Source organism: Variovorax sp. J31P179 (assembly GCF_030316985.1).
GTDB classification, from domain to species: Bacteria; Pseudomonadota; Gammaproteobacteria; order Burkholderiales; family Burkholderiaceae_C; genus Variovorax; species Variovorax ginsengisoli_B.
The window spans coordinates 53,659-167,865 of record NZ_JASZYL010000004.1; the positions used below are offsets into that span (position 1 = coordinate 53,659).

The following is a 114,207-nucleotide window of genomic DNA, read 5'->3' on the forward strand; positions in this document are numbered from 1 at the left end:
CAAGCCTTGCTGCGCGCGGGCGCCTTGCATCCAGCCCCTTTGCTCGACAACGCGATCCCCGGAAGTAGTGTGAACAGGCCCTACCTGAAGAAGTCGAGGATGCGGTTGCGCTCCGCCGGCGCCGCCGGGGGCGCCACCTGCGCGCCGGCCAGGTCCTCGGCCGGCAGGGGCGCCAGCGCGGGATCGAGCCCCAGGCTGGCCACGCCGTGCCCCGGCGCGTAGTCGTCGAAGTACCACTCGCCATCGACCTGCAGCACGCCGTCGGGCGCCTTCAGCGGAGCCACCGGCACGCCCTTGAGCGCCGCCTGCATGTAGCCGGTCCAGATCGGCAGGCTCAGGCTGCCGCCGGTCTCGCCGCGCACGCCGAGCTGGCGCGGCGTGTCGTAGCCGACCCAGGCAATGCCCACGCGGGTCGGCTGGAAGCCGGCGAACCAGGTGTCGAACGAATCGTTGGTGGTGCCGGTCTTGCCGTACAGGTCGTCGCGCCGGATCGCCTGGTAGGCGCGCGACGCGGTGCCGCCCTTCACCACGCTCTGCAGCAGCGAATCCATCATGAACGCATTGCGCTCGGGGATCGCGCGCCGGGTCTCGTCGAGCACCGGCGGCTCGGTCTCCATCAGGATCTTGCCGCGGGCGTCGGTGACCCGCGTCACCAGGTAGGGATTGACGCGAAAGCCGCCGTTCGCGAACACCGCATAGCCGGCCGCCATCTGCATCGGCGTCACCGAGCCGGCACCCAGCGCCATCGGCAGATTGGCAGGCTGCTTCTCGCGCTCGAAGCCGAAGCGCGTGACCCAGTCCTGCGCATAGCCGGCGCCGATCGACTGCATGACGCGCAGCGTGACCAGGTTCTTCGACTGCTGCAGTGCGCGCCGCAAGGTGATCGGGCCGTCGTAGCCGCCGTCGTAGTTCTTCGGCTCCCAGGCCGTGCCGCCGGCGCCGGCCTCGAAGAACAGCGGCGCATCGTTGACCACGGTGGCCGGCGTGAAGCCCTTCTCGAGCGCGGCCGAGTAGATGAAGGGCTTGAAGCTCGAGCCCGGCTGGCGCCAGGCCTGCGTCACGTGGTTGAACTTGTTCTTGCCGTAGTCGAAGCCGCCCACCAGCGCCTGGATCGCGCCGCTGCGCGGGTCCAGCGCCACGAAGGCGCCCTCGACCTCGGGCAGCTGCGTGATCTCCCAGGCGTTCTTCGGCGTCCGCGCCACGCGGATCACCGCGCCCGGCCGGATCCGGATGTTGCGCGCCGCCTTGTCGGCCAGCCCCGACTGCGCGGGCCTGAGCCCCTCGCCGGCGATCTGCAGCGTCTCGCCGTTGGCGCGCACCGCACGGACCTCCTTGGCGCTCGCCTGCAGCACCACGGCGGCCACCAGGTCGCCGTTGTCCGGGTGCTCGGCCAGCGCGTCGTCGACCGCGTCGTCGAGTGCCTTCGGGTCGTCGGGCAGGTCGACGAAGGCCTCGGGCCCGCGATAGGGCTGGCGCCGCTCGTAGTCCATGATGCCCTTGCGCAGCGACCGGTAGGCCGCCTGCTGCTCGGCCGCGACCAGCGAGGTCGTCACCTTGAGCCCGCTGGTGTAGATGCTGTCGCCGTACTGCGCATGCATCATCTGGCGCACGGTCTCGGCCACGTACTCGGCATGCAGCCGCGACGGGTCCGCGGCATCGCGCAGCTGCAGCGGTTCGCGCCGTGCCGCATCGGCCTGCGCGGCGGTGATGAAGCCGGTCTCCTGCATGCGGTCGATCACGTAGAGCTGGCGGGCCCTCGCGCGGCGCGGATTCGCCACCGGGTTGTTGGTGCCCGGCGCCTTCGGCAGGCCGGCCAGCATGGCGGCCTCTGCCACCGTAATGTCCGCGAGCGGCTTGCCGAAATAGGTCTCTGCGGCCGCCGCGAAGCCGTAGGCGCGCATGCCCAGGTAGATCTGGTTCAGGTAGATCTCCAGGATCTGGTCCTTCGTGAGCTGGCGCTCCATGCGCATCGCCAGCAGGATCTCCCAGGTCTTGCGCTGCACGGTGCGCTCCGAGCTCAGGTAGACGTTGCGTGCGACCTGCATCGTGATGGTCGAGGCGCCCTGCTTGCGGCCGCCCTGCAGGCTGGCCAGCGCGGCGCGCGCGAAGCCCTTGTAGTCGACCCCGCCGTGTTCGTAGAAGCGCGCGTCCTCGACCGCCAGCACGGCGTCCTTCATGACCTGCGGAATCTGCGCGAAGGGCGTCAGGTTGCGGCGCTCCTCGCCGAACTCGCCGATCAGCGCGCCGTCGGCCGAATAGACCCGCAGCGGCTGCTTGGGCTGGTAGTCCGACAGCTCGGAGATGTCGGGCAGCCGCGGGTAGATGGTGGCCACCGCGATGCCGCCGGCGATCGCCAGCACGACCACGGTGCCGGCCGACAGCGCGGCGATCCAGGCGACCGGACGGCGCCAGCCGGGTGCGCGGGAGGGGGTTTCGGACGGAGAAGTCATGGCAAGGAGGGAGCAGAACAGGCCGCGATGGTTCCCCATCCGGGCGATGCCTGCGTGAAGGCCCTGTTCGCAGGACTTCACACAGGCTTCACACAAGGCTGTTTTCGAGCCGCCGGACTTCGAACGGCCTTCCAACTGGCTTCTCGCTCGCTCCGGACAGTGGCTCCCGTGCAAGTTCGCACGAGAAGGAGAAGGAAAAACACCATGGACGCCCCCCTCTACCGCTCCGGCCGACGGCTCTGGCTCGTCACCCTGACACTGGCCGTCGCCAGCTTCCTCGCGCTGAGCGTGCGGCCGCTGCATGCACAGGAAGCGCCGGGCCCGCGCGCCAAAACCGAGAGCCCGTATTTCTTCGTCAAGAGCGACGACCCCGAACTCGATCGCCTGCCGCTCAAGGGGACCGAGGTGGACGTCAAGATCTCGGGGGTGATCGCCGACGTCACGGTCACGCAGACCTACCGCAACGAAGGCCAGCGCGCGATCGAGGCCCGCTATGTGTTCCCGGGTTCGACCCGGGCCGCGGTCGGCGCGCTCCAGGTGCGCATCGACGAGCGCCTGATCACGGCGCAGATCCGCGAGAAGGCGCAGGCCCGCATCGACTACGAGGCCGCGAAGAAGGAGGGCAAGACCGCCGCGCTGCTCGAGCAGCACCTGCCCAACGTGTTCCAGATGAATGTCGCCAACATCCTGCCGGGCGACGAGGTCCGGGTGGCGCTGCGCTACACGGAGCTGCTGGTGCCGCAGGGCGGCAACTACCAGTTCGTCTATCCGACCGTGGTCGGGCCGCGCTACAACAGCCCGCAGTCGGAGAACGCGCAGGCGCGCTGGGTGGCGCAGCCGACGCTGCGCGCGGGGGTTGCGCCGGGCACCGCCTTCAAGCTGAAGGTCGCGCTCGACATGCCGATGGCGCTGCAGGAGGTGCGCTCGCAGACGCACGCGATCTCGCTGGCACGGCGCGATGGCGACGCCCATGCCGACGTCACGCTGGCGCCCGGCAGCGGCCCCGCGGACAACCGCGACTTCGTGCTCGACTACCGGCTCGCCGGCGATCGGGTCCAGTCCGGGCTGATGCTCTACCAGGGCCAGGGCGACGGCGCCGAGAACTTCTTCCTCGCCATGGTCGAGCCACCGAAATCGGTGGCGGCGAACGCCATCTCGCCGCGCGACTACATCTTCGTGGTCGACATCTCGGGCTCGATGCACGGCTTTCCGCTCGACACCGCGAAGGCCATGCTGGAGCGCCTGATCGGCGGCCTGCGGCCCAGCGACACCTTCAACGTGCTGCTGTTCTCGGGCAGCAACCGCATGCTGTCGCCGCACTCGGTGCCGGCCACCCGCGCCAACATCGCACAGGCCCTGGCGACGATCCAGAACTACGGCGGCAGCGGCAGCACCGAGCTGATCCCGGCCCTGCAGCGCGCCTATGCCGAGCCGAAGGCCGAAGGCGTCTCGCGCACGCTGGTGGTGGTGACCGACGGCTATGTCACGGTCGAGCGCGAGGCCTTCGAGCTGGTGCGCAAGAACCTGGGCCGCGCCAACCTGTTCGCCTTCGGCATCGGCTCCTCGGTCAATCGCCACCTGATGGAAGGCCTGGCACGCGCCGGCATGGGCGAGCCCTTCGTGATCACCGATCCGGTCCAGGCGCCCGAGCAGGCCGCGCGCTTCCGCCGCATGGTGGAGTCGCCGGTGCTGACCCAGGTGAAGGCGCGCTTCGAGGGCCTCGACGTCTATGACGTCGAGCCGGCGGTGCTGCCCGACGTCCTCGGCGAACGCCCGGTGATCGTGTTCGGCAAGTGGCGCGGCGAAGCCCGCGGCCGGCTCGTGGTCGAGGGCCGCGGCGCCGAGGGCCCCTACCGGCAGGCGCTGAAGATCGACCCGGAGGCGCGCCGCGATGCGGCCGCACTGCGCAGCCTGTGGGCGCGGCATCGCATCGCCAGCCTGTCCGACCAGGAGGCGCTCGAAGGCGGCGACGCGCTGCGCCAGCGCATCACCGACCTCGGCCTGCGCTACGGCCTGCTCACGCAGTACACCAGCTTCATCGCCATCGACCGCGTGGTGCGCAACCCGGCGCCGCAGAGCGCCGCCGGTGTCGACCAGCCGCAGCCATTGCCCCAGGGTGTCGCCGAGAGCGCGCTCGGCCAGGACCTGGGCGCCGAGGTGCCGAGCACGCCCGAGCCCGAGACGCTGGGCGCGATCGCGGTGGTGCTGTCGATGCTGGCGATGTTGAGGCGGCGTACACGGCGCAATGACAACCGGCGTTTGACCTCATGAGAACCATGACGCTCGACGCGCTGGCCACCCGCCACCCCCGCCTCTTCGAAGCCGGCATCCGCCTCGACCGCCTGCCCGCCCTCGCCTGGCTCGCGCTCCAGGCCGCCGCGCTGGCCCCCACCTGGACCTGGATGGCGCGGCGCATGCTGGACCGCTCCGACGATCCGCTCGGCCTGCTGGCGATCGCGGCGCTGGCGCTGCTGGTGTTCACGCTGCGGCACGGGCTGCGCGCGGCGCCGCGCCTCGGCTGGCTGGCGCTGGCGGCTCTGGCGACCCTGGCCGCCACCCTGGGCCGCACCGGCATCGGCCCGGTGCCGCCGCTGCCGCCACTGGCCGCCGCGCTGCTGGCCATGGCCGCGCTGGCCTGCGCACTGCTGGCCTTCCTGCCGAGCGAGGTCCCCGCGACGCCAGTCGCCGGGCTGGCGGTGCTGGCGCTGCCGCTGCTGTCCTCGCTGCAGTTCTATGCCGGCTACCCGCTGCGCGTCGTGACGGCCGAGGCCAGCCGCTGGCTGCTGGCGTCGGGCTTCGAGGTCGCGCGCGAAGGCAGCAGCCTCTGGATCGATGGCCGGCTGGTGATCGTCGACGCGCCCTGCTCGGGCGTGCAGATGGCCTGGTTCGGCTACTTCACGGCCTGCGTGGTCGCGCTCTGGGCGCTGCGCGACGACCGCGCCTTCCTGGCCCGGCTGCCTGCGGTCGGCCTGCTGGTGCTGGCCGGCAACATCGTGCGCAACAGCCTGCTGGTGGCCCTGGAGGCGGCCGGCCAGGCGCCGCCGCCCTGGCTGCACGACGCCTTCGGCCTGGCCTTGCTGGCGGCGGTCTGCGGCGGCATCGCCTGGGTCATGAACCATTTCCGAGGAGACCGCCATGGCCATCGCCGTGCTTGACCGCTGCTTCGCCAACCGCCTGGTGCATCGCATGCTGCACAAGGCCCTGTTCGGCGTCGCCATGCTGCTCTGCCTGGCCTGGTCGGGCAGCGCGGCGCTGCATCGGGCGCCGCCGGCCGCGGCCGCGGCGGCCTTCCACGAATGGCCGAGCGAATGGGACGGCGCGCCGCTGCGCCCGCTGGCCCTGAGCGAGGTCGAAAACCGCTTCGCCGAGCGCTTCCCGGGCAGCATGGCGCGCCTGACCGACGGCCAGCAGGTGCTGGTGCTGCGCCAAGTGAACGCGCCGACGCGCATGCTGCATCCGGCCGCCGACTGCTACCGCGCGCTAGGCTACGGCATCGCGCAGGCCCAGCTGGAGCGCGACCTGCACGAGCGACTGTGGCGCTGTTTCGTCGCCGAGCGCACCGGCGGTCGAAAAATCCGGGTCTGCGAGCGTATCGTCGACGCCGGGGGCGGCGCTTTCACCGACACTTCAGCCTGGTACTGGGCGGCGGCCAGTGGCCGCTCGAACGGTCCCTGGCAAGCCGTCACCCTGGCGAAACCGATCGAGTGAGAGTGATTTGCTGAAGAAAGCGCTGGTTTACCTGCTGTTCGCGACCCTGGCCCTGATTCTGACGGCGGCGGTCGCGGTGTTCCTGATCCTGAAGCTGGCGCTGGCACCCGGCCGCGACGAATGGCCGGCCCGCTTCCAGGCCGGCCCGGTGGCCGTCGACGTCGGCGTGCCGACCGCGATCCGCCTGGCGACCTCCTCCTGGTTCGCCCCCTGGCTGGCCGGCCGCACGCTGGACACCCCCCACGGCCCCGTCCGCTTCGGCTGGAACGCCGCGAGCGAGACCCTGGAACTCGACTGCGCGCCCTGCAGCGCCACGGTCCCGGCCCTGGGCAAGGCGCCGATCCGGCTCGACAGCCTGCGCGCGACGGTGCGCCGCGACGCCGGCGTGCTGAGCGGCACGCTCGAAGCCGCGCCGCCTGCCCGGCCGCTGGCGGTCGGCGACCGCAGCGACGACGGCATCCTGCGTGGACGCTGGACCGGGCGGCTGACGCAGCAGGCCCTGCACATCGACATCCACGTCCCCGAGACGCCGATCGCGCGCTGGTATACGGTGCTGGCGCCCGAGCTGGCCGAACTGCAGCGCGCCCGCATCGGCGGCACGCTGGCGCTGGGCGCCCAGGTCGGCCTGCCCGCCGGCACCTTCGCGGTGCAGCCGCGCATCGCCGAATTCACGGTCGACGGGCTGGGAACCGAGACGCTCGCCAACGCACGCACCACCTGCGGCGCCCCGAGCCGGCTCGGCCCCGACAGCTGGCTGGCGCGCGCGGTGATCGCGGCCGAGGACCAGCGCTTCTTCACCCATCCGGGCTACGACATGACCGAGCTCGCGGCCTCGCTGGAAATCAACCAGAAGGCCTCCAAGGCCGAGCGCGGGGGCAGCACCCTGAGCCAGCAGCTGGCCAAGATCCTCGTGACCGGCGGCGAACAGAGCGCCGACCGCAAGCTGCGCGAGCTGCTGTATGCGGTCGAGATGGAACAGACGCTGGGCAAGGCGCGGATCCTCCAGCTCTACCTCGACAACGCCCCCTGGGGCGCCCGGATTTGCGGCGCCGATGCCGCGGCGCGCACCTATTTCAAGCGTCCGGCGCGCAACCTCGAGCCGGTGCAGGCGGTCTGGCTGGCGGCCATGCTCAACAACCCGGCCCTGGCCGTGCGCAAGTGGCAGCAAGAGGGCAACATCAACCTCGACCGGGCCAAATGGGTGGCCGAGGGCGTGCGCGGCATCAGCAAGGCGCAGCGCGATGCCCTGCTGCGCAGTGTCGCCACGGCCCGCTTCGCACCACCTTGACGCAGCTGGCGCCGCGCACCAAGTCGGCGCATCGCGGATCCCGCCACCCGCTTCTTCGCTGGCACATGTCTTGCGATGGCATCCCCAATGGATGCTGTCACCGCCCCCCCGCCCGCAGCTGTTGAAATCGTCGCGCTGAGCAAGCGCTACGCCGCCGGCACGCCGCCCGCCGTCGACCAGATCGACCTGCGGATCGCCAGCGGCAGCTACTGCTGCCTGCTCGGTCCGTCCGGCTGCGGCAAGAGCACGACGCTGCGGATGGTGGCGGGCCACGAATCGGCCTCCGGCGGCGATATCCTGCTGGACAACCGCAACATCACCAACCTGCCGGCCGCGGCGCGCGGCACGGCGATGATGTTCCAGAGCTTCGCGCTGTTTCCGCACCTGTCGGCGCTCGACAACGTCGCCTTCAGCCTCAAGATGAAGGGCGTCTCGAAGAGCGAGCGCCACAAGCGCGCCGGCAACCTGCTCGAGCGGGTCGCGATGGGCCACCTGGCCGGGCGCAAGCCGGGCGAGCTGTCGGGCGGCCAGCAGCAGCGCGTGGCGCTGGCGCGGGCCCTGATCACCGAGCCTCGCGTGCTGCTGCTCGACGAGCCGCTGTCGGCGCTCGACCCCTTCCTGCGGATCCAGATGCGCGCCGAGCTGCGGCGCTGGCAGAAGGAGCTGGGCCTGACCTTCATCCACGTCACCCATTCGCAGGAAGAGGCGATGGCGCTGGCCGACACCATGGTGGTGATGAACAACGGCCTGATCGAGCAGGTCGGCTCGCCGCACGAGGTCTACAACCATCCGGCGAGCGAATTCGTGGCGCGCTTCATGGGCGGCCACAACGTGTTCGCGCTGGACGACGGCAAGGTCGCGGTGCGCAACGACCACACGCGGATCGCGCCGGCCACCGGCGCGGCGGGCGAGCCGGGGCTGGCGGCGCAGGTCACCGACGTCGAGTACCAGGGCACCTATGTCCTGCTCGGCCTGCGCCTGACCGGCGTGCCTACGGAGCAGAGCGGCATCTCGGTGCTGCTGTCCGAGCAGGAATTCGCCGGCCACCGCTACGAGGTCGGCGACAGCGTGCGCGTCTCGTGGGCCGAGTCCGATGCCCGGACGCTGGGCCCCGGCGCCACGCGCCCCGAAGCACGCGGCGGCGGCACATCGCCGCCGAGACGCGCGCCGCTGGCGGCCCTGGCGGCGATGGCGGCCTGACAGCGCCCGCGACCGGCCCCGGCCTCTTCCCCCTTTTTTCCACCACCGCCTCTCAGGAGACCTCCCATGTCCAAAAAAATCGAAACCCCGACCCTCGGCGTCCAGCGCCGCACGCTGCTGCAGGGCACGGCGGGCATCCTCGCGGCGGGTGTCTTCCCGGCCATCCATGCGCAGGAAAAGATCGTGCTGCGCTACCTCGGCACCGCCGTCAACCAGGACAAGGCGATCGCCGAGAAGTTCAAGGCCGACACCGGCATCGAGATCCAGTACGTGGCCGTCACCACCGACGACGTCACCAAGCGCGCCGTGACCGCGCCGAACAGCTTCGACCTGATCGACACCGAGTACTTCTCGCTGAAGAAGATCGTGCCCACCGGCAACCTCAAGGGCATCGACACCAAGCGCGTCAAGAACGCCGACAAGATCACCTCGCTGTTCACCAAGGGCGAGGTCGCCGGCAAGAAAGTCGGCGACCAGGGCACGGCGCCGATCAAGGTGATCTTCCTCGAGGGCGAGAAGAGCAAGGCCTTCTCGAAGACGCCGACGCAGTTCATGTCGCTGATCCCGACCACCTACAACGCCGACACGCTGGGCATCCGGCCCGACCTGATCAAGCGGCCGATCGGCTCCTGGGCCGAGCTGCTGAACCCCGAGTTCAAGGGCAAGGCCGCGATCTTGAACATCCCGTCCATCGGCATCATGGACGCGGCGATGGTGGTCGAGGCCAAGGGCATCCACAAGTACGCCGACAAGGGCAACATGACCAAGGCCGAGATCGACCTGACGATCAAGACCTTGATCGAAGCGAAGAAGGCCGGGCAGTTCCGGGCCTTGTGGAAGGACTTCAACGAGTCGGTCAACCTGATGTCCTCGGGCGAGGTGGTGATCCAGTCGATGTGGTCGCCGGCCGTGACCGCGGTGCGCAGCAAGGGCATCGCCTGCACCTTCCAGCCGCTCAAGGAAGGCTATCGCGCCTGGGCCTCGGGCTTCGGCCTGCCGGCCACCCTGTCGGGCAAGAAGCTCGACGGCGCCTACGAATTCATCAACTGGTTCCTCGACGGCTGGGCCGGTGCCTACCTGAACCGCCAGGGCTACTACAGCGCCGTGCTGGAAACCGCCAAGGCCAAGATGGAACCCTACGAGTGGGCCTACTGGATGGAAGGCAAGCCCGCCACGCAGGACATCAAGAGCCCGCAAGGCGACGTCATCGCCAAGGCCGGCGCGCTGCGCGACGGCGGCAGCTACGAGGAACGCATGGGCGGCATCGCCTGCTGGAACGCCGTGATGGACGAGAACGAATACATGGTGCGCAAGTGGAACGAGTTCGTGGCTGCATGACGACAGGATGAGCGCGCCCCCGACCACCAGCCACGCGACCTTGCTGCCTGCCCACGCCGTCAAGGCCTGGTGGCAGGCGGCGCCGTTCGCGCTGGTGTTCCTGTTGTTCTTCCTGATCCCGCTGGCGCTGATCGCGATGGTCAGCCTGTGGAACTTCAACGAGTACGAGCTGATTCCGGCGATCTCGCCGCGCAACTACTTCGCGATCTTCGAGGGCTGTTCGCACCTCACCGACAACGGCGACCTCTGCGTCACCTTGTCGACCTACCTCAGCACGCTCAAGTTCTGCCTGCTGGTCTGGGGCATCACGCTCGTGATCGGTTTCTCGGTGGCCTACTTCCTGGCCTTCCACGTGCGCTCGCCGGGCATGCAGACGCTGCTGTTCGTGCTGTGCACGGTGCCGTTCTGGACCTCCAACGTGATCCGCATGATCTCGTGGGTGCCGCTGCTGGGCCGCAACGGGCTGGTGAACCAGGGGCTCATGGGCCTGGGCCTGGTCGATGCGCCGGTCGAGTGGCTGCTGTTCTCGGATTTCTCGGTGGTGCTGGCCTTCGTGCATCTCTACACCATGTTCATGATCGTGCCGATCTTCAATTCGATGATGCGCATCGACCGCTCGCTGCTCGAAGCCGCCAGCGACTCCGGCGCCTCCGGTTGGCAGACGCTGTGGAACGTGATCGTGCCGCTGTCGCGCACCGGCATCCTGATCGGCTCGATCTTCGTCATCACGATCGTGATGGGCGACTTCGTCACCATCGGCGTGATGGGCGGCCAGCAGATCGCCTCGGTCGGCAAGATCATCCAGGTCCAGACCTCGTACCTGCAGTTCCCGCTCGCGGCGGCCAACGCGATGATCCTGCTGGCGGTGGTGCTGATGATCATCTGGGGCCTCACGCGGCTGGTCGACATCCGGAAGGAGCTCTAGGATGCTGGCGCGCGCATCTGTGCGATCGAAGGGCCCTGGGCGGGATCACGCCGACGGCGTACTCTGCTCCGCGAATGTCCCCCACCCTTCGGGCTCCTCCTTTATTTCGCTGCGCAGAGCACACCATCGGCGCGATCCGTCACGGCGGTGGTTGATCGGACGGCACGACACGGCGTTGCCCGTGGCGAGGGCGGCGGGTGGTCCCCGCAGCGAAATAAAGGAGGAGGCGAAGCCGGGGGACATTCGCGGAGGGGATCACCCGCCGCCCTCGCCACGCGCCCTGCCCTCAAGCCATGCGGGGCACCCCGCATGAGCCAACGCATCGGTGAACAGCGCAGCGCCGGCTTCTGGCCCCTGGCCCTGGTCTTCACGCTGTTCGTGGTCTTCCTCTACGGCCCGATGATCACCATCTTCGTGCTGAGCTTCCAGGGCCCCGAGGGCGGCCTCACCTTTCCGCTGCGCGGCGTGTCGCTGCACTGGTTCCGCAAGCTCGCCGAGGGCCTGGGCACGGTCGACATCGGCGCCGCCTTCGGCCGCTCGCTGATGCTCGGCGCGGTGGTCATGGGCTTCACGGTGGTGCTGTCGGTGCTGGCCGGCCTCGCGTTCCGCAAGCGGCTGCGAGGTGGCAACGCCCTGTTCTTCGTCACGGTGGCGAGCCTGATCATGCCGTCGATCATCGTCTCGCTGGGCATCGGGCTGCAGTTCCGCCTGCTCGACACCGGCCTCAAGGGCGCGCTCGGCGCGATCGGCGCCGAGGGCCTGCTCGAGAACTACGGCACCGCCCTCGGTCTGCTCACCTCGGCCCTCGGCGCCCACCTGACCTGGACGCTGCCCTTCGGCCTGTTGATCATGTTCGCGGTCTTCAATCGCTTCAATCCGGCCTACGAAGAAGCCGCGCGCGACCTCGGCGCCACGCCCTGGCAGAGCTTCCTGCACGTGGTGCTGCCGCTGATCGGGCCGTCGGTGGTCGGCATCGGCATGTTCGGCTTCACGCTGAGCTGGGACGAGATCGCGCGCACCTCGCAAGCCATCGGCGACGTCAACACGCTGCCGCTCGAACTGCAGGCGCTGACCTCGACCGTGACCACGCCATCGATCTACGCGCTCGGCACGGTGACCACCGTCGTGTCGTTCGCCGTGATGGCGATCGCGCTGGGCTCGGCGGCGCTGCTGGGGCAGCGTTCGACGCGGCGCCGCTGACGCCAGCGGTCCACCATGAAGCGGCTGCTGGTCATCAACCCGAACACCTCGGCCTCGGTGAGCGCGCTGCTCCAGCAGCACCTGCAGAAGCAACTGGAGGGGACCCTGGCGGTGCACACGCTCACCGCGCGGTTCGGCGCGCCGTACATCGCCAGCGAGGCCACCTACGCGGTGGCGCAGCATGCGGTCCTCGATGCCTGGGCCAGCGCCCATGCGCACGGCGAGCGGCCCGACGCGATCCTGATCGGCTGCTTCGGCGACCCGGGCCTGTTCGCCCTGCGCGACGGCGCCGGCGTACCGGTCGGCGGGCTGGCCGAAGCGGCCTTCGCGACGGCCGCCCGGCACGGCCGCTTCGCCGTCGTGACTGGCGGCGAACGCTGGCGGCCGATGCTCGAACGGCTGGCATCCTCGCTCGGCTTCTCGGCGTCGCTGGCCGGCATCCACACGGTGGCGCCGAGCGGCGCCCAGCTGGCCCAGGACCCGGTCGGCGCCCGCAGCCTGCTGGCCGAGGCTTGCCGCGAGGCCGCGACCCGCTTCCAGGCCCAGGCGGTGATCCTCGGCGGCGCCGGCCTGGCGGGCATGGCGGGCGATTTCGCCGCTTCGGTGCCGGTGCCCCTGATCGACAGCGTCAGCGCCGGCGGCCAGTGGGCGCTCGAGGCTGTCCGCGGCGGCGAGACGCCGGCCACGCCCCCGGGATTCGGCGTGGCTTGGCAGAACGTGTCCTGGGAGCTCGAGTCGCTGGGCTGACTGGCCCCACCGCCAGCACGGTCGGCCGGACCGTGCCACCATGCCTGCATGAGCACCAACTCCCACGCCCATCCGTCCCCCGCGGTCGAGCCGCTGTCGCTCTCCCAGCCGCGCGGCATCGACCAGATCGTCGCCGGCGTCTCGACCAGCGACGGCGACGGCGTCAAGCTCACGCGCGTGCTGCACCAGCCGCTGCAGCAGCGCCTCGATCCCTACCTGATGCTCGATGCCTTCAGCAGCGACAACCCGGGCGACTACATCGGCGGCTTCCCGAGCCACCCCCACCGCGGCTTCGAGACCGTGACCTACATGATCTCCGGGCGCATGCGCCACCGCGACAGCGCCGGCCACGAAGGCCTGCTGTCGAACGGCGGCGTGCAGTGGATGACCGCCGGGCGGGGCCTGATCCACAGCGAGCTGCCCGAGCAGGAGGAAGGCCTCATGGAAGGCTTCCAGCTGTGGCTCAACCTGCCGGCCAAGGACAAGATGCGCGAGCCCTGGTATCGCGACATCCAGAGTCCCGAGATCCCGGAGTTCATCACCCCGGCCGGCGTCCACGTGCGCGTCATCGCGGGCGTCAGCCACGGTGTCCACGGCGCGGTCCAGCGGGAACACACCGAGCCGCTCTACCTCGACATCACGCTGCCGCCCGGGGCCGAGTTCGCCCAGCCGCTGCTGGACGACCGCAACGCGCTGGTCTACGTGTTCCGCGAGTCGCTCTACATCGGCAGCGCCGAGATCCCGACCAAGCGCATGGCGATCCTGGCCAACGAGCCCGGCAGCGATGGCGTGGTGCTGCGGGCGCCGGCCTCGAACCACAGCCCGGCGCGCGCGCTGCTGATCGCCGGCAAGCCGCTGCACGAGCCGATCGCCCAGTACGGGCCGTTCGTCATGAACACGCGCGAACAGGTCACCCAGGCGGTGCACGACTTCCAGAACGGCAAGCTCGGCTGACCGCGCGGGAGGGCGAGTCGCGAGCGCCCGCCGTTCATGCTTCTTTACCAGACCTCACCCCGGGCTCACGATCGCGATACATGGCGGCGCCAGACTTCCTCTCACCTGCTGCCCATCGGCGGCAGGCTTCTTCGAAAGGAAGCACTCTCATGATCCCGTCTCGCAAAAGCCTTCTCTGGGCCGGTCTGCTGGCCTCGGCCACTTTCGCCTCGTCCGGTGCCTTCGCACAGGCGCCGCTGACGGCTCCCCCGCCGGCCGCCGCCGCCCAGCCCGGGGCCCAGGCGCCGGCCACGCCGCAGCGCCATGAGGCAGACCGCGCCGAACGCTTCGAGCGCATGCAGGCCCACCGGGCCCAGCGGCTGGCGGCCCTGAAGGAAAAGCTCAAGCTGACACCGGCCCAGGAAGGCGCCTGGAACAGCTTCACCACCGCCCAGCAGCCCTCGGCTCGCCCGGCCGGCCAGCCGGGTGCCGATCGCGCCGAATTCGCCAAGCTGACGACACCCCCGCGCCTCGACAAGATGCAGGCGCGCCAGGCCGAGCGCAGCGCGATGTTCGCCAAGCGTGCCGATGCCACGCGCAGCTTCTACGCGGCCTTGTCTCCTGAGCAGCAGAAGACCTTCGATGCCGAATCGATGCAGCGCTTCGGCCCCCGCGGTGCGGGCGTTCCTGGCGGCCACCACCATCACCCGGCCCCGCCGCCCGCCAAGAGCTGATCCAGTCCTCCGCGGCAAAGCCCCCGTCACCTGCGTGCCGGGGGCTTTTTTCATTCGGCCGCTTACTTCGGCGTGCCGGTCTTGTCGATCGGATTGGTGGGCACTTCAGGCCGCTCGCCCTTTTCGCCGAAATGCGGCTTCACCTTCCGGCCCGACTGGCTGACTTCGATGCGCGACATCTCGCCGGTCGGCGCCGGCATCGCGTTGGGCTGGTGATTCACCGTGGTCGACGCCTCGCCCTTGGGCACGTTGTTGGTGGCATTGCTGCGGTTGTGAATCCGGGCTTCCGATTTCACAACCTCCCGCGAGGCCGGGTTGCTGCCGTCCGGCCGCTGGGTCGGATTGGCCACCCCCGCCGGCGTCTTGGTGCTGGCTTGGCCCGCGACCGCGGGGTCGGGCTGGGCCGGCATCGCGGTGGTGCCCTGGGCCATGGCGAGGCCTGCCATGCCCATCAGTCCGGCGAGAACGGTGGTGGCGACGAATCGTTGCTTCATGATGGCTCCTGTCTCTCTGGGTCGTTCGTTGAACAAGTCGAGCCCTTTTCTTCAAGCTCTGGTTGCACCGTAGAAGGGCACGGCCGGCCGCCATGTGGGGCTGCGGCCGGGCTGCCTGTAGGCGCCATGCCCCCTTGCGCGCAGGCCGTCGAAGGAGGTGGTCCGTTCCTACAGCCGCGGCGCCTGGCCCGGCTTACAACCATGCTTGTGAAGCCTCCTTTGCATACGGGCGCCACCGCCGCGCCGGTGACCTCGCTCAAGGTCATGACCGTGAACACCCACAAGGGCTTCACGGCGCTGAACCGCAAGTTCATCCTGCCGGAGCTGCGCGATGCGGTGCGCACGGTGGGCGCCGACGTGGTGTTCCTGCAGGAGGTGCTGGGCACGCACTCGCGCCACTCGCGCAAGGTCGACAACTGGCCCGAAGCGCCCCACTACGAATTCCTGGCCGACACCATGTGGCCGCAGTTCGCCTACGGCCGCAACGCGGTGTATCCCAAGGGACACCACGGCAACGCCGTGCTGTCGAAGTTCCCGATCGTTCACTACCGCAACCACGACGTCTCGATCGTCGGGCCCGAAAAGCGGGGCCTGCTGCACTGCGTGCTGCGGCTGCCGGCGCGGCCGATCGACGTCCACGTGATCTGCGCCCACCTGGGGCTGGCCGAGACCCACCGCCTGCAGCAGCTCGAGCTGCTGTGCCACATCGTGCGCGACGAGGTGCCGGCCGATGCACCCCTGATCGTCGCCGGCGATTTCAACGACTGGCGCGGCCGCGCCCACCGGATCCTCGCCCAGGGGGCTTCGCTGAGCGAGGTCTTCGTGCAGGCCCATGGCAGCGCGGCGCGAACCTTTCCCGCCCGCTTCCCGCTGCTGTCGCTGGACCGCATCTACGTGCGCAACGCCCGCGTCCATTCACCGGTGGTGCTGCCGCGCCGGCCCTGGTCGCACCTGTCGGACCATGCCCCGCTGGTGGCGGAGATCGCGCTGTGAGCAGCGACACCCCCGACACGGCTGCCGCCGGCCGGCGCTGGACCGACGGCAACCGAGTCGCGCTGCTGGAAAACGGCGAGCAGTTCTTTCCGCGCGTGTTCGAGGCCATCGGCGAAGCCCGGCGCGAGGTGATCGTCGAGACCTTCATCCTGTTCGAGGACAAGGTCGGCGAGCAGCTGCACGCGGCGCTGAGCGCGGCGGCAAGGCGCGGCGTCAAGGTCGACCTGATGATCGACGGCTTCGGCTCGCCCTCGCTGTCACCCGGCTTCATCGCCGGCCTGATCGCGGCGGGCGTCAAGGTGCGGGTGTTCGATCCCGGCAAGCGCATCTTCGGCCAGCGGCTCAATGTCTTCCGGCGGATGCACCGCAAGATCGTGGTGGTCGACGGCACGCTGGCCTTCGTCGGCGGCATCAACTATTCGGCCGACCACCTGCTCGACTTCGGCCCCAAGGCGAAGCAGGACTACGCGGTCGAGCTGACCGGCCCGATCGTCTCCGAGATCCATCGCTTCGTGTTGCATGCGATCGCGGTCGGCGGCAAGGGCGCAGGCTGGTTCCGGCGCCGCATCCGGGCCTCCGCGCAAGACGACAACGCGCCCACGGGCGAGGCCGCGGCGCAATTCGTCACCCGCGACAATCGGCGCCACACCAACGACATCGAGCGCCACTACCTCGCGGCCATCCGCAGCGCCCGCCAACGCATCGTGATCGCCAACGCCTATTTCTTTCCCGGCTACCGCCTCATCAAGGAGCTGCGCCGCGCCGCCCGGCGCGGCGTCGACGTGCGGCTGATCCTGCAGGGCGAACCCGACATGCCGATCGTCAAGGTGGCGGCCAGCATGCTCTATCACCACCTGCTGCATGCCGGCGTGCAGATCCACGAATATTGCGAGCGCCCGCTGCACGGCAAGGTGGCGCTGGTGGACGAGCGCTGGAGCACCGTCGGTTCGAGCAACCTCGACCCGCTGAGCCTGTCTCTCAACCTCGAAGCCAACGTGATCGTGCGCGACCGGGACTTCAACCAGACGCTGTGGGAGCGGCTCGACGCGCTGATGCAAAACAGCTGCAAGCGGATCGAGGCCTCCGATCTGGACGAATGGAGCGGCTGGCGGCTGGTGCGCAGCTTCTTCATCTTCCACCTGCTGCGCTGGTACCCCTCCTGGGTCGGCTGGCTGCCGCGCCACGCGCCGAAGCTGGAGCCGCTCGACACACCCCTGCACCAGGGCGGCGGCGCCACGCGGACGGACGCGGCATGAAGGCTCAGGCAGAGGCTCCGGCCGCCGGCGGCTGGCGGCTGGTGAAACGCGTCGGGGCCTGGCTCTTCTTCGCCGCGGTGCTGGCGCTGGTCGTGCGACAGGCCCGCACGATCGACTGGAACGAGGTGCTCGACGCGCTGCGCGCCATTCCACGGCCCGCGCTGCTGGCGGCCGCGGCGCTCGCAGCCTGCAGCCACCTGCTCTACAGCACATTCGACCTGCTGGGCCGCCGCATGACGGGCCACCGGCTCGGCACCCGCATCGTGATGCGCGTCACCTTCATCAGCTATGCCTTCAACCTGAACCTCGGCGCCCTGGTCGGCGGCGTCGCCTTCAGGTACCGGCTCTACTCGCGGCTGGGCCTGGACAACCTGACGATCACGCGGGTGCTCGGTTTCAGCATGCTGACCAACTGGCTGGGGTACCTGGTGCTGGCGGGCGCGGTCTTCTGCTTCTTTCCGATGGTGCTGCCGCCCGACTGGAAGATGGACGGCGAAGGGCTCCGCATCCTTGGCGCACTGCTGCTGGCCGGGGGCGCGGCCTACCTCGGCCTGTGCGCGATAGCGCGGCAGCACACCTGGCGGGTGCGCGGCCACGAACTGGACACGCCGTCGCTGCGCATGGCGCTGCTCCAGCTCGCGATGTCGATGCTGAACTGGTCGCTGATCGGCGGGATGATCTGGCTCCTGCTGCAGCGCCAGCTGCCCTACCACGAGGTGCTGGCCGTGGCGCTGGTCGCCGCGGTCGCCGGCGTCATCACCCACGTGCCCGGCGGCCTCGGTGTGCTGGAGGCCGTGTTCCTCGCGCTGCTCGGCCACCGGGCGCCGCAGGGCACGCTGCTCGGCGCGCTGCTGGCCTACCGGGCCATCTACTACCTGCTGCCCCTGATCCTCGCCGCCCTCACCTACGTGGCCACCGAGCTGCGGGCCCGGCAGCTCCGGCGGCGGCTGCCGAGCGCCTCTTCCTGAGCGCCCGGCGCGCCTCGGCCGCGCCAGCGCAGGCCTCTGCGCTTTACGCCTGAACGCCTACAGGTGCGGCCTTGGGGCGGCCCTAAGTTGATGCCATGGCCCCGCACACCATCACCCTCGCCGGCAACATCGACTCCGACGGCTTCCGGCGCGAGGCCCGCTCGCTGCTGGCCGCCCTGGTCGCGCCGGACCAGGTCGACTGGGTCATCGACGCCGGGGCCGAGACGCAGCGTTTCTCGAGGCCGGCCGGCCCCGCCGCCCCGCGCGGTGCGGCGAGCGCCGGCATCACGCATCCGCTGGTTCCGCGCTCCTTCATGTCGATGTGCGAGACCGTCATCCTGCACAACGCACCGCTGCGCTTCGGCCTGCTCTACCGGCTGCTGTGGCGATTGGTCCACGAACCCGGCCTGCAGCACGACCCGCGTGATCGCGACCGGGTCCAGGCGCTGCACATGGCCCAGGCCGTGCGGCGCGACATGCGCAAGATGAAGACGCTGATCCACTTCAGCGTCGTCGCCGACGCTCCGGGCGCCGAGGCGCTCCACCTGGCCTGGTTCGATCCCGACCACCATGTGGTGGAAGCCGTGGCGCCCTTTTTTGCGCGCCGCTTCGCGCAGCTTCGCTGGGCCATCCTGACGCCCGAACGCAGCGTCCGCTGTCAAGGTCAGGTGCTCGAGTTCGGGCCCGGCGTACCACCGAACGCGGCGGCCGACGGCCTGGAACGCTATCGCAACGTCTTCGAGACCCTCGCGGCGCGTCGCCAGCCCGCCATCAATAGCGATAGAGGTAGCGCAAGCGCACGAAATTCTCGCCCGGGTTCGGCTCCTTGATGCCGGCGTTCGAGAAGTGCTGGACGCGCAGCGACACCTCGTGCGCGCCCTGCGCCCCGAGGCTCAAGCCGACACCGAGTTGCTCCGTGAACTGGAAGGCGGTGCTGAACTCCCGGTCGGGCGTGCGGTAGAGCTGGTCCATCACGGTGGCGCCGATGCCGGCCTCGACGAACCACGGCGACTCGCCCTGATTGAAGCGCCAGCGCCAGTTGGCGATCGCCCCGAGTTGCGTGTAGCTGCGCTTGTCCGCCCCATTCGGGGGCAGCGGCGCGCGCCACTGGCTGAGAAAGAAATCCCAGTAGAACGAAAGCGGCCCGCCCGGTGCCGGCGACCCGCGCCATGACCAGGGCATGGCGTAGCCGAGGGTCAGCGAATCCGTGTCCGTGTCGCCTCGCCCGAGATCGATGTAGATGCCTGGCGTGCTGTCTGAGGGAGCGGCCATGGAGGCCAGGGGGAAAGCCAGGCTCGCAGCACACAGCAGGGCCCTGACGCAGCGCAATGAGTGAGTCATTCGTATGAGGATGAGTTGCATTGTGAATGTAACAAGCAACGCAAGACCCGTGCTCGCCCCCAAGTGGCATTTCTCTCTGTAGGATGCCATCCCCAATCGATGCTGCACTGCAGCAAAAAGGCGCTGCTCGGTCTATCATGGCGCCATGAACCCCAGCTTCTCCTCGACGCGCTTCTTCAACCCGCTCATGCTGTGGGTGGACGTGGCCTTGACGACCAACGAGATGCTGCTGTCGGCCGGCTCGGTGATCCAGATGCGCACGGAACGCATGGCCAAGGCGGGCCTGTCCCCCAACGAGGTCGACCTGGCCGAATTTCAGCTCATGGGCCACGAAAAACTGGCGGCGGCCAGCGAATCCGGCGCTGCGATGGCCAACCAGCTCCACACCACCCAGTTCGCGCTGGTGAACCGCGCCGTGAAGCACTGGCTGGGCAGCGGCCTGGCCTTGTTCTCACTGGCGACCAGCACCAGCCCGGCGCAGGCCGTCAGCCATGCCGAAGCCTTTGGCAACGCGGCCACCCGCTCGGCCGAAGCCGTGAACCACCTGTCGAGCGCGAGTGCCCGGATCGTCCAGCGCGGCCTCAAGCCGATCCACGCCAAGACCACCTCGAACGCCCGCCGGCTCGCGATCGAGCAGGCCTGACGCTCAGGCCCGAAGCAGGCGCAGCAAGGTGATTTCGGAGGGCGCGCCGAAGCGCTTCGGCGGCCCCCAGTAGCCGGTCCCGCGGCTGGTGTAGACCCACATCTCGTGCAGCTTGTGCAGCCCCGCCGTGAACGGCTGCTGCAACGGCACGAACAGATTCCACGGGAAGAACTGGCCGCCGTGCGTGTGGCCCGACAGCTGCAGGTGGTAGCCCGCTTCGGCGGCCTCGGGCGCGCTGCGCGGCTGATGCGCCAGCAGCACCCGGGTGTGCACCAGCGGGGGCGCATCGGCCAGCGCGCCGTGCGGGTCGCTGGCGTGGGCGGCATCGAAATGGCCGGCGGTGTAGTCGGTCACCCCGGCCACCAGCAGCGCGCTTTCGAGCACTTCCTCGTCGGTCTGCGCGCCCTTCACGTTGCGGGTCTGGAGCACCACGTGCTCGTTGAGCAGCACGCGCAGGCCGAGGCGCCGGAGTTCGTCGATCCAGGCATGCGCCCCGGCGTAGTACTCGTGGTTGCCGGTCACGACGAAGGTGCCGTGGCGCGCCTTGAGCTGCTGCAGCGGCGCGATGTGGTCGCGCAACTCGGCCACCGTGCCGTCGACCAGGTCGCCGGTGATCGCGATCATGTCGGCGCCGAGTCCGTTGACCGCGTTGACGATGCGCTGGATGTAGCCGCGCTTGATGGTCGGCCCGACATGGATATCGCTGAGCTGCGCGATCGTGAAGCCGCTCAGCGCCGAGGGCAGGTCGCGGATCGGCACGTCGATGCGCACCACGCCCGCCGTCCGGCGCGCGTTCAGCAAGCCGACCAGCGAAGTCGCGCTGGCCAACAGCGGCACGGCGGCCGCGCTCCACAGCTGCCAGCGCGCCCCATCGAGGGTCAGCCCGGACACGGACGCGCCGAGCCAGCCGAGCAGCAGGCCGGCATCGCGCACCACGGTGAGCACCAGCAACGACGAGAACCAGCCCATGCTGATGAGCCCGATCCATTTCCAGACGTCCGCGAACTGGCGCCGCCGGGACCGCATCCCGACGAAGGGCAGCGGCATGGTGACGGCCGACACGAGCAGTGCCAATCCCAGCAGCGGCCCCGCCAAGGGCAGGCCCGCCAGCGCGGGCAGCAGCCGCAGACCGATATAGGCGTGCAGCAGCGTGGTGAGGAGAACGAGGGGACGAAGCGGCATCGGGGCCTAGGAAGACGGGACTGCGCCCGGACACACCATGTGCGAGCGACACGACCCACATTCAAGGTGCGTGCCATGCGCGGGCAACCTTGAATTTTCCCATGGCCGGCCCTGCGCGGCCTTCAGCATCTTCTGAAAGAGCGCCCGGGCGCTCCCGGACTTCAGGAACGCGGGACTTGCACGCCGGCGGGCCAGACGAACACGGTCCGCTTCGGCTGCCAGGGCAGCAGCTCGATCTCCTGCGTGAGGGTCTGGCCTCCCCGCGTGGCCTCGACCTGGTAGCGGCCCGGCTCGAGCCGGGCCACCAGGAACGGGCCACCCGCTTCGACCTGGCTCAGCAACTCGCGGCCGGATGCATCGCGCACCGTCACGACGACATCGGCGGCCGAGACCTGTCGCGTCCCGTCCTTGACCGCGAACTCGAAGCTGGCGGGCCAGCGAGGCTCGACGCTCTGCATCAGCGCCGCCTCTTCGCTGCTGCCGCCGCCGCCCATGTACTCGATGCCGTTGGCCATGCGGATCGGCGGGTTGTAGACCGCATGCGCCGCCAGCGCACCGGACAGCGCCGCTGCGCCCAATGCCAGGGCAGCCAGCGGCCGCCAGGATCGACCTGTGTTCATCGCGGAATCCTTTGCTCGGGTTGGCGTGAAGGGAGCTTCACGCCGCCACTGTCGGCAAGGCGCCTTAAGCGAACCTGATTTCAGCGCCCGGACGCCGGGCGCCGGGGCTCAGTTGCCGGTGCGCACCGAGGCCTGCTGCTCGGCCCGCGGCAATCCCATCGCAGCGGCGAAATCGACGTTCGACGGCCAGACGAACTGCGCCTTGGCGCTCAGGCCGTTGAACACGGTCAGGGGCTGCTGCAGCGTGATCCCGGCCAGCGTGGCCTCGACCTCGTAGGCGCCGGGGTCGAGCCGGGCCAGCATGAACGGCGAGCCGGTGGCGGTCTCCATCACCAGCCGGCCCGAATAGCGGTCGCGCACCACCACCTTGACGTCGCTCGGGAACTGGCCGGGCTTGCCTCGGCTGACCGCGAATTCGAAGGTCGCGGCCCAGCGGGGCGCCACCGTCTGCATGAAGGCCGCTTCGGCGCTGCTCTTCCCGCCGCACATGTACTCGATGCCCTGGGCCACGCGGATCGGCGGATTGGTCAGCGCCTGCGCCGAGGTGAACATGCCGAAGATCGCCAGGGCCGCGGCGGAGTGCCAGAAGCGGGTCGGGTTCATTGCTGTGCTTTCCTTGCTGAGAAATGGAAATGGCGGCGAGTTCGCCGGCAATTTTCCTTAGCAAGAGTCGGGCTAGGAATAGCGTTTACACGCAGTCGTGCCGGTGCCACGCGCCAAGACCAAAAACCGCATGAGGTCCGACGGTTTTCATTGTTGGCGTCCCGGAAATAGAGATGTTCCGCACGGCGCTGCGAGGGCCGCCTCGACGCCGTCAGACTCGACAGCCCACAACAGACGGTGGATTGCCACACATGAACGCCCCCTGCTCCTCCTGCACCGATGCCCTTTCCGAAGCCGCTCCCGACACCTCCCGGTCCGCCTGGCTGGCCGTCGGCTCGATCGCCGTCGGCACCTTCGCGATGGTCACGACCGAATTCCTGCCGATCGGCCTGCTGACCGACATCGGTGCCGGGCTGCAGGTCAGCGACGGCACCGCCGGGCTGATGGTCACGATGCCGGGCGTGCTGGCGGCCTTCGCCGGGCCGGCGCTGATCGTCGCCTCCGGCCGACTGGACCGCCGCACCGTCATGGTGACGCTGACCGCCATGCTGGTGGCGTCGAACCTGCTGGCGGCTTTCGCACCGAATTTCGCGACGATGCTCGTGGCCCGCCTGCTGCTGGGCCTGTGCATCGGCGGCTTCTGGACTTTCGCGCCGAGCGCCGCCACCCAGCTGGTGGCATCCGGTTCGCAGGCGCGCGCCATGTCGCTGGTGCTGGCCGGCGTCTCGGCGGCCACCGTGCTCGGCGTGCCTGCCGGCGCGCTGGTCGGCACTTTGGCTGGCTGGCGCGCCGCCTTCGGGCTCACGGGCGCACTGGCGGCGGTCGTGCTGGCGATCCAGGTCTGGCTGCTGCCCGCGATGCCGCCGGCCCGCGCCATCCGGCCGCGCGACCTGCTGACGCCGCTGACACGGCGCATGGCGCAGGTCGGCCTGCTGGCGGTGCTGTTCCTTGTGGCCGGCCATTTCGCCGCCTACACCTATCTCAAGCCGCTGCTGCAGCAGGTCTTCGGGCTCGACGCCAACGGCGTCACGACATTGCTGCTGGCCTACGGCGCGGTCGGCTTCTTCGGCACTTTCGTCGGCGGCTCGCTGGTCGCCCGCAGCGTGCGTGCGGCGGCGCTGCTGGCGGCCGTGCTGCTCGCGGCCGCGCTATTGCTGTCGACGGTGGTGGGCAGCGGCTTCCTGGCCGGCGCCGCGGTGGTGGTCACCTGGGGCATCGCCTTCGGCATGATCCCGGTCGCCCTGACCGGCTGGATGATGGAGGCCGTTCCGGATGCGCCCGAAGCCGGCCAGGCCTTGCTGGTGAGCGGCTTCCAGGTCGCGATCGCCTCGGGCGCCCTGCTCGGCGGCCTGGTGGTCGACGGCTGGGGCATCTCGAGCGCGATGCTGCTGAGCGGTGGACTGGTGCTGGTGGCCGCCGTCGTGGTGGGTGGGCTGGGGCGGGCGCCCCGGCGCGCAACACTGGCCGCGTCGGCTGAGCGGGGCTGAGCCCATCGGCAACCTCGGGCACGGAAGCAAGCGCCATCAATCTGCTTCCTTATGGACTAGCAAATTATATAAGATTGCTGCATCATAAGGTATCATGTTGCTATTCCAAGAAAGCCTATGGGCTAGCAAATGTCCCCTGAGCTGAGCCGGCTTCGACTCGAACAACTGCAAGCCACCATGCCTGCCTTCGCAGACATGATGAAGCGGCCTCGGCCGTCACGCGGATGGCTGAAGCTGATTCGAGAAGCGCTGGGGCGCACCGAACGCCAGCAAGCCCAGCGCCTGGGGATCTCGGGGCCCACGCTGCACAAGTCCGAACAGTCGGAAGCCGACGACCGCATCACGCTGGGCCAGTTGCGCAAGCTCGCAGACGGGCTCGACTGCGAGCTCGTCTACGCCCTGGTGCCCCGCCGCCCATTGACGGACATGGTCGAGGAGCGCGCCCGAGCCATCGCCATCGAAGAGGTCGGCGGGGTGGCCCACACCATGAGCCTCGAGGACCAGCGCCCCGGCGCGGCGCGACTTCGCAAGCAGGTGGACCGCAGGACCGAGGAACTGCTGCGCGGGCGCTGGTCAGACCTGTGGCGATAGACCTCGACGAGCAAGATGGCCAGACGCCTCTGGACCCGGATGAGAACGCCGGGCTCATCCCGGACCATCTGGCCACCAAGAGCGACCTGAACGACTGGGAGCAGGAGAACATCCTGCGCGCCGTGCGTTGGCTGAAGCGGGCGCGTTCGCCGGACGTGCTCAGCGAGGGCTTCTGCCGGGGGTTGCATCAACAAATGTTCGGCAAGACCTGGGCGTGGGCCGGCACCTTCCGCCGCTCGGACAAGAACATCGGCTGCGACTGGACTCACGTTGCGGTGAGGCTCAAGGATCTGTTCGACAACACGCGCTGGTGGGTCGACAACGCCACGTTTCCATTCGACGAGATCGCGGCGCGCTTTCACCGCGACCTGGTCTGGATTCACCCTTTCCCCAATGGCAACGGCCGACACGCACGCATGATGGCCGACGCGCTGTTGCGCAGCCTTGGCCAGCCTGCGTTCTCCTGGGGAGGCGGCGGCGATCTGGTGTCCGCCAACGATGCGCGCTCGCGGTATTTGGCGGCCCTGCGCGCCGCCGACCAGGGTGACCATCACCCGCTGCTTGCGTTTGTCCGCAGTTGAGTCCGGCGCCCCGCTCAGCGTCCCTCAAACGTCGATATTCGCCGCCCGCAGTGCGTTCTGCTCGATGAACTCGCGCCGCGGCTCGACCTCGTCGCCCATCAGCATCGTGAACACGCGATCGGCCTCGATCGCGTCGTCGATCTGCACCCGCAGCAGGCGGCGCACCGCCGGGTCCATCGTGGTTTCCCACAACTGCTCGGGGTTCATCTCGCCCAGGCCCTTGTAGCGCTGGCGCGCCGTGGCGTTCTCGGCCTGTCCGATCAGCCAGCGCATCGCCTCGCGGAAGTCGTTGACCTTTTCTTCCTTGGCGCGCTCGCCCTCGCCGCGCTTGACCACCGCGCCTTCGCCCAGCAGGTCGCGGAAGGTCTTGGCCGCCTCGGACAAGGCCGCGTAGTCGGCGCCGTGGACGAAGTCCTGCGTCAGCACGCTGCTCTTGATGTTGCCGTGGTGGCGACGGCTGATGCGCAGCAGCGGCTTGTCGGTGCGGGTGTCGAACTCGCTCGACACGTCCGCCGGCGCGCCGGTGGTGTTGAGTTCGCGCAGCTTGTTCTGCAGTGCCACGGCCGAGGCCTCGGCGCTGGCCGTGGTGTCGAGGTCGAGCGACACGCCGTCGGCGATCGCGCGCAGCGCCGCCGCATCGAGGAACACGCCGAGCCGGGCGATCACGGCCTCGGCCAGCTGGTGCTTGCGCGCCAGTTCGGCCAGGGTGTCGCCGTTGAGCAGGGTCGGGCTCGCGCCGCCGGTGGACACGCTCGCATCCTTCAGCGCCACCTTCAGCAGGAAGGCGTCGAGCGCCGGGCCGTCCTTGAGGTACTGCTCTTCCTTGCCGACCTTCACCTTGTAGAGCGGCGGCTGCGCGATGTAGATGTGGCCGCGCTCGACCAGCTCGGGCATCTGCCGGTAGAAGAAGGTCAGCAGCAAGGTGCGGATGTGGGCGCCGTCGACGTCGGCGTCGGTCATGATGATGATCCGGTGGTAGCGCAGCTTGGCGACGTTGAAGTCGTCGGCGCCGCCGCCCGAGGTCGTCGCGCCGGCCCGGCCGATGCCGGTGCCCAGGGCGGTGATCATGGTCAGGATTTCGTTGCTGGTCAGCAGCTTCTCGTAGCGTGCCTTCTCGACGTTCAGGATCTTGCCGCGCAGCGGCAGGATGGCCTGGAACTTCCGGTCGCGGCCCTGCTTGGCGGAACCGCCGGCGGAGTCGCCCTCGACCAGGTAGACCTCGCACAGCGCCGGGTCCTTCTCCTGGCAGTCGGCCAGCTTGCCCGGCAGGCCCATGCCGTCGAGCACGCCCTTGCGGCGCGTCATCTCGCGCGCCTTGCGGGCGGCTTCGCGCGCGCGGGCCGCCTCGACGATCTTGCCGCAGATGATCTTGGCGTCGTTCGGGCGCTCCTGCAGGTAGTCGGTCAGCAGGCGGCCGACGATGTCCTCGACCGGCGCGCGCACCTCGCTCGACACCAGCTTGTCCTTGGTCTGGCTCGAGAACTTGGGCTCGGGCACCTTGACGCTCAGCACGCAGCAAAGGCCTTCGCGCATGTCGTCGCCGGTGACCTCGACCTTGGCCTTCTTGGCGAACTCGTTCTCTTCGATGTACTTGTTGATGACCCGGGTCATCGCGGCCCGCAGGCCGGTCAGGTGGGTGCCGCCGTCACGCTGCGGGATGTTGTTGGTGAAGCACAGCACCTGCTCGTTGTAGCCGCTGTTCCACTGCATCGCGACCTCGACCCCGATGTGCGTGCCCGGAATGCCGCCGTAGGTATCGGCCGGCTTCTCGCCCATCGCGTAGAACACGTTCGGGTGCAGCACCGTCTTGCCCTTGTTGATGAACTCGACAAAGCCCTTGACGCCGCCGGCGCCCGAGAAGTCGTCTTCCTTGCCGGTGCGCTCGTCGATCAGGCGGATCCGCACGCCGTTGTTCAGGAAGCTCAGCTCGCGCAGCCGCTTGCTGAGGATCTCGTAGTGGAAGTCGGCGTTTTCCTTGAAGATCTCGGTGTCGGGCAGGAAGTGCACCTCGGTGCCGCGCTTCTCGGTCTCGCCGATGACCTTCATCGGCGACACCTCGACGCCGCCCACCGTCTCCAGCAGGCGGTTCTGCACGAAGCCCTTGCTGAACTCGAGCGTGTGGACCTTGCCGTCGCGCCGCACCGTCAGGCGCAGCATCTTGCTGAGCGCGTTGACGCAGCTCACGCCGACCCCGTGCAGGCCGCCCGACACCTTGTAGCTGTTCTGGTTGAACTTGCCGCCAGCGTGCAGTTCGGTCAGCGCGATCTCGGCCGCCGAGCGCTTCGGCTCGTGCTTGTCGTCCATCTTGACGCCGGTCGGGATGCCCCGGCCGTTGTCGGTCACGGAGACCGAGTTGTCGGTGTGGATCGTGACCACGATGTCGTCGCAGTAGCCCGCCAGCGCCTCGTCGATCGAGTTGTCGACCACCTCGAACACCAGGTGGTGCAGGCCGGTGCCGTCCGAGGTGTCGCCGATGTACATGCCCGGGCGCTTGCGCACCGCCTCCAGCCCTTCGAGGATCGTGATGGAGCCTTCGCCATAGGAGGTGTCGCCGGCCGGTGTCACCTCGATCGGAATCGCGCTGTCGATTTCAGGGGTGTAAACCGGCTCGGTGTGCGGCACTTCCGGCTTGTTTTCTTCGCTCATCACTTTCTTTCTCTCTCGGCGCCGCGCTGGGCACCGTCTGTTCGGGAGATACCGCGGAACCGGCTTTGCCGGCCCGCTGGTATCGCCCCCTGCAAGGGGGTGGGCGGCTACACGAAGTGAGCCAACCTGGGGGTGTGCCAGGTCCTTGTGCTAAATCCTCATCGGCATGACGACGTACTTGAACGACGCGTTCTCGGGAATCGTCATCAGCACCGAGCTGTTGGAGTCCGCCAGGTCCAGCTTCACCATGTCCTGGCTCATGTTGGCCAGGGCATCGATCAGGTAGGTCACGTTGAAGCCGATCTCGATCGCGTCGCCGCCGTAGTCGATGTCGAGTTCGTCCTGCGCCTCTTCCTGCTCGGCGTTGTTCGACGCGATGCGCAAGGTGCCGGGCTCGATGTTGAGCCGCACGCCCTTGAACTTCTCGCTGGTCAGGATCGCGGTGCGCTGCAGGCTGGCCAGGAGCGGTGCGCGGCCCAGCGTGACCGTGTTCTTGTGGGTCTTGGGGATCACGCGGTTGTAGTCGGGGAACTTGCCCTCGACCAGCTTGGTGACGAACTCCATGCCGCCGAAGCTGAACTTGGCCTGGTTGTTGGCGAACTGCATCTCGATCGCGCCTTCGGCGTCGGACAGGAGACGCTGCATCTCCAGCACGGTCTTGCGCGGGAGGATCACCTCCTGGCGCGGCACCTCGACGTCGAGGGTGGCCGAGGCGAAGGCCAGCCGATGGCCGTCGGTCGCGACCAGGCTCAGCTGCTTGCCTTCGGCGACGAACAGGATGCCGTTGAGGTAGTAGCGGATGTCGTGCACCGCCATCGCGAACGACACCTGGCCCAGCAGGTCCTTCAGGGTCTTTTGCGGCACGCTGAACACCGGGCCGAAATTGGCCGACTCCTGCACCAGCGGGAAGTCTTCGGCCGGCAGCGACTGCAAGGTGAAGCGGCTCTTGCCGCCCTTGAGCACCAGCTTGCTGGCGCTCGACTCGAGGCTCACGGTCTGGTCGGCCGGCATGGTGCGCAGGATGTCGATCAGCTTGCGGGCGCCGATGGTGGTCGTGAAGTTGCCTTCGTCGCCGCCGAGTTCGGCATGGGTGCGGATCTGGATCTCGAGGTCGCTGGTGGTGAGCTGCAGCTGGCCGCCGGTCTTGCGGATCAGCACGTTGGCCAGGATCGGCAGCGTGTGGCGGCGCTCGACGATGCCCGCCACGGACTGCAGCGCGGCGAGGACTTTGTCCTGGGTAGCCTTCAAAACGATCATTGTCTTACCTCTTCCTTATTTCTTTAATTCAAATTAGTAGTAGTAGATAAGGGACGCACTGTGCTGTGGACAGCGTCGTTTTCCGCTTTCGTGACAGGCACTTGGCGCTGCCGGCCGGCTGTGCGCAGCCCTGCTTCGGGGCTGTCGCGCCAGGGCGCACAACTTCGGCGCGCAGCGCCCGCCTGTGGACAAGCCCTTTCTTGTGCCGGAACTGTCCCCAGAGTTGTCCTTTGACAGGGGTCGATGGTGATGGCTGTACCGCACGCATCTCTCAGCCCTTCAGGGTCTGCTCCAGCACGTGCAACTGCTGGTTGAGCTCGGTGAGCTGCTGCCGCTCGCCCGAGATCTTGCGCACCGCATGCAGCACCGTGGTGTGGTCGCGGCCACCGAACAGCTCGCCGATCTCGGGCAGGCTCTTCTGGGTCAGCTCCTTGGCCAGGTACATCGCGATCTGGCGCGGCCGGGCGATCGAGGCCGGCCGCTTCTTCGAGTACATGTCGGCGACCTTGATCTTGTAGTAGTCGGCCACCGTCTTCTGGATGTTCTCGACCGAGATCTGCCGGTTCTGGATCGACAGCAGGTCGCGCAGCGCCTCGCGCGCCAGGGCGATCGAGATCTCTTTCTGGTTGAAGCGCGAGTAAGCCAGGATCTTGCGCAGCGCGCCTTCGAGCTCGCGCACGTTGGAGCGCACGTTCTTGGCGACGAAGAAGGCGACCTCTTCGGGCATCTCGGCGCTCTCGGCGCGCGCCTTGTTGATGAGAATCGCGACGCGCATCTCGAGCTCGGGCGGCTCGATCGCGACAGTCAGCCCCGAGTCGAAGCGCGAGACCAGCCGCTCGTGGATGTCCGCCAGGCCCTTGGGATAGGTGTCGCTGGTCATCACGATGTGCGACTTCTTGGCCAGCAGCGCCTCGAAGGCATTGAAGAATTCTTCTTGCGTGCGGTCCTTGTTGGCGAAGAACTGGACGTCGTCGATCAGCAGCAGGTCGAGCGAGTGGTAGCGTTCCTTGAACTCGTCGAAAGTCTTGCGCTGATACGCTTTGACCACATCCGAGACGAATTGCTCGGCGTGGATGTAGAGAACTTTGGATTCGGGGCGGTCGGCGAGCAGGCGGTTGCCCACCGCGTGCATCAGGTGGGTCTTGCCGAGGCCGACCCCGCCATAGATGAAAAGCGGGTTGTAGAGGTGGCCCGGCATGCCGGCCACGTGCATCGCCGCGGCACGCGCCATGCGGTTCGCCGTGCCTTCGACCAGGGTGTCGAAAGTGAGGCCCGAGTTGAGCCGGTTCTTGAAGGCGGCGGCGGCCAGGTCTTCGCCCGAAGGCACCATTTCGCGCGGCACATCGGTTTCAGACACGATCGCCATAGATGCCGGCCGGCTGGCGATTTCTCGAGGAGCGAGCGCTAACTCAATGATGACTGGCTGGCCATAGAGCTTCTCGGCCATCGAGGCGATCTTGCCGGCGTACTGGGCCCGGATCCAGTCGAGTTTGAAGCGGTTGGCCACGAACACCGTGACCCGCGACAGATCGTCCGTGACCTTCGCGGTCAGCGGCTTGATCCAGGTGTTGAACTGCTGTTCGGACAGTTCCTGTGCGAGCTGGTCGACACAGGCCTGCCAGAGGCTGTCACCGATGCCTTCACCCGGCATGGGCGCTCTGAAAAGTGGTTTGTCCCTCAGCCATTCTCTCGTCTTGGTATTGTGGATAGTCGCACCCGCGATGCGCCCTGGATTCTAACTTGTCAAAACCTTATCCACATGGTCTGGACGGTGGCGGAAACGCTTGCGAACCAACCGGTCATTGTGGCGCAACCGAAACTTTGCGATAATCGCGGGTTTCCCTGAAAACCTTCTTTGTGTGTTTCGGGGTATTCGCATCATCGCGCCTCGCCGGGCCCTTCCGGTTGCGCGGTAGAGAACAGTCCCCGGCCCCTCGAGGCCCGGAGGCTCAAAAACGCCGGCCCAGCCGGTGAATCAGGAAATCATCATGAAACGCACGTATCAAGCATCGAAAGTCCGCCGCGCCCGTACCCACGGCTTCCTGGTCCGCATGAAGACCCGCGGCGGCCGCGCCGTGATCAACGCACGCCGCGCCAAGGGCCGCAAGCGCCTGGCCGTCTAAGGCCAGACACTTTCGCCGGCTCCGTTGCCAGTCGACCCGCTGCCGCCCTCACCGTTCGACGGCGTCCCGCGGTTGGCTTCCATGCAGCGGCTCAAGACCCGCGCGCAGTTCCAGGCCGTCCTCGCAGGTGCCACCGTGGCGCGCACAGCCCACTTCGCACTGCACCGCTGCGCGCTCGACGCGCCGGGCGGGGCTGCGCCGCTGTTCGCTTCCGACGATGTCTGGCTGGGCGCCATGGTTCCCAAGCGCTGGGCCCGTCGGGCGGTCACCCGCAACGCGATCAAACGCCAGATCTACACCGTGAGCGCTGCCGTCGCCGAGTCGCTGCCGCGCGCGGCGCACGTGGTGCGCCTGCGTGCGGCCTTCGATCGCAAGCAATTCGTCAGCGCGTCGTCCGACGCGCTCAAGGCCGCCGTCCGCACCGAACTCCAGCAACTGCTGGCGCGGGCCGGGGCGGCGCGCGCATGATGCGGCGCCTGCTGATCGCCCTGGTCAAGGGCTACCGGCTGCTGCTGAGCCCCTGGCTCGGGCAGTCCTGCCGCTTCGAGCCGACCTGCTCCGTCTACGCGATCGGCGCGCTCGAGCAGCACGGCGCCGCCAAGGGCAGCTACCTGACACTGCACCGCATCGCGCGCTGCCAGCCCTGGTGCCAGGGCGGCCACGATCCGGTGCCTCCAAAGACACAGCGACCGGCGCCCAGGCGCGGGTCGCTGTTCGCCTTTCTCTCCCCCGACGACAAGAAGTCTTCTTCATGAACGATATCCGCCGCACCATCTTGTGGGTGATTTTTGGTTTCTCGCTGGTGTTGCTGTGGGACCAATGGCAGGTCTACAACGGCCACAAGCCGACCTTCCTGCCCTCGGCCAAGACCGCCGCCCCCGCCGATTCGTCGGCGCCGCCCGCTGCCAGTGCCAGCGGCGTCCCGGCGGCTGCCGCACCGGCGGCCGGTGCGGTCCCGGTGCAGGGCTCGGCGCCCGCCATCGGCGAGAAAGTCACGGTGTCCACCGACGTCTTCAAGGCGACCATCGACGGTGAAGGCGGCACGCTGTCCGAACTGCAGCTGCTCCAGTTCCTCGACCAGACCAACCACGGCGGCCTGGTCGAATGGGCCCGCCGCCTGGTCGGCCTGCCGGTGCCGCAGAACGAGGTCCGGCCGGTCATGCTGATGGAGAACGGCTCGCCCGCCACCCGCTACGTGGCCCAGACCGGGCTGCTGAACACGGTGGACACCGGCGACCGCTTCCCGAACCACCTGAGCCTGATGACCGCGCGCCCCGGCCCGCGCGAACTCGCCGAAGGCCAGAACAAGCTCGAAGTCGTGTTCGAGTCGCAGCCCGTGGGCGGCATCAAGTACGTCAAGACCTACGTGTTCCAGCGCGGCGACTACACGATCCGCGTCAATCACCAGGTCGTCAACGTGAGCGACAAGCCGCGCGACGCCCAGCTCTACCTGCAGTTCACGCGCCACGGCACGGTCGCCGCCGGCACCATGTTCGGCACCAACACCTTCACCGGCCCGGCCATCTACACCGAGCAGAAGAAGTTCCAGAAGATCGCCTTCACCGACATCACCAAGGGCAAGGTCGAACTGCCCGCGCCGGCCGACAACGGCTGGGTGGCGATGGTCCAGCACTACTTCGTCTCGGCCTGGCTGCTCAACGTGCCCGGCAGCGACACCATCAAGCGCGAGTTCCGGGTCGCCGACCTCGGCAACAACCTGTTCTCGGTCGCGATGGTGCTGAAGCTGCCCGAGCTGGCACCGGGCGCCTCGCAGGCGATCGACAGCAACCTGTTCGCCGGCCCCGAGGAAGAGAAGAAGCTCGAGGCGATCGCCACCGGCCTCGACCTGGTCAAGGACTACGGCATCTTCGCGATCATCTCCAAGCCGCTCTACTGGCTGCTCAACAAGCTGCACGGCATCCTCGGCAACTGGGGCTGGTCGATCGTCGCGCTGGTGGTGCTGCTGAAGGCGGCGTTCTACTGGCTCAACGCCAAGGCCTACGCGAGCATGGCCAAGATGAAGGCCATCAATCCGAAGATCATGGAGATGCGCGAGCGGCTCAAGGACAAGCCGCAGGAGATGCAGCAGGAGATGATGCGCATCTACCGCGAGGAGAAGGTCAACCCGATGGGCGGCTGCTTCCCGATCGTGATCCAGATCCCGGTGTTCATCGCGCTCTACTGGGTGCTGCTGTCCTCGGTCGAGATGCGCCATGCGCCGTGGATCCTCTGGATCCATGACCTCTCGGCACCGGACCCGTGGTTCATCCTGCCGGTGGTCATGACCGCCACCTCGCTGTTCCAGACCTGGCTCAACCCGACGCCGCCGGACCCGATGCAGGCCAAGCTGATGTGGATCATGCCGCTGGCTTTCAGCGTGATGTTCATCTTCTTCCCGGCCGGCCTGGTGCTCTACTGGATCACCAACAACGTGCTGTCGATCGCGCAGCAGTGGTTCATCAACAAGCGCCTGGGCGTGCTGGGCAATCCGCCCAAGAAGCCGAAGGCGCCGATCCTGGCGAAGCCAGGCAAGTAAGGCCTCGGCCATCGACCCGAAGGGCCGCGAAAGCGGCCCTTTTTACTGGAAGAATCGTTCCCATGCTCGCCCGCACCGCCGATCCGATCGTTGCCATCGCCACCGCCTCAGGCCGCGGGTCGGTCGGGATCGTGCGGGTCTCCGGCCGCGAGCTGGCGCCGCTGATCGACGCCCTCTGCGGCCGCGCGCTGAAGCCGCGGGAGGCCAGCTACCTTCCGTTCCGCGATGCCGACGGCTCGCCGATCGACCGCGGCCTGGCGCTGCACTTTCCGGCCCCGCATTCCTTCACCGGCGAGGACGTGTTCGAACTGCAGGCCCATGGCGGCACGGTGGTGCTGCAACTGCTGCTGGCGCGCTGCCTGGCGGCGGCCGCCGAGACCGATCCGGCGACCGGCCGGCCGCGCCTGGCGGGCCTGCGGGTGGCCGAGCCCGGCGAGTTCAGCCAGCGCGCCTTCCTCAACGGCAAGATCGACCTGGCGCAGGCCGAGGCGATCGCCGACCTGATCGACGCCAGCACCGAAGCCGCGGCGCGCAGCGCCAGCCGGTCGCTGTCGGGCGCCTTCTCCGACGAGATCCACACCTTGCTCGAGGCCCTGGTGCGCCTGCGCATGCTGGTCGAGGCGACGCTCGACTTCCCCGACGAGGAGATCGACTTCCTGCAGGAGGCCGACGCCGCGGGCCAGCTGGTGGCGCTGCAGTCCCAGCTGGCCGCGGTGCAGCAGCGGGCCCGCCAGGGCGCCCTGCTGCGCGAGGGCATCAAGGTCGTGATCGCCGGCCAGCCGAATGCCGGCAAGAGCTCGCTGCTGAATGCGCTGGCGGGCGCCGAGCTGGCGATCGTCAGCGCGGTCGCGGGCACCACCCGCGACGTGGTTTCGCAGACCATCCAGATCCAGGGCGTTCCGCTGCATGTCGTCGACACCGCCGGCCTGCGCGACAGCGTCGACGAGGTCGAGCAGATCGGCATCGCCCGCGCCTGGAGCCAGATCGAAGGGGCCGACGCGGTGCTGTTCCTGCACGACCTGACCCGCAGTGCGGCCCCTGCCTATGCGCAGGCCGATGCCGACATCGCTGGGCTGCTGGCCGGCCGGCTGCCCGCCAGCGTGCCGGTGATCGATGTCTGGAGCAAGCTCGACGCGCTGCCCGCAAAGCAGTCGCCGCCCGACAGCGGCGTCAGCCTGTCGGCGCGCACCGGGGCCGGCATCGAAACCCTGCGTCGCCGACTGCTCGAGGTCGCCGGCTGGCAGGCGGTTCCGGAAGGCGTCTACCTGGCGCGGGCCCGCCACGTGCAGGCGCTGTCGCGGGTCGAGGAACACATCGCGCTGGCGACCGCCCACCTGGCAGCCCATGCCCAGTTGCTCGACCTGCTGGCCGAAGAGCTGCGGCTGGCGCAGAACGCACTGAACGAAATCACCGGCGAGTTCGGCGCCGACGACCTGCTCGGCGTGATCTTTTCCCGCTTCTGCATCGGCAAGTGAGCGAGAGTGTGTCATTCTGTGACATCTGTCACCACAGATTTGGCCTTTCGCAGATACTTCCGACGCACAGCAGGACAAACGAACGATGTCATCCAGCATTCAGGATCTTTGCCGCGCGATCGCCCAGAACACCAGCTACGACGCCTTTGCGCCGGCGCTCAATTCGCTGCAATGGGAAACGGTGGCTGCCTATCTGCAGCCCTTCGACCTCACCGCGGGCCAGGTGCTGATCGACCAGGGCGCCCAGGACCGCACGGTGTTCTTCATCGAGAGCGGCGCACTCAGCGTGCACCTGATCGGCGACAAGGGCCAGATGCAGCTGGCGATCCTGAATCCGGGCTCGGTGGTCGGCGAAGGCTCCTTCTTCTCGCGCGCACCGCGTTCGGCCAACGTGGTCGCCACCGGGGCGGCCCGGGTCTGGCGACTGACCGGGATCCGCTTCGCCGAACTGTCGAACCGGCAGCCCAACCTGGCCCTGGAGCTCACGATGGGGCTCGGCGCCGTGATCGCCAAGCGTCTGGTGAACAAGCAGAAGCGGGTGGCGGTGACCTGAGCGCACGATGACCCTGGTGTGCGCGGACTGCCGCACGGACAACCGTGACGGCGCCAAGTTCTGCAAGGGCTGCGGACGGAGGCTGGTCGCGTTGACCGCACCGCAACCGGCCGCCCTCCCCGGCGCCGAAGCGGAATGGCCCGCCACCCAGCGCATGGCGAGGGACGTGGAGCTTCCGCCGCCGCTGCCGACCCCCCGTCCCCGTCGGCCGGCCATCCCCTCCAACGGGAAGGCGCCCCCTCGCGAAGCGTCCCCCGCGCCCCGGAAGCATCCGCCTCGAGCCGGCGCCCCGCCGCGCCCGAACCCGCTGCGCACGGCCGTGATCGGCCTGGCGGCCGTGGGTCTTGTGGTGGCGCTGGCCGCCTGGTTGTTCTCGTCCGGTTCGCCGCCGCCGGTGGCGGTGGCGGTGTCCGCGCCCCCTTCGCCGGCGGCCACGCCGGCGCCCGCTCCGGTCGAGGCGGCGGTACCCGTTGCGCCCACGCCTGCGGCCGAGCCCCAGCCGCAAGCCGAGGCCCCGGCGCCAGAGCCCGTCGCCAGCGCGCCTGTTGCAGAGCCACCGCCGCCGGCGCCAACGGCCCAGGCGGTCGCGCCACCAGCCGCCCCCGCCAGGCCCAGCCCGCCAAAACCCCGCAAGCCGTCAGCACCGGCGGCCGCACCGGCGCCCGTGGCCGCCGCACCTGCCCCGCAGCCGGAACCCGCGCCAGCCCCGCCGCCCCCGCCCCCGAACCCGCAGGCGCAATGCGCCGGCCTGAACTTCATCGCCCGCGCCCAGTGCATGGCCGCGCAGTGCGCCAGGGCGGAATTCAGGACGACGGCCCAGTGCGACGCGGTCCGCCGACAACAGCAGGTCGAGGAAGAAAAGCGCAATCCGACGCTGCTGAACTGAGCGGTCCCCGCGCTCAGCCCTTCTGCAGCTTGTCGATCGCCACCGCCAGCGCGCCCGGCTTGCCCGACAACACCAGCGTGTCGCCGTCGGCCAGCACCGTGTCGTCGTCGGCATCGGCGGCCTTGCCGTCGCGGCGGCGCAGGCTCGCCACGCGCACGTTCAGCCCCGCCAGCGCCAGCCTGGCCAGCGGCTGGCCGATGGCGCGCGCGCCGGCCGTCAAGGTGAAGGTGTTGAGGCGCTCATGGTCGATCTCGTCGGCGTTGTCGTCGTCGGCGCCGTGGAAATAGCCGCGCAGCAGGTTGTAGCGCGCATCGCGCTGGTCCTGGACGACGCGGATCACGCGCCGCATCGGCACCCCGACCAGCGCCAGCGCATGGCTGGCCAGCATCAGCGAGCCCTCGATCGCCTCCGGCACCACCTCGGTCGCGCCGGCCGCCTGCAGCTTCTCGAGGTCGCGGTCGTCCTGGGTGCGCACGATGACCGGCACCTGCGGCGCATGGGCGCGTGCGTTGGCCAGCACCTTCAGCGCTCCCGGCACGTCCTGGTAGGTCACGACCAGGGCGCTGGCGCGCGCGAGGCCCGCCGCCATCAGCGCCTGCAGCCGGGACGCATCGCCGAACACCACCGAATCGCCGGCCGCGGCCGCCTGCCGGACCCGGTCCGGATCGAGGTCCAGCGCCAGGTAGGGGATGCCCTCGCGCTCCAGCATCCGCGCCAGGTTCTGGCCGCAGCGGCCGTAGCCGCAGATGATCACGTGGCGTGCCGTGTTGATCGTCTTGCGGGCGATCGTGGTCATCTGCAGCGACTGCTGCAGCCAGTCGCTGGCCACCAGCTTGCGCACGATCCGGTTGCTGTACATGATGATGAAGGGGGTCGACAGCATCGACAGCACCATCGAGGCCAGCACCGGATTCGCCAGCCACGCCGGCAGCAGGTCCTGGCCCTGGGCCAGCGCCAGCAGCACGAAGCCGAACTCGCCGGCCTGCGCCAGGTAGAGGCCGGTGCGCAGCGAGACGCCGGCCGTGGCGCCCAGGACCCGCGCCAGTGCCGTCACCAGCACCAGCTTGAAGGCCAGCGGCAGCAGCAGCAGCACCGCCACCAGCGCCCAGCGCTCGACCACCACGTGCCAGTCGAGCGACATGCCGATGGTGATGAAGAAGAGCCCGAGCAGCACGTCGTGGAACGGCCGGATGTCGGTCTCGACCTGGTGCTTGAACTCGGTCTCCGACACCAGCATGCCGGCGACGAAGGCACCCAGCGCCAGGCTCAGGCCGGCGAGTTCGGTCAGCCAGGCCAGGCCGAGCGTGACCAGCAGCAGATTGAGCATGAACAACTCCTCGCTGCGCCGGCGCGCGACCAGCGTGAGCCACCAGCGCATCACGCGCGGCCCGCCATACAGCAGCACGCCGATCAGGAAGCCGGCCTTCAGCAGCGCGAAGCTGAGCGCCTTCAGCAAGGTCTCGGGCGGGGCGCCGAGCGCCGGGATCAGCACCAGCAGCGGCACCACCGCCAGGTCCTGGAACAGCAGCACGCCCATCACCCGCTTGCCATGCTCGCTGTCGATCTCCAGCCGCTCCGCCATCAGCTTGACGACGATCGCCGTGCTGCTCATCGTGAGTGCGCCCGAGAAGACCAGCGCGGCCTGCCAGTGCAGCCGCCAGGCCGGCGGCAGCCAGTGCGACAGCAGCATCGCACCGACGGTGGCCACCGAGATGGTCAGCATCACCTGCAGCAGGCCGAGCCCGAACACGTGGCGGCGCATCGCCCGCAGCTTGGGCAGGCTGAACTCGAGCCCGATGACGAACATCAGGAAGACGACGCCGAATTCGCCCAGGTGGCGGATGCCCTCGGAGTTCTGCGCCAGGGCCAGCGCATGGGGTCCGATCAGCACCCCGGCCGAGAGGTAGCCGAGCATCGGCGGCAGCCGCAGCAGGCGGCAGACAACCACGCCGATCACCGCAGCGAGCAAATACATCAGCGTCAGATCGAGCGAGGACATGCCCGCATGCTAGCAACACGCCTGCCCGCTTCCGGCGCCATTTCATCCCCATGGGGGACTCGACGCGGCCGGCCGATAAAATCCGCCGATGAGCTCCCGCCCCTCCGCGACCCCCTCCGTCGATCCCGACGCCCTGCTGGCGCGCGCGCGCGTCACTTTCGACATCGAGGCGGCTGCGGTGCTCGGGCTCAAGGAACGGCTCGGTCCGAGCTTTCCTGCCGCGGTGCAAAAGATCCTCGACGTCCGCGGCCGCGTGGTCGTGATGGGGATGGGCAAGAGCGGCCATGTCGGCCGCAAGATCGCCGCCACCCTGGCTTCGACCGGCACGCCGGCGATGTTCGTGCATCCGGCCGAAGCCAGCCATGGCGACCTCGGCATGATCAAGGCGGTCGACCTGGTGCTGGCGATCTCCAACAGCGGCGAGGTCGAGGAACTCACCACCATCCTGCCGGTGGTCAAGCGCCAGGGCGTGCCGCTGATCGCGATCACCGGCCGCAGCGACTCGACCTTGGCGCGCCATGCCGACATCGTGCTCGACAGCGGGGTCGAGAAGGAAGCCTGCCCGCTGAACCTCGCGCCGACCGCCAGCACCACCGCCCAGATGGCGATGGGCGATGCGCTCGCGGTGGCGCTGCTCGACGCCCGCGGCTTCGGCACCGAGGACTTCGCCCGCTCGCATCCGGGCGGCGCGCTGGGCCGCAAGCTGCTGACCCACGTCAGCGACGTCATGCGCTCGGGCGACGAGGTGCCGCGCGTGGCTCCCGGGGCGAGCCTGAGCGAGATCATGCGCGAGATGAGTGCCAAGGGGCTCGGCGCCACCGCGGTGGTCGGCCCCGACGGCCGCGCGATCGGCATCTTCACCGACGGCGACCTGCGGCGCCAGGTCGAGACCGGCGCCGACCTGCGCGCCCTCACCGCCGCCGACGTCATGCATGCCGGGCCGCGCACCTTGCGCGCCGACGCGCTGGCCGCCGAGGCGGCTGACCTCATGGAACAGCATCGCATCACCAGCGTGCTCGTGGTCGACGCGGCCGGGCTGCTGATCGGCGCGCTCAGCATCAACGACCTGATGCGCGCGAAGGTCATCTGATGGGCGTCGAATTCAGCCCCGAGACCCTGCTCGCCGCCCAGGACATCCGGATCGCCTTCTTCGACATCGACGGCGTGCTGACCGATGGCGGGGTCTACTTTACCGAGCACGGCGAAACCCTAAAGCGCTTCAGCATCCTCGACGGCTACGGCCTCAAGCTGCTGCGCAGCGCCGGCATCACGCCTGCCGTCATCACCGGCCGCGACTCCAAGCCGCTGCGCGTGCGGCTCGAGGCGCTCGGCATCGCGCACGTGCGCTACGGCACCGAAGACAAGCTGCCGGCCGCCGAGGCGATGCTGGCCGAGCTGGGCTTCGACTGGTCGCAGGCTGCCGCGATCGGCGACGACTGGCCTGACCTGCCGGTGCTGTCGCGCGTCGCCTTCGCGGCCGCGCCGGCCAATGCCCATGCCGAGGTGCGCGCCATCGCCCGCCATGTCACCGCCGCGCGCGGCGGCGAGGGTGCGGCACGCGAATTCTGCGACCTGCTGCTGACCGCCGGCGGCCACTACCGCCGCCTGCTGGACCGCGCGCGAGGCCGGGCCGAATGAAGTCCGCGTGGCGCGTGCTGCGCGATGCCTTCGACCGGCTGACCATCTACCTGCCGATCATCCTGACGGCGGTGCTCGCGCTGGGCACCTACTGGCTGGTGCGCAACGCGCCCGAGATGCTCACGCCGCAGCCGGCCGAAGCGCCGACGCACGAGCCCGACTACTTCATGCGCGGCTTCTCGGTGAAGAACTTCCAGCCCAACGGCGACCTGCGCACCGAAGTCTTCGGCAAGGAGGGCCGTCACTACCCGGACACCGACACGCTCGAGGTCGACCAGGTGCGCTGGCGCTCGATCTCGCCCCTCGGGCTGGTCACGCACGGCTCGGCCGACCGCGGCGTGTCCAATGGCGACGGCACCGAGATCCAGCTGTTCGGCAATGCGATCGTGATCCGCGACGCCGCCAAGGCGGCCGACGGCACGCTGCTGCCGCGCCTCGAGTTCCGCGGCGAGTTCCTGCATGCCTTCATCGACACCGAACGCGTGAAGTCCCACAAGCCGGTCACGCTGATCCGCGGGTCCGACAAGTTCACCTCCGATGCGATGGACTATGACAGCCTGACCGGCATCGCCAATCTCCAGGGCCGGGTGCACGGCCTGATCATGCCGCCGCCTTCGGCCGTGGCGCCGGCACCGAAGCGCTGAGTCCATGGCCTCCACCCAGACCCCCCTGCTGTTCGTCACCGGCGCCTCGAGCGGCATCGGGCAGGCGCTGGCCATGCGCTTCTACGACGCCGGCTACGACCTTGCACTGGTGGCCAGGCGAACGGCCGAGATCGAGGCCTGGGCGGCGGCGCGCCAGCTGGACCCCCGCCGCTGGCGGGTCTACGGCGCCGACGTCGCCGAGTTCGACGCCATCGTCTCGGCTGGCGCCGCCTGCATCGCGGAGCAAGGCCTGCCGGACGTCGTGATCGCCAACGCCGGCGTCAGCATCGGCATGGACACCGCCGTCCGCGGCGACCTCGATGTGATGGCCCGCACCTTCGCCATCAACAACCTCGGCCTGGCGGCGACCTTCCATCCTTTCGTGGCCGCCATGGCGGCACGCGGCAGCGGCCGCCTGGTCGGCATCGGCAGCGTGGCCGCGATCCGCGGCCTGCCGGGCCACGGCGCCTACTGCGCGAGCAAGGCCGGGGTGGTGGCCTACTGCGAAAGCCTGCGCGGCGAAATGAACGCCAGCGGGGTCAAGGTCGTCACCCTCGGCCCCGGCTATGTCGACACGCCGCTGACACAGGGCAACCGCTACGCCATGCCGTTCCTGCTGCAGCCGGCCGAGTTCGCCGACCGCGCCTTCCGCGCCATCCAGGCCGGCACCAGCTACCGCGTGATCCCGTGGCAGATGGGCGTTGTCGCCAAGCTGATGCGGATGCTGCCGAATCCGCTGTTCGACCGGCTCTTCAAGGGCCGCGGCCGCAAGCGCCGCCAGGGCGAGTGAGCCTCGCGCGGCCATGAAAAAAGGCTCCCGCAGGAGCCTTCTTGATGGGGGTTCGCGTTGGGGGCGCGATCAGTAGCCGCTGTTGCCACCGTTGCCGCCGCCATAGCCGCCGCGACCACCGCCGCCGCCACGCGGGCCAGCGCCGTACGGGCTGCGGAAGCCGCCGTCACCGCCGCCGCCACCGCTGCGGCCACCGCCGCCATAGCCGCCGCCACCGCCGCTGCGACCACCGCCGCCGCCGCCATAGCCGCCGCCACCACCACCGTAGCCGCCGCCGCCACCACCGCCATAGCCACCACCGCCGCCGCCGTAGCCGCCGCCACCGCTGCGCGGCGGACGGGCTTCCATCGGACGCGCTTCGTTGACGACCACGCTGCGGCCGCCGAGCGGCTGGCCGTTCATGCCGTTGATGGCTGCTTGTGCTTCTGCATCACTGCCCATCTCGACAAAGCCGAAACCCTTGGAGCGACCGGTGTCGCGTTCCATCATGACCTTGGCGCTCGTCACCGCGCCGAATTGGCCGAAGGCCTGCTCGAGATCACCGTCGCGCACCGAGTAAGGCAGGTTACCGACGTACAGTTTGTTGCCCATCAAGGGACTCCTATAAACACATCAAGAAAAGCGATGGAGTCCCGAGAGCAGCAATCCGGCGGAACATCCGCCGAGTTGCGCGAAACTGACCGATCACCGATTCGCCCTCGAATTTTGAAGGAAGGCTCGTGCATTATGGGTGAAATGCGACAAATGCAAGTAGGAATTTGCACGCACCCCGGCGCCCGGCAAATATTTTTGAAGTCAGTACTTGCATACATCATTGCCGCCGGACACGCTACAATCGACGAGTCATTGGGGAGTAGCCGCCTTCCATCGTGAGAAGGGTTTGCGTCAACAGACTTGTACTGCCTCCGGCAGCACATGGCGCAAGCAGCAGCCAGCCTGGCGAGACCTTTGACCGCGCAACTTCGGGATTCGGCCGAAGGTGTTGCGCGGTCAATTGCGTCCTTCGGCCGTAGGAGTCCCTTTTTTCATGGAGGCATTTTTCGTCGCTACCGGCGTGGTTGCGCTCGCCGAGATGGGCGACAAGACCCAGCTCCTCGCCTTGATCCTCGCGGCCCGGTTCCGCAAGCCCTGGCCGATCGTGGCGGGCATCTTCGCCGCCACCGTCCTGAACCACGCGCTCGCCGGCGCGGTCGGCAACTGGGTCACTCACTTCCTCGGGGCCGACCTGCTCCGATGGATCCTGGGCGGGTCCTTCATCGCGATGGCGCTGTGGATGCTGATTCCCGACAAGATCGACGACGGCGACGTGCCCAAGTCCTCGAAGTTCGGCGTCTTCGGCACCACGGTGCTCGCCTTCTTCCTGGCCGAGATGGGCGACAAGACCCAGATCGCCACCGTGATGCTCGCGGCGCGCTACGTGGACGCCTACGTCTGGGTCGTGATGGGCACCACGCTCGGCATGATGCTGGCCAACGCGCCGGTGGTCTGGCTCGGGGACCGGATCGTGAAGCGGGTGCCGATCAAACTCGTGCACGGCATCTCGGCCGCGATCTTCCTGGTGCTCGGCGTGGTCGCGTTGATCGGCTGGGGTTGAGCCGCATATACTTCTTCCACGCGCCGATTTGCTCCAGCTTGCGGGCGCTCTACAAATGCAGCTAAAGACGGACGCCGGGACCCGGCTCGTTTTTGGCGAGGCCGGGTCTTTTTCATTCATGTCCTTCGTCGTCACTCCGCAATCGATGCAGTTCGAGGGCCCGCTGGCACTCCGCAGCGGCGCATCGATCAGCCACTACACGCTGGCCTACGAAACCTACGGCCGGCTCAACGCCGACCGCAGCAACGCGGTGCTCGTGTGCCACGCGCTCAATGCGTCCCACCACGTCGCCGGCGTCTATGCCGACCAGCCGAAATCCGAAGGCTGGTGGGACAACATGATCGGTCCCGGCAAGCCGGTCGACACCGACCGCTTCTTCGTCATCGGCATCAACAACCTGGGCTCCTGCTTCGGCTCCACCGGGCCGATGCACGACAACCCCGCCACCGGCCGCGCCTACGGCGCCGACTTCCCGGTGGTCACGGTCGAGGACTGGGTCGCGGCGCAGGCCGCGCTGCTCGACGCGCTCGGCATCGAACGCCTGGCGGCCGTGATGGGCGGCAGCCTGGGCGGCATGCAGGCGTTGTCGTGGACGCTGCAGTACCCGCACCGCGTGCAGCACGCGATGGTGGTCGCGAGCGCGCCAAGCCTCACGGCACAGAACATCGCCTTCAATGAAGTGGCGCGCCGCGCAATCGTCACCGACCCCGACTTCAACGGCGGACACTTCTACGAGCAGGGCGTGATCCCGCGGCGCGGCCTGCGCATCGCCCGCATGATCGGCCACATCACCTACCAGAGCGACGACGTCATGAACGAGAAGTTCGGCCGCGCCCTGCGCAGTGCGGTCGAAGGCAGCGCCGCCAACACCGAGTTCCTCTATTCGACCCAGGAGGTCGAGTTCCAGATCGAGAGCTACCTGCGCTACAACGGCGACAAGTTCAGCGAGTATTTCGACGCCAACACCTACCTGCTGATCACGCGTGCGCTCGACTACTTCGACCCGGCGCGCGACTTCGGCGGCGACCTGCGCGCCGCACTGGCGCAGGCCAGCGCCAAGTTCCTCTTGGTGAGCTTCAGCACCGACTGGCGCTTCTCGCCGGCGCGCAGCCGCGAGATCGTGAAGGCACTGCTCGACAACCGCCGCAACGTCAGCTACGCCGAGATCGATGCGCCGCACGGCCACGACGCCTTCCTGCTCGACGACGCGCGCTACATGAGCGTGGTGCGCTCCTACTTCGAGCGCATCGCCGCCACCTTCGAAGGAGCTGCCCAGTGAGCGACAGCCCGACCCAGAACCTGATCGCCCGCCTGGTTCCCGAAGGCGCACGCGTGCTCGACCTCGGCTGCGGCGACGGCGCGCTGCTCGACCTGTTGCAGCGCGAGCGCGGCTGCACCGGCTACGGCGTCGAGATCGCCGACGGCAACGTGCTGCAATGCGTGCGCCGCGGCGTCGACGTGATCCAGCTCAACCTCGACGAGGGCCTCGCGATGTTCGACGACGCCTCTTTCGACGTCGTGCTGCAGATCGACACCCTGCAGCATCTGCGCAATGCCGAGGTGATGCTGCGCGAGACCGCGCGCGTGGGCCGCATCGGCATCGTCGCCTTCCCCAATTTCGCCCACTGGCCGAACCGCATCAGCATTGCGCGCGGCCGCATGCCGGTGACGCGCCGGCTGCCCTACCAGTGGTACGACACGCCCAACATCCGGGTCGGCACCTTCAAGGACTTCGAGGTGCTGGCGCGCAAGAACCGGCTGCGCGTGCTCGATGCCTTCGGCCTGCAGGAAGACCGCGAGGTGCGCTGGCTGCCCAATGCGCGCGCCAGCACCGCGGTCTTCAAGTTCGAGCGGGAATAGACGGACGGGGCCATGCCGTTCACTCTCGCCGCCGCGCGCCATAGCGAGCTGATCGTCAAGAAGAGCCGCTTCATCGGCTGCGTCCAACCGGTGGCCGACCGGGCCGGGGCCCTGGCGGTGGTCCAGGCGCTGCGCGTCGCGCATCCGGCGGCGGCGCATGTGTGCTGGGCCTTGATGGCGGGCGGGCAGTCCGCGGCCAACGACGACGGCGAGCCCGGCGGCACCGCCGGACGGCCGATGCTCGAAGTGCTTAGGCACCACGATCTCGACGGCGTGCTGGCGACGGTAGTGCGCTACTTCGGTGGCGTCAAGCTCGGTGCCGGCGGACTCGTGCGGGCCTACACCGACAGCATCGCGCAGACGCTGATCGACGCACCGCTGCTGCCGCAGGTGCGCCAGCGCACGCTGCACTGCGCCGTGCCCTATGCATTCGAAGGCCTGCTGCGGCGCGAACTCGCGGCCGCCGACGCGACCTTGAACCAGGTGCGCCACGAAGGCCTCGTGCACTTCGACTTCAGCCTGCCCGATCCGAACGCCGGGGCTCTCATCTCCCGGCTGGACGATGCCACGCAGGGACGCGCCGCCTGGCTGCAGCCTTGAGGGGTCGAGATACCGCAAACAGTAGGCAAAAGTTCGCGATTCTCCGCCGAGGACGATTTATTCAGTTACGCCTCTTGCGCAATGAAGTACGGTGAGGCGAAATGTCGTTCTTACGATAGACGTTTTGAGGAGCTACCCATTGGCCACACAGTCCCCCTTCTTCGGTAAACGCGATCGCGAAGCCGAAAGTCTTACCTCCCGTCCCGCGCCGCTGATGGGTTCGAACACCAATCTCTCGGGCACGCCCGTCAATCCGTCGACGCTCACGACCCAGGCCGCCAACGCCGCAGCCAGCGTCGCCAAGGAAGGCGGCAGCAAGCTCACCGTCGGCCCCAACATCAAGCTCAAGGGCGTCGAGATCACCGATTGCGACACGCTGGTGGTCGAAGGCCTGGTCGAAGCGACCATGGATTCGCGCGTCATGCAGATCGCCGAACAAGGCGCCTTCAAGGGCTCGGCCGAGATCGACATCGCCGAGATTCGCGGCCTGTTCGACGGCAACCTGACGGTGCGCGAAAAGCTCGTGATCCACTCGACCGGCAAGGTCACCGGCAAGATCCGCTACGGCAAGATCGTCGTCGAAGAAGGCGGCCAGCTGTCGGGCGAGATCAGCTTCGGCACCTCGGCACCGTCGGCCGGCGCATCGAAGCCCGCCGCAGCCCTGCAAGCCGCGGCCTGATCACCGGGCCGGCTGGGCGTCAGCCCAGCCTTTCGATCAAGGCACTCGCAGCCGCGGGTGCCTTTTCTTTTGCGCCGTTGATGAAGAAGACGAAGACATCGCGTGCCTTGCCGGCCTTGGGCGCGCTGTCCTCGACATGCGGCAGCGCCGCCGGTGCCTTGCCTGCGGCCCAGGTGCGCGCATGCTCGGCCCAGGCATCGAGCGCCTTCGGTGCGTAGCCGGACTTCTGGGCCGCATCGCTGTTCATGAGCCGCGCGTAGACGAAGTCGCCCGTCAGGTCGGCGAAGGACGGAAACTTGTCCGAATCGGTGAACACTGTCGCCGCCTTGTGCTTGCGCGCGAGCGCGAGGTATTCGGGCGCCTTGAAGCTCTCGTGCCGGACGTCCATCACGTGGCGCAGCGCACGGCTGCCGGCCTTTTCCGGCAGCAGCGCCAGGAAGCCCGCGAAGTCCTCCGCGTCGAAGGCCTTGGTCGGCATGAACTGCCACACGATCGGCCCGAGCTTGTCGCCGAGCTCCTCGATCCCGCTGTCGATGAAGCGCGCAATCGAATCGCCGGCGGTCGCGAGCAACTTCCGGTTGGTCGCGAAGCGCGAGGCCTTCAGCGAGAACACGAAGCCCTCGGGCGTCTCGTCGTGCCACTTCTTGAAGCTGGCCGGCTTCATGGTGCTGTAGTAGGTGCCGTTGACCTCGATCGCCGTGAGCTGTCGGCTGGCGTAGGCCAGCTCCTGGGCGTGAGGCAGCTTGGCCGGGTAGAAGTTGTCGCGCCAGGGCTCGTAGGTCCAGCCGCCGATGCCGACCCGGATGCGCAGCGGGGTCGTTGGGGAGTCCTTGTCGGTGCGCGCGCTCATGGCTGGCCTTGGTCGCTGTGGCGAAGCCCGCATTTTTATCGCATCCGGCGCGGCGGTGCCATCCGGGCAGAAGGTCGCAAGACGCACTAACATCGTTCTCCCGACCCCGCGGAGAATTCCATGAACGCCCCCCTTCACCGTGAAATGCCGGCCGGACTGCTCGATGCCGGCCGCGCACTGGCCGACGTCTCGTCCCAATGGGACCGCGACATCGTCAAGCAGCTCACCGACTACATCGCCATCCCCGCCAAGTCGCCGGGCTTCGACAAGGACTGGTCGCGCAACGGCTACCTCGAAACCGTGCTGCGCAACGCCGCCGCCTGGGTCGAAGCCCAGAAGGTCGAGGGCCTGAAGCTCGAGATCGTTCGCCTCGAAGGCCGCACGCCGGTGCTGTTCTTCGAAGTGCCCGCCAGCGGCACCGACATGAAGGAGACCGTGCTGATGTACGGCCACCTCGACAAGCAGCCCGAGTTCACCGGCTGGCGCAACGACCTGGGCCCATGGACGCCCAAGTACGAGAACGGCCTGCTCTACGGCCGCGGCGGCGCCGACGACGGCTACGCGGTGTATGCCAGCGTGGCGGCGCTGCAGGCGCTGAAGGCCCAGGGGGTGGCCCATCCGCGCATCGTCGGCCTGATCGAGACCTGCGAGGAATCGGGCTCCTACGACCTGCTGCCGTATGTCGATGCGCTGCGCCCGCGCCTGGGCGAGGTGTCGCTCGTCATCTGTCTCGATTCGGGCGCCGGCAACTACGACCAGCTGTGGCTCACGACGTCGCTGCGCGGCATGGCGAGCGGCACGCTGAAGGTCGAGATCCTGACCGAAGGCATCCATTCGGGCGACGCCTCGGGCCTGGTGCCGTCGAGCTTTCGCATCATGCGGCAGGTGCTCGACCGCCTCGAGGACAGCAAGACCGGACGGCTGCTGCCCGAAAGCTTCCATTGCGAAGTGCCGGCCGGACGCCTGGCGCAGGCGCGTGCCACGGCCGCGATCCTCGGCGAGGAGGTCTACAAGCGCTTTCCGTGGGCGCACTACGACTGCGGCGGCTCGACCACCTTCGCCCTGCCGACCACCACCGACCCGGTGGAAGCCCTGCTCAACCGGACCTGGAAGCCGACCTTGTCGGTCACCGGCGCGGAAGGCTTCCCGGCCCTCAAGGACGCCGGCAACGTGCTGCGTCCCTACACCGCCTTCAAGCTCTCGCTGCGCCTGCCGCCGCTGGTCGATGCCGACCAGGCGGTGCAGCAGCTCAAGCAGCTGCTCGAGGACAACGCGCCGTACCAGGCCAAGGTGACCTTCGACAGCGGCGGCGGCGCCACCGGCTGGAACGCGCCCGAAACCGAATCCTGGTTCGAACGCGCCCTGAACACCGCTTCGCAAGCCCATTTCGGCGCCGACTGCGGCTACATCGGACAGGGCGGCACGATCCCGCTCATGAACATGCTGAGCCGCGGCTTCCCGAAGGCCCAGATGATGGTCTGCGGCGTGCTGGGCCCGAAGAGCAACGCCCACGGCCCGAATGAATTCCTGCACGTGCCCTATGCGAAGAAGCTGACGGCTGCGGTGGCCGAGGTGATCGCCGCGCTGCCGGCCGCCCGCAGCGCCGCCGCTTGACGACCCTGCGCACACCCGACGGCGAGACGCTCGCGCTGCGCGACTGGCCGCTCGCGGCCGGCGCCGCCCGGGCCGTGGTCGTGTTGGTGCACGGACTGGGCGAGCATGCGGGCCGCTACGGCCCGCTCGCCGCGCGGCTCAACGCCTGGGGCTTCGCGGCGCGCGCCGCGGACCACCACGGGCATGGCGCATCGAGCGGCGCACGCGGCGGCCTTCCGTCCCCGACCCGGCTGGTCGACGACCTGGCGCTGGTGATCGACGACACCCGAAACGCCTTCCCCACGCTGCCGCTGGTGCTGCTCGGCCACAGCCTGGGCGGCCTGGTGGCGGCCAGTGCCGTGGCGCGCGGACTGCGAAAGGTCGACGCGCTGGTGCTGTCCTCGCCGGCGCTCGACGCCGGACTCAGCGCCTTCCAGAAGCTGCTGGTCGCCACCCTGTCGCGCCTGGCGCCCGGCCTGCGCGTAGGCAACGGGCTCGCGCTCGACGCCCTCTCGCACGCGCCCGCGGTGGTCGACGCCTACCGGGCCGATCCGCTGTGCCACGACCGCATCGGTGCCCGACTGGCACGCTTCCTGGCCAACGAGGGTGCCGCGGTGCAGGCGGCGGCGCCGGCATGGCGGGTGCCCACCTTGCTGCTATACGCCGGCGACGATCGGCTCGTGAACCCGGCCGGCAGCCGGGCCTTTGCCGATGCGGCGCCGCAGGCGGTCGTCAGCAGCCTCTGCTTCCCGGCGCTCTACCACGAGATCTTCAACGAGCGCGATGCCGAGCCGGTGTTCGATGCCCTGCGGGCCTGGCTCGATGCCCGATTCCCGAATGGTTAGGCCACCGCGGCCGCGGCACTGCGGCGGTGTCGCGCCAGCCACAGCAGTGCGGCGCCGGTCAGCACCACCGGGACCAGCGATCCGAGGTTGAGCAGCCGCCAGCCTTGCGTCGTGACCAGCACGCCCGACGCGAACGAACTCAGCGCCAGTGTCGCGAAGATGCAGAAGTTGAGCGCACCCTGCGCGCGGTCTCGCTCCTCGGGGGTGTAGGCGCTGAGCGAGAGCGTGGTGCTGCCCGTGAAAAGAAAGTTCCAGCCGACGCCGAGCATGAACAGCGCGATCACGAACTGGTGCAGGTCCACGCCCGACAGCGCCACCCCGATGCAGCCCAGGTTGAGCGCCAGCCCCACGCCCATGACCGGCAGCACGCCGAACCTGCGAATCAGATGGCCGGTGAAGAAGCCCGGCGCGAACATGCCGATCACGTGCCACTCGAGCACCAGGGCGACGTCCTCGAAGGGCAGGCTGCAGACCTGCATGGCGATCGGGGTCGCGGCCATCAGCAGGTTCATGACGCCGAAGCCGAGCGCGCCCGCCACGGCGGCCACGATGAACACCGGCTGGCGCGCGAGCACCGCCAGCGGACGCCCGCCCTGCGCCGCGGAACGGGCCGCCAGCGGCGGAAATTCGATGAACTGCATCAGCGCCAGCGACAGCAGCGCCACCGCCGCCAGGGCCAGGTAGGCGCCGGCGAAAGGCACCGCGAACCAGTGGCGCGTGACGGCGGCGAGGTTCGGACCCGCCACCGCGCCGAGCAGGCCGCCCGCCATCACGAGCGAGACCGCCTTCTCGCGCCATTCGGGCTGCGCGAGTTCGGCCGCGGCGAAGCGGTAGAGGCTGGCATTGGCGTTGTAGTAGCCGGCCACCACGGTGGCCGCGCACAGCAGCCAGAAGTTCTGCCAGACCGCGGCCTGGGCGCACAGCAGCGCCGACCCGAAGGCCACCGCGATCCCGATCTGGAACGAGCGCCGGCGCCCCCAGCGCTTCTGGGTGCGTGCCACCAGGCCAGTGGCCAGCGCACCGCCGACCACGTAACCCATCACCGGCAAGGTCGCCATCCAGCCGCGCGGCGCCAGCGAAAGCCCGACCAGTCCGTTGATGGCGATGAAGGTGACGTTGTTCGTGAGGAACAGGCCTTGGCAGATGGCGAGCAGCCAGAGATTGCGGTTCATGGGGCCGGGGGCTGAAGGTGGATGCCCGTTCTATCACGGCCGACCGCTGCCTCGCGCCAAAGAAAAGGCGCCTCGCGGCGCCGTTCGATCTCGAAGTCGAGGCAGATCGTTCGCTAGCTTTTCTGCAGCAGGCCGCTCAGCGACGCCAGCAGGTCGTCGTGCGTGCCCAGCCCTTCGGCCGGCACCTGGCCCTTGGGCGTGAGGTGATCGATCAGCGTCGGCAGCAGGGTGGCCAGCATGGGCAGCAAGGTCGCGCTGTTGATGCCGAGCTTCTGGGCGATGCCCGAGATCGCATCGCTGCCCAGCACGTCCTGCAACTGCCCGCCCGTGATCGGCGCGTTCTCGCCCTTGCCGACCCAGGAGCCGATGACGTCTCCCATGCCGGCCTGTTCGAACTTGGAGACCAGCCCGCCCAGCCCGCCCTGCTCGCCGTTGTTGGCGAGCAGGCCGCCGAGCGCGCCGGCCAGGCCACCGAGGTTGCCCGCCGAGCCGCCGGCGCCGCCGAGCAGCGCACCGAGGTCACCGAGGCCGCCGCCGCCCTGGGGTTGCTGCTGCGCCCCGCCGAGCACTTGACCGAGTACCGAATCGAGCAATCCCATGATGGGCTCCTGAATGTGGAAGGGTGGAACGAGGGCTAGCGGGCTCGCGGCGGCCGCCTGGCCAGCAGGGGTTCGCTCACGCCCTGCACGCCGACCAGCCCGAGCACGGTCACCAGGGCATTCTGCGCGCCCTGCCAGGCGTCTGTCACGTCGATCCATTCGGACAACGCGTGAAAGCCACCTGTCCTGCCGCCGGTGCCGATCGTGATCGCCGGGATGCCGAGCGACATCGCCACGTTCGCGTCGGTGCTGGCGCCCACCAGCAGGGTGCGGTGGCCGAAGGCGGCGTTCGAGCGCACGACCGCCTCGACGATCACCGAATCGACCGGCGTGCGTCCACCGGGCCGGTCGCCGATCAGCTTCGTCGACGCGCTCAGGGTGCTCACGTTCCAGCGCTTGTTCTCCGCCGCCACCGCCTCGTCGATGGCGGTCAGCACCTTCTTCTCGGTGTCCAGCAGCGGACCCGTTTCGTCGGAGCGGATGTCGACCGTCATACGGGCGTCCGGCGCGATGGTGTTGACCGAGGTGCCGCCGCTGACGGTGCCGACCGTGAAGGTGGTCCGCGGCGAGGCCGGGGTCTCGATGTCGGCGATCCGGGCGATCGCGCGACCCATGCCATGGACCGCGCTCGGCACCTGGCCGAAAGCGCCGTAGCTGTGGCCGCCGGGGCCCTTGAAAGTCACTTCGTAGCGATGGCTCGCCGTGCCGAGCACCAGCACCGTGCCGTCGGCCGCCGGCTCCAGCCCGACCATGCCGTCGATGTCGAGGTGGTCGCGAAAGATGGCCTTCATGCCGCGCAGGTTGCCCAGTTCCTCTTCGCCCACATTGCCCACGAAGATCAGGTCGCCGACGGTCTTCACCTGCTGGTCGTTGAGCACCTTGAGCCAGGACAGCAGCACCGACAGGGCGCGCGTGTCATCAGAGATGCCGGGGGCGTGGAGCCGGCCGTCGCGCTCTTTCACGCGGACATCGGTGCCGGCCGGAAAGACGGTGTCGAGATGGGCCGAGACCAGCAGCCTCGGGCCGTTGCCGCTGCCCCTGCGGACACCGATCACGTTGCCTTCGGCGTCGATCCGGGCGTCGGCGAGGCCCAGCGCCTTCATGCGGACCAGGAACGCCTCCGCGCGCCGCTGTTCCTTGAAGGGCGGCGCCTCGATCTCGGTGAGCATCCGCAGGTCCTCGATCGAGCGTTCGTGGTCGGCCTTCACGGCATCGAGCAGCTTGCGCACCGTGGGCGCGGCGAGCAGCTGCGAATAGACCTGGTCGACCACCGGGCGAACATAGGTCGGCGTCGGCGCCACCGCGGAGTTCTGGGCCTGGGCGCCGCCGAATGCCAGGGTGGCAATGGCCAGGACCATGATGGCGGTGGCGGGCCGCTGCTTCGGCCCCGGAAAGCGCGGCGCCATCGTCAGCGCCCAGCCAGCCCGACGAGCGCGGCCAGGGCGGCGGTTTCGGCGCGCAGCACGCGCGGACCGAGCGTCAGCGGCGCAAAGCCCTGCGCGATCGCGGCCTGTTCCTCGGTCGCGCTCAGGCCGCCCTCGGGGCCGCTCAGCACCCAGGCCCCGCGCTGCAGGTCCTGCGCGGCATCGGCGACGCCCCGCGTGCCGGGCGCCAAGCTCAGGATGAAACGCGCGGCGTCCCCCAGCGGCGCGTCCAGCCAGGCGCCGAAGGTCCGCACCGGATGGATCACCGGCACCCGGTTGCGCCCGCACTGCTCGCAGGCCGCAATCGCGATCGCTTCCCAGTGGGCGCGCTTCTTGTCGGCGCGCTCGCTGTTGAGCCGCAGCACGCCGTGCGCGGTCATCAGGGGCTGGATGCCGGCCACGCCCAGTTCGGTGGCCTTCTCGACCAGCCAGTCCATGCGTTCGTTGGCCGGCATGCCGACCGCCAGCTGGATGGGATGCGGCGCTTCGCGCTCGATCGCCGCGTGCGCGCCGACCTGCACCGAGACCTCGCTGCGACCCATGCGCTCGACGGTCGCGGCGTACTCGCCGCCGAGGCCGTTGAACAGCGTGATCGCATCGCCCGGCTGCATCCGCAGCACCTGGACGTGGCGCGCGGCACCCGCCGGCAGCACCAGCACGCTGTCGGCGGCGAGCGCCGACTCGCAGTGGAAACGCGCCGTCACATGCGTCCGTAGGCAAAGCCGGTCTGGGCCTGCGTGCCTTCGATCTCGTCGACCACGCGCAGGAGCGGCGTCAGTTCGCGGTAGCGGCCGGCGGTGGCCCGGATGTAGGCGATGAAGCGCGGCGTGTCGGCCAGGTACTTCGGCTTGCCGTCGCGCAAGGTCAGCCGGGCGAAGATGCCGGCCACCTTCAGATGGCGCTGCAGGCCCATCCATTCGACCGCCCGGTAGAAGGCGCCGAAATCGGGGTCGACCGGCAGGCCGGCCCTGCGGGCCCGCTCCCAGTAGCGCACCGTGACGTCGAGCACGAATTCCTCGTCCCAGCTCAGGAAGGCGTCGCGCATCAGGCTCGCGATGTCGTAGGTGACCGGCCCGTACACCGCGTCCTGGAAGTCCAGCACCCCGAGGGCATCGGCGTCGCCGACCATCAGGTTTCGCGGCATGAAGTCGCGGTGCACGTAGACGGGTGCGGCCGCGAGGTTGTTCTCGACGATCGCCTTGAAGCTGCGCTCCAGTCGCTCCTTCAAGGTACCTTCGACCGCGACGCCGCGATGGCGCGCGACATACCAGTCGGGGAACAGCGCCAGTTCGCGTTCCAGCAGCGCCCGGTCGTAGGGCGGCAGCACGCCCGGCCTGGACGCCAGCTGCCAGCGGATCAGGGCATCGATGGCCTGGTCGTAGAGCGGCCGGGCCGCCTGCGGGTCGTTCGGATCGATGACATCCAGCATCGTCTGCCGGCCGAGGTCGTCGAGCAGCAGGAAGCCGTCGGCCGACTCCCATTCGAGCACCTGCGGCGCGCGCACGCCGGCCTCGGCCATCAGCTGGGCGACCTGCACGAAAGGCGCGCTGTTCTCCTGCGCGGGTGGCGCGTCCATCACGATCCGGGTCGGCGCGCCGGCGCTCGCATCGACGCGGAAATAGCGCCGGAAGCTGGCGTCGGCCGAGGCCAGGCGCACGGTCGCGGGCAGCAGGTGGTGGCGATCGGAAATGCGCGCCATCCATTGCTGGAACGCGCTGGCGCGGGCCGGATCGCTCCAGGCCGGTGCTTCGGGACGGGGGGCGGCGGCGCCGGACGGTGGCTGGGGGGCTGTCATGGATAATCGATTCTACAAATCCGCCTGGCGCGGAGCTCCGCAACCCGTCGGCCCGAGTCGCCGCCCTCCCCCTCCCAGACGAAATTTGCCCCCGTACCGATGCCTGACTTGAACCGAGCCACCCGGCGCCGGTGCCGCCCGCCCTTGCCCCTGGCGCTGCTGTCGCTGGCGCTGCTGCATGCGCAAGGCGCATGGGCACAGGATGCAGACCTCGACCGGCCGCTCGTTCTCAAGCGCACGCCCCAGCTCGCGGAGACCATCCCGCCGCTGCTGCGCAGCCAGCTGCCGACCTTCGTCGACGGCGACAAGATCTCCGGCCGGCCCGACCTCGAGACCGTGGTCGAGGGCAATGCCACCCTGCGCCGCGGCGACATGTCGATGCGGGCCGACCGGCTCGAGTTCTACCAGCCCGAGGACCGCGCCCGCGCCACCGGCAACGTGCGCATCAACCAGGCCGGCAACGAGTACGAAGGCCCGGAGGTCGAGCTCAAGATCGAGACCTTCGAGGGCTTCTTCAACAAGGTCCGCTATCGCTTCCTCGCTACCGGCGGCCACGGCGACGCCGAGCGCATCGACTTCGTCGACAGCAACGTGTCGGTGGCCCGCCGGGCCACCTACACCACCTGCCGGCCGGAGGACTATCCGGGCTGGATGCCGGCCTGGCTGCTGAGCGCCGCCACCCTCACCACCGACACCGAGGACAACGTCGGCGTCGCCACCAATGCGCGGCTGACCTTCATGGGCATCACCACGCCGCCGTTTCCGTCGCTGAGCTTTCCGCTCAGCAACGACCGCAAGTCCGGCATGCTGCCGCCGGTCATCGGCCTCGACAGCGTGAACGGCATCGACATCACGACACCGTACTACTGGAACATCGCGCCCAACCGCGACGCCACGCTGTACCCGACCGTGATGAGCAAGCGCGGCATCAACCTCGGCACCGAGTTCCGCTACCTCGAAGAGAAGTACAGCGGCGAGATCCGGGCCGACTACATGCCGGACGACCGGCTGCGCGACGGCCGCGACCGCTGGGGCGTCTGGACGCACCACTCCCAGACCTTCGATGCCCAGTATTTCGGCCTCGATTCGCTGGTCGGCACGCTCGCCATCAACCGCGTGAGCGACAACGACTACTGGCGCGACTTCACCCGCACGCCCTCGCTGACCCAGCGCCTGCTGGCCAACGACGGCTCGCTCAACTGGACCAAGGGCGACTGGAGCGGCGTCGCCCGGGTGTTGAGCTACCAGACGCTGCAGTACGCACCGGCACCGATCGTGCCGCCCTACGACCGGATGCCGCAGATCACGGCGAACTACAACAAGTTCGACTGGAACGGCTTCGACTTCTCGCTCAACAACGACTACACCCGCTTCGAGGCCAAGCCGCTCGAGCAGGGCGGCCAGCCCAACGGCGAGCGGGTGTTCTCGGTGGCGTCACTGAGCAGGCCCTTCCTGACCCCGGGCACTTTCGTGGTCCCGAAGGTGATGCTCAACGCGACCGCCTATCAGTTCGACGGCCCGCTCCTGACCAACGGCGCGACCCATGCCGACCGCGTGGTGCCGACCTTCAGCCTGGACAGCGGCCTGATCTTCGAGCGCGATGCCAACTACTTCGGGCGGGCCTTCCGCCAGACGCTCGAACCGCGTGCCTTCTACGTCTACACGCCGTTCCGCAACCAGAACTACCTGCCGGTCTACGACACGGCGCAGAACGATTTCAATTTCGCCACCGTCTACACCGAGAACGCGTTCTCGGGCGACGACCGCATCTCCGACAGCAACCTGCTGACCCTGGGCGTGACCACCCGGCTGATCGACCCCGACACCGGCGCCGAAGCCGCCCGCTTCGGCATCGCACAGCGGCTGCGCTTCGCCGACCAGCTGGTCACCATGCCCGGCGGCGTGCCGGTCACCGACCGCTTCAGCGACCTGCTGCTGGGTGCCCAGATCAACTGGACGCCGAAATGGAGCGTGGACGGCACGGTGCAGTACAACCCCGACACCCAGACCTCGGCGCGGACCGCGCTCAGCGCGCGCTACAACCCGAGCCCCTATCGCACCATCAGCGCCGCCTACCGCTACCAGGCCGACACCACGCCCACTTCGAACGACGGCAACCGGGCGGTCGACGTCAGCTGGCAATGGCCATTGAACGACCTCTGGGGCGACAAGGGACAGGACCTCGGCCCCGGCAGGGGTCAAGGCGGCGGGCGCTGGTACGCCGTAGGCCGTTTGAACTACAGTCTGGAATCCAGCAAACTGACCGATGGGGTGCTCGGCTTCGAATACGACGGCTGCTGCTGGATCGGCCGCGTGGTGCTGGAACGCGTCACCACCGGACAGGTCACAGCCAGCACGCGGATCATGTTCCAGCTCGAGCTGGTCGGATTCGCGGCCCTGGGCTCGAGTCCGAGACGCACTTTGACGCAGAACATCCAGCGCTACACCCCGTTGCGTACCCCGAGCATCGGCCCGAGCCGCTTCACCAATTACGACTGAGATCGAGCTTCGCCATGACACCCATCCGATCCCTCATCACCCTGGCCTGCCTTGCGACCCTGACCGCCACGGCCGGCGCCCAGGGCATCACCGACATCATGCGCGGCAACCAGCGGCTGGGGCCGGCCCCGCTGCCGTCCGAGCCGCGACCGGCCGCGGTACCGACCCGGCGATCGGCCGAGTACATCGTCGCCCTGGTCAACTCCGAGCCGGTGACCAATACCGAAGTGCAGTCCCGCATGCAGCGCCTGCTGCGCGAAAGCCCCGAAGCCCAGCGCATGCCCCGGCCCGAACTGGCCCGTATCGTGCTCGAGCGGCTCATCAACGAACGGGCCCAGCTCCAGCTCGGCAAGGAAAACGGCGTCAAGGTGGACGACCTGGCGGTCGACCAGGCCGAGCAGACCGTGGCGCGGCAGAACCAGATCAGCGTCACCGAGCTGCGCCGCCGGGTGGCGGCCGAAGGCATGTCGCAAGAGCAGTTCCGACGCGACCTGCGCGATCAGCTGACCCTCACCCGCCTGCGCGACCGCGAGATCGAGGCCAAGGTCAAGATCACGGATGCCGACGTCGACCAGTTCATCAAGGAGCAGCGTGCCGGCGCCAATGCGGCGATCGCCGCCAACCTCAACATCGCCCAACTGGTCGTGCTGGTGCCCGAAGGCGCCAGCGACGACGAAGTCGCCAAGGCACTGCAGCGGGCCCAGGCGCTGGCCCAGCGCGCCCGCGCCGGCGAGGACTTCCCGACGCTGGTGCGCCAGAACTCCGACGCGCCGGACCGCTCCGGCGGCGGGCTCATGGGCATGCGCAGCGCCGACCGCTATCCGGGCATCTTCGTCGAGGCCACGCAGTCGACGCCGATCGGCGGCATTGCGGGCCCGGTCCGTTCCAGCGTCGGCTTCCACGTGCTCAAGCTGATGGCCAAGTCGCAGCCGGGTGCGAGCGACGCCGTCGTCACGCAGACCGAGGTGCGGCACATCCTGCTGCTCAACGACCCCAAGCGCAGCACCGCCGAAGCGGTGGCCCAGCTGGCCGAGTTCAAGCGCCGGATCCAGAGCGGCACGGCCGATTTCGCCGGCCTGGCGCGCGACAACTCGCAGGACGGCAGCGCCAAGCAAGGCGGCGACCTGGGCTGGTCGCGGCCCGGACTCTTCGTGCCCGAGTTCGAGGAAGTCGTGAACCGGCTGGCCCCGGGCGAGATCAGCGATCCGGTCGTCACGCGATTCGGCGTCCACCTGATCCAGGTCCAGGGCCGGCGCGAAGCCAAGCTGAGCCAGGCCGAGCAGCGCGAAGCCGTGCGCGCCGTGCTGCGCGAGAAGAAGGTCGAGCAAGCCACCGAGACCTGGGCCCAGGAAGTGCGCGCCCGCGCCTACGTCGAATACCGCGAGCCGCCGCAGTCATGAAGCCGTTCCAGGGCGCCGGCTCGTGAAGCATGTCGCGCGCAAGCGCTTCGGCCAGCACTTCCTGACCGACGGCGGGATCATCGACGCCATCGTGCGCGAAATCGCGCCGAAGGCCGGCGATGCGATGGTCGAGATCGGGCCGGGCCTGGCGGCCCTGACGCAGCCGCTGGTCGAACGACTGGGCCGGCTGACGGTGATCGAACTCGACCGCGACCTGGCCCAGCGGCTGCGCGGCCACGGCCAGCTCGACGTGATCGAGTCCGACGTCCTGAAGGTCGATTTCGCCGCCCTGGCCGCGAAGTTCTCGCCTGCGCCCCTGCGCGTCGTCGGCAACCTGCCTTACAACATCTCGACGCCGATCCTGTTCCACCTGCTCGGCTTCGCGCACCTCATCGCCGACCAGCACTTCATGCTGCAGAAAGAAGTCATCGACCGCATGGTGGCGCGGCCGGCGACCTCCGACTACAGCCGGCTCAGCGTCATGCTCCAGTGGCGCTACGAGATGGACAACGTGCTGTTCGTGCCGCCGGAAAGCTTCGACCCGCCGCCGCGGGTCGACAGCGCCGTGGTGCGCATGGTGCCGCTGGCGCAGCCGCCGGCGGTCGATGCCGCGCGCCTCGGCGAGATCGTCCAGGTCGCCTTCAGCCAACGGCGCAAGCTGCTGCGCCACACGCTGGGCCAATGGCTGGACCAGCACGGCTTCGCCGGCAGCTTCGACACCCAGCGCCGCGCGGAAGAAGTGCCGGTGGCCGAATACGTCGCGCTGGCGCAGGCGGCGCCCCAATGAAAAAAGCCCGTCGCTGACGGGCTTTCGTTCGAAGGGCGCTGGGTCAGGCCGCGGCCAGCCAGTAACCCGCGTTGAAGGGACTGCTCATGCGCAGCGCCAGGGGCGACACGTCGACCAGTTTGTCGGTCGGCATCTTTTCTGCGGCCGGGTCGGTGTTCTGAAGGTCGATGCCGGGCGCCGGAGCGGCCGCATTGTCCTGCGAAGCCTCGTTCGCCCGTTCTGCTTGGCTGGTGTGTGCAGAACGGGCTACAGAAAAGAATAGAAGCACCTGAACGGTATCTTCCGGTCTCCCCAGTAGTCCGAGGCGTCACGGAAGATGTCCAGCAGCTGCTCGCGCGCCTCCTTGTCGAACTTGGCGTTGGCCGGGATCTGCTCGAGCACGATGACGAAACCCGGTTGCGGGCCCGATTTGTGCAAGGGATCGGTCATGCAGTCGTACAACGCGTCGAAGTTCTTGCCGAAGTGCTGCGGGAATGTGAATTGCTGGGCAATCAGGTCAAGCACATCCTGCTTGGTCTGGGCATTGCCCAGGTTCGCATACAGGAAATGCTGACCGGCCGCATGCGCCGCTTCCTGCAAGTCGTTCACGCGGAAGGCGCGAATCGACTGCACGATGTTGGGTCGCACTGCACGAAGGGATAAGGTCATCTCCGCTGGTCTTTCCGTGGTTGTCGTCGTCGTCATTTCTTCAGGACGCCTTGCAGCGCCGCTCCAATTCAGTTGCTCGCTCATGGCACGATCCGCCGAAAGCTCGCGTAATGGTCTGCCGTATACCAGCAGGCCGATGGCGCCGTGCGCTCGCCTCCACAGACGATGCGCTTGGCGCCACGATCACGCGAACCGGGCGTATCGACCGTGTATTCTCGGTAGTGGCCTCGCCGTTCCTGCGGCAAGAGGCGTTCGCGGTTGCCGAACACCGTGCCGTCTTTTTCGTGCCGGAAAGGACCACCGTTCAAAATGGCCCCGTAGGTACGCTGGCCTTGCACCGGCAGTTCGGCCAGCGCGACCGTTTCCTGTGCCGGCATGCCGGCACCGGTGCCGAACCATTCGCGAGCCTGGGCTCCCGCCGTCAGGGCCACCAGCAGGACGCTAGTGAGCGCAAACTTGGAAACCGGGGACGAGATCGAGGCGTAAGCCGCCATGGAGCACCAGAAGGAATAGAGCGAGAACCGAACCGGGGGTCGACCGACCAGGACACACTCCGCAGCGCATCTTGGGGTTAACCCGCAAATTCAAGCCCGCAAGTGTGCACCAGGGACGCGCAAATAGCAAGCGCCTGCTCAATCTTTGAGCAGGCGACAGGGGCAAGCGACCGTTTTGAAGTTAGCGATCGCTATCGACAAGCGGCTTAGCGGTCGGCGTTGGCATCCGCCACGGTCAGAGCTGTCATATTCACGATCCGGCGCACCGTGGCGCTGGGTGTCAGGATGTGCACGGGTTTGGCCGCACCCAGCAGAACCGGGCCGATCGCGATGTTGCCGCCGGCCGCGGTCTTCAGCAGGTTGTAGGAGATGTTGGCGGCGTCGATGTTCGGGAACACCAGCAGGTTGGCGTTGCCGGCCAAGGCGCTGTGCGGCATGACCTGCGCGCGCTGCTTGCCGTCTAGCGCAACGTCGCCGTGCATTTCGCCGTCGACCTCCAGCCAGGGTGCCTGGACCCGCAGCAGGTCGAGCGTGCGCCGCATCTTGACCGCGCTGGGCTGGTTGCTGGTGCCGAAATTCGAATGCGACAGCAGCGCCGCCTTCGGTTTCAGGCCGAAGCGCATCATTTCCTCGGCCGCCATCGTGGTGATTTCGGTCAGTTCCTCGGGCGTCGGGTCGTAGTTGACGTGGGTGTCGACCAGGAACACCTGGCGGTCCGGCAACAGCAGGCCGTTCATGCAGGCGTAGATCGGCAGGTCCTGCGAGGTGCTGGCGCAGCCGCCGGGGCGCTTGCCGATCACCTGGTCGATGTGGTGCAGGTGGATCGCCGTCGTGCCCCAGGTGCCGCAGATGAGGCCATCGACCTCGCCCTTGTGCAGCAGCATCGAGCCGATCAGGGTCAGGCGGCGGCGCATCTCGATCTTGGCGGTCTGCACCGTCGTGCCCTTGCGCTCGGTCATCCGGTGGTAGGTCTGCCAGAAGTCGCGGTAGCGATGGTCCTGCTCGACGTTGACGATGTCGTAGTCGAGTTCTTCCTTGAGCCGCAACCCGAACTTCTCGATCCGCTGGGCGATGATCGCCGGCCGGCCGATCAAGGTCGGCCGGGCGATGCCTTCGTCGACCACGATCTGGGCCGCGCGCAGCACGCGCTCTTCCTCGCCTTCGCTGAAGGCGACGCGCTTCTTCGGCGCCCGCTTGGCGGCATCGAAGATCGGCTTCATCATGCTGCCGGAGGTGTAGACGAAGGTCTGCAGCTTGTCGCGGTAGGCGTCCAGGTCGATGATCGGGCGCAGCGCCACGCCGCTGTCGGCCGCGGCCTTGGCGACCGCCGGCGCGATCTTCATCATGAGCCGCGGGTCGAAGGGCTTCGGGATCAGGTATTCGGGCCCGAAGCTGAGCTTTTCGCCCGCATACGCCGCGGCCACGCGCTCGCTCTGCTCGGCCTGCGCCAGCTCGGCGATCGCATGCACGGCCGCGACTTCCATCTCGTCGGTGATGGTGGTGGCACCGCAGTCCAGCGCGCCGCGGAAGATGTAGGGGAAGCACAGGACGTTGTTGACCTGGTTCGGGTAGTCGGTGCGCCCGGTGGCCATGACCACGTCGTCGCGCACCGCGTGCGCGTCTTCCGGCGCGATCTCGGGGCTCGGGTTGGCGAGCGCGAAGATCACGGGCTTGGCCGCCATCTTGGCGACCATGGCGGGCTTCAGCACGCCGCCGGCCGACAGGCCGAGGAAGACGTCGGCGCCTTCGATGATGTCGTTCAGGCTGCGGGCGTCGGTCTTCTGCATGTACTGGCGCTTGTCGTCGTCCATCAGCTCGGTACGGCCTTCGTAGACCACGCCGGCGAGGTCGGTCACGAAGACGTTCTCGCGCTTCAGCCCGACCTTCAGCAGCAGGTTGAGGCAGGCCAGCGCCGCGGCGCCCGCGCCCGAGGTGACCAGCTTGACCTGGCCGATGTCCTTGCCGACCACTTTCAGGCCGTTCAGCATCGCCGCCGCCACCGTGATCGCGGTGCCGTGCTGGTCGTCGTGGAAGACCGGGATCTTCATGCGCTTGCGCAGCTCGCGCTCGACGTAGAAGCAGTCGGGGGCCTTGATGTCCTCGAGGTTGATGGCGCCGAAGGTCGGCTCCAGCGCGGCGATCACCTCGACCAGCTTGACCGGGTCCTTCTCGTCGATCTCGATGTCGAAGACGTCGACGCCGGCGAACTTCTTGAACAGTACGCCCTTGCCTTCCATCACCGGCTTGGAGGCCAGCGGCCCGATGTCGCCGAGGCCGAGCACGGCGGTGCCGTTGGTGATGACGCCGACCAGGTTGCCGCGCGCCGTGTACTTGAAGGCGTTGACCGGGTCCTTGACGATCTCTTCGCAGGGGGCCGCCACGCCAGGCGAGTAGGCCAGTGCGAGGTCGCGCTGGTTGACCATCTGCTTGGTGGCCGCGATCGAGATCTTGCCCGGGACCGGATGCTCGTGGTACTCGAGCGCGGCGCGGCGCAGTTCGGCGCGCTTGTCTTCGGGCGTGGGGATCTGCGAAGTCGAATCGGACATTGGGCCGTGCCTCCTAGGACGCTTCTTGTAAAGGGCGCCGATTGTAGACCTCGATGCCAACGCCCTGCGGCGCGCACGGCTCTGGATCGCCCAGCTCGGCCAAAGACGGAAAACGGCTGTTGCTATCTTTTCTTCTTATTCTTCTTATTTAAATTAGTAGTAGTAGTAAGGGCGCGCCTTCGCTGTGGACAGGCGCATTTTTTCCATGTGCGACAAGGACTTGCGGCAGCCCGCTGGCTGTGCGCAGGCGCGCTTCGCTGCTGTCGCGCCGAGGCGAACAACTTCGGGCCGGGCCGTCGGCCTGTGGACAAGTGCCTTGTTGTGCCGGAACTGTCCCCAGGGTTGTCCTTTGGGCGCTGTGGCAATATGCCGCCACAGAAACACCCTTCGACGAGGAGCCGGCATGGCGCTGATGGATTTCATCAAGAAGCAGTTCATCGACATCATTCAGTGGACGGAGTCGGGCGACGGCACGCTGGCCTGGCGCTTCCCGATGGCCGACATGGAGATCCAGAACGGTGCGTCGCTGACCGTGCGCGAGTCGCAGGTGGCGGTGTTCGTCAACGAGGGCCAGGTAGCCGACGTCTTCGGGCCCGGCCTCTACAAGCTGACGACGCAGACGCTGCCGGTGCTGACGTACCTCAAGAACTGGGACAAGCTCTTCGAGTCGCCCTTCAAGAGCGACGTCTATTTCTTCAGCACCCGCCAGCAGGTCGACCAGAAGTGGGGCACGCCGCAGCCGATCACGGTGCGCGACAAGGACTTCGGCGCCGTGCGGCTGCGCGCCTTCGGCAACTACAGCTTCCGTATCGGCGACGCCAAGCTGTTCCACACCGAGATCTCGGGCACGCGCGAGATCTACACCGTGGCCGACATCGACGGCCAGCTGCGCGGCCTGCTGCTGCAGAACATCAGCAACGCGATCGCCGGCAGCGGGGTGCCGTTCCTCGACCTGGCGGCCAACCAGGTCCAGTTCGCCGAGGCGCTGGCCAAGCAGCTGGTGCCGGAGTTCGCGAAGCTCGGGATCCAGCTCGAGACCCTCACGGTGCAGAACGTCTCGCTGCCCGAAGAACTGCAGAAGATCCTCGACCAGAAGATCGGCATGGGCATGGTCGGCAATGACATGGGCAAGTTCATGCAGTACCAGACCGCCCAGGCGATCCCGAAATTTGCCGAAGGCGCGGGCGGCGGCGGCGGCATCGCGGGCGACGCGATGGGCCTCGGCGCGGGTGTCGCGCTGGGCCAGGTGCTGGCGCAGAACTTGTCGCAGGGGCTGCAGGCGCAGCCGGCCGCGGTGCAGCAGCAGCCGGCGGTGGCCGTGGTGAATCCGGCCGACGTGATGACCACGCTCGAGAAGCTCGGTGAACTCAAGGCCAAGGGCATCCTCACGCAGGAAGAATTCGACGCCAAGAAGGCGGAGCTGCTGAAAAAGCTCGTGTGAGCGCGAGCGGCAGCCAGCGCTACTACCGCGCGCCCTGCCCCGGTTGCGGTGCGCCGGTCGAATTCCGATCGGCGCAGTCGACGCACGCCGTCTGTCCCTATTGCCAGAGCACCGTGGTGCGCGAGGGCGAGACCCTGGCGCGCACCGGCAAGATGGCGGAGCTGTTCGACGACTTCAGCCCACTGCAGCTGTTGGCGGCCGGCCGCATCGACAACCAGCCATTCACCCTGGTCGGCCGGCTGCAATACAGCTACGCCGGCGGCCGCTGGACCGAATGGATCGCCGCGCTCGACGGCGACCGCAGCGGCATCCTGAGCGAGGACAACGGCGCCTTCGTGTTCGCACTGCCGGTCGACCTGCAGCGCGCCGCGCCGCCGCCGGCCGAATTGCGCGTCGGCGCGACCACCGCCTTCAATGGCCAGGCCTACACCGTGGCTTCGAACGAGCAGGTGGCGCTGGTCTCGGCCCAGGGCGAACTGCCGCGCTTGCCGGAGCTCGGCCGACCGTTCGCGGTGGTGGAGCTTCGCAGCGACCAGGGGCAGGTACTCAGCCTCGACTACGACACCGATCCGCCGGGCGCCTGCCTCGGCCGCTCGGTGCGGCTCGAAGACCTGCAGCTCACCGGGCTGCGCAGCGAATCGGCCAAGGACGAGAAGGGCCGCAGCTTCAACTGCCCCAACTGCGGTTCGCCGGTGACGGTGAATTTGATCGACAGCAAGAGCGTCACCTGCCGGGCTTGCAACGAGATCATCGACCTTTCGCAGGGCATCGGCGGCGAGCTCCGGCATGCGGCCCAGCACGAGCCGGTGCAGCCGCTGATCGCGCTCGGCAGCATCGGCCAGCTGCAGGGCGCCGACTGGCAGGTGGTCGGCTTCCAGCACCGGATGGGCGTGGCGCCCGGCGACGACGAGCACTTCGGCTGGAGCGAGTACCTGCTTTACAACAAGAAGCGCGGCTTCAGCTTCCTGGTCGATGCCGAAGACGGCTGGAGCCTCGTGAAGCCGACCACCGGCGCGCCCACCATGGCCGAGAGCGGGGCCCGCGCGACCTACCTGGGCAAGGTCTATCAACAGCAGTACGCCTACAACGCCGAGACCAGCTACGTGGCGGGCGAGTTCTACTGGCGGGTCGAACGCGGCCAGAAGACTTTCAACCGCGACTTCGCCAACGGCAGCGCGCTGCTGTCGATGGAGCGTTCGGCCAACGAGCTGACCTGGTCGTCCGGCAACCGGATCGACAGCGCGGCCGTCGCGGCGGCGTTCAAGCTGGAACGCAAGAAGGACATGTTCAAGCGCAGCGACGTGCTGCCGGTGAGCGCGGCGTCGAGCCTGGGCTGCGGCACCATCGTGCTGATCGTGGTGGTGATCATCGTGCTGCTGATCATCCTGAGCACCTGCAGCGGTGGGGGCGGCTCCGGCGGCTCGCGCAGCGCTGGCGGCTCGTATGGCGGCTATTCGAGTGGCGGCGGCCACAAGTGAACGTTTTTTTCGGAGGTTCTCATCATGGGAATTGAATGGTTGAAGCCGGCCGTGATCTTCGGATCGCTGATCTATGCGGTGATCGGCCTGGCGGTCTTCTGGCTGGCCTTCCTGCTGATCGACAAGCTCACGCCCTATGACCTGTGGCAGGAGATCGTCGAGAAGCAGAACTTGGCGCTCGGGCTGGTGGTGGCGGCGATGAGCCTCGGCATCTGCATCATCGTCGCCGCAGCGATCCATTGAGGGAGGCGGCCTTGTCGGCGCTGCCCGTCGAGCGGGCAGGACCGCGGCCGGTCGAGATCGCGCTGCTCGCCAGCGTCTTCGTGGTCGCGGCCTGCGGGCTGGTGTATGAACTCAGTGCCGCGGCTTTGAGTTCGTACCTGCTCGGCGATTCGGTGCTTCAGTTCAGCACCATCATCGGCACCTATCTGTTCGCGATGGGCGTCGGCTCCTGGCTGTCGCGCTACTTCGAGCGCCAGTTGCCGGCGCACTTCCTGCGGATAGAGCTCATGGTGGCGCTGGTCGGCGGTGCGCTGCCGGCGCTGCTGTTCATCGCCAACGCCTACGTGCCGGGCGCCTTCCGGCTGCTGCTCTACGGCTTGGTGCTGGTGGTCGGCACGCTGGTCGGGCTCGAGATCCCGCTGGTGATGCGGATCCTGCGGCGCAATGTGGCGCTCAAGGACCTGGTGTCGCAGGTCCTGACCTTCGACTACCTGGGCGCGCTGGCGGTGTCGATCGCCTTCCCGCTGCTGCTGGTGCCGCAACTCGGCATGATCCGCACCGGGCTGCTGTTCGGATTCATGAATGCGGCGGTGGCGGTCTGGGCGCTCTGGCTGTTCCGGCACGAGCTGCGCCGCGTCGGCGCCCATGCGCTGGCCTGCACGCTGGCGCTCTCAGCACTGGCGGTGGCATTCGCCTTCGCGGACCGCATCACGACGCTGGCGGAGGACAAGTTCTACCAGGACCGCATCGTCTTCAGCGAGAGTTCGCCCTACCAGCGCATCGTGGTCACCCGCGGGGCCGCCGGGCATCGGCTGTTCCTGAACGGCAACCTGCAGTTCGCCGAGCGCGACGAGTACCGCTATCACGAGGCGCTGGTGCATCCGGTGATGGCGGCGCACGGCGCGCCGCGCAAGGTGGCGGTGCTGGGCGGCGGCGACGGCATGGCGGTGCGCGAGATCCTCAAGTACCCCTCGGTCGAGAGCGTGACCTTGGTGGAACTCGATCCGAACATGACCCGGCTGTTTCGCGATCACGAGACGCTGGCGGCGCTCAACGGCCATTCGCTGGCGTCGCCGAAGCTGAAGATCGTCAACACCGATGCCTTCCAGTGGCTGCAGCAGGCCGGCGAGGTCTTCGATGTCATCGTGGTCGACTTTCCCGATCCGACCAACTTCGCGATCGGCAAGCTCTACACCAGCTCGTTCTATGCGCTGCTCGACCAGCGGCTGGCTGCGAGCGGCTATGCGGTCGTCCAGACCACCTCGCCGCTGGTGGCGCGCAAGAGCTTCTGGACCGTGGCGACCACCATCGAGTCGGTCGGCCTGACCGCGACGCCGTACCACGCGCACGTGCCGAGCTTCGGCGAATGGGGCTACATCGTCGCCAGCCGGCGGCCGTTCCGGATGCCCGACGCATTGCCCGAGGGGCTGCGCTTCCTGTCGGTGGCGACCCTGCCCCTGCTGTTCGACTTTCCGCGCGACATGGCGCGGGTCCCGACCGAGGTGAACCGGCTCTCCAACCAGATCCTGGTGACCACCTACGAGCACGAGTGGGGCACGCGATGAGGCGGCGCGCGTTCCTGGGCGCGGCTGCCGCGGCGGCGACACTCGCCGGCTGCGAGCGGGCGCCCGCCATCGAGGGCGGGTTCACGGGCATCGACGTCGGGCGCGGCCACGCCCTGCGCGACGGCGCGCTGGGTGCGAAGGCTGCACCCGATGTCACCCGGCGAACCCGGGTCGTGATCACGGGCGGCGGCGTGGCGGGACTGGCGGCGGCGCGGGCGCTGCGCCTGTCCGGGATCGAGGAGTTCGCGCTGCTCGAACTCGAGGACACGGCCGGCGGCAACAGCCGCGCCGGCGAACTGCAGGGCATCGCCTGCCCGCTCGGTGCGCACTATCTGCCGTTGCCTGGCGACCAGGCCCCCGAAGTGCAGGACCTGCTCGAGGAGCTCGGCCTGCGCCGGCGCGTGGCCGGCCGCTGGACCTACGACGAGCGGCATCTCTGCCACAGCCCGCAGGAGCGCCTGTTCTTTCAAGGCAGCTGGCAGGACGGCTTGCTGCCGATGCAGGGCGTGGGCGCCGGCACGCTGGATGCCTACCGTCGCTTCTCGGCCCGCGTGGACGCGCTGCGGCGCGAGGCGCGGTTTTCGATCCCCACCTTGCGCGCCGAACTTGCGCCCGCGCTGCTGGCGCTGGACGCGCTGCCCTTCGAGACCTGGCTGGCGCGCGAAGGCTTCACCGACGCGCATCTGCGCTGGTACCTCGACTACTGCTGCCGCGACGACTATGGCGCCGGCCTGGCCCACGTGTCGGCCTGGGCCGGCATCCACTATTTCGCCAGCCGGCACGGCTTCCATGCGCCCGGCGATGACGACGGCGAGCGCGAGGCGGTGCTGACCTGGCCCGAAGGCAACGCCTGGCTGGCCCGGCGGCTCGCGCAGCCGCTCGGCGACCGGCTGCGGATCGGCCAGGTCGTGACCCGCATCGCCGAGACGCGCCATGGGGTCGAAGTCGATGCGGTCGATGTCGCCAGCGGGTCGCGGGTGCGCTGGCAGGCCGAGCGCTGCATCGTGGCGCTGCCGGCGTTCATCGCCGCCCGGGTGGTGGAAACCGCGCCCGAGCGCTTGCGGCAGGCGGCGGCCACCTTGCGCTACGCGCCCTGGCTGGTGGCCAACGTGCATTTGCGCGCAGCGCTCGCCGATCGGCCGGGCGCCGCGCCCTCGTGGGACAACGTGGTTCACGGCGGCGCAGGGCTCGGCTATGTCGATGCGCGGCACCAGGCGCTCGACCCGACGCCGCGGGCCACGGTGCTGACCTGGTACCGGCCGCTCGGCCCGAGCCGCTGGGATGGGCCCGACGCCCGGCGCCAGCTGCTGGAGCGACCCTGGAGCACCTGGCGCGACGCGCTGCTGGCCGAGCTGTCGCTGCCGCATCCGGACATCGCCGCACTGGCGACCCGGATCGACATCACGCGCCATGGCCACGCGATGGCGATCCCGGCGACCGGCTGGCTGGCGCGCATGGGCGCACCGGCGCGCGTGCAGGCCGGCCGGCTGGCCTTCGCCCACGCCGACTGGTCGGGCTACTCGATCTTCGAGGAGGCTTTCACGCGCGGCCACCTCGCGGCGGCTTGACGGGCCCCGGGGGCCCGTCAAGCCGCGCATCAGCCGCGCATCAGCGCCTCGATCTCGTCGGCCTTGACCGGCACGCCGCGCGAAATCAGTTCGCAGCCGGTCTCGGTGACGATGGCGTCGTCCTCGATGCGGATGCCGATGTTGTGGAACTGTTCCGGCACGCCCTCCGCCGCCCGCACGTAGATGCCGGGCTCGATGGTCAGCACCATGCCCGGATGCAGGATGCGGCTGGGCCGGTTCTGGATCAGTTCGTTGGACAGCGGGTCCCGGCGCTCGCTCACTTCGCCGACCTGGGTCGGCTCGATGTAGCTGCCGCAGTCGTGCACGTCCATGCCCAGCCAGTGGCCGGTGCGGTGCATGTAGTAGGCGAAGTAGGCCCGCTTCTCGATCACGTCGTCGACCCCGCCCACCTTGTCGGCGTCGAGCAGCCCGAGGTCCAGCATGCCCTGCGACAGCACCCGTACGGTGGCCTCGTGCGGGTCGGTGAAGCGCTGGCCGGCCCGGGTCGCCGCCACGGCGGCGTCCTGGCTGGCTAGCACCAGGTCGTACAGAGCGCGCTGCGGGCCGGTGAAGCGGCCGTTGGCCGGGAAGGTGCGGGTGATGTCGCTGGCGTAGCCGTCCAGTTCGCAGCCGGCGTCGATGAGCACCAGTTCGCCGTCGCGCACCGGCGCCGCATCGGCGCGGTAGTGCAGCACGCAGGCGTTGGCGCCGGCGGCGACGATCGAGCCGTAGGCTGGATACTGCGAGCCGCCGAGACGGAACTCGTGCAGCAACTCGGCGTCGAGGTGGTATTCGCGCACTTCCCGGCCCTCGCGCAGCATGCGCGCCGACAGCTGCATGGCGCGGACATGGGCCCGGGCGCTGATCTGGGCGGCGCGGCGCATGGTGTCCTGCTCGGTCGCGTCCTTGACGAGCCGCATCTCGTCCAGCGGACCGCAGAGGTCTCGCTGCTCTTCGGGACAGAGCGCGCCGTAGCGTACCCGGGCTCGCACCGACGACAGCCACCCGTCGACCCGCGTTTCTAGGCCCTTGTGGGTCGCGAACGGATACCAGACGACGCTCTTGTTCTCGAGCAGGCGCGGCAGCCGGGCGTCGAGCTCCTCGATCGAATAGGCCTCGTCCACCCCCAGCGCCGCCGGTGCCGCTTCAGGGCCGAGCCGGTATCCGTCCCAGATTTCGCGCTCCAGGTCCTTCGGGGCGCAGAACAGGGTCGAGCGCCCGTCGCCTGCGATCACCAGCCAGGCATTGGGCTCGGTGAAGCCGGTCAGGTAATAGAAATAGCTGTCGTGCCGGTACAGGAAGTCGCTGTCCCGGTTGCGCTGCCGTTCGGGCGCCGTCGGGATGATGGCGATCCCGTCCTTTCCTATATTAGAAGAAAGTAGTAATCGACGCTGGACTTGATAATTCGCGGTCATAAGGTCACCATGCGCTACTGATGTAACGGCTGTAGGAAGAGGCTGAAAAACATCAAGAAAAGAAATGCAAGAAGGGTTGCCCTGTAGGACCACTCCCACGTACAAACCACCAACTTGTCATTTTGGAGGTGTTTTTCTTGAAAGTTCTACACAACAGCGCGATTTTGCTCGCAGTAGCTGCAACCGCGCTTGTGGGGTGTGGCGGAGGCGGTGGCGGCGGTGGGGGCGGGAGCATCGCCGCTTTGGGCGCTGCCAGCGCTGGCAGCGCTGGCACATCGACGCCGGCCACGGCAGCGGCGGCCACCACGACCACCGGCAGCGGCAGCCCCTTGGCGACGGGCCCTGCCCTGGCCAACGACATCGTCGACAACTCTCAGGCAATTTCCGCCGCCGCTTACCGTGACATGGCGGCAAAGCTGAGCAAGGACGCCGGCATCGCCTACCGCTACGGTTCTGCGGACGCGGCGGTCGACAACACTGGCGTTCCGACGCTTTTCGCGCACGATCCGGCCAATCCCCTCGACATCCCGGGCCGCGGCACCCTGGCCGGCACCTGGCAGATCGGTGGTGCGCCGACGGCCGACGCCGGCCTCTATTCCACCAGCGCGGCCAACCTCACCTATGTCGCCGACGATCCGTCGCAGCGCATGGGCGTCACCGATCTGCAGATAACCGGCTACCAGTACAACACCTTCGCCCAGACGCCCCAGCTCAGCTGGACCGTGGGCGGGACGGCCGCCGGCCTCATGGACAGCTTCACTGCCGCGAGCTACAAGAGGGCCGGCGTCGTCACCGGCGATCCCGTGGCGATGGGCCGCTGCAGCGGCCAGACCGGCTTCTGCAACCAGAGCCTGGTGGCTTACCAGAACGGCGTGATCGGCACCGCCGGCTCGAACACCGCGAGCACCCCGACGACCGTCAAACTGCCTGCGAACAAGGTGCCGACCGGCATCGCCATGACCAACGACAGCGAATTCGCGCTGGTGACGGTGTGGGACACGACCGCCCTCAAGGGCCAGGTCGCGGTGGTCGCGCTGGCCGGCCTGTGCCCTGGCTGCGATCCGTACTCGCCCTCGAGCACCGTCAACTACTGGTACGAGTGGGGCGCCGCCTACCCGGGCCTGTTCAACGTGGGCAACATCGCCTTCATGAAGATCCTGGGCTACGTCGACCTGCCGGGGATGACGGCGCCGACCGAGATCGCGGTCACGACCGGGCTGAACCAATGGCTCACGCTGGACATCAACGGCCGCGGGATCGCCTGGCAGACGCCGCTGACCAGCCAGAGCAATCGGCAGAGCTTCCTGCCCGGCGGTGCCAACTACGGCCGCTATGCCAAGGGCGGGGTGGCGGTGGTGATCTCCAAGTCGGAGCAGAAGGTGGCTTTCATCGACCTGAAACCGCTGTTCACCTACGTCAACAGCGTCTATTTCGGCGGCGACCAGGCGACCTTCAATTCACGGATGGCGAGCCTGGGGCAGGCCGACAACCAGTGGCCCTACACCTTCACGCAGCAGCCTTCGCAGGTGCCGACGGTGGTGAAGACGGTGTCGCTGGCGCAGCGCCCCACCGCGGTGAAGACCAGCGTGTACGATGGCGCGAGCCGGGCCTGGGTCGCGACGCAGGACGGCACGCTGCACATCTACGCCCTGGACGGCTACGCCAACGGCGCTTCGCCTCCGGCACCGGCGGCGAACGCCCTGACGGAGGTGGGCACGGTCACGGGCATCGGCCGCAATCCGACCTCGATCGCCAGCTCCAAGGGCGAGCCGAGCGGCAACACGCAGACGCAGGTGCTGGTGAATTCGCGCACCGACCGCAAGGTTTCGTGGGTGCGCTTCGCGAGCAACGGCAACAGCGGCAGCATCGTGCGCACCTTGCAGGACTCGCGCCTGGCCGACCCGATCGCGGTCGAGGACGCGGACAACTTCGCCACCATGGGCTACGTGGTGAGCGTGGCCGACTACGCCGGCAAGGCACTGCGCAACTACCGCTACGGCCCGGTCGTCTTCGCCGACGGCAAGGCCTGCGCGACCACCACCAGCTGCCCGGTGACGCCGACCGGCAACGTGGCGATCGAGTACGCCGGTGCCATGCCCTACCCGGGCAAGCCGTTCCAGCTCAAGACGGCCAACGTGCCTTGATCGGCACAGCCTGCCAATCGGCCAACGCCACGCACGGCCCGCTTCAAGCGGGCCGTTTTTCCTTGTTCAGCGCGGCGAGCCGCTCCGGTGTGCCGACATCGGTCCAGGGCCCGTCATAGAGTTCGGCGCTGATGGCGCCCGCCGCCATGCCGGCCCGCAACAGCGGCGCCAATGCCGCTTTCGCGCCGCCGGGGTTGCCCGGCGGTATCGCGCAGAACGGCGGCGCGAACAGGCCGCTCCGGTACAGCGCGATGGTCGAGAAGGTGTGTTTCTGCGCCGCATCCGACAAGGCGCTGCCGTCGGCGCCGATGCCGAAATCCCCTTTGGGGTTGTGCAGCGGATTCGCGACCAGCCACAGGTGCGCGAGCCGGCCGCTGGCCGCAAAGCGCTCGACCGCCTGTCGGGTGAAGGCGAAGTCCGGGGCGAACACGTCGCCGGCCACCACCCAGAAGACATCGCCGAGCATCGGCAGCGCCCGCACGATGCCGCCCGCGGTCTCGAGCGCACCGCCGAAGTCGCGCCCTTCGTGCGAGTAGCGCAGCGTCGAGCCGCCGTGCCGGGAACCGAAACGTGCTTCGATCTGCTCGCCCAGCCAGGCTGTGTTGACGACCACGTCGCCGAAGCCACCGGCGGCGAGCGCTTCGAGCGGCCACTGCATCAGCGGCCGGCCCTGCACCTCGAGCAGCGGCTTGGGCGCCTGGTCGGTCAGCGGCCGCATGCGCTCGCCGCGCCCGGCGGCCAGGATCATCGCCTTGACGGGACTCATGCAGCGACCGCGCCGATCTGCCCGCGCAACAGGCTGTGCCGCTCGGCGCGCCCGGGCAGGAACAGCGCTTCGAGCGCCGCCATCAGCCCCTGGGCCTTGGCCGAGTGATCGGCGCCGAAATTGCAGACATAGACATCGATCGTCACGCCGCGCTGCTCCGGCCAGGTATGGACGCACAGGTGCGACTCGGCCAGCAGCACAGCGGCCGTCACGCCGCCGACGCCTTGCGGCGTCGAGGGGAAGGCATGGAACAGCCGCCCGACGACTTGCAGGCCGGCGGCTTCCGCGCGCGCGACGCAGGCCGCGCCGAGGGTGTCGGCATCCACCAGCCAGCGCGGATCGCAGCGGCAATCGAGGAGGTCGGCGGTGAGGTGAAGACCCTGCATGGACCGGCACTCTAGCTGAATGTGGCCCCCACGCTCCTCCACTGCGTGTGGGTCGCTGCCCCCCAAGGGGGCCGCAGGCCGCCTTGGGGCGGCCCGGCGCCGGCCTGTTCCAGCCCATTCCGGGCCCGCCCCACCCCGCCCGTTAAAATACCGGGTTCCCCCTAACCTGCCCCCCAGAAAGCCACAGATGGCCAACCAAGCCTTGATGGCCAACGCGATCCGCGCGTTGGCAATGGATGCCGTTCAACTCGCCAACTCGGGGCATCCCGGTGCACCGATGGGCATGGCCGACATGGCGGTTGCGCTGTGGGGCGATCATCTGAGGCACAACCCGGTCAACCCGCAGTGGTTCGACCGCGACCGCTTCGTGCTGTCGAACGGTCACGCCTCGATGCTGATCTACTCGGTGCTGCATCTCACCGGCTATGCGCTTCCCATCGAGGAGCTCAAGCGTTTCCGCCAGCTGCACAGCAAGACCGCCGGCCATCCCGAGACCGGCATCACGCCGGGCGTCGAGACCACCACCGGGCCGCTGGGCCAGGGCCTCACCAACGCGGTCGGCTTCGCGCTGGCCGAGAAGCTGCTCGCGGCCGAGTTCAACCGCAAGGGCCACGAGATCGTCGACCACCACACCTACGCCTTCCTCGGCGACGGCTGCCTCATGGAAGGCATCAGCCACGAGGCCGCCGCACTGGCCGGCGCCTGGAAGCTGGGCAAGCTGATCGCGCTCTACGACGACAACGGCATTTCGATCGACGGCCAGGTCAAGCCCTGGTTCATCGACAACACCGAAGAGCGCTTCAAGGCCTATGGCTGGCAGGTGATCGGGCCGATCGACGGCCACGATGCCAAGGACGTGTCGAAGGCCATCGAGAAGGCGAAGAAGAACGCCGACCGGCCGACGCTGATCATCTGCAAGACCCAGATCGGCAAGGGCAGCCCGAACCGCGCCAACACCGCCAAGGCGCACGGCGAGCCGCTGGGCGCCGACGAGATCGGCCTGACCCGCAGCGCGCTGCACTGGACGCACGCGCCCTTCGAGCTGCCGGCCGCGGTCTACGAGGAATGGGATGCCAAGGCCGCCGGCGCCAAGAATGAAGCCGAGTGGAACGAGAAGTTCGCGGCCTACACCGCCGTCTTCCCCGACCTGGCCGCCGAGTTCACCCGTCGCATGAAGGGCGAGCTGCCGAAGAACTTCCACCAGACGGCCTTCGACACCGTGGTGGCGGCCCACACCAAGGCCGAGACCGTGGCTTCTCGCAAGGCCTCGCAGCTGGCGCTCGAATCCTTCACGGCCGCGCTGCCCGAGCTGCTGGGCGGCAGCGCCGACCTGACCGGCTCGAACCTCACCAACACCAAGAGCACGCCGAGCCTGCGCTTCGACAGCCATGGCGCCGTGGTCCGCAGCGAAGGCAACGAGCAGATCCCCGACGGCTCGATCGGACGCCACATCAACTACGGCGTGCGCGAGTTCGGCATGGCGGCCATCATGAACGGCGTCGCCCTGCATGGCGGCTTCATTCCCTACGGCGGCACCTTCCTGACCTTCAGCGACTACAGCCGCAACGCGATCCGCATGGCGGCGCTGATGAAGCAGCGCGTGATCCATGTCTTCACGCACGATTCGATCGGTCTCGGGGAAGACGGTCCGACCCATCAGTCGATCGAGCACGCGGCCTCGCTGCGGCTGATCCCCAACCTCGATGTCTGGCGCCCGGGCGACACCGCCGAAACAGCCGTGGCCTGGGCCGTCGCGCTGCAGAACGCCGAGCGCCCGACGGCGCTGCTGCTGTCGCGCCAGAACCTGCCCTATTCGCCCAAGAAGGACCTGAGCGACATCAGCAAGGGCGCCTACGTGCTGTCCGAGCCCGAAGACGTGGGCCTCAAGAACAAGAAGCTCAAGGCGGTCATCATCGCCACCGGCTCCGAGGTGCAGTTGGCGCTGCGCGCCCAGGAGCTGTTGGCGGCGAAGAAGATCGGCGTGCGCGTCGTCTCGATGCCCTCCACCACCACCTTCGACCGCCAGGACCTGGCCTACAAGAAGAGCGTGCTGCCCAAGGGCACGCCGCGCATCGCCGTCGAGATGGGCTGCACCGACGGCTGGTGGAAGTACGGCGTCGCGGCGGTCGTCGGCATCGATACCTACGGCGAGTCGGCACCTGCCGGCGTGCTGTTCAAGCATTTCGGTTTCACGGCAGAGAACGTCGCTGCCACGGTCGAAGCGGCGCTCGCGCGCTGACATCGGTCGCCCCAGTTTTCAACCTCCAGGAGCAGAAAGACATGACTATCAAACTCGGCATCAACGGTTTCGGTCGGATCGGGCGCAACGTGCTTCGCGCGGCGGTGCAGAACTTCAAGCACGACATCGAAGTGGTCGCGATCAACGACCTGCTCGAGCCCGACTACCTGGCCTACATGCTCCAGTACGACTCGGTGCATGGCCGCTTCCAGGGCGAAGTCACGGTCGAGGGCAACACGCTCGTGGTCAACGGCAAGAAGATCCGCCTGACGCAGGAACGCGACCCGTCCAAGCTCAACTGGAGCGATGTCGGCGCCGACATCGTGCTCGAATCGACCGGCCTTTTCCTGACCAAGGACACGGCCCAGAAGCACATCGACGCGGGCGCGAAGAAGGTGCTGCTGTCGGCCCCCAGCAAGGACGACACGCCGATGTTCGTCTACGGCGTCAACGACAAGAAGTACGCCGGCGAAGCGATCATCAGCAACGCCAGCTGCACCACCAACTGCCTGGCGCCGCTGGCCAAGGTGCTGAACGACAAGTGGGGCATCAAGCGCGGCCTGATGACCACCGTGCACGCCGCCACCGCGACCCAGAAGACGGTCGACGGCCCGAGCAACAAGGACTGGCGCGGCGGCCGCGGCATCCTCGAGAACATCATCCCGTCGAGCACCGGCGCGGCCAAGGCCGTGGGCGTTGTCATTCCCGAGCTCAACAAGAAGCTCACGGGCATGAGCTTCCGCGTGCCGACCTCCGACGTCTCGGTGGTCGACCTCACGGTCGAACTGGTCAAGGACGCCACCTACCAGGAAATCTGCGCCGAGATGAAGGCCCAGAGCGAAGGCGCCATGAAGGGCGTGCTCGGCTACACCGAGGACAAGGTCGTCGCCACCGACTTCCGCGGCGATCCGCGAACCTCGATCTTCGACGCCGATGCCGGCATCGCGCTCGACGGCACCTTCGTGAAGCTGGTGAGCTGGTATGACAACGAATGGGGCTACTCGAACAAGTGCCTGGAGATGGTCCGGGTGATGGCCAGGTAAGGCTGCGCCGGCCCCTGAAGGAACGCGCCCTCGGGCGCGTTTTTCTTGGGCCTCGTCAGTCGATCGTCCTGCGGCTGCGCACCCAGGCTTCGAACTCGGGGTCCTCGAAGCGGTAGAGGCCGTGGTCGACCCGTGCCATCGCCTGCATCTTGGGGCCGGTCAGGCGGCGCAGGGCGCTTCGTGGCACGGTGGCCGTGACGTCCCCGCTGCCCATCAACTCGCGGAGCTGCGTCAGCGCGGCGGCGCCATAGAGGTCCTGCACGCCGCGCGCGGCGAGCAGCAGGACCGCGCGATCGGACCGGTTCATGGCCTTCCAGGCCTTCGCGTGGCCGCTGTCGTCGTGGACGCGCGCCAGCGTGTGCTGCAAGGCCAGTTCGGGGCCCTGGCCCTGGTAGAGCAGGTAGCGCTCGATATACCAGCGGAAGAACTCGGGCGTTTCCTTCAAGGACAGGAACGCTTGCCTTGCATCGGCGAGCGCCAGCGGCTGCTTCGCCAGCCGCTTGACCTGGGCCACCGTTGCCGAGACGAAGGCATCGCCGAGCAGCGGGAACGGCTCCACCGGCGCCCAGTTGTAGAACGGCGCCGACGCCCGCGAGAACATTTCGCGCAGCGCCGCCTCCGACGAGCCTGCGAACAGGACCTTGACGCTCGCCTTGCGAATGTCCAGGCCCGCGCGCAGCGAGTGCGCCACCTGTCGGTGCTCCGGGCTGGCGAGTACTTGCGCCTCGTCGATCACCAGGACCAGCCGCTTGCGGGTCTTGTCGGCCGCCTGCAGCGCCGCCTGGATGGCCGGAACCGCGAGTTTTTCCTTGTCGGCGAGGTCCAGCTCGACCGAGCCCTCGACGCCGAGGGGCAGCTTGCCGCCGGCCTTCATCTTCCGGATGGGCGTCGACAGGTCTTCCCAGAATTGCGCGAGCCCCTTGGACTTGGCGGCCGACAGGATGGCCGTGGCGATCGCCTGCCCCGGATGATCGGCGTCGTCCCAGAGGTTGGTGTAGGCGGCCAGGTAGCCGGCGGCTTCGGCGGCCGGCAGCAGGTCATGCTTCAGGAATTCGCTCTTGCCCATGCGGCGCCGGGCGAACAGCCCGCGGGCCGACACCAGGCCGAGGTCGAAGGCTTGCAGGTAGCCCCCGGCAAGCTCGGGGCGGGCGAAGTGCCAGGGGTCGGACGGCGTGCGCATCCGACAGATTTTGGCACAGTCTTGTCAATTGACAAAAATATGGAAATTTCTGTCGGGACCGGACCTCATACCGGTTCGAGCACGTGAATCAACCGGCTCTCGGTCCAGTCCTTGACCTTGGCGCCATAGGCGGCCATGTGTGGCGCTGCCGCGTGGGCCTGCAGGTCGGCAAGGGTTTCCCACTTCTCGACGACGACGAAGGTGTCGGCGCCGAAGCTGCCGCGCGAGGCCGGCATGCCCGCCGCATCGACGGTCGCGGTGTACTCGATGCAGCCCTTCTCGGCCAGCACCGCGGGCCGGTTGGCGCGATAGGCCTCTAGGATCAGCGCGCGTTGGCCGGGCTTGGCGGTGATGACGGCGACGACATGGATCATGGACGATGGCTCCTTTGGAATGAACCATCGAATTTACGGGCAAAGCGCCGCGGCCGCCTGTCACATCGGCGCGGGCACCTGCACCATCCACGAGATGCCGAAGCGGTCCTCCACCATGCCGAAGGCCGGTGACCAGAACGTCTTGCCCAGCGGCATCTGTACCTGGCCGCCCTCGCTCAGGGCACCGAACAGCCGGCGGGCCTCGGCCTCGTCGGCGGCGTTCAGCGACAGCGCGAAGCCCTTGAAGGTGGGCTGGCCCTTGGCGTAGCCATCGGACGCCATGAGCATGGTCTCGCCGATATTGAAACTCGCGTGCATCACCTTGTCGTCGGAGCCCGGCGGCACCTTGTCGGCCGGGATCGGGTCGGGGCTTTCCTTGAAGCGCATCAGCATCGTGACCTGGGCGCCGACCGCCTTGCGGTAGAACTCGAGCGCCTCCTCGCAGCGGCCGTCGAAGAAGAGATAGGACTGGACTTGCATCGTGACTTTCCTTTCGGTGAGAAGTGGAAGAGGATGTTTGTGTACAACGTCCACAAGACGATAGCAAAGATAATGGACGCTGTCCACATGAAAAATCGATGAGCTCCACAGTCCCCTCCCGCTCTTCCGCGCGCAGCACCTACCGCCACGGCGATCTGCGCCGTGCCTTGCTCGAATCGGGCGTCGAGCTGGCCCGTGCCGGCGGCCCCGAAGCGGTGGTGCTGCGCGAGGCGACGCGCCGCGCCGGGGTGGTTCCCAACGCCGCCTACCGGCACTTCGCGAGCCGGCAGGCGCTGCTCCAGGCGGTGCGGGCCGCGGCGCTGGCAGCGGTGGCACGGGCCATGGAGGCCGAATTGGCGGCCCTGGCCCCGACGCCCGATGCGGCGGCGTACGCCCGGGCCAGCGTGCGCGCAGTGGGCACCGGCTACCTGCGCTTCGCCCGGGCCGAAACCGGCCTCTTCAGGACCGCCTTCGCGGCGCCTGTCGAGGTCGAGGACGCGCCGCCGGATGCCAAGGGCGGCGCGAGCGGCCTCAACCCCTTCGAACTGCTCGCAGCCGCACTCGACCGGCTGGTGCAGGCGGGCGCCATGCCGCCCGAGCGCCGGCCGGGGGCCGAGTTCCTGGCCTGGTCAGCGGTGCACGGGCTGGCCCTGCTGGTCATCGACGGCCCGCTGCGCGGCCTGCCGGCGCCGCAGGTGGAGTCGCTCGGCCAGCGCTTGCTCGACATGGTCGAGAAGGGCCTGTGAATACGGGATGTAACCCTAAAGAACTTGTACTTTAGTACTCCTAAAGCTAAGTTTGGACGCTCTTGAATGGAGCGTGTACGGATGGCGATGCTGATCTTGATGACCCCCACCGGCCAGACAACCCAGGTGCCGGTGTCGGAGCCCGGCATGACCATCGGCCGGGCCGAGCACAACCACGTGGTGTTGGCGTCGCCGCGGGTCAGCCGATTTCACGCCAAGCTCAGCACCGAGGGGCCGCTGGTGATCCTGCGGGACCTGGGCAGCCGCAACGGCACCTTCGTGAACGGCAAACGCATCGAGATGCAGGCGCTGGTCAACGGCGACAACATCGACATCGCCGGCTACTGGATGCGCTTCCTGGCCCCGGAGCAGGAGGTGATCGGCGACGAGAGCGTCCGTTTGATGAGCGCGCGCGGCGACCTGGTCTGAGATCGTCCCGGTCGCGCTCAGCGGGTGTGATGCACCGGCGCGGTCTCATACACCGGCGTCGGCAGGCCTTCCATCCGCGCCTTCAGCTGCAGCGCCAGGAACTGCGAGTAATGGCGCGACTGGTGCAGGTTGCCGCCGTGGATCCACAGCTGCGGCACCTGCGTCGGCTTCCACATGTTGCGCAGCTCGCCCTCCCAGGGGCCGGGGTCCTTCGGTGTGTCGGATCCCAGGCCCCAGACCTTGCCGACCTTGTCGGCCATCGCGGGTGAGATCAGATCGGCCAGCCAGCCGTTCATCGAGCCGTAGCCCGTGGCATAGACGATCAGGTCGGCCGGCAATTGGCTGCCGTCGCTCAGGGTCACCGATTTCGGGCTGATGCGCTCGATGGTCACGCCGCTGCGCAACTTGATGCTGCCGTTGGCGACCAGTTCCGAGGCGCCGACATCGATGTAGTAGCCCGAGCCGCGGCGCAGGTACTTCATGAAGAGGCCGGAGCCGTCGACGCCGAAGTCGAGCAGGAAGCCGGCCTTCTCGAGCCGCGCATACAGGTCGGCGTCGCGCCGCTTCATCTCGTCATACGCCGGCACATGCATCGGCGCCATGATCCTGTAGGGAATGGAGGCGAAGATCAGGTCGGCCTTGTCGGTCGTGACGCCGGCCTTCACCGCCGCCTCGGAATAGAGCCCGCCGAGCGCCAGCTCCATCAGTGAATCGGAGGGCGCGATGTGGGTCGAACTGCGCTGGATCATGGTCACGTCGGCGCCGTTCTCCCACAGCGCGGCGCAGATGTCGTGGGCCGAATTGTTGGAGCCCAGCACCACGCACTTCTTGCCGCGCCAGGCCTCGGGCCCGGGATGCGCGCTCGAATGGTGCTGCTCGCCCTCGAAGGTCTCGGCGCCGGGAATCTTCGGCAGGTTCGGATAGCCCGAGACGCCGAGCGCGAACACCAGCTGCTTCGGCCGCAGCGTGATCTCGCGGCCGTCGCGCTCGACGACCACTTCCCATTCCTTCTTCGCCTCGTCGAAGCGGGCCTTCTTCGCGGTGGTCGAGCCCCAGTAGTTGAGCTCCATCACCTTGGTGTACATCTCGAGCCAGTCGCCGATCTTGTCCTTCGGCGCGAACACCGGCCAGTCGTCGGGGAACGGCAGGTAGGGCAGGTGGTCGTACCAGACCGGATCGTGCAGGCACAGGCTCTTGTAGCGCTTGCGCCAGGAGTCGCCGGGGCGAGCGTTCTTCTCGACGATGAGGGTCGGCACGCCGAGCCGCCGCAGCCGCGCGCCGAGCGCGATTCCGCCCTGCCCGCCGCCGACGATCAGGACGTAGGGCTGCTCGGCGAAGCCCAGCGTCTCGGCCTCGTGCTGGCGCCGTTCGAGCCAGGTCTTGCGCTGCGGGTTCGCCCCGTGCTCGGCGCCCTTGACGCGGCGCTCCCCCTTGTGCTCCTCGAAGCCCTTGAGCTCGGTCATGGTGGTGAGCAGCGTCCAGGCCTTGCCGTTGCGCAGCCGCAGGTGGCCGCGCCCGCGCGCCACCGCGGTCTCGAAGGTGAACCAGGCATCGACCACGCCGTCGGACTCGGTGGCGTCGCCCTCGACCGCGAAGGCGGTCGGCCGGGTGTCGGCCAGCCGGGCTTCGAGCATCTTGCGGATCGCCTCGGGGCCCTCTTGCGTGCGGATGTTCCAGGTGAAGGCGACCAGGTCGCGCCAGTAGCTGTCGGCCTCGAACAGGGCCACCGCGGCGTCGATGTCGCGCCGCTCCAGCGCGGACTGGAAATCGGCCAGCCAGGCGCTGGCGGTCTGCGTCGGATGGTTCGACAGATCGGTCATGTCCAGTGTCTCCTTCGTTCGCGCCCCGCGATCGGGCAGGGCGAGAACCGTACGCCCATCCCCGATCGACGTCAAACGGTGGCCGGCAGTCCCAGGGCCTGCCGCAGCAGGCCCAGCCGCGGGTTGTCCGTGCCCGTGCGGTGGATCAGCGCCACCGGCCCGGCCGGGATCGGCGGATGCACCCGCACCCGCATCACGCCGCTGGCCCCCGCGCTGTCCAGGGTCGACGCCGGCACCGCACTGAGGCCGAGGCCGGCCGCGACCAGGCGCAGGTTGGTCACCGGGCTGGTCGACTCGACCACCGGCACCGGCGCCATCAGGCCCGCGCTGCGGAACACCTCGTCCATCATGCGTCGCACCATCGAGGTCGGGGCCGGCATGATCCAGCGCTCGCGGCACAGGCGCGGCCAGTCGACCCGGCGGGCCCGGCCGAGCGGATGGCCCGGCGGCGCGATCACGGTGAAGTCGGCATCGAACAGCCTCTCGTAGTGCAGCGGCTGTCCCGCGGCTTCGGGCATCTCGGTCGGATAGCTCGTGACCAGCGCATCGAGGCGCCCTTCCAGCAGCGCCTGCACGAGCAGCGGGACGCGCTCTTCCATCAACTGCACCCGGACCCGGGCCTGCTCGCCGACCAGGCGGGCGAACACCTCCGGCAGGTAGCCCTGGGCGACGAAAGGCGGCGCCCCGATGCGCAGCAGGGTGACGGCCGGCTCGGCCGAGGCCTCGGCGCCGAGGTGCGCCAGTTCCTGGAGCAGCATGGCAGCGCCGCGGACCACGATCTCGCCGCGCGGCGTGGTCGCCAGGCCGCGCGCGCTGCGCGTGAAGAGCGCGAAGCCGAAGCTCGCCTCGACTTCGCCGAGGGACTTGCTCAACGCTGGCTGCGTGAGGTTCAGCACCGCGGCGGCGGCGCGCAGGCTGCCGCCGCGCTGCAGTTCGACCAGCAGCTGAAGGTGGCGGAAACGCAGCCGCGCGAAGAGTCGGCGCGCTTCGCCGGAGGGCTCTGAAGGCATGTGGTCGCTTTCCAAAAAGTTTGCACCCAATGAAAACATATCACTGTTGGATATCGCTGTCTCGACCTATGCTGATGCCACACCAGAAGGAGACATTCGCCATGGATCGCCGCAGTTTCTGCCGGGCCGCATCGGCCCTCGCTCTTGTGCCGCTCGCCGTACGCGCCGCCGACGGCTTCCCCGGCAAGCCGGTGCGCGTCATCTCGCCCTACGCCGCGGGCGGCGGCCCCGACGTGCAGCTGCGCCAGGCCGGCCCGGCGCTCGGCGAGGCGCTGGGCCAGTCGATCGTGATCGAGAACAAGGTCGGCGCGGCCGGCGTGCTGGCCGCGCAGTACGTGGCACAGGCGGCGCCCGACGGCTACACGCTGTTGATGGGCTCCAACACGCACCTGATCCAGAAGATCCTGCAGCCCGATCTCAAGTTCGATCCCATCGCAGACTTCGTGCCGGTCAGCAACTTCGCATCCTCGCCCACCGTGCTGGTGGTGCGTGCCGACAGCCCCAACCAGACGCTCGAGGACCTCATCGCGGATGCGAAGGCCAAGCCGGGCCAGATGAACTACGGCTCCGGCGGCATCGGCACCTCGGCCCACCTCGCGGGGGCGACGCTGGCCTCGCTCGCGGGGCTCAAGGTCACGCACATTCCGCTCAAGGGCTCGGTCGAGATCGCCGCCTCGCTGCTGCGCGGCGACACGCAGTTCGCGTTTCCGGTGGCCGGCACCGGCGTGCCGCAGGTCAAGGGCGGCAAGCTGCGCGCGCTGGCCGTCACCAGCCGCCAGCGCCTGAAGCAGCTGCCCGAGGTGCCGACCCTGCACGAGCGGCTGAAGAACGAGCTCGCGGTGCAGGAGTCGTGGTTCGGCCTCTGGGCCCCGGCCCGCACGCCGCAGGACGTGATCGCGGTGCTGTTCGCGGCCGCGACCCGGACCTTGAAGACGCCGGCCCTGCAAGCCGCCTTCGAGGCGGCCGGCAACGAGGCCGCGATCAGCGAGAGCCCGCAGGCCTTCGCCGCCTTCGTGCGCAGCGAGAACCGCAAGTGGGCCGAGATCGTGAAACTGGCCGGCGTGACGGCGAGCTGAAGCCGAACAGGAGAACAAGCACCATGTCCAAACCCCTCGAAGGTGTGCGCGTCATCGACATGTCGCACGTGATCGCCGGTCCCCTGGCGTCCCTCTACCTCGCCCAGCTCGGCGCCGAGGTGATCAAGATCGAGCCGCCGCAGTCCGGCGAGGTGATGCGCGCCAGCAAGGCCGCGCCGGAGGAAGGCGACACGCCGGCCGGCTTCGCGGCGCTGAACGCCGGCAAGCGCTCCTTCGCGGCCGACATCCGGACGGCCGAAGGTGCCGCGCTGGTGCGCTCGCTGGCCCGCACGGCCGACGTCTTCATCGAGAACTTCCGCCCCGGCGTGGTCGCGAAGTACGGGCTCGACTACGCCGCCATCCAGGCCGAGCGGCCGGACATCGTGTACTGCTCGATCTCCGGCTACGGCCAGGAAGGCGAGTGGTCGCGGCGCGGCGCCTACGACCATGTGGTGCAGGCCCTGACCGGCATGATGATGATGTCGGGCGACAGCGCCGAGGCGCCGCCGCTCAAGGTGGGCTTCCCGGTGATCGACGTCGCCGTCGGCATGCTCGGCGCGCTGTCGATCGTGGCGGCCCTGCATCGCCGCGAGCGCGAGGGCCTGGGCCAGTACATCGATGCCTCGATGGTGCAGGCCTCGCTGATGCTGATGTATCCCAACGCGAGCAGCTTCCTCACCGGGCGCGTCGAGCCGCAGCGGGTCGGCAATCGCGGCTACACCGGCAGTCCCACGGCCGACACCTACCGCTGCGCCGACGGCTGGCTCGCCACCGCGGCCAACACGCCGGCACAGTTTCGCAAGCTCACGGCGGTGCTGGCGCTCGAGTCGCTCTGCGAGGACGCGGCGGCACTCGACCTCGAGGCCTTCCATGCGCCGGGCGGCGGCTTCGTCGTCGCCCGCGACCTGCCCTATCTGCAGCAGCGCTTCCGCGACGCCTTCGCGAGCCGGTCGGCGGCCGAGATGGAGCAAAGGCTCAATGCGGTCGGCGTGCCGGCGGCTCGGGTGCGCAAGCTCGGCGAATTCCTCGACGAGATGGAATCGCGAGGCGGCGCCGCTCTGCAGCCCGTCGCCTTCTCGCACGGCGCATCGACCGTGCGCACGCCGGGCCTCGGTTTCCGCTATCGCTTCGACGGCGCCGCCGCGGCCACCGGCGCGCCCCGGCTCGGCCAGGACACCCACGCGCTGCTCGCGGAAATGGGATGGGGCGCCGAAGCCATCCGGTCGCTGTGCGATGCTCGCGCGATCCGCTTGTATCCGCCGATCCAACAAGGAGCGCTCTGATGTTCGATGCCCTGCTGCTGACCAAGGCCGACGACGGCACCACCCGCGCCGCCGTGACCGCGCTCGATGATGCCGCACTGCCCGAGGGCGAGGTGCGGGTCGACGTGGCGTTCTCCACCGTCAACTACAAGGACGCCCTGGCGATCACGGGCAAGTCGCCGGTGGTGCGCAAGTTCCCGATGGTGCCGGGCATCGACTTCGCGGGCACGGTCGCCGAGAGCAGCGACGCGCGCTACAAGAAGGGCGACCCGGTGCTGCTCAACGGCTGGGGCGTGGGCGAGACGCATTGGGGCGGCCTCGCGCAGCAGGCCCGCGTCAAGGCCGACTGGCTGGTGGCCATCCCGCCGGGCTTCGATGCGCGCCAGACAATGGCGATCGGCACCGCGGGCTATACCGCGATGCTGTGCGTGATGGCGCTGCAGCAGCACGGCTTGACGCCGGCCTCGGGCCCGGTGCTGGTCACCGGCGCCAACGGCGGCGTCGGCACGATCGCGATCGCCCTGCTGGCCCGGCTCGGCTTCGAGGTGCATGCCTCGACCGGCCGAACGGCCGAGGCCGCGCACCTGCAGCGCCTGGGCGCTCGCGAGATCATCGACCGGGCAACGCTCGGCGAGCCCGGCAAGCCGCTGCAGAAAGAGCGCTGGGCCGGTGCGGTCGACAGCGTCGGCAGCCACACGCTCGCCAACGTGTGTGCCAGCCTGCGCTACGGCGGCACGGTGGCCGCCTGCGGGCTGGCGCAGGGCATGGATTTCCCGGCCAGCGTGGCGCCCTTCATCCTGCGTGGCGTGACGCTCGCCGGGGTCGATAGCGTGCAGGCGCCGCAGGCCCGCCGGGTCGAGGCCTGGCGACGGCTCGCGGCCGAGCTGCCGCGCGACCTGCTCGACGCCAATACCCAGACCCTCGGCCTCGGCGCGGTGGCCGAACTGGCGCCGCGCCTGCTCGCGGGACAGGTGCGCGGCCGCGTGGTGGTCGACGTCTGGGCCTGAGGGCGCAGGTTCCAGCTTGTGTCGGCGCCGCGGCCGGCGCCTTGACATCGCCCCGCGCGGCCTGATCTCATGCAAGGCCGTGCATGACACTTTCCATCCCGCCGTCGCCCGCTGGTTCGACGCCACCTTCCCGGCCCCGACCGAGGCCCAGGCCGCCGCCTGGCCGGCGATCGCCGCCGGCCGCCACACGCTGATCGCGGCGCCGACCGGCTCCGGCAAGACGCTCACGGCCTTCCTTGCGGCGCTGGACGGCTTGGTGCGCCAGGGCCTGCAACCCGGCGGCCTGCCGGACCAGACCACAGTGGTCTACGTGTCGCCGCTGAAGGCGCTGTCGAACGACATCGGTCTCAACCTGCAGGCGCCCTTGGCGGGCATCCGCGCCGAACTCGCCAAGCTCGGCCTGCCCGACGTCGAGATCCGCACCGCCGTACGCACCGGCGACACGCCGGCCCGCGAGCGGCAGCAGGCGCTGCGCAAGCCGCCCCATGTGCTGGTCAGCACGCCCGAGTCGCTGTACGTGCTGCTCGGCTCGGTGTCGGGCCGCAAGATGCTGTCGACGGTGCGCACCGTGATCGTCGACGAGATCCACGCCATCGTCGGCAGCAAGCGCGGCAGCCACCTGGCGCTGTCGCTCGAGCGGCTGCAGGCGCTGTGCCAAGCGCCGCTGACGCGCATCGGCGTCTCGGCGACGCAGAAGCCGATCGACGAGATCGCGCGCTTCCTGGTCGGGGCCGGCGCGGTGGTCGACGGCGTCGCCGACTGCGCGATCGTCGACATCGGCTATGCCAAGCAGCGCGACCTGGCGCTCGAGCTGCCGCCGACGCCGCTCGAGGCCGTGATGTCGAACGCCCAGTGGGAGCAGGTCTATGCGCGCATCGCCGCCATGGTCCACGCGCACCGCACCACGCTGCTGTTCGTCAACACGCGCCGGATGGCCGAGCGGGCGGCGCGGCACCTGGGCGAGATCCTCGGCAAGGAGGTGGTCGCGGCGCACCACGGCAGCCTCGCGAAAGAGACCCGCCTCGATGCCGAACAGCGCCTGAAACGCGGCCAGCTGAAGGTGCTGGTGGCCACGGCCTCGCTCGAACTGGGGCTCGATATCGGCGACGTCGACCTGGTCTGCCAGCTCGGCTCGCCGCGCTCGATCGCCACCTTCCTGCAGCGCGCCGGCCGCTCCGGCCATGCGGTGGGCGGCGTGCCGAAGGCGCGGTTGTTCCCGCAGTCGCGCGACGAGCTGGTCGAGTGCGCGGCGCTGCTCGACTGCGTCGGCCGCGGCGAACTCGACGCGCTGCATGTGCTGCCGGCGCCGCTCGACGTGCTGGCGCAGCAGATCGTGGCCGAGACCGCCTCGCGCGAATGGGAGGAAGACGAACTGTTCGCGCTGGTGCGGCGCGCCTGGCCCTATGCTGACCTGAAGCGCGAGGATTTCGCGGCGGTGGTGCGGATGCTGTCGGAAGGTTTTTCCACCCGACAGGGCGCGCGCGGCAGCTACGTGCATCGCGATGCGGTGCATCACCTGCTGCGCGAACGCCGGGGTGCGCGCATGACCGCGCTGACCTCCGGCGGCACCATTCCCGAGACCGGCGACTACACGGTGGTGCTCGAGCCGCAGGCGCACAAGATCGGCAGCGTCAACGAGGACTTCGCGGTCGAGAGCCTGGCCGGCGACGTGTTCCAGCTCGGCAACGCCAGCTATCGCATCCTGAAGATCGAGCCTGGCCGGGTGCGGGTCGAGGACGCCCATGGCGCCGCGCCGAACATCCCCTTCTGGCTCGGCGAGGCCCCCGGGCGCAGCGACGAGTTGTCGTCCGGCGTTGCGCGCCTGCGCGCCGGGATCGAGGCGGCATTGGCCGCCCGGGGCGTCGAGGGTGCGACCGAATGGCTCGCCGGCGCCGTCGGCCTCGAAGCCGAAGCGGCGCGCCAGATCGTCGAGCACCTGGCCCGAACGATGCGCGTGCTCGGCGCGCTGCCGACCCAGCAGCGCATCGTGATGGAGCGCTTCTTCGATGCCTCGGGCGGCATGCAGCTGGTGATCCATTCGGTCTTCGGCAGCCGGCTCAACCGCGCCTGGGGGCTGGCGCTGCGCAAGCGCTTCTGCCGCCAGTTCGACTTCGAGCTCCAGGCCGCCGCGACCGAGGATGCGATCGTGCTGTCGCTGTCGACCAGCCACAGCTTTGCGCTCGACGAAGTCGCGCGCTACCTGCATTCGGCCTCGGCGCTCGACGTGCTGGTGCAGGCGCTGCTCGATGCGCCGCTGTTCGGCGTGCGCTGGCGCTGGAACGCCACCACGGCGCTGGCGCTGCCGCGCTTCATGGGCGGGCGCAAGGTGGCGCCGCAGCTGCAGCGGATGAAGTCCGAGGACCTGCTGGCCGCGGTCTTCCCGGACCAGGTCGCCTGCGCCGAGAACCTGGCCGGCGCCCGCGAGATACCCGACCATCCGCTGGTCGCGCAGACGCTGCAGGACTGCCTGTACGAGGCCATGGACGCCGCGGGCTGGCTGCGGCTGCTCGCGAAGCTGGAGTCCGGCGAGATCGAGGTGCTGGCGCGTGATGTGCCGGCGCCATCGGCGCTCGCGGCCGAGGCGCTGAACGCCCGACCCTATGCCTTTCTCGACGACGCACCGCTCGAGGAGCGCCGCACCCAGGCGGTGCAGAACCGCCGCTATGTCGATCCGGAAAGCGCCGACGACCTGGGCCAGCTCGACGCCGAGGCGATCGAGGCCGTGCGCCAGGAAGCCTGGCCGCGGGCGCGCAGCGCCGACGAGATGCACGAGGCGCTCCATGGGCTCGGGGTGGTCAGCGATGCCGAGGCCTTGGCCAACGCAGGCTGGCAGGACTGGCTGCAGGCGCTGGCGGCCGACCGGCGGGCGACGCGGCTGGCGGTCGCCACGGCGCCGGGCCGCGGGCTGTGGGTCGCGGCCGAGCGATGGGCGCAAGTCCGCACGCTCTACCCCGGGGCCGCGATGGCGCCCGCGATCGAGCCCCCGTGCGATGCAACGCCGCCGGCCGATGCCGACGACGTCCTGCGCGAACTTCTGCGCTCGCGGCTCGGTGGCCTCGGCCCGGTGTCGGCGCCTGCGCTGGCCGCGTCGCTCGGGCTGCCGGCGGCCGACATCGAGGCCGCGCTGGGGGCCTTGCAGACCGAAGGCTCGGTGCTGCAGGGCCGCTTCACGCCCGGCACGCCGGCGCTCGAATGGTGCGAGCGTCATCTGCTGGCGCGCATTCATCGCTACACGCTGAAGCGGCTGCGACAGGAGATCGAGCCGGTCGAGCCGCGCGACTTCGCGCGCTTCCTGTTCGAGTGGCAGCGTGTCGCTGCCGCCAGCCGGGTCAGCGGCCCCGAGGCGCTGGCCGGCATCCTGGCGCAGCTCGAAGGCTACGAAGCGCCGGCCGGACTCTGGGAGGCCGAGCTGCTGCCGGCGCGGGTCAAGGACTACGCCCCGGCCTGGCTCGACGAACTCTGCACCGCGGGCCGCACGCTGTGGACGCGGCTGCGGCCGCTGGCCATCGAAGGACGGCCGGGCGGTGGCAGCCCCTCGCTGCGCTCGGCGCCGATCCTGCTGCTGCCGCGCCGCAGCGCCGCGCTCTGGACCGGCCTCGCGCCGGCGCCCGGGAACGACGACGGCCTCGGCTCCCGGGCCCGGCGGGTGGCGGCGTTCCTGGCCGAGCATGGCGCTTCCTTCTTCGACGAAATGGTCCAGGGCACGCACCTTCTGGGCACCGAACTCGAGGATGCGTTGAGCGAACTGGTGATGCGCGGCCGGGTGCATTGCGACAGCTACGCGGGTCTTCGCGTATTGCTGATCCCGCCGTCCAAACGCTCGACTTCGACGCATGGGCGGCGGCATCGGCGCACGGCGCTGTTCGGGATCGAGGACGCGGGGCGCTGGTCGCTGGTCCGCGCGCGTGCGCCGGTGGCGGCAGCCGATCCGCCCGCGCGCGTGGGCAGCGATGCCGTCGAGCAGGTCGCGCGGGTCCTGCTGCGCCGCTACGGCGTGGTCTGCTGGCGCCTGCTCGAGCGCGAGGCGGCCTGGCTGCCGCCGTGGCGCGACCTGGTGCGCGCCTACCGCCGGCTCGAGGCGCGCGGCGAGATCCGTGGCGGCCGCTTCATCGCCGGCGTGGCGGGCGAACAATTCGCCTTGCCCGAAGCCATCGGCCTGCTGCGCGAAACGCGGCGCCGGCCGCTCGATGGCGCCCTCGTCTGCCTCGCAGCCGCCGACCCCGCGAACCTGCTCGGCACCATCATGCCGGGCCCGAAGGCCGCGCGGGTGGCGGGTTCGCGGGTGCTCTACCGCGACGGCGTGCCGATCGCCAGCCTGGTGGCCGGCCAGGTCGAACTGCTGCAGGCGCTGGCGCCGTCGCTGGCGCAGGCCGCGCATCGGGCGTTGATGTCGGAGGCGCCTTCGCGGGTGGCGGAGCTGGTGTCGCTGGCGTCGGGCTAGGCCTTCGCTAGACTGGCGTGATGGACATCGACCCGCTCGACCATCGCCTGATCGCCTTGCTGCGGCAGGACGCCCGCCTGCCGGCGGCCGTGCTGGCGCAGAAACTCGGCGTCTCGCGCGGCACGGTCGCCAATCGGCTGCGCAAGCTGGAGGATGCCGGCGTCATCGTCGGCTATGCGGTGCAGCTGCGGCCGGAGGCGCGCTCGGACGAGATCCGCGCCTGGATGGGCATCCTGGTCGAAGGCAACCAGACCCGCACGGTGATCGCCAGCCTGCTCGGCGAGCCAGGCGTCGCCGCGCTGCACGACACCAACGGCCGCTGGGACCTGCTGGCCGAGCTGCGCGCCGCCTCGATGGCCGAGCTGTCGCAGGTGCTGGAGCGGATCCGGCTGCTGAAGGGGATTCGCAGCACGGAGACCAGCATTCATCTGGCGACCTATCGGTAGGGTGAACACGCCCTCGGCCGCAAGCGCGTCTGCTGGCGGTTCACTATCATGGCCGACCGCCCCGAATCCGGAGTCCTTCGATGAGCATCCCCACCACCCGCCTCGGCCGCACCGGCCTCACCGTGTCGCGCCTCGCGCTCGGCACCATGACCTTCGGCCTGCAGACCGACGAGACGGTGTCGCACCAGATCCTCGACCGCGCGGCCGAGGGCGGCATCAACTTCCTCGACACCGCGGATGTCTATCCGCTCGGCGGCACCGTCGACATCGCGGGCCGCACCGAGGAGATCATCGGCCGCTGGCTGCGCGCCAAGGGCGCGAGCCGGCGCCATGACTTCATCATCGCGACCAAGGCGGCGAACAAGGTCGGCCCCCACAGCTGGGACCAGGGCAATTCGCGCAAGCACCTGCTCGACGCCATCGATGCCTCGCTGAAGCGGCTGCAGACCGACCACGTCGATCTCTACCAGCTCCACCACGACGACCGCGAGACGCCGCTCGACGAAAGCCTGGAGGCACTCGACACGATCGTCCGCTCGGGCCGTGCGCGCTACATCGGCGTCTCGAATTTCCTGGCGTACCGGCTGGCCCGCGCGATCGGCCGGGCCGAGCTGCGCCGGCTCACCCAGCTGGTGTGCGTGCAGCCGCGCTACAGCCTCCTGTTCCGCGAGATCGAGCGCGAGCTGCTGCCGCTGGCCGGCGAGGAAGGCCTGGGCGTGATCCCGTACAACCCGCTCGCCGGCGGCCTCCTGACCGGCAAGTACAAGTCCGAGGCCAGGCCGGAGGCGAACACGCGCTTCACGCTCGGTACGGCCGGCGGCATGTACCAGGACCGCTACTGGAACGAGCGCAGCTTCGGCACCGTCGCCGAGCTGCACCGGCTGGCCGATGAAGCGGGCGTGCCGCTCTCGACCTTGGCGGTGGCCTGGGTGATGGCCAATCCGCTGGTCACCGCGCCGCTGCTCGGTGCCAGCCGGCCCGATCAGCTCGATGCGACGCTGGCCGCGGCCGACTACCAGCTCGACGCCGGGCTGAAGCAACGGCTGGACGAGCTCACCGCCGAGTACCGCAAGGGCGACGCCCCGCGTTGAGCGAAGCGAAGCGTCAAGCGGCGGGCTTGACCTTCTCGATCTCGGCCGCGGCCGCGTCGGCCTTGCGGCGCGCATAGCGCTGGGCGAGCACTGCGCAGACCATCAGCTGCATCTGGTGAAACAGCATCAGCGGCAGCACGATCGCGCCGACCGCGTGCGAGGCGAACAGCACCTTGGCCATCGGGATGCCGCTGGCAAGGCTCTTCTTGGAGCCGCAGAACACGATCGTGATCTCGTCGGCCTTGTCGAAGCCCAGCGCGCGGCTGGCCCAGGTCGTGACGAACAGCGCCAGCGCCAGCAGCACCGCGCAGACCACCAGCAGGCCGGCCAGCGCCGACATCGGCACCTGCTTCCACAGCCCCTCGATCACGGCCGCGCTGAAGGCGGTGTAGACCACCAGCAGGATCGAGCCGCGGTCGACCAGTGTCAGCACCGACGCGCGGCGCTTGATCCAGCCGCCGATCCAGGGCCGCAGCAGATGGCCGGCGACGAAGGGCACCATCAGCTGCAGCAGGATGCGGCCGATGGCATCGAACGAAGCGCTGGCGGCGCCGTTCGGCACCACGATCAGGTTGACCAGCAGCGGCGTGATGAAGACGCCGAGCATGGTCGAGGCCGAGGCGCTGCAGATCGCGGCCGGCATGTTGCCGCGCGCCATCGAGGTGAAGGCGATCGCCGACTGGACGGTGGCCGGCAGCACGCACAAGAAGAGCACGCCGGTGTACAGCTCGGGCGTGACCAGCGGCGTCAGCACCGGCTTGAGCGCCAGCCCGAGCAGCGGGAACATGACGAAAGTGGCGCCGAACACCAGCAGGTGCAGCCGCCAGTGCGTGATGCCGCCCATCACGGCCTCGCGCGACAGCTTGGCGCCGTGCAGGAAGAACAGCAGGCCGATCGCGACCGTGGTCAGGCGCTCGAAGAAATGCGCTGTGGCGCCGCTCGCCGGCCACAGGCTGGCCAGCGTGACGGTGGCGACCAGGGCCAGCGTGAAGTTGTCGGGGAGGTAGCGTGAACGTGCCATGGCCCCGATTGGACCGCGCTTGCATTCAAAAGAGAAATGGATTTATCGGATAGATATATGATTTGACCGCATGAATGTGAGCCTGCGTCAGCTGCGTGTCTTCCGTGCCATCGCCGACGGCCGCAACTTCAGCCGGGCCGGCGATCAGGTCGGCCTGTCGCAGCCCGCGGTCAGCCGCTCGATCCATGAACTCGAGTCGCAGCTCGGCCTGAAGCTGCTCGACCGCACGACGCGGGAGGTGGTGCTGACCGAGGCCGGCCAGTCGCTCGCGCTCCGCCTGGCGCGCGTGCTCGACGAACTCGACCAGGCACTGGCCGAAGTCCATGGCATGGCCGGTGCGCGGCGCGGCAAGGTTCGCGTGGCCAGCAGCCCGACCCTGTCGGCCAACCTGATGCCGGCCTGCATCGCGGAATGCGCGCGGCGCGAGCCCGAGATCGAGTTCGTGCTGCTCGACCGCATCCAGCAGGACGTGCTGGACAGCGTGCGCGCCGGCGAGGTCGATTTCGGCGTGGTGGTCGAGCCGCCCGACACCGACGACCTGCATGGCGAGCCGATCCTCGACGATCCGTTCTGCCTGGTGCTGCCGCCGGGCCATCGGCTGGCGGCCCAGCGCACGCTGCGCTGGTCGGCGCTCGACGGCGAGGCGCTGGTGCTGCTCGACCATGCCTCGGGCAGCCGGCGCCTGATCGACGAGGCGCTGGCCCGGCATGGCGTGCGCTGCGAAATCCGCCAGCAGGTCGGGCATCCGACCACTGCCTTCCGCATGGTCGAGCAAGGCATCGGCATCAGCGTGATGCCGGCGCTGGCTGCCCCGCCGACCGGGCTCGCGGTGCTGGTCATGCGGCCGCTGCTGCCGCGGGTGCAGCGCTCGATCATGCTGGTGCATCGGCGCAATCGGGTGCCGTCGCCGCTGGCGCAGCGGGTGTGGGGGCTGATCCGGGAAGTGGCCGGCGACATGCGCAGCCGGGCGGCGTGAACCTGCGCCTCAGGTTGTCCTGGCCCGTCCCAGCCTGCGCCGGCTGGCCTGAGTGATCGCCTTCACCAGGTGCTGCACGAAGGCCTGCACCGGCGCCGTCAGGGTGCGGCCTTCGAGCGAGAGCAATTGCAGCCGGCGCTGCTGCATCGGCGCATCGGCGAAGGGACGGGCCACGACCAGGCCTTCGTTGATCAGGTGCATCACGGTCAGGTGGCCCGACAGCAGCACGTCGGGCGTGCGCAGCAGCGGCAGTTGCGCCGACGAGAAATTGCTGACGAACACCGGCCGGTATTGCACGCCCAGGACGCTGCAGGCCTGGTCGAAGAGCTGGCGCGTGGTCACGCCCCTGCTGCCCACGATCAGCGGATAGCGCACCACCTCGGCCACTTGCAGCATGCGCTGCCGGGCCAGCGGATGGTCGGGCCGCAGCACCGCGTGCACCGGCGCCGGCGCGGCATGCTCGATCTTCAGGCCGGGCTCGGGCGCGACGACGTACTTGAGCACGATGTCGGTCTCGCCACGCGCCAGCAGCAGGCTCACTTCATCGGGCGAGCCAACGTGAAGCTCGATCTGGCTGCCCGGGTTGGCATCCCGGAATTCGCCCACCACGGCCGGCATGAAGTGGGACGCGAAACCCTCGGTGCAGGCAATGCGAACGCGGCCGGCCTGCTGGCCGCCGAGATCGCGCACCTGCTCGATCACCTGCTCGGCGTCGAGCACGGCATTGCGCAGGTGCGCCGACAGCCGCAGGCCCGCGGCCGTGAGCGTCATGCCGCGGGCGCTGCGCTCGAACAGCGCGGTGCCCAGGCTGTCCTCGAGCTTGGTGATCTGGCGGCTGACCGCCGACGCGGCGACGAACAGCCGCGCCGCGGCCTGGTTGACCGAGCCGCTGCGCGCCACTTCGAGAAAGTGGCGCATCGGGATGCTGAGGAGCGTGGGTGTCATGGGAAAGCCCGCGGGTCGCGTGTTGCCTCAAAGGCAATGGGAGTGTGCCAAAACGATGATGGAAGCAAAGCCCTTCAGGCCTTGTACTTGCAGCATTCCCACGAAACGCAAGCAAATGACACGCACCGACGCCCTCGCCTCCGCGGCCGCCTACTTCGACGACGGCGGATTCTTCGCCGATCTGCAGCGGCGCATCGCCTTTCGCACCGAGAGCGACACCGGAGCCGCCACGCCGGCGCTCGAGGCCTACCTGCGCAGTGAACTGGTGCCGCCGCTCGAAGCGCTCGGCTTCGATTGCGAGCTGATCGCCAACCCGGCGGCCGGCGGCGGTCCGTTCCTGATCGCCCGCCGGATCGAGGGCGCCGAACTGCCCACGGTGCTGAGCTACGGCCACGGCGACGTCGTGAGCGGACAGGACGCGCTCTGGGCCGAAGGGCTGTCACCCTGGTCGCTGACCGTTCGCGGCGAGCGCTGGTACGGCCGCGGCACGGCCGACAACAAGGGCCAGCACACGGTCAATCTCGGCGGGCTCGCCGCCGTGCTGCGGGCCCGCCGAGGGCGGCTGGGCTACAACGTGACCTGGCTGATCGAGATGGGCGAGGAAGCCGCCTCGCCCGGCCTGCAGGCGGTCTGCGAGCAGCAGCGCGAGAAGCTGCGCGCCGACCTGCTGATCGCCTGCGATGGTCCGCGCGTGAGCGCGGCCCGGCCGACGCTGTTCCTCGGCTCGCGCGGCGCGGTCAACTTCAGCCTGCGCCTGCGCGCCCGGCCGCGCGGCTACCACTCGGGCAACTGGGGCGGCGTGCTCGCCAATCCGGCGACCGTGCTGAGCCATGCCGTGGCCTCGCTCGCCGACGCGCGCGGCCGCATCCTGGTCGAGGCGCTGCGGCCGCCGCCGATCCCGGCCCCGGTCCGCGCGGCGCTGGCCGACATCGCCATCGGCGGCGGCGCCGAGGACCCGGCCCTCGATGCCGGCTGGGGCGAGCCGGGGCTGAGTCCGGCCGAGCGCCTGATGGCCTGGAACACGATCGAGGTGCTGGCGCTCGGCGCCGGCTCGGCCGAGCGGCCGGTCAACGCGATCCCGGGCCAGGCGGTGGCGCACTGCCAGTTGCGCTTCGTGGTCGGCACGCCCTGGCAGGAACTCGCGCAGATCGTGCGGGCGCACCTGGATGCGCGCGGCTTCGGGCAGGTCGAGGTCGAGGTCACGCTGGCCGGCGCCGCGACCCGGCTCGATGTCGAGAACCCGTGGGTCGACTGGGCCCAGCGCTCGATCGCCCACAGCTGCGGCCAGCGCGCCGACCTGTTGCCGAATCTCGCGGGCTCGCTGCCGAACGATGTGTTCGCCGGCCAGCTGGGCCTGCCGACCTTGTGGGTGCCGCATTCGTACCCGGCCTGCGCACAGCACGCGCCCAACGAGCACCTGCTGGCGCCGCTGGTTCGCGAGGGACTTCAGCTCATGGCCGGCCTGTACTGGGACCTCGGCGCGGAGGGCCAGGCACCCTGGCAGGCCGGTGCGCTGTCTTCGACTTCCCTTCCTTCACTTTGACCCTTCGATCACCATGATTTCCATCATCTCCCGCCGCGGCCTGTCCGCGCTCGCCTTTGCCGCCGCCGCCACCCTCGCCCTGCCCGGCTGGTCTCAGGATGCCTGGCCGGCCAAGCCCGTGAAACTGGTGGTTCCCTTCCCGCCCGGCGGCGGCACCGACCTGGTGGCGCGGGCCATGGGCCAGAAGCTCGCGGAGCGGCTCAAGCAGCCGGTGGTGATCGACAACAAGCCCGGCGCCTCGACCATCATCGGCACCGATGCGGTGGCCAAGGCGGTGCCCGACGGCTACACGCTGCTGCTGTCGGGCTCGACCAGCTACAGCGTCAACCCGGCCCTGCGCGCAAAGCTGCCCTACGACCCGGTGCGCGACCTGGCACCGATCGCGATCGTGGCGCGCACGCCGCTGGTGCTGGTGGTCAACGGCAGCGCGCCGTGGCACTCCGTGGCCGAACTGGTCGCCGCAGCCAAGGCCAGTCCCAAGGGCATCCGCTATGCGACCTTCGGCAGCGGTTCGGGCCCCCACCTGGCCGGCGAGCTGCTCGCGCTGGCGGCGGGCGTGCAACTGCAGGACGTGCCGTACAAGGGCAGCAGCCAGGGCGCCATCGCGCTCATCGGCGGCGAGATCGAAATGGGCATCGACACCGTGGCGTCGGTCGCGCCGCATGTGCGCTCCGGCAAGCTGCGGGCGCTCGGCATCGTGGGCGCGACGCGCTCGAGCCTGCTGCCGGAGGTGCCGACCCTGGCCGAGCTGAAGCTGCCCGAAGCCACCTTCGACGCCTGGTACGGTTTTGCCGCGCCGGCCCGCACGCCCCAGCCCGTGATCGACAAGCTGGTGCGCGATGTCAGCGCGACGATGGCCGATCCCGCCGTGCAGGCCCAGCTCCGCGCGCAAGGCATGGAGCCGGTGCTGATCGGCGCGGCCGCCTTCCGCAGCCAGATGGAAAACGAGATCTCGCGCTACCGGGCGCTGGCGCACCGCGCCGGGATCGCGCCGGAATAAGGCGGCCGCCTCAGCGGGCCGCGGCGTGATCCTGCGGCTTGTCCTCGCGCCCGCCCGGATGGCGCGCGAATCGGGCCGGATCGCGCCCGTGCACCGGCGCCTGGTCCGGCCACGGCCAGCCGCCGAACTGGGTGCGGCGGTAGTCGGCCATGGTCTGCGCGATCTCGGCCTGCGTGTTCATCACGAAGGGGCCGTACTGCGCCACCGGCTCGCCGATCGGGCGGCCCTGCAGCAGCAGGAATTCGCCGACCTCGTCGCCGTTGACCAGTTCGACCGCGGCGTCGGCGCGCAGCTCGATGGCCGCGCTGCCGTCGACCGCCTGGCCGGCGACCGTCACCGAACGGCCCTTGAAGAAATACAGGCTGCGCCGCGTGCCTTCGCCCGCGGCCGCCGGCAGCGTCCAGCGCGCATGGGGCTCCATGCGGAGGGTCCAGATCGCCACGTCCGCATCGGCTTGGGAGGCCCAGGAATCCGGCGGCGGCGCCAGCGGGCCGCCGGCGCCCGGCTCGCCGTCGATCGGCGCGATCCGGCCCGCGATGCTCGCGACCTCGGTCTTGCGACCTTCGGGATCGGTGGCGGTGAAGCTCGGAATGTCTTCGGCCCAGAACATCGTGAAGTGAGGCTCGGCCATCTTGCTGCGCGCCGGCAGGTTCAACCAGATCTGGAACAGCTCGAGCGGGTTGGCGGCGTCGGCTTTCAGCAGCGGGAACATCTCCGAATGCACGATGCCCTTGCCGGCCGTCAGCCACTGGACGTCGCCGCCGCCGAAGCGCGCGGTCGCGCCCAGTGAATCCGAATGATCGACCAGGCCCTTGCGCACGATGGTCACGGTCTCGAAGCCGCGGTGCGGATGCCCCGGGAAGCCGGGCACGGGATGGCCGTGGTACATGCTCCAGCCGTCCTTGCGGCTGAAGTCCTGGCCCAGGTCGCGGCCGGCCAGCGGCGCGTCCGGGCCCATCTGCGGGTTGGCCCGCGGGTAGGCGTCGTCGTGATAGGCGCAGAACAGGAACGGATCGATCGTCGCCCAGGGGAAGCCGAGGGCCTTGATCTGGACGATGGGGTTGGCGGCGGTGGTCATGGTGGCGCTTTCGTGGGGCTGGCGATGGGGCGTTCCACGGCAGATGGGGCCAGGGCCGGGCCGTGAAAAGCCCCGGGCATGGAACGCAGTGGCACGGCGGGTGGAACGCCGCCCCGGCGGCCGCGCTCAGTGATGATGTCCGTGGTCGCCGTGGACGTGGCGGTGGGCGATCTCTTCCTCGGTCGCGGCGCGCACGCCGGTCACGGTCACGCTGAACTTCAGCGCCTTGCCGGCGAGCGGGTGGTTGCCGTCGAGGATCACCTGGGGGCCCTTGATCTTCATGACGGTGAAGTGCTGCGGCTCGCCCCGGTCGTTGCGCCCTTCCAGCTGGCCGCCGACCTTGACGCCGGGCGGGAACTCGCTCTTGGGGATGGTGCGCACCAGCGACTCGTCGCGGGCGCCGAAGGCGTCCTCGGGCTGCAGGTTCAGCGTGGTCTGGAAGCCGACCTCCTGGCCGTCGAGCGCCGCCTCGATCTTGGGGAAGGTGTTCTCGTAGCCGCCATGCAAATAGACCATCGGGTCGCGGCCCTCGTCGATGAGCTTGTGGGTGACGGCATCGCTCACCTTGTAGCGGAGGGTGACGGCGGTGTTGGCGGTGACTTTCATGGTGTCTTGCATTTGGGTTGCGTCCGGCAAGGCCGGTCCGGGGTCGCAAGTCTACGGGCGCGCAGCGCGCGGACGCGTTCCCTGCGGTAGATACCCGTCCGCCTGCCTGACCCAACGACGGCCGTCTTTCGCCCGCCACGACGTCCTGCCCCATAGGCGGATTGCAAACTTATTTCTCACTAATCGGACTCGGATATAGCCCGAACTAGTTACAACTCAGCACTAAATATCTAACAATCTGTATCTTTAGTTAACACTTCTCGAGATTTCCAATGAATTGTGTCCACCGTGTCGTCTTCAACCGCAGCAAGGGCGTGTGCCAGGCCGTGTCCGAGGTTGCCACCGGATCGCACGGAGGACGCGATGCAGTGTCGACTGTTGAATCGGCTATGCCACGTATGTCAGCGCTCGCTTCGGTTCTCGCGTTGGCGATTGCCTCGATGGCGCCGGCCAGCGCCTGGGCGGGCGGCGGGGCCGGCGGGGCGAGCAACACGAACGTCGGCGTTGCCGGCGGTGCCGGCGGTACCGGCGGGACGCTGGCGCAGTCGACGGGCGCCATCGGCGCTACCGGGTCTGTGGTGGACAGCGGCGTCACCTACAAGGCAGGCGGCGGCGGTGGTGGTGGGGCGGTGGTCACGACCGGCGCCACCGCAGGGGATGGGGCCGCGGGCGGCAATGGCGGCGGCAACACGCCGGTGGCCACCGGCGGCGCCGGTGGCGTGGTGGCCGCGGCGTCGCGCGTGACGAGCGGCAACCGCCAGATCAGCATTGCCACCACCGGCGCCAGCGGCGGCCCGGGTCTCGCGCCGGCGACTGTGGTGAATGGCTATGTCGACGGCGGCGGCGGCGGCGGTGGCGCCGGTGCGGCGGGATTGGTGTTCTCGGGGACCGGCACGGTGACCGTCAGCAACGCGCTGACCGGTGGCGCGGGCGGCGCGGGCGGCGCTGCGGGTCCGCAGGGCACCGGCGGGGACTGGGGCTGGGGCGGCGGCGGCGGCGGTGGCCAGGGCGGGGTGGGCCTGCTGACGACCAGCGGCGGCAACGTCACCGTCGACGTGACCCGGGCGGTGCAAGGCGGAGCCGGTGGTGCGGGCGGTGCGGCCACGGCGGGTTCCGGCGGCGCCGGCGGCGACGGCGGCACCGGTATCCAGATCACCGGCGCACGCACGCTCACCAATGCCGGGACCATCGCCGGCGGTGCCGGCGGCGCCGGTGGCTTGTCCACCCAAGGCGGAAACCTCGGCCAGGCAGGGGCGGGCGGCGTCGCGATCAAGGCGACCGGGGGCGTGACGATCATCAACAGCGGGACGATCACCGGCGGCGTGGCGGGGACGGGCTCGGGCGCTGGTGCCGGGCTCCACGCCGATGCGATCCAGTTCTCGGGGGTCGGCAACACGCTGACGCTCCAGGCCGGCTCCACGATCACGGGCAATGTCGTCGCGACCGCAGGCGGCAGCGACAGCCTGGTCCTGGGCGGCAACACGAGCAGCAGTTTCGACGCCAGCCAGATCGGCAACACGGCCCAGTACCGCAATTTCGCAACCTTCCAGAAGACGGGCACCAGCACCTGGACGCTGACCGGCGCGACGACGGCGCTCACGCCCTGGTCGATTCGGGCCGGCACCCTGGCGATCGCTTCGGACGCGAGCCTGGGCGCCACCGGCGGCAGTCTGACCGTGGCGGGCGGCACGCTCCGGGCGACCGCCGACGTGACGTCGAACCGTGCGGTCAGCCTGGGCACGGGCGGCGGCACGTTCAACACCGACGCCGCCACGACCCTGACGCTGGGCGGCGCCATCACCGGCAGCACCCGCCTGACCAAGGTCGGCAGCGGCACGCTGGTGCTGGCCGGCAGCGACAGCCACAGCGGCGGCACGACCATCTCGGCCGGCACACTGCAGGTGGGCAACGCGACCACGGCCGGCGCGCTCGCCGGCGACGTGACGGACAACGCCGCGCTGGTCTTCGCCAACACGGCGGCGCCCATCGCGGGCTTGATCTCGGGCAGCGGCACGGTCAGCAAGAGCGGCAGCGGCACGACCGTGCTGACGGGCAACAACACCTACACCGGCGCCACGACCATCTCGGCCGGCACGCTGCAACTCGGGAGTGGCGGCACCACCGGCGCGATCAGTGCGTCCAGCGCCGTGACGAACGACGGCACGCTTGCCTTCAACCGAAGCAACAGCTTCACGTTCGGCAACGTGATTTCCGGCAGCGGCGGCGTGAGCCAGATCGGCGCCGGCACGACCACGCTCAGCGGTGTCAACAGCTACGGCGGCGGCACCATGATCTCTGCCGGCACCTTGTCGGTGGCGAACGACGGCAACCTCGGCAACGCCAGCGGTGGCATCGCCTTCAACGGCGGCACGCTGAACACCACGAGCAGCTTCACGTCGAACCGCGCGGTGACGCTGAACGCGGGCGGCACGGTCAACACCAACACCTCCACGACCCTGACCCTGGGCGGCGCCATCACCGGCAGCGGCCGGCTGACCAAGGCTGGCGGCGGCACGCTGGTGCTGGCCGGCACCGACAGCCACAGCGGCGGCACGACCATCTCGGCGGGTACGCTGCAGGTGGGCAACGCGACCACGGCCGGCACCCTGACCGGCAACGTGACGGACAACGCCACGCTGGTCTTCGCCAACACGGCGGCGCCGATCGCGGGCGTGATCTCGGGCAGCGGCACGGTCACCAAGACCGGCGCCGGCACGACCGTGTTGACCGGCAACAACACCTACACGGGCGGGACGACGATCTCGGCCGGCACGCTGCAGGTCGGCAACGGCGGCACCAGCGGCGCGATCGCCGGCAACGTGGCCAACGCCGGCGCGCTGGTCTTCAATCGTTCCGGCACGCTCAGCTACGGCGGCGTGATCTCGGGTGTCGGCACGGTGACGCAGAGCGGCAGCGGCACGACCGTGCTGACGGGCGCCAACACCTACACCGGCGCCACGACCATCTCGGCCGGCACGCTGCAACTGGGCAACGGCGGCACCACCGGCGCGATCAGTGCGTCCAGCGCCGTGACGAACAACGGCACGCTCGCCTTCAACCGGAGCAACAGCTTCACGTTCAGCAACGTGATTTCCGGCAGCGGGGGCGTGAGCCAGATCGGCAGCAGCACGACCGTGCTGACGGGCGACAACACCTACAGCGGCGCCACGACCATCTCGGCTGGCACGCTGCAACTGGGCAACGGCGGCACCACCGGCGCGATCAGCGCGTCCAGCGCCGTGACGAACAACGGCACGCTGGCCTTCAACCGAAGCAACAGCTTCACGTTCGGCAACGTGATTTCCGGCAGCGGCGGCGTGAGCCAGATCGGCAGCGGCACGACCACGCTCAGCGGTGTCAACAGCTACGGCGGCGGCACCATGATCTCTGCCGGCACCTTGTCGGTGGCGAACGACGGCAACCTCGGCAACGCCAGCGGCGGCCTCACCTTCAACGGCGGCACCCTGAGCACTTCGACGAGCTTCGCGTCGAACCGCGCGGTGACGCTGAACGCGGGCGGCACAGTCAACACCAATGGGAACACGCTGACGCTGGGCGGCGCCATCACCGGCAGCGGCCGGCTGACCAAGGCTGGCGGCGGCACGCTGGTGCTGGCCGGCAGCGACAGCCACAGCGGCGGCACGACCATCTCGGCCGGCACACTGCAGGTGGGCAACGCGACCACGGCCGGCACCCTGGCCGGCAACGTGACGGACAACGCCACGCTGGTCTTCGCCAACACGGCGGCGCCGATCGCGGGCGTGATCTCGGGCAGCGGCACGGTCACCAAGACCGGCACCGGCACGACCGTGCTGACCGGCAACAACACCTACACGGGCGGGACGACGATCTCGGCCGGCACGCTGCAGGTCGGCAACGGCGGCACCACCGGCGCGATCGCCGGCAACGTGGCCAACGCCGGCGCGCTGGTCTTCAATCGGTCCGGCACGCTCAGCTACGGCGGCGTGATCTCGGGTGTCGGCGCGGTGACGCAGAGCGGCAGCGGCACGACCGTGCTGACGGGCGCCAACACCTACAGCGGCGCCACGACCATCTCGGCCGGCACGCTGCAACTGGGCAACGGCGGCACCACCGGCGCGATCAGCGCGTCCAGCGCCGTGACGAACAACGGCACGCTCGCCTTCAACCGAAGCAACAGCTTCACGTTCAGCAACGTGATTTCCGGCAGCGGCGGCGTGAGCCAGATCGGCAGCGGCACGACCACGCTCAGCGGTGCCAACAGCTACGGCGGAGGCACCACGATCTCGGCCGGCACCTTGTCGGTGGCGAACGACGGCAACCTCGGCAACGCCAGCGGTGGCATCGCCTTCAACGGCGGCACCCTGAGCACTTCGACGAGCTTCGCGTCGAACCGCGCGGTGACGCTGAACGCGGGCGGCACAGTCAACACCAATGGGAACACGCTGACGCTGGGCGGCGCCATCACCGGCAGCGGCCGGCTGACCAAGGCTGGCGGCGGCACGCTGGTGCTGGCCGGCAGCGACAGCCACAGCGGCGGCACGACCATCTCGGCGGGTACGCTGCAGGTGGGCAACGCGACCACGGCCGGCACCCTGGCCGGCAACGTGACGGACAACGCCACGCTGGTCTTCGCCAACACGGCGGCGCCGATCGCGGGCGTGATCTCGGGCAGCGGCACGGTCACCAAGACCGGCACCGGCACGACCGTGCTGACCGGCAACAACACCTACACGGGCGGGACGACGATCTCGGCCGGCACGCTGCAGGTCGGCAACGGCGGCACCAGCGGCGCGATCGCCGGCAACGTGGCCAACGCCGGCGCGCTGGTCTTCAATCGTTCCGGCACGCTCAGCTACGGCGGCGTGATCTCGGGTGTCGGCACGGTGACCCAGACCGGCACCGGCACGACCGTGCTGACGGGCAACAACACCTACACCGGCGCCACCAGCGTCGCAGCCGGAACCTTGCAGGTCAACGGCGCGCTCGGCAACACCGCCGTCGGCGTCGCGAACAATGCCACGCTGGCGGGCAGCGGCTCGATCGCCGGAGCCGTGACGGTCGCCGATGGCGGCACGTTGCAAGGCCGCAGCGGTCAGACGCTGGCCACCGGCGCGCTGACGCTGGGCAGCAACTCGAACATCAATGTGGCGCTCGGCACGCCGAGCAGCACCGCGCTGTTCCAGGTCAACGGCGCCCTCACGCTCGACGGCCAGCTCAACGTCGCCGACCTCGGCGGCTTCGGCCCCGGCGTCTACCGGCTGGTGAACTACACCGGCGCGCTGACCGACAACGGCCTCTTGGTCGGCAACACGCCGAGCGGCACATCGCTGTCGGTCCAGACCGCCGTCGCGAAGCAGGTCAACCTGGTCAACACGACCGGTCAGACGCTGAATTTCTGGGATGGCGGCAGTGCAGCCAATCTCAACAACGGCGCCATCGACGGCGGCACCGGCACCTGGACGGCGAGCTCCGGCAACTGGGCGAACCAGAACGGCACCCTCAATGCCCCGATGTCGCCGCAACCCGGTTTCGCGGTGTTCCAGGGGGCCTCGGGCACGGTCGCGGTCGACAACGCGCAAGGTGCAGTCGCCGTCACCGGCATGCAGTTCGCGACCAGCGGCTATGTGGTGCAGGGCGGCCCGGTCCAGCTGGTCGGGACGCAGGCGATCATCCGTGTCGGCGACGGCAGCGCGACGCCGATCACCGCCACTGTCGGCGCCGAGCTCGCGGGCACGGCCAAACTCGAAAAGACGGACCCGGGCACGCTCGTGCTCACCGGCGCCAACAGCTACAGCGGCGGCACGCTGATCACGGGCGGCACCCTGCAGCTGGGCGATGGCGGCACCAGCGGCTCGATCATCGGCGACGTGGCGAACAACGGCACGCTGGCCTTCAATCGCAGCGACGCCGTGAACTTCGCCGGCGCCATCAGCGGCAGCGGCGCCGTGAGCCAGATCGGCAGCGGCACGACCACGCTCAGCGGCGCCAACAGCTACAGCGGCGGCACCACGATCTCGGCCGGCACCTTGTCGGTGGCGAACGACGGCAACCTCGGCAACACCGCCGGCGGCATCACCTTCAACGGCGGCACGCTGAGCACCTCGGCAGACTTCACGTCGAACCGCGCGGTGACGCTGAACGCGGGCGGAGGCACGGTCAACACCAACGCCAACACGCTGACGCTGGGCGGCGCCATCACCGGCAGCGGCGGCCTGACCAAGGCCGGCATCGGCACGCTGGTGCTGGCCGGCACCGACAGCCACAGCGGCGGCACGACCATCTCGGCCGGCACCCTGCAGATCGGCAACACCACCACGGCCGGCACGCTGGCCGGCAACGTGACGGACAACGCCGCGCTGGTCTTCGCCAACACGGCGGCGCCGATCGCGGGCGTGATCTCGGGCAGCGGCACGGTCACCAAGACCGGCACCGGCACGACCGTGCTGACCGGCAACAACACCTACACGGGCGGGACGACGATCTCGGCCGGCACGCTGCAGCTCGGCAGCGGCGGCAGCAGCGGCTCGATCCTCGGCGAAGTCGCCAACGAAGGCACGCTGGCCTTCAGCCGCAGCGATGCCGTGACTGCGGCCGGCGGCATCTCGGGCAGCGGCGGCGTCCAGCAGCTGGGCGCCGGCACCACCACGCTCACCGCCGCCAACACCTACAGCGGCGGCACTGTGATCTCCGGCGGCACGCTGCAGCTCGGCAATGGCGGCACCAGCGGCTCGATCACCGGCGACGTGACCAACAACGGCAGGCTGGCCTTCAATCGCAGCGACGCCGTGGACTTTGCCGGCGCGATCAGCGGCAGCGGCGGCGTGAGCCAGCTCGGCGGCGGTACGACCACGCTCAGCGGCGCCAACAGCTACACCGGCGGCACGCTGATCTCTGCCGGCAAGTTGATCGGCAGCGCCGGCAGCCTCGGCGCCGGCGCGATCGTCGACAACGCGGCGCTAGAGATCCGGCAGGCCACCGATGCCACCTTCGCCAATGCGATCTCCGGCAACGGCAGCTTCACCAAGAGCGGCGCCGGCGCGCTCAACCTGACCGGCGACAGCAGCGCCTTCACGGGCAGCACGCTGGTCAAGACCGGTACGCTGGCGGTCAACGGTTCGCTCGGCGGCGCGCTGACGATGGCCGGCGGCACCACGCTCAAGGGCAACGGCACGGTCGGCACGACCGTGGTCCAGTCGGGCGCGACGGTGGCGCCGGGCAATTCGATCGGCACCCTGCACGTGGCGGGCGACCTCACGCTGGCGGCGGGCTCGACCTACCAGGTCGAAGCCGCGGTCGACGGCCGCAGCGACCTGATCCGCGCCACCGGCGCGATCCACCTGCAGGGCGGTTCGCTGGCGGTCCTGGCCGACGGCAACTGGAATCCGACCACCACCTACACCATCCTCAACGCCGGTGCCGGCGTGAACGGCAGCTTCGGCGGCATCACGACCAACTTCGCCTTCCTCGACCCGACGCTCAGCTACAGCGCACAGGATGTGGTCCTGAGCCTGAAGCGCAACGACACCACGTTCGAGTCGGTCGGCAACACGCCGAACGAGAGCCAGGCCGGCGGCGCGGTCGACGCCTCGGGCTCCGGCGCGCTCTACAACGCGGTGGTCAAGCTCGACGCCGTCACGGCCCGCAGCGCGTTCGCGCAACTCGGCGGCGAACTGCATGCCTCGCTCAAGTCGATGGCCATCGAGGACAGCCGCTACGTGCGCGACGCCGGCCTCGACCATGCCCGGCGCTCGCTCGGCGGCGTCGCCACCGGCACCGACACCGCCTCGAAGGACGGCGTCTGGGCCTATGCCTTCGGCGCCCGGGGCGACATCCGCGGCGACGGCAACGCCTCGAAGATCGACGGCTCGACCAGCGGCCTGCTGATCGGCGGCGACACGAAGGTCGGCGACGACTGGCGTGTCGGCCTGATGGCCGGCTACAGCAGCGGCAGCGCCGATCTCGACGCCCGCGCCTCGTCGGCCAGCAGCGACAGCTGGCACCTGGGCGTCTATGGCGGCCGCCAGTGGGGCGCCCTGGGCCTGCGGCTCGGCGCGAGCTACAGCGACAGCAGCATCGACACCCGGCGCGCGGTGGTGTTCGGCAATTTCGCCGACCTGCCGACCGCCAGCTACAAGGCGCAGACGGCGCAGCTGTTCGGCGAACTGGGCTGGCGCATCGATGCCGGCGCGGTCGCGGTCGAGCCCTTCGCCGGCCTCGCCTATGTCAACCTGCATACCGATGACTTCAGCGAGCGCGGTGGCTTCGCGGCGCTGCACGGCGCCGGCGACAGCACCGACATCGGCTACAGCACGCTGGGCGTGCGCGCCACCACCGACGTCGAACTCGGCGGCGCGAAGATGACGCTGCGCGGCATGCTGGGCTGGCGCCACGCGATCGGCAGCACCAGCCAGTACGCGTCGATGGCGCTGGCTTCGCAGTCGGCCTTCGTGGTCGCCGGCGTGCCGATCGCGAAGGATGCCGCGGTGGTCGAGGCGGGTGTCGACTTCTCGCTGCGCAAGGACCTGACGCTGGGCGTGTCCTACCTCGGCCAGGCCGGCAGCGGCGTGACCGACAACGGCGTCAAGGCCACCCTGCTGTGGAAGTTCTGATCTACACGGCGCCCACGCTGCCGGTCACCGGCAGCACGATGCCCGTGATGTAGCTGGCGCAGCAGGGCGCGGCCAGGAACACATAGGCCGGCGACAGCTCCTCGGGCTGCGCCGGCCTTTTCATGTCGGTGTGGCGGCCGAAGTCCTTCACGTCTTCGGCCGGGCGGTCGGCGGGGTTCAGCGGCGTCCACACCGGCCCAGGCGCCACGGCGTTGACGCGGATGCCCTTGTCCAGCAGGTTGCTCGCCAGCGATTTCGTGAACGCGTGGATGGCCCCCTTGGTGGTCGAATAGTCGAGCAGCTCGGCGCTGCCTTCGAGGCCGGTCACCGAGCCGGTGTTGATGATCGAGCCGCCGCGCGGCAAGTGCGGCACCGCGGCCCGTGCCATCTGGAAGTAGCCGAAGACGTTGGTGCGCAGCGTGAGTTCGAAGCGTTCGTCCGTGATGTCCTCGATGGCCGCGGCGTGCAGCTGGAAGGCCGCGTTGTTGACCAGGATGTCGAGCCGCCCGAAGGCCTGCACCGTCTCGTCGACCGCGCGCTGGCAGAAGACCGGGTCGCGCACGTCGCCCGGGATCAGCACGCAGTGCCTGCCCTCTGCCTCGATGCAGCGCTTGGTCTCCTCGGCATCGACTTGCTCCTCCTGCAGGTAGACGATCGCGACCTCGGCGCCTTCGCGCGCGTAGAGCAGCGCCACCGCGCGGCCGATGCCCGAGTCGCCGCCGGTCACCAGCGCCACCATGCCATCGAGCTTGCCGCTGCCCAGGTAACCCGAGGCCATGAAGCGCGGCTGCAGATCCATGTCGGCCTCGAGGCCCGGCTTCTTCAGGTGCTGGCTGGGCATCGGGTTCTCCGGCTCGGGCCGATGGCCCGCCTGCATGGGCTTCCCGCGTTCGGCTTGGCAGCCCGCTGTGCGGTCCTTGGCATCCTGCTCACGCTGCACCTTGCGATGCTCCGAAGCGACGCTGTCCGGGGATTTGGCGGAAGGGGTCATGAGAGTGCTCCTGGTGTCGGGATGGAAAGTGGGTGGGATGGCTTCACCGTAGGCAGGGGTGCGCCGCGTGCATGTCGTCCAACACCGCGTTGCCGATGCGGACTCGACCCAGTCCGACAGCGCGCCGGGGCCGGCACCTATGCCTGGGGCCTGGCCTGGCCAGCGATGCTGGCGCACCCCTTCACACGAAGCCGCGATGAGCACCCCTTCAGCGTCCGCGACCGCGCCCGCCGCACCCGCGAAAGCGCGCTGGTGGTCCAAGCTCGGCCCGGGCCTGATCACGGGCGCCGCGGACGACGACCCGAGCGGCATCGCCACCTATACCCAGGCCGGTGCGCAGCTCGGCTACGGTGTGGGCTGGACCCTGCTGTTGACCTATCCGCTGATGATGGGGATTCAGCTGGCCAGCGCGCGCATCGGTCGCGTCACAGGCAAGAACCTCACCGAGACCTTCGCCCGCTTCTGCCCCCGATGGATGGTGGCGACGCTGGTGTTGCTGCTGCTGGTCGCCAATGTCATCAACCTCGGCGCCGACCTCAGCGCGATGGGCGATTCGGCTGCGCTGGTGCTGCCCGGCCGGCCGGCCTGGTACGCCGTGGGCTTCGGCATCGTGTCGCTGCTGCTGCAGGTGTTCCTGCCCTACGAGCGCTATGTTCGCGTGCTCAAGTGGCTCACGCTGTCGCTGTTCGCCTACGTGGGCGTGGTGTTCGCGGTCGATGTCGACTGGGCCGCGGCGCTCAGGGGAACCTTCACGCCGGACTTCCACTGGAGCCGCGCGTACGTCACCACGGTGGTCGCGATCCTCGGCACCACGATCAGTCCGTACCTCTTCTTCTGGCAGGCCTCGCAGGAAGTGCAGGAGATCAAGCGCGTGGCCGCCGACCATCCGCTGCGCGTGGCGCCGGAACAGGCGCGCACGCAACTGCGCCGACTGCGCATCGACACCGCGGTCGGCATGGGCTTCTCGAACCTGATCGCCTTCTTCATCATCACCGCCGCCGCCGCCACGCTGCATGCCCATGGCCAGAGCCGGATCGAGACCACCGCCCAGGCCGCCGCCGCACTGAAGCCGATCGCCGGCGACCTCGCCTTCTGGCTCTTCGCGCTCGGCGTCCTGGGCACCGGCATGCTGGCGCTCCCGGTGCTCGCCGGATCGGCGGCCGAGGCGGTGGCCAGCTACTTCCACCTGCGCAAGGGGCTCGACCTGACGCTGGCGCGCGGCCGCAGCTTCTACGCCATCCTCGCGGCCGCGATGCTGCTGGGCGTGGGCATCAGCCTGTCGGGATTGAATCCGATCTCGGCCCTGTACTGGGCGGCGGTGATCAACGCCGTCATCTCGGTGCCGGTGATGGTCGCGGTGATGATCGCGGCGTCGAGTCCGGCGGTCATGGGCCAGATGGTGCTGCCGCGCAAATGGCGGCTGCTGGGCTGGCTGGCGACCGCGGCCATGGCGGCCGCCTCGGTGGCGCTGGGGGTGGTCTCGTTCACGTAGCGGGGTGCGGTCGGGCGCTGTATATTCATCCAGCCCCATGGCCGCCCTCCTCTCCTCTCCCGCCGCCGCGCCACTCGCGGTCTCGGTCCGCACACTCTGCGCCTTCGCCGCCAAGGCCGGCGACCTCGACCTGCGCTTCGTGCCGGCCCCGAGTGGCCAGGAAGGCCAGGCGGGCCACCGGCTGGTTCAGTCCCGCCGCAGCCTCGACTACGAAAGCGAGGTCGGCCTGTCGGCGCGCTTCGGCCGGCTGCTGGTGCGCGGACGGGCCGATGGCTGGGACCCGCGGCGCCGCCGGGTCGAGGAAATCAAGACTTATCGCGGCGACTTCGGCCGCATCAAGGCCAACCATCGCGCGCTCCACTGGGCCCAGGCCCGCAGCTACGCATGGATGCTGTGCGAGCGCGACGCGCTGCCGGCGCTCGACGTCGCGCTGGTGTATCTGGACCTCGGCACCGAAAAGGAAACGGTGCTCGCGGAGAGCTGGACCCGTGCCGACCTGCAGCGGCACTTCGAGGCGCTGTGCGCGCGCTACCTGGCGTGGGCCGAGCAGGAGTCCGCCCACCGCGCGGCGCTCGATCCGGCGCTGGCGGCGCTCGCCTTTCCGCATGGCGGCTTTCGCCCTGGCCAGCGCGAGCTGGCCGAGGCGGTCTACCGCTCGGCGGTCTCGGCGCGCCCGCTGCTGGCCCAGGCGCCGACCGGCATCGGCAAGACCGTCGCCACCCTGTTTCCGCTGCTCAAGGCGCGGCCGGCGCGGCAGTTCGACAAGATCTTCTTCCTGACCGCCAAGACCTCGGGCCGCGCGGTCGCCCTCGGTGCGCTGCAGACCTTCGACCGCGCGCAGGCGCCGCTGCGGGTGCTCGAACTGGCGGCCCGCGAGAAGGTCTGCGAGTACCCCGGGCGGGCCTGCAACGGCGACGATTGCCCGCTCGCGCGCGGCTTCTACGATCGGCTGCCGGCGGCCCGCGGCGAAGCCATCGCCGCCGCCTGGCTCGACCGCGAGGCGCTGCGCGGCATCGCACTCGCCCACCAGGTCTGCCCGTACTTCCTCGCCCAGGAAATGGTGCGCTGGAGCGACGTGGTCATCGGCGACTACAACTACTACTTCGACGGCAGCGCCTTCCTGTATGCGCTCACCAAGGACGAGGAGTGGCGCGTCGCCCTGCTGGTCGACGAAGCCCACAACCTGCTGGACCGCGCGCGCGGCATGTACTCGGCGCAGCTCGATGCCGCCGCGCTCGAGGCGGTGCGCGCCAAGGCGCCGGCGCTGCTGCGCAAGCCGCTGGGGGGCCTGGCGCGCGAATGGCAACTGCTGCAGCGCGACCAGGTCGCCGCCTACCAGCCGCACGACCAGGTGCCCGAGCGCTTCGCGCGAGCCTTGCAGGAAGCGGTCTCGCTGATGGCCGAGCACTTTTCGGCCCGCCCCGACGAGCCGCCGGGGGCGCTCCAGCAATGCTTCTTCGACCTGCTCCAGTTCGCCCGGCTGGCCGACAGCTTCGGCAAGCATTCGGTCTTCGAGGCGACGCTCGGCCCGGGGGGCACGCGTGCCCTGGCGATCCGCAACCTGGTGCCCGCGCCCTTCCTGCAGGCGCGTTTCGCCGATGCCGCCTCGGCGGCCTGCTTCTCGGGCACGCTGGCGCCCTTCTCGTTCTACCGCGACACGCTGGGCCTGCCCGAGAACACGGCGACGCTGGACGTGGGCTCGCCGTTCCGCAGCGAACAGCTCGACGTCCGGGTGGCGATGGACCTGTCGACCCGCTTTCGCGACCGCGACCATTCGCTCGACGCGTTGATCGACATCGTGGCGGCGCAGTTCGCGCGCCGCCCTGGCAACTACCTGGCCTTCTTCAGCAGCTTCGACTACCTGGACAGCGCCTCGGCCGCCTTCGAGCGGCGCCATCCGGGCATCCCGGCCTGGCGCCAGTCGCGCGGCATGCGCGAAGCAGAGCGCGAGGCCTTCCTGGCACGCTTCGCCGCCGGTGGCCGAGGGGTCGGCTTCGCCGTGCTCGGCGGCGCCTTCGGCGAAGGCATCGACCTGCCCGGCGACCGCCTGGTCGGGGCCTTCGTCGCCAGCCTGGGCCTGCCGCAGCACAACGAGCCGAACGAGGTGATGCGCGAGCGCATGGACGCGCTGTTCGGCGACGGCTATGCCTACACCTACGTCTATCCGGGCCTGCAGAAGGTGGTGCAGGCCGCCGGGCGCGTGATCCGCAGCGAGACCGATGCCGGCGTGCTCTACCTGCTGGACGACCGTTTCGCGCGGGAGGAGATCCGGGCGCTGCTGCCGGCCTGGTGGCAGCTGGAGCCGATGTTCGCCGGAGCGCGCTGAGTCTTCAGATCACCGGTCCCCGCACCGCGGCGCTGCGGCCGATCTTGCGCAGCCTGGCCGACAACTGGGCCTGGGTCTCGAGTTCGCGCTGCCACAACTCGTAGCCGGCGTCGCTCGGGTGGAGGCCGTCGCGGGAGCTCAGCCGCCGGGGATGGCGCGCGAACGGGTCGTCCTCGCGCGCCATGAACAGCGCCACGTGCTGGGCGCCGTTGGCCCGCGCCACCTCGGCGACGATGGCCTGGAGCCGGCGTGCCCGGTAGCTCATCCACCAGCTCCACGGCGGCAGGAAGACGCGCAGGTTGCCGAGGTTGCCGGGCGGCATGAAGACCACCACCTGGGCGCGCACGCGGGCACGCTGCGCGACGCGCTGCACCAAGTCGCGCAAGGCGGCATCGCGGGTGGTGCCGAGTACGTCGTGGGTCCCGCCGAGCACCAGCACCGCGTCGAAGCGCTCGTCGCCGTCGAGCTGCTCGAGGATGTCGGCGAAGCGCGCCCCGGGCTGGGACTTGTTGACCACGGTCAGCGACGGATTGGCGCGCGACAGCAGGCCCGGCAGGCTGTGGATCGGGTCGCTGGCACCGGCGCCGCCGGCCGTGCTGTCGCCCACCACCAGCAGGCGCGCGCCTTCAGGCTCGGCCTGTCGCTCGAAGGGATGGGCCCGGCGCGCCAGCCGCGTCGACCGGTGCAGCCGCAAGGCGGCGTAGCCGGCGGTCGCGGCCGCCAGCCCGAGCAGCACGGACAAGCCGGCACCCGCTGCGATGTGACTTCGCTTCACCGTCGTCCCTGGCGGCGCCT

97 protein-coding genes and 1 riboswitch (1 of these 98 only partly in view) are annotated in these 114,207 nt (G+C 69.2%); of the genes, 62 read left to right on the top strand and 35 right to left on the bottom strand.

Annotated elements, in window-relative coordinates:
• Positions 1–80 precede the first annotated feature (80 nt).
• Positions 81–2,450, bottom strand: coding sequence for a penicillin-binding protein 1A (locus QTI17_RS11370; protein WP_286533180.1), 2,370 nt, complete (start codon positions 2,448–2,450; stop codon positions 81–83).
• A gap of 204 nt (positions 2,451–2,654) precedes the next feature.
• On the opposite strand from QTI17_RS11370, the gene QTI17_RS11375 reads away from it, so the two are divergent.
• The 11 genes from QTI17_RS11375 (at position 2,655) to QTI17_RS11425 (ending at position 14,523) form a co-directional block, all read left to right on the top strand.
• Positions 2,655–4,721, top strand: coding sequence for a VIT and vWA domain-containing protein (locus tag QTI17_RS11375; protein WP_286533182.1), 2,067 nt, complete (start codon positions 2,655–2,657; stop codon positions 4,719–4,721).
• Positions 4,718–5,605 (top strand): exosortase Q, encoded by an 888-nt coding sequence (xrtQa, locus tag QTI17_RS11380; RefSeq protein WP_286533184.1) that lies wholly within the window; start codon positions 4,718–4,720, stop codon positions 5,603–5,605. The genes QTI17_RS11375 and xrtQa overlap by 4 nt, the downstream gene beginning before the upstream one ends.
• Positions 5,586–6,158 (top strand): exosortase Q subunit 2, encoded by a 573-nt coding sequence (gene xrtQb / locus QTI17_RS11385; RefSeq protein WP_286533186.1) that lies wholly within the window; start codon positions 5,586–5,588, stop codon positions 6,156–6,158. Before xrtQa ends, xrtQb begins: the two co-directional genes overlap by 20 nt.
• Positions 6,159–6,165: 7 nt before the next feature.
• The gene (locus QTI17_RS11390; protein ID WP_286533188.1) at positions 6,166–7,446 is read left to right on the top strand and encodes a biosynthetic peptidoglycan transglycosylase; all 1,281 of its coding nucleotides are present in this window, start codon (positions 6,166–6,168) and stop codon (positions 7,444–7,446) included.
• An 87-nt stretch (positions 7,447–7,533) separates the two neighbouring features.
• Positions 7,534–8,646, top strand: a complete 1,113-nt coding sequence (locus tag QTI17_RS11395; protein WP_286533189.1) for an ABC transporter ATP-binding protein — start codon at positions 7,534–7,536, stop codon at positions 8,644–8,646.
• 66 nt (positions 8,647–8,712) lie between these two features.
• A complete protein-coding gene (locus QTI17_RS11400; protein WP_286533190.1) occupies positions 8,713–9,984 on the top strand; it encodes an ABC transporter substrate-binding protein in 1,272 nt (423 codons plus the stop codon).
• 7 nt (positions 9,985–9,991) lie between these two features.
• Positions 9,992–10,909, top strand: coding sequence for an ABC transporter permease (locus QTI17_RS11405; RefSeq protein WP_286533191.1), 918 nt, complete (start codon positions 9,992–9,994; stop codon positions 10,907–10,909).
• Between the two features lie 309 nt (positions 10,910–11,218).
• Positions 11,219–12,109 carry an ABC transporter permease gene (locus QTI17_RS11410; RefSeq protein WP_286533192.1) on the top strand — a complete coding sequence of 297 codons (891 nt, stop codon included), beginning with the start codon at positions 11,219–11,221 and terminating at the stop codon, positions 12,107–12,109.
• 15 nt (positions 12,110–12,124) lie between these two features.
• Complete coding sequence (locus QTI17_RS11415; protein ID WP_286533194.1) at positions 12,125–12,856, top strand: aspartate/glutamate racemase family protein; 732 nt, start codon at positions 12,125–12,127, stop codon at positions 12,854–12,856.
• Between the two features lie 48 nt (positions 12,857–12,904).
• Positions 12,905–13,810: a pirin family protein gene (locus QTI17_RS11420; RefSeq protein ID WP_286533196.1), complete on the top strand. Its 906-nt coding sequence runs from the start codon at positions 12,905–12,907 to the stop codon at positions 13,808–13,810.
• 149 nt (positions 13,811–13,959) lie between these two features.
• Entirely contained in the window at positions 13,960–14,523 is a 564-nt protein-coding gene (locus QTI17_RS11425) for a Spy/CpxP family protein refolding chaperone (RefSeq protein WP_286533197.1), read from the top strand.
• 62 nt (positions 14,524–14,585) lie between these two features.
• Here the strand turns inward: QTI17_RS11425 and QTI17_RS11430 are convergent, their stop codons facing one another.
• Positions 14,586–15,017: a serine/threonine protein kinase gene (locus QTI17_RS11430; RefSeq protein WP_286533199.1), complete on the bottom strand. Its 432-nt coding sequence runs from the start codon at positions 15,015–15,017 to the stop codon at positions 14,586–14,588.
• A gap of 201 nt (positions 15,018–15,218) precedes the next feature.
• Here QTI17_RS11430 and QTI17_RS11435 point away from each other — a divergent pair, with 201 nt between their 5' ends.
• The 4 genes from QTI17_RS11435 to QTI17_RS11450 all read left to right on the top strand — a co-directional run bounded on the left by QTI17_RS11435 (position 15,219) and on the right by QTI17_RS11450 (position 19,064).
• Positions 15,219–16,010 (top strand): endonuclease/exonuclease/phosphatase family protein, encoded by a 792-nt coding sequence (locus QTI17_RS11435; protein ID WP_478138740.1) that lies wholly within the window; start codon positions 15,219–15,221, stop codon positions 16,008–16,010.
• Positions 16,007–17,266 carry a cardiolipin synthase ClsB gene (clsB, locus tag QTI17_RS11440; protein ID WP_286533200.1) on the top strand — a complete coding sequence of 420 codons (1,260 nt, stop codon included), beginning with the start codon at positions 16,007–16,009 and terminating at the stop codon, positions 17,264–17,266. Before QTI17_RS11435 ends, clsB begins: the two co-directional genes overlap by 4 nt.
• A complete protein-coding gene (locus tag QTI17_RS11445) occupies positions 17,263–18,234 on the top strand; it encodes a lysylphosphatidylglycerol synthase domain-containing protein (protein ID WP_286533203.1) in 972 nt (323 codons plus the stop codon). The genes clsB and QTI17_RS11445 overlap by 4 nt, the downstream gene beginning before the upstream one ends.
• A gap of 95 nt (positions 18,235–18,329) precedes the next feature.
• A complete protein-coding gene (locus tag QTI17_RS11450; protein WP_286533205.1) occupies positions 18,330–19,064 on the top strand; it encodes a DUF4130 domain-containing protein in 735 nt (244 codons plus the stop codon).
• On the opposite strand, the gene QTI17_RS11455 is transcribed toward QTI17_RS11450, so the two are convergent.
• Positions 19,006–19,506: an acyloxyacyl hydrolase gene (locus QTI17_RS11455; RefSeq protein WP_286533206.1), complete on the bottom strand. Its 501-nt coding sequence runs from the start codon at positions 19,504–19,506 to the stop codon at positions 19,006–19,008. The two genes, QTI17_RS11450 and QTI17_RS11455, sit on opposite strands and share 59 nt — an antisense overlap.
• A 214-nt stretch (positions 19,507–19,720) precedes the next feature.
• Here QTI17_RS11455 and QTI17_RS11460 point away from each other — a divergent pair, with 214 nt between their 5' ends.
• A complete protein-coding gene (locus QTI17_RS11460; protein WP_286533207.1) occupies positions 19,721–20,218 on the top strand; it encodes a polyhydroxyalkanoate granule-associated phasin in 498 nt (165 codons plus the stop codon).
• A 3-nt stretch (positions 20,219–20,221) separates the two neighbouring features.
• On the opposite strand, the gene QTI17_RS11465 is transcribed toward QTI17_RS11460, so the two are convergent.
• The 3 genes from QTI17_RS11465 to QTI17_RS11475 form a co-directional block, all read right to left on the bottom strand.
• On the bottom strand, positions 20,222–21,400 hold the full coding sequence (locus QTI17_RS11465) for a metallophosphoesterase (protein WP_286533209.1): 1,179 nt from the start codon (positions 21,398–21,400) through the stop codon (positions 20,222–20,224).
• 161 nt (positions 21,401–21,561) lie between these two features.
• Positions 21,562–22,020 carry a hypothetical protein gene (locus QTI17_RS11470; protein ID WP_286533211.1) on the bottom strand — a complete coding sequence of 153 codons (459 nt, stop codon included), beginning with the start codon at positions 22,018–22,020 and terminating at the stop codon, positions 21,562–21,564.
• A gap of 108 nt (positions 22,021–22,128) precedes the next feature.
• Complete coding sequence (locus QTI17_RS11475; protein ID WP_286533213.1) at positions 22,129–22,623, bottom strand: hypothetical protein; 495 nt, start codon at positions 22,621–22,623, stop codon at positions 22,129–22,131.
• A 251-nt stretch (positions 22,624–22,874) separates the two neighbouring features.
• On the opposite strand from QTI17_RS11475, the gene QTI17_RS11480 reads away from it, so the two are divergent.
• The 3 genes from QTI17_RS11480 (at position 22,875) to QTI17_RS11490 (ending at position 25,282) form a co-directional block, all read left to right on the top strand.
• Entirely contained in the window at positions 22,875–24,110 is a 1,236-nt protein-coding gene (locus QTI17_RS11480; RefSeq protein WP_286533215.1) for an MFS transporter, read from the top strand.
• Between the two features lie 177 nt (positions 24,111–24,287).
• Entirely contained in the window at positions 24,288–24,701 is a 414-nt protein-coding gene (locus tag QTI17_RS11485) for a mobile mystery protein A (protein WP_286533216.1), read from the top strand.
• Positions 24,692–25,282: a mobile mystery protein B gene (locus QTI17_RS11490; protein WP_286533218.1), complete on the top strand. Its 591-nt coding sequence runs from the start codon at positions 24,692–24,694 to the stop codon at positions 25,280–25,282. Before QTI17_RS11485 ends, QTI17_RS11490 begins: the two co-directional genes overlap by 10 nt.
• Positions 25,283–25,306: 24 nt before the next feature.
• Here the strand turns inward: QTI17_RS11490 and gyrB are convergent, their stop codons facing one another.
• From gyrB to dnaA, 3 genes are all read right to left on the bottom strand, one after another.
• Entirely contained in the window at positions 25,307–27,931 is a 2,625-nt protein-coding gene (gene gyrB, locus QTI17_RS11495) for a DNA topoisomerase (ATP-hydrolyzing) subunit B (RefSeq protein ID WP_503011038.1), read from the bottom strand.
• 147 nt (positions 27,932–28,078) lie between these two features.
• Positions 28,079–29,185, bottom strand: a complete 1,107-nt coding sequence (gene dnaN, locus QTI17_RS11500) for a DNA polymerase III subunit beta (RefSeq protein ID WP_286519625.1) — start codon at positions 29,183–29,185, stop codon at positions 28,079–28,081.
• Between the two features lie 271 nt (positions 29,186–29,456).
• Positions 29,457–30,836: a chromosomal replication initiator protein DnaA gene (gene dnaA, locus QTI17_RS11505; RefSeq protein ID WP_286519626.1), complete on the bottom strand. Its 1,380-nt coding sequence runs from the start codon at positions 30,834–30,836 to the stop codon at positions 29,457–29,459.
• Between the two features lie 337 nt (positions 30,837–31,173).
• Here dnaA and rpmH point away from each other — a divergent pair, with 337 nt between their 5' ends.
• The 7 genes from rpmH to QTI17_RS11540 all read left to right on the top strand — a co-directional run bounded on the left by rpmH (position 31,174) and on the right by QTI17_RS11540 (position 36,758).
• Positions 31,174–31,308, top strand: coding sequence for a 50S ribosomal protein L34 (rpmH, locus tag QTI17_RS11510; RefSeq protein ID WP_007834827.1), 135 nt, complete (start codon positions 31,174–31,176; stop codon positions 31,306–31,308).
• 81 nt (positions 31,309–31,389) lie between these two features.
• Positions 31,390–31,776, top strand: coding sequence for a ribonuclease P protein component (locus tag QTI17_RS11515; protein ID WP_286533812.1), 387 nt, complete (start codon positions 31,390–31,392; stop codon positions 31,774–31,776).
• Entirely contained in the window at positions 31,773–32,063 is a 291-nt protein-coding gene (yidD, locus tag QTI17_RS11520) for a membrane protein insertion efficiency factor YidD (protein WP_286519627.1), read from the top strand. Before QTI17_RS11515 ends, yidD begins: the two co-directional genes overlap by 4 nt.
• A complete protein-coding gene (gene yidC / locus QTI17_RS11525; RefSeq protein ID WP_286533222.1) occupies positions 32,060–33,844 on the top strand; it encodes a membrane protein insertase YidC in 1,785 nt (594 codons plus the stop codon). The genes yidD and yidC overlap by 4 nt, the downstream gene beginning before the upstream one ends.
• A 62-nt stretch (positions 33,845–33,906) precedes the next feature.
• Positions 33,907–35,319 carry a tRNA uridine-5-carboxymethylaminomethyl(34) synthesis GTPase MnmE gene (gene mnmE / locus QTI17_RS11530; protein WP_286533226.1) on the top strand — a complete coding sequence of 471 codons (1,413 nt, stop codon included), beginning with the start codon at positions 33,907–33,909 and terminating at the stop codon, positions 35,317–35,319.
• An 85-nt stretch (positions 35,320–35,404) separates the two neighbouring features.
• A complete protein-coding gene (locus tag QTI17_RS11535) occupies positions 35,405–35,872 on the top strand; it encodes a Crp/Fnr family transcriptional regulator (protein ID WP_286533228.1) in 468 nt (155 codons plus the stop codon).
• A gap of 7 nt (positions 35,873–35,879) precedes the next feature.
• Positions 35,880–36,758: a zinc ribbon domain-containing protein gene (locus tag QTI17_RS11540; RefSeq protein WP_286533230.1), complete on the top strand. Its 879-nt coding sequence runs from the start codon at positions 35,880–35,882 to the stop codon at positions 36,756–36,758.
• A gap of 13 nt (positions 36,759–36,771) precedes the next feature.
• On the opposite strand, the gene QTI17_RS11545 is transcribed toward QTI17_RS11540, so the two are convergent.
• Positions 36,772–38,757, bottom strand: a complete 1,986-nt coding sequence (locus tag QTI17_RS11545) for a cation:proton antiporter (RefSeq protein WP_286533231.1) — start codon at positions 38,755–38,757, stop codon at positions 36,772–36,774.
• A gap of 88 nt (positions 38,758–38,845) precedes the next feature.
• On the opposite strand from QTI17_RS11545, the gene QTI17_RS11550 reads away from it, so the two are divergent.
• Genes QTI17_RS11550 through QTI17_RS11565 form a run of 4 tightly spaced genes read left to right on the top strand, consistent with a single transcriptional unit; the run spans position 38,846 to position 41,829 of the window.
• Positions 38,846–39,847, top strand: coding sequence for a KpsF/GutQ family sugar-phosphate isomerase (locus QTI17_RS11550; RefSeq protein WP_286533233.1), 1,002 nt, complete (start codon positions 38,846–38,848; stop codon positions 39,845–39,847).
• Positions 39,847–40,395 carry a KdsC family phosphatase gene (locus QTI17_RS11555; RefSeq protein WP_286510435.1) on the top strand — a complete coding sequence of 183 codons (549 nt, stop codon included), beginning with the start codon at positions 39,847–39,849 and terminating at the stop codon, positions 40,393–40,395. Before QTI17_RS11550 ends, QTI17_RS11555 begins: the two co-directional genes overlap by 1 nt.
• Positions 40,392–41,039, top strand: coding sequence for an LPS export ABC transporter periplasmic protein LptC (gene lptC / locus QTI17_RS11560; protein WP_286533235.1), 648 nt, complete (start codon positions 40,392–40,394; stop codon positions 41,037–41,039). Before QTI17_RS11555 ends, lptC begins: the two co-directional genes overlap by 4 nt.
• A gap of 4 nt (positions 41,040–41,043) precedes the next feature.
• The gene (locus QTI17_RS11565; RefSeq protein ID WP_286533236.1) at positions 41,044–41,829 is read left to right on the top strand and encodes an SDR family oxidoreductase; all 786 of its coding nucleotides are present in this window, start codon (positions 41,044–41,046) and stop codon (positions 41,827–41,829) included.
• A gap of 69 nt (positions 41,830–41,898) precedes the next feature.
• Here the strand turns inward: QTI17_RS11565 and rbp are convergent, their stop codons facing one another.
• Positions 41,899–42,420 (bottom strand): RNA-binding regulator, encoded by a 522-nt coding sequence (rbp, locus tag QTI17_RS11570; protein WP_286533238.1) that lies wholly within the window; start codon positions 42,418–42,420, stop codon positions 41,899–41,901.
• A 245-nt stretch (positions 42,421–42,665) separates the two neighbouring features.
• A riboswitch (yybP-ykoY riboswitch) is annotated at positions 42,666–42,842 on the top strand.
• Between the two features lie 14 nt (positions 42,843–42,856).
• On the opposite strand from rbp, the gene QTI17_RS11575 reads away from it, so the two are divergent.
• From QTI17_RS11575 to QTI17_RS11595, 5 genes are all read left to right on the top strand, one after another.
• Complete coding sequence (locus tag QTI17_RS11575) at positions 42,857–43,423, top strand: TMEM165/GDT1 family protein (protein WP_286533239.1); 567 nt, start codon at positions 42,857–42,859, stop codon at positions 43,421–43,423.
• A 118-nt stretch (positions 43,424–43,541) separates the two neighbouring features.
• Complete coding sequence (metX, locus tag QTI17_RS11580; RefSeq protein ID WP_286533240.1) at positions 43,542–44,702, top strand: homoserine O-succinyltransferase MetX; 1,161 nt, start codon at positions 43,542–43,544, stop codon at positions 44,700–44,702.
• Positions 44,699–45,283 carry a methionine biosynthesis protein MetW gene (gene metW, locus QTI17_RS11585; RefSeq protein ID WP_286533241.1) on the top strand — a complete coding sequence of 195 codons (585 nt, stop codon included), beginning with the start codon at positions 44,699–44,701 and terminating at the stop codon, positions 45,281–45,283. Before metX ends, metW begins: the two co-directional genes overlap by 4 nt.
• A gap of 12 nt (positions 45,284–45,295) precedes the next feature.
• Positions 45,296–45,883: an IMPACT family protein gene (locus QTI17_RS11590; protein ID WP_286533243.1), complete on the top strand. Its 588-nt coding sequence runs from the start codon at positions 45,296–45,298 to the stop codon at positions 45,881–45,883.
• A 139-nt stretch (positions 45,884–46,022) separates the two neighbouring features.
• Positions 46,023–46,562: a bactofilin family protein gene (locus QTI17_RS11595; RefSeq protein WP_286533244.1), complete on the top strand. Its 540-nt coding sequence runs from the start codon at positions 46,023–46,025 to the stop codon at positions 46,560–46,562.
• Positions 46,563–46,581: 19 nt separating this feature from the next.
• Here the strand turns inward: QTI17_RS11595 and QTI17_RS11600 are convergent, their stop codons facing one another.
• Entirely contained in the window at positions 46,582–47,412 is an 831-nt protein-coding gene (locus tag QTI17_RS11600; RefSeq protein WP_286533245.1) for a DUF72 domain-containing protein, read from the bottom strand.
• A 120-nt stretch (positions 47,413–47,532) separates the two neighbouring features.
• Between QTI17_RS11600 and QTI17_RS11605 the strand changes: the two genes are divergently transcribed.
• Positions 47,533–49,026 carry a M20 family metallopeptidase gene (locus QTI17_RS11605; RefSeq protein ID WP_286533246.1) on the top strand — a complete coding sequence of 498 codons (1,494 nt, stop codon included), beginning with the start codon at positions 47,533–47,535 and terminating at the stop codon, positions 49,024–49,026.
• The gene (locus tag QTI17_RS11610; RefSeq protein WP_286533247.1) at positions 49,023–49,850 is read left to right on the top strand and encodes an alpha/beta hydrolase; all 828 of its coding nucleotides are present in this window, start codon (positions 49,023–49,025) and stop codon (positions 49,848–49,850) included. The genes QTI17_RS11605 and QTI17_RS11610 overlap by 4 nt, the downstream gene beginning before the upstream one ends.
• On the opposite strand, the gene QTI17_RS11615 is transcribed toward QTI17_RS11610, so the two are convergent.
• The 5 genes from QTI17_RS11615 to QTI17_RS11635 form a co-directional block, all read right to left on the bottom strand.
• Positions 49,847–51,022, bottom strand: a complete 1,176-nt coding sequence (locus tag QTI17_RS11615; RefSeq protein ID WP_286533248.1) for an MFS transporter — start codon at positions 51,020–51,022, stop codon at positions 49,847–49,849. The genes QTI17_RS11610 and QTI17_RS11615 overlap by 4 nt on opposite strands.
• Before the next feature lie 113 nt (positions 51,023–51,135).
• Positions 51,136–51,621, bottom strand: a complete 486-nt coding sequence (locus tag QTI17_RS11620; RefSeq protein WP_286533249.1) for a YidB family protein — start codon at positions 51,619–51,621, stop codon at positions 51,136–51,138.
• Positions 51,622–51,656: 35 nt separating this feature from the next.
• A complete protein-coding gene (locus QTI17_RS11625) occupies positions 51,657–53,027 on the bottom strand; it encodes a M20/M25/M40 family metallo-hydrolase (protein ID WP_286533250.1) in 1,371 nt (456 codons plus the stop codon).
• Between the two features lie 2 nt (positions 53,028–53,029).
• On the bottom strand, positions 53,030–53,749 hold the full coding sequence (locus QTI17_RS11630; protein ID WP_286533251.1) for a 16S rRNA (uracil(1498)-N(3))-methyltransferase: 720 nt from the start codon (positions 53,747–53,749) through the stop codon (positions 53,030–53,032).
• Positions 53,746–54,840 (bottom strand): aminoglycoside phosphotransferase family protein, encoded by a 1,095-nt coding sequence (locus QTI17_RS11635; RefSeq protein WP_286533252.1) that lies wholly within the window; start codon positions 54,838–54,840, stop codon positions 53,746–53,748. Before QTI17_RS11635 ends, QTI17_RS11630 begins: the two co-directional genes overlap by 4 nt.
• Positions 54,841–54,939: 99 nt before the next feature.
• On the opposite strand from QTI17_RS11635, the gene QTI17_RS11640 reads away from it, so the two are divergent.
• From QTI17_RS11640 to rsmA, 3 genes are read left to right on the top strand one after another with little or no spacing between them, the layout of a single operon-like run.
• Positions 54,940–57,339, top strand: a complete 2,400-nt coding sequence (locus QTI17_RS11640; RefSeq protein ID WP_503011039.1) for an LPS-assembly protein LptD — start codon at positions 54,940–54,942, stop codon at positions 57,337–57,339.
• A 14-nt stretch (positions 57,340–57,353) separates the two neighbouring features.
• The gene (locus tag QTI17_RS11645; protein WP_286533255.1) at positions 57,354–58,739 is read left to right on the top strand and encodes a peptidylprolyl isomerase; all 1,386 of its coding nucleotides are present in this window, start codon (positions 57,354–57,356) and stop codon (positions 58,737–58,739) included.
• 22 nt (positions 58,740–58,761) lie between these two features.
• Positions 58,762–59,526, top strand: coding sequence for a 16S rRNA (adenine(1518)-N(6)/adenine(1519)-N(6))-dimethyltransferase RsmA (gene rsmA, locus QTI17_RS11650; RefSeq protein ID WP_286533256.1), 765 nt, complete (start codon positions 58,762–58,764; stop codon positions 59,524–59,526).
• 246 nt (positions 59,527–59,772) lie between these two features.
• On the opposite strand, the gene QTI17_RS11655 is transcribed toward rsmA, so the two are convergent.
• The 3 genes from QTI17_RS11655 to QTI17_RS11665 form a co-directional block, all read right to left on the bottom strand.
• Positions 59,773–60,210, bottom strand: coding sequence for a barstar family protein (locus tag QTI17_RS11655; RefSeq protein ID WP_286520210.1), 438 nt, complete (start codon positions 60,208–60,210; stop codon positions 59,773–59,775).
• Positions 60,211–60,254: 44 nt separating this feature from the next.
• Positions 60,255–60,668, bottom strand: a complete 414-nt coding sequence (locus QTI17_RS11660) for a guanyl-specific ribonuclease (protein ID WP_286519657.1) — start codon at positions 60,666–60,668, stop codon at positions 60,255–60,257.
• A 206-nt stretch (positions 60,669–60,874) separates the two neighbouring features.
• The gene (locus QTI17_RS11665; RefSeq protein ID WP_286533257.1) at positions 60,875–63,214 is read right to left on the bottom strand and encodes an NADP-dependent malic enzyme; all 2,340 of its coding nucleotides are present in this window, start codon (positions 63,212–63,214) and stop codon (positions 60,875–60,877) included.
• 403 nt (positions 63,215–63,617) lie between these two features.
• Here QTI17_RS11665 and QTI17_RS11670 point away from each other — a divergent pair, with 403 nt between their 5' ends.
• The 5 genes from QTI17_RS11670 to QTI17_RS11690 are packed head-to-tail and all read left to right on the top strand — an operon-like array spanning position 63,618 to position 69,488.
• Positions 63,618–64,655: an SPFH domain-containing protein gene (locus QTI17_RS11670; protein ID WP_286533259.1), complete on the top strand. Its 1,038-nt coding sequence runs from the start codon at positions 63,618–63,620 to the stop codon at positions 64,653–64,655.
• The gene (locus QTI17_RS11675; protein ID WP_286533260.1) at positions 64,652–66,133 is read left to right on the top strand and encodes a DUF4178 domain-containing protein; all 1,482 of its coding nucleotides are present in this window, start codon (positions 64,652–64,654) and stop codon (positions 66,131–66,133) included. The genes QTI17_RS11670 and QTI17_RS11675 overlap by 4 nt, the downstream gene beginning before the upstream one ends.
• Positions 66,134–66,157: 24 nt before the next feature.
• Positions 66,158–66,376 (top strand): DUF350 domain-containing protein, encoded by a 219-nt coding sequence (locus QTI17_RS11680; protein ID WP_286533261.1) that lies wholly within the window; start codon positions 66,158–66,160, stop codon positions 66,374–66,376.
• Positions 66,377–66,387: 11 nt separating this feature from the next.
• Entirely contained in the window at positions 66,388–67,920 is a 1,533-nt protein-coding gene (locus QTI17_RS11685; RefSeq protein ID WP_286533263.1) for a polyamine aminopropyltransferase, read from the top strand.
• On the top strand, positions 67,917–69,488 hold the full coding sequence (locus QTI17_RS11690; protein ID WP_286533265.1) for an NAD(P)-binding protein: 1,572 nt from the start codon (positions 67,917–67,919) through the stop codon (positions 69,486–69,488). Before QTI17_RS11685 ends, QTI17_RS11690 begins: the two co-directional genes overlap by 4 nt.
• 29 nt (positions 69,489–69,517) lie before the next feature.
• Here the strand turns inward: QTI17_RS11690 and QTI17_RS11695 are convergent, their stop codons facing one another.
• Positions 69,518–70,903 carry an aminopeptidase P N-terminal domain-containing protein gene (locus QTI17_RS11695; protein ID WP_286533267.1) on the bottom strand — a complete coding sequence of 462 codons (1,386 nt, stop codon included), beginning with the start codon at positions 70,901–70,903 and terminating at the stop codon, positions 69,518–69,520.
• Between the two features lie 404 nt (positions 70,904–71,307).
• Here QTI17_RS11695 and QTI17_RS11700 point away from each other — a divergent pair, with 404 nt between their 5' ends.
• Complete coding sequence (locus tag QTI17_RS11700; protein WP_286533269.1) at positions 71,308–73,047, top strand: hypothetical protein; 1,740 nt, start codon at positions 71,308–71,310, stop codon at positions 73,045–73,047.
• A 43-nt stretch (positions 73,048–73,090) separates the two neighbouring features.
• Here QTI17_RS11700 and QTI17_RS11705 read toward each other — a convergent pair whose 3' ends face one another.
• Complete coding sequence (locus QTI17_RS11705; protein WP_286533813.1) at positions 73,091–73,795, bottom strand: nucleotidyltransferase family protein; 705 nt, start codon at positions 73,793–73,795, stop codon at positions 73,091–73,093.
• Positions 73,796–73,809: 14 nt separating this feature from the next.
• Positions 73,810–74,199, bottom strand: a complete 390-nt coding sequence (locus QTI17_RS11710; protein ID WP_286533271.1) for an S-adenosylmethionine decarboxylase family protein — start codon at positions 74,197–74,199, stop codon at positions 73,810–73,812.
• Between the two features lie 187 nt (positions 74,200–74,386).
• Between QTI17_RS11710 and tkt the strand changes: the two genes are divergently transcribed.
• Positions 74,387–76,438, top strand: a complete 2,052-nt coding sequence (gene tkt / locus QTI17_RS11715; RefSeq protein ID WP_286533273.1) for a transketolase — start codon at positions 74,387–74,389, stop codon at positions 76,436–76,438.
• Positions 76,439–76,479: 41 nt separating this feature from the next.
• Positions 76,480–77,481 carry a type I glyceraldehyde-3-phosphate dehydrogenase gene (gap, locus tag QTI17_RS11720; RefSeq protein ID WP_286533275.1) on the top strand — a complete coding sequence of 334 codons (1,002 nt, stop codon included), beginning with the start codon at positions 76,480–76,482 and terminating at the stop codon, positions 77,479–77,481.
• Between the two features lie 55 nt (positions 77,482–77,536).
• Here gap and QTI17_RS11725 read toward each other — a convergent pair whose 3' ends face one another.
• The 3 genes from QTI17_RS11725 to QTI17_RS11735 all read right to left on the bottom strand — a co-directional run bounded on the left by QTI17_RS11725 (position 77,537) and on the right by QTI17_RS11735 (position 79,515).
• Positions 77,537–78,661, bottom strand: coding sequence for an ATP-binding protein (locus tag QTI17_RS11725; protein WP_286533276.1), 1,125 nt, complete (start codon positions 78,659–78,661; stop codon positions 77,537–77,539).
• 65 nt (positions 78,662–78,726) lie between these two features.
• A complete protein-coding gene (locus QTI17_RS11730) occupies positions 78,727–79,035 on the bottom strand; it encodes a putative quinol monooxygenase (protein WP_286533277.1) in 309 nt (102 codons plus the stop codon).
• A 60-nt stretch (positions 79,036–79,095) separates the two neighbouring features.
• Positions 79,096–79,515 (bottom strand): VOC family protein, encoded by a 420-nt coding sequence (locus tag QTI17_RS11735; protein ID WP_286533278.1) that lies wholly within the window; start codon positions 79,513–79,515, stop codon positions 79,096–79,098.
• Between the two features lie 98 nt (positions 79,516–79,613).
• On the opposite strand from QTI17_RS11735, the gene QTI17_RS11740 reads away from it, so the two are divergent.
• Together QTI17_RS11740 and QTI17_RS11745 are read left to right on the top strand one after the other, a co-directional pair.
• Positions 79,614–80,261 carry a TetR/AcrR family transcriptional regulator gene (locus tag QTI17_RS11740; RefSeq protein ID WP_286533279.1) on the top strand — a complete coding sequence of 216 codons (648 nt, stop codon included), beginning with the start codon at positions 79,614–79,616 and terminating at the stop codon, positions 80,259–80,261.
• Between the two features lie 81 nt (positions 80,262–80,342).
• Positions 80,343–80,690 (top strand): FHA domain-containing protein, encoded by a 348-nt coding sequence (locus tag QTI17_RS11745; RefSeq protein ID WP_286533280.1) that lies wholly within the window; start codon positions 80,343–80,345, stop codon positions 80,688–80,690.
• Between the two features lie 17 nt (positions 80,691–80,707).
• Here the strand turns inward: QTI17_RS11745 and QTI17_RS11750 are convergent, their stop codons facing one another.
• Both QTI17_RS11750 and QTI17_RS11755 read right to left on the bottom strand, forming a co-directional pair.
• A complete protein-coding gene (locus QTI17_RS11750; RefSeq protein ID WP_286533281.1) occupies positions 80,708–82,510 on the bottom strand; it encodes an NAD(P)/FAD-dependent oxidoreductase in 1,803 nt (600 codons plus the stop codon).
• A gap of 71 nt (positions 82,511–82,581) precedes the next feature.
• Positions 82,582–83,520: a LysR family transcriptional regulator gene (locus QTI17_RS11755; protein WP_286533282.1), complete on the bottom strand. Its 939-nt coding sequence runs from the start codon at positions 83,518–83,520 to the stop codon at positions 82,582–82,584.
• Between the two features lie 101 nt (positions 83,521–83,621).
• On the opposite strand from QTI17_RS11755, the gene QTI17_RS11760 reads away from it, so the two are divergent.
• The 6 genes from QTI17_RS11760 (at position 83,622) to QTI17_RS11785 (ending at position 92,843) form a co-directional block, all read left to right on the top strand.
• Positions 83,622–84,596, top strand: a complete 975-nt coding sequence (locus tag QTI17_RS11760) for a Bug family tripartite tricarboxylate transporter substrate binding protein (RefSeq protein ID WP_286533284.1) — start codon at positions 83,622–83,624, stop codon at positions 84,594–84,596.
• A gap of 23 nt (positions 84,597–84,619) precedes the next feature.
• Entirely contained in the window at positions 84,620–85,879 is a 1,260-nt protein-coding gene (locus QTI17_RS11765; protein WP_286533286.1) for a CaiB/BaiF CoA transferase family protein, read from the top strand.
• Positions 85,879–86,865, top strand: coding sequence for an acrylyl-CoA reductase (NADPH) (gene acuI / locus QTI17_RS11770; RefSeq protein ID WP_286533289.1), 987 nt, complete (start codon positions 85,879–85,881; stop codon positions 86,863–86,865). Before QTI17_RS11765 ends, acuI begins: the two co-directional genes overlap by 1 nt.
• Before the next feature lie 79 nt (positions 86,866–86,944).
• Entirely contained in the window at positions 86,945–91,306 is a 4,362-nt protein-coding gene (locus tag QTI17_RS11775; protein WP_503011040.1) for a DEAD/DEAH box helicase, read from the top strand.
• Between the two features lie 20 nt (positions 91,307–91,326).
• The gene (locus QTI17_RS11780; protein ID WP_478142418.1) at positions 91,327–91,752 is read left to right on the top strand and encodes an Lrp/AsnC family transcriptional regulator; all 426 of its coding nucleotides are present in this window, start codon (positions 91,327–91,329) and stop codon (positions 91,750–91,752) included.
• Positions 91,753–91,832: 80 nt separating this feature from the next.
• The gene (locus tag QTI17_RS11785; RefSeq protein ID WP_286533290.1) at positions 91,833–92,843 is read left to right on the top strand and encodes an aldo/keto reductase; all 1,011 of its coding nucleotides are present in this window, start codon (positions 91,833–91,835) and stop codon (positions 92,841–92,843) included.
• Between the two features lie 13 nt (positions 92,844–92,856).
• Here QTI17_RS11785 and QTI17_RS11790 read toward each other — a convergent pair whose 3' ends face one another.
• Positions 92,857–93,864, bottom strand: a complete 1,008-nt coding sequence (locus QTI17_RS11790; protein ID WP_286533292.1) for a bile acid:sodium symporter family protein — start codon at positions 93,862–93,864, stop codon at positions 92,857–92,859.
• A gap of 70 nt (positions 93,865–93,934) precedes the next feature.
• On the opposite strand from QTI17_RS11790, the gene QTI17_RS11795 reads away from it, so the two are divergent.
• A complete protein-coding gene (locus QTI17_RS11795) occupies positions 93,935–94,840 on the top strand; it encodes a LysR family transcriptional regulator (RefSeq protein WP_286533294.1) in 906 nt (301 codons plus the stop codon).
• 9 nt (positions 94,841–94,849) lie between these two features.
• Here the strand turns inward: QTI17_RS11795 and QTI17_RS11800 are convergent, their stop codons facing one another.
• A complete protein-coding gene (locus QTI17_RS11800) occupies positions 94,850–95,785 on the bottom strand; it encodes a LysR family transcriptional regulator (protein WP_286533295.1) in 936 nt (311 codons plus the stop codon).
• Positions 95,786–95,900: 115 nt separating this feature from the next.
• Here QTI17_RS11800 and QTI17_RS11805 point away from each other — a divergent pair, with 115 nt between their 5' ends.
• Both QTI17_RS11805 and QTI17_RS11810 read left to right on the top strand, forming a co-directional pair.
• Complete coding sequence (locus tag QTI17_RS11805) at positions 95,901–97,328, top strand: M20 family metallopeptidase (RefSeq protein ID WP_286533296.1); 1,428 nt, start codon at positions 95,901–95,903, stop codon at positions 97,326–97,328.
• Positions 97,329–97,341: 13 nt separating this feature from the next.
• A complete protein-coding gene (locus tag QTI17_RS11810) occupies positions 97,342–98,328 on the top strand; it encodes a Bug family tripartite tricarboxylate transporter substrate binding protein (protein ID WP_286533298.1) in 987 nt (328 codons plus the stop codon).
• Between the two features lie 10 nt (positions 98,329–98,338).
• On the opposite strand, the gene QTI17_RS11815 is transcribed toward QTI17_RS11810, so the two are convergent.
• Together QTI17_RS11815 and QTI17_RS11820 are read right to left on the bottom strand one after the other, a co-directional pair.
• Positions 98,339–99,406: a pirin family protein gene (locus tag QTI17_RS11815; protein WP_286533300.1), complete on the bottom strand. Its 1,068-nt coding sequence runs from the start codon at positions 99,404–99,406 to the stop codon at positions 98,339–98,341.
• Positions 99,407–99,532: 126 nt separating this feature from the next.
• On the bottom strand, positions 99,533–100,012 hold the full coding sequence (locus tag QTI17_RS11820) for an FKBP-type peptidyl-prolyl cis-trans isomerase (protein ID WP_286533303.1): 480 nt from the start codon (positions 100,010–100,012) through the stop codon (positions 99,533–99,535).
• A 272-nt stretch (positions 100,013–100,284) separates the two neighbouring features.
• Here QTI17_RS11820 and QTI17_RS11825 point away from each other — a divergent pair, with 272 nt between their 5' ends.
• Complete coding sequence (locus QTI17_RS11825; protein WP_286533305.1) at positions 100,285–108,603, top strand: autotransporter-associated beta strand repeat-containing protein; 8,319 nt, start codon at positions 100,285–100,287, stop codon at positions 108,601–108,603.
• Between the two features lies 1 nt (position 108,604).
• Here the strand turns inward: QTI17_RS11825 and QTI17_RS11830 are convergent, their stop codons facing one another.
• The gene (locus tag QTI17_RS11830; RefSeq protein WP_286533307.1) at positions 108,605–109,594 is read right to left on the bottom strand and encodes an SDR family oxidoreductase; all 990 of its coding nucleotides are present in this window, start codon (positions 109,592–109,594) and stop codon (positions 108,605–108,607) included.
• A gap of 196 nt (positions 109,595–109,790) precedes the next feature.
• On the opposite strand from QTI17_RS11830, the gene QTI17_RS11835 reads away from it, so the two are divergent.
• On the top strand, positions 109,791–111,086 hold the full coding sequence (locus tag QTI17_RS11835) for an Nramp family divalent metal transporter (RefSeq protein ID WP_286533308.1): 1,296 nt from the start codon (positions 109,791–109,793) through the stop codon (positions 111,084–111,086).
• A gap of 37 nt (positions 111,087–111,123) precedes the next feature.
• Complete coding sequence (locus tag QTI17_RS11840) at positions 111,124–113,412, top strand: ATP-dependent DNA helicase (protein ID WP_286533309.1); 2,289 nt, start codon at positions 111,124–111,126, stop codon at positions 113,410–113,412.
• 4 nt (positions 113,413–113,416) lie between these two features.
• On the opposite strand, the gene QTI17_RS11845 is transcribed toward QTI17_RS11840, so the two are convergent.
• Positions 113,417–114,187, bottom strand: a complete 771-nt coding sequence (locus QTI17_RS11845; RefSeq protein WP_286533311.1) for an SGNH/GDSL hydrolase family protein — start codon at positions 114,185–114,187, stop codon at positions 113,417–113,419.
• A 19-nt stretch (positions 114,188–114,206) separates the two neighbouring features.
• On the bottom strand, position 114,207 holds a 1-nt sliver of the coding sequence (locus QTI17_RS11850) for a hypothetical protein (RefSeq protein WP_286519694.1). Its footprint extends 179 nt past the window's final position; only 1 of the gene's 180 nt is visible here; the start codon falls outside the window, past its right edge; the stop codon is cut by the window's right edge — 1 of its three bases falls inside, at position 114,207.

Excerpts from the sequence above, each read along its gene's own strand:
- QTI17_RS11370 (WP_286533180.1), bottom strand. The coding sequence starts at position 2,450 with ATGACTTCTCCGTCCGAAACCCCCTCCCGCGCACCCGGCTGGCGCCGT.
- QTI17_RS11375 (WP_286533182.1), top strand. The coding sequence starts at position 2,655 with ATGGACGCCCCCCTCTACCGCTCCGGCCGACGGCTCTGGCTCGTCACC.
- xrtQa (WP_286533184.1), top strand. The coding sequence starts at position 4,718 with ATGAGAACCATGACGCTCGACGCGCTGGCCACCCGCCACCCCCGCCTC.
- xrtQb (WP_286533186.1), top strand. The coding sequence starts at position 5,586 with ATGGCCATCGCCGTGCTTGACCGCTGCTTCGCCAACCGCCTGGTGCAT.
- QTI17_RS11395 (WP_286533189.1), top strand. The coding sequence starts at position 7,534 with ATGGATGCTGTCACCGCCCCCCCGCCCGCAGCTGTTGAAATCGTCGCG.
- QTI17_RS11400 (WP_286533190.1), top strand. The coding sequence starts at position 8,713 with ATGTCCAAAAAAATCGAAACCCCGACCCTCGGCGTCCAGCGCCGCACG.
- QTI17_RS11405 (WP_286533191.1), top strand. The coding sequence starts at position 9,992 with ATGAGCGCGCCCCCGACCACCAGCCACGCGACCTTGCTGCCTGCCCAC.
- QTI17_RS11410 (WP_286533192.1), top strand. The coding sequence starts at position 11,219 with ATGAGCCAACGCATCGGTGAACAGCGCAGCGCCGGCTTCTGGCCCCTG.
- QTI17_RS11415 (WP_286533194.1), top strand. The coding sequence starts at position 12,125 with ATGAAGCGGCTGCTGGTCATCAACCCGAACACCTCGGCCTCGGTGAGC.
- QTI17_RS11420 (WP_286533196.1), top strand. The coding sequence starts at position 12,905 with ATGAGCACCAACTCCCACGCCCATCCGTCCCCCGCGGTCGAGCCGCTG.
- QTI17_RS11425 (WP_286533197.1), top strand. The coding sequence starts at position 13,960 with ATGATCCCGTCTCGCAAAAGCCTTCTCTGGGCCGGTCTGCTGGCCTCG.
- QTI17_RS11430 (WP_286533199.1), bottom strand. The coding sequence starts at position 15,017 with ATGAAGCAACGATTCGTCGCCACCACCGTTCTCGCCGGACTGATGGGC.
- QTI17_RS11435 (WP_478138740.1), top strand. The coding sequence starts at position 15,219 with ATGCTTGTGAAGCCTCCTTTGCATACGGGCGCCACCGCCGCGCCGGTG.
- QTI17_RS11445 (WP_286533203.1), top strand. The coding sequence starts at position 17,263 with ATGAAGGCTCAGGCAGAGGCTCCGGCCGCCGGCGGCTGGCGGCTGGTG.
- QTI17_RS11450 (WP_286533205.1), top strand. The coding sequence starts at position 18,330 with ATGGCCCCGCACACCATCACCCTCGCCGGCAACATCGACTCCGACGGC.
- QTI17_RS11455 (WP_286533206.1), bottom strand. The coding sequence starts at position 19,506 with ATGGCCGCTCCCTCAGACAGCACGCCAGGCATCTACATCGATCTCGGG.
- QTI17_RS11460 (WP_286533207.1), top strand. The coding sequence starts at position 19,721 with ATGAACCCCAGCTTCTCCTCGACGCGCTTCTTCAACCCGCTCATGCTG.
- QTI17_RS11465 (WP_286533209.1), bottom strand. The coding sequence starts at position 21,400 with ATGCCGCTTCGTCCCCTCGTTCTCCTCACCACGCTGCTGCACGCCTAT.
- QTI17_RS11470 (WP_286533211.1), bottom strand. The coding sequence starts at position 22,020 with ATGAACACAGGTCGATCCTGGCGGCCGCTGGCTGCCCTGGCATTGGGC.
- QTI17_RS11475 (WP_286533213.1), bottom strand. The coding sequence starts at position 22,623 with ATGAACCCGACCCGCTTCTGGCACTCCGCCGCGGCCCTGGCGATCTTC.
- QTI17_RS11480 (WP_286533215.1), top strand. The coding sequence starts at position 22,875 with ATGAACGCCCCCTGCTCCTCCTGCACCGATGCCCTTTCCGAAGCCGCT.
- QTI17_RS11485 (WP_286533216.1), top strand. The coding sequence starts at position 24,288 with ATGCCTGCCTTCGCAGACATGATGAAGCGGCCTCGGCCGTCACGCGGA.
- dnaN (WP_286519625.1), bottom strand. The coding sequence starts at position 29,185 with ATGATCGTTTTGAAGGCTACCCAGGACAAAGTCCTCGCCGCGCTGCAG.
- dnaA (WP_286519626.1), bottom strand. The coding sequence starts at position 30,836 with ATGCCGGGTGAAGGCATCGGTGACAGCCTCTGGCAGGCCTGTGTCGAC.
- rpmH (WP_007834827.1), top strand. The coding sequence starts at position 31,174 with ATGAAACGCACGTATCAAGCATCGAAAGTCCGCCGCGCCCGTACCCAC.
- QTI17_RS11515 (WP_286533812.1), top strand. The coding sequence starts at position 31,390 with ATGCAGCGGCTCAAGACCCGCGCGCAGTTCCAGGCCGTCCTCGCAGGT.
- yidD (WP_286519627.1), top strand. The coding sequence starts at position 31,773 with ATGATGCGGCGCCTGCTGATCGCCCTGGTCAAGGGCTACCGGCTGCTG.
- yidC (WP_286533222.1), top strand. The coding sequence starts at position 32,060 with ATGAACGATATCCGCCGCACCATCTTGTGGGTGATTTTTGGTTTCTCG.
- mnmE (WP_286533226.1), top strand. The coding sequence starts at position 33,907 with ATGCTCGCCCGCACCGCCGATCCGATCGTTGCCATCGCCACCGCCTCA.
- QTI17_RS11535 (WP_286533228.1), top strand. The coding sequence starts at position 35,405 with ATGTCATCCAGCATTCAGGATCTTTGCCGCGCGATCGCCCAGAACACC.
- QTI17_RS11540 (WP_286533230.1), top strand. The coding sequence starts at position 35,880 with ATGACCCTGGTGTGCGCGGACTGCCGCACGGACAACCGTGACGGCGCC.
- QTI17_RS11545 (WP_286533231.1), bottom strand. The coding sequence starts at position 38,757 with ATGTCCTCGCTCGATCTGACGCTGATGTATTTGCTCGCTGCGGTGATC.
- QTI17_RS11550 (WP_286533233.1), top strand. The coding sequence starts at position 38,846 with ATGAGCTCCCGCCCCTCCGCGACCCCCTCCGTCGATCCCGACGCCCTG.
- QTI17_RS11555 (WP_286510435.1), top strand. The coding sequence starts at position 39,847 with ATGGGCGTCGAATTCAGCCCCGAGACCCTGCTCGCCGCCCAGGACATC.
- lptC (WP_286533235.1), top strand. The coding sequence starts at position 40,392 with ATGAAGTCCGCGTGGCGCGTGCTGCGCGATGCCTTCGACCGGCTGACC.
- QTI17_RS11565 (WP_286533236.1), top strand. The coding sequence starts at position 41,044 with ATGGCCTCCACCCAGACCCCCCTGCTGTTCGTCACCGGCGCCTCGAGC.
- rbp (WP_286533238.1), bottom strand. The coding sequence starts at position 42,420 with ATGGGCAACAAACTGTACGTCGGTAACCTGCCTTACTCGGTGCGCGAC.
- QTI17_RS11575 (WP_286533239.1), top strand. The coding sequence starts at position 42,857 with ATGGAGGCATTTTTCGTCGCTACCGGCGTGGTTGCGCTCGCCGAGATG.
- metX (WP_286533240.1), top strand. The coding sequence starts at position 43,542 with ATGTCCTTCGTCGTCACTCCGCAATCGATGCAGTTCGAGGGCCCGCTG.
- QTI17_RS11590 (WP_286533243.1), top strand. The coding sequence starts at position 45,296 with ATGCCGTTCACTCTCGCCGCCGCGCGCCATAGCGAGCTGATCGTCAAG.
- QTI17_RS11600 (WP_286533245.1), bottom strand. The coding sequence starts at position 47,412 with ATGAGCGCGCGCACCGACAAGGACTCCCCAACGACCCCGCTGCGCATC.
- QTI17_RS11605 (WP_286533246.1), top strand. The coding sequence starts at position 47,533 with ATGAACGCCCCCCTTCACCGTGAAATGCCGGCCGGACTGCTCGATGCC.
- QTI17_RS11615 (WP_286533248.1), bottom strand. The coding sequence starts at position 51,022 with ATGAACCGCAATCTCTGGCTGCTCGCCATCTGCCAAGGCCTGTTCCTC.
- QTI17_RS11620 (WP_286533249.1), bottom strand. The coding sequence starts at position 51,621 with ATGGGATTGCTCGATTCGGTACTCGGTCAAGTGCTCGGCGGGGCGCAG.
- QTI17_RS11625 (WP_286533250.1), bottom strand. The coding sequence starts at position 53,027 with ATGGCGCCGCGCTTTCCGGGGCCGAAGCAGCGGCCCGCCACCGCCATC.
- QTI17_RS11635 (WP_286533252.1), bottom strand. The coding sequence starts at position 54,840 with ATGACAGCCCCCCAGCCACCGTCCGGCGCCGCCGCCCCCCGTCCCGAA.
- QTI17_RS11640 (WP_503011039.1), top strand. The coding sequence starts at position 54,940 with ATGCCTGACTTGAACCGAGCCACCCGGCGCCGGTGCCGCCCGCCCTTG.
- QTI17_RS11645 (WP_286533255.1), top strand. The coding sequence starts at position 57,354 with ATGACACCCATCCGATCCCTCATCACCCTGGCCTGCCTTGCGACCCTG.
- QTI17_RS11655 (WP_286520210.1), bottom strand. The coding sequence starts at position 60,210 with ATGACGACGACGACAACCACGGAAAGACCAGCGGAGATGACCTTATCC.
- QTI17_RS11660 (WP_286519657.1), bottom strand. The coding sequence starts at position 60,668 with ATGGCGGCTTACGCCTCGATCTCGTCCCCGGTTTCCAAGTTTGCGCTC.
- QTI17_RS11665 (WP_286533257.1), bottom strand. The coding sequence starts at position 63,214 with ATGTCCGATTCGACTTCGCAGATCCCCACGCCCGAAGACAAGCGCGCC.
- QTI17_RS11670 (WP_286533259.1), top strand. The coding sequence starts at position 63,618 with ATGGCGCTGATGGATTTCATCAAGAAGCAGTTCATCGACATCATTCAG.
- QTI17_RS11680 (WP_286533261.1), top strand. The coding sequence starts at position 66,158 with ATGGGAATTGAATGGTTGAAGCCGGCCGTGATCTTCGGATCGCTGATC.
- QTI17_RS11690 (WP_286533265.1), top strand. The coding sequence starts at position 67,917 with ATGAGGCGGCGCGCGTTCCTGGGCGCGGCTGCCGCGGCGGCGACACTC.
- QTI17_RS11695 (WP_286533267.1), bottom strand. The coding sequence starts at position 70,903 with ATGACCGCGAATTATCAAGTCCAGCGTCGATTACTACTTTCTTCTAAT.
- QTI17_RS11700 (WP_286533269.1), top strand. The coding sequence starts at position 71,308 with ATGGCGGCAAAGCTGAGCAAGGACGCCGGCATCGCCTACCGCTACGGT.
- QTI17_RS11705 (WP_286533813.1), bottom strand. The coding sequence starts at position 73,795 with ATGATCCTGGCCGCCGGGCGCGGCGAGCGCATGCGGCCGCTGACCGAC.
- QTI17_RS11710 (WP_286533271.1), bottom strand. The coding sequence starts at position 74,199 with ATGCAGGGTCTTCACCTCACCGCCGACCTCCTCGATTGCCGCTGCGAT.
- tkt (WP_286533273.1), top strand. The coding sequence starts at position 74,387 with ATGGCCAACCAAGCCTTGATGGCCAACGCGATCCGCGCGTTGGCAATG.
- gap (WP_286533275.1), top strand. The coding sequence starts at position 76,480 with ATGACTATCAAACTCGGCATCAACGGTTTCGGTCGGATCGGGCGCAAC.
- QTI17_RS11725 (WP_286533276.1), bottom strand. The coding sequence starts at position 78,661 with ATGCGCACGCCGTCCGACCCCTGGCACTTCGCCCGCCCCGAGCTTGCC.
- QTI17_RS11730 (WP_286533277.1), bottom strand. The coding sequence starts at position 79,035 with ATGATCCATGTCGTCGCCGTCATCACCGCCAAGCCCGGCCAACGCGCG.
- QTI17_RS11735 (WP_286533278.1), bottom strand. The coding sequence starts at position 79,515 with ATGCAAGTCCAGTCCTATCTCTTCTTCGACGGCCGCTGCGAGGAGGCG.
- QTI17_RS11740 (WP_286533279.1), top strand. The coding sequence starts at position 79,614 with ATGAGCTCCACAGTCCCCTCCCGCTCTTCCGCGCGCAGCACCTACCGC.
- QTI17_RS11745 (WP_286533280.1), top strand. The coding sequence starts at position 80,343 with ATGGCGATGCTGATCTTGATGACCCCCACCGGCCAGACAACCCAGGTG.
- QTI17_RS11750 (WP_286533281.1), bottom strand. The coding sequence starts at position 82,510 with ATGACCGATCTGTCGAACCATCCGACGCAGACCGCCAGCGCCTGGCTG.
- QTI17_RS11755 (WP_286533282.1), bottom strand. The coding sequence starts at position 83,520 with ATGCCTTCAGAGCCCTCCGGCGAAGCGCGCCGACTCTTCGCGCGGCTG.
- QTI17_RS11760 (WP_286533284.1), top strand. The coding sequence starts at position 83,622 with ATGGATCGCCGCAGTTTCTGCCGGGCCGCATCGGCCCTCGCTCTTGTG.
- QTI17_RS11765 (WP_286533286.1), top strand. The coding sequence starts at position 84,620 with ATGTCCAAACCCCTCGAAGGTGTGCGCGTCATCGACATGTCGCACGTG.
- acuI (WP_286533289.1), top strand. The coding sequence starts at position 85,879 with ATGTTCGATGCCCTGCTGCTGACCAAGGCCGACGACGGCACCACCCGC.
- QTI17_RS11780 (WP_478142418.1), top strand. The coding sequence starts at position 91,327 with ATGGACATCGACCCGCTCGACCATCGCCTGATCGCCTTGCTGCGGCAG.
- QTI17_RS11785 (WP_286533290.1), top strand. The coding sequence starts at position 91,833 with ATGAGCATCCCCACCACCCGCCTCGGCCGCACCGGCCTCACCGTGTCG.
- QTI17_RS11790 (WP_286533292.1), bottom strand. The coding sequence starts at position 93,864 with ATGGCACGTTCACGCTACCTCCCCGACAACTTCACGCTGGCCCTGGTC.
- QTI17_RS11795 (WP_286533294.1), top strand. The coding sequence starts at position 93,935 with ATGAATGTGAGCCTGCGTCAGCTGCGTGTCTTCCGTGCCATCGCCGAC.
- QTI17_RS11800 (WP_286533295.1), bottom strand. The coding sequence starts at position 95,785 with ATGACACCCACGCTCCTCAGCATCCCGATGCGCCACTTTCTCGAAGTG.
- QTI17_RS11805 (WP_286533296.1), top strand. The coding sequence starts at position 95,901 with ATGACACGCACCGACGCCCTCGCCTCCGCGGCCGCCTACTTCGACGAC.
- QTI17_RS11810 (WP_286533298.1), top strand. The coding sequence starts at position 97,342 with ATGATTTCCATCATCTCCCGCCGCGGCCTGTCCGCGCTCGCCTTTGCC.
- QTI17_RS11815 (WP_286533300.1), bottom strand. The coding sequence starts at position 99,406 with ATGACCACCGCCGCCAACCCCATCGTCCAGATCAAGGCCCTCGGCTTC.
- QTI17_RS11820 (WP_286533303.1), bottom strand. The coding sequence starts at position 100,012 with ATGAAAGTCACCGCCAACACCGCCGTCACCCTCCGCTACAAGGTGAGC.
- QTI17_RS11825 (WP_286533305.1), top strand. The coding sequence starts at position 100,285 with ATGAATTGTGTCCACCGTGTCGTCTTCAACCGCAGCAAGGGCGTGTGC.
- QTI17_RS11830 (WP_286533307.1), bottom strand. The coding sequence starts at position 109,594 with ATGACCCCTTCCGCCAAATCCCCGGACAGCGTCGCTTCGGAGCATCGC.
- QTI17_RS11835 (WP_286533308.1), top strand. The coding sequence starts at position 109,791 with ATGAGCACCCCTTCAGCGTCCGCGACCGCGCCCGCCGCACCCGCGAAA.
- QTI17_RS11840 (WP_286533309.1), top strand. The coding sequence starts at position 111,124 with ATGGCCGCCCTCCTCTCCTCTCCCGCCGCCGCGCCACTCGCGGTCTCG.